The organism is Caulobacter sp. GW456-12-1-14-TSB4, assembly GCF_059424195.1.
Genome location: NZ_JBWKZF010000005.1, coordinates 161,308 through 270,869, shown reverse-complemented (window position 1 = coordinate 270,869; position 109,562 = coordinate 161,308). Strand labels below are relative to the sequence as shown.

The following is a 109,562-nucleotide window of genomic DNA, read 5'->3' as shown; positions in this document are numbered from 1 at the left end:
CCCCATCCCCAACCCTTCCCCATCGAGGGGAAGGGAGCTGAATGATCAAGACCGGAACGCCGTCCGCCGCCAACCATTCCTTCTGCAGGCACAGGAGAGACGCCATGACCGATGTCGACAACGGATACGATGAGCAGGACGGCGCCGAGGCCATGGACGATGACGTCATCGGCAAGGACGGCGAGTTCCGCACCTTCGAGGAGCTGCCCGACGTGCTGGACGTCACCCAGGCCGAGGGCGACGAGGATGACGACGACGCCTTGATCGGCGAGGATCTCGACGACGACGAGATCATCGACCTGGAGCAGGACGAGGACGGCGATTCCGACGACGAACGCCCGGAGGTCTTCGACGGCGAATAGGTCTCGCCGTTCTCCGCCGTCAGGCCTCGGCGCACGAGGCCTTGGCGGCCTCCAGGAAGCGGATCACGGCCAGTTCGAAGGCGCGGGACGAGCGGCCGGGCTTCAGCGGCAGCACGCCCTGCTGATAGGCCTCCAGCACCAGCGGGTGGATATAGGACCCCCGGCAGACGGCGGCCGTATTGCCCAGCAGGCCCGCGACCGCCTTCACGCAGGTGTTGACGTTGCGCTTGGCCTCGGTCGCGCTGCCGGCCTTCGGGACGAGGCACAGGGCGCGGGCGGCGGCCAGGGTGCCGGCCCAGGTGCGGAAGTCCTTGGCCGAGAAGTCCTCGCCCATCGCCGCGCGGATATAGGCGTTGACGTCGGCGCTCTCGACCGAGCGCCTTTGACCGTCGTCGTCGAGATACTGGAACAGGCGCTGGCCCGGCACGTCCTGGCAGGCCTTGACGATGCGGGCCAGGCGCCGGTCGCGGAAGCCGGTGGTGTGGACCACGCCGCTCTTGCCCTTGAACTGGAACGTGCCGCCGACGCTGGACAGCTTGGCGTGCCGGTCGCGCAGGGTGGTCAGGCCGAAGCTCTTGTTCTCCTTGGCGTAGGCCTCGTTGCCGACGCGGATCAGGGTCAGCTCCATCAGCCGCACCACGGCGGCGACGACCTTGTCGCGAGGCAGCCCCCGGCGGGCGAGGTCCTTCTCGACCCGGGTCCGCAGCTTGGGCAGGGCGCGGCCGAAGGCGATCATGCGGCCGAACTTCAGGCCGTCGCGGTCGCGCCGCCAGGCGTCGTGATAGCGGTACTGCTTGCGGCCCCGCTGGTCGCGGCCGGTGGCCTGGATGTGGCCGCGCGGCGAGGGGCAGATCCAGACGTGCGTCCAGGCCGGCGGGATGGCCAGGGCGCGAATCCGCTCCAGCGCGCCGGCGTCGTCGATTCGCGCGCCGTCCGGATCGCGGTAGTCGAAGCCGTCGCCGCTCTTGATCCGGCGCAGGCCGGGATCGTCGTCATTGACGTAGAGAAGGCCGGGCGAGACCGGCGGAAAATCGACCGTGTCGCGTGGCATGTCGCCAGCCCCTTTTTCAGCGCTCCGTCGCCGGATCAACGGCGGGCGCGAGGGGCGGTTCCGAATGCGAAAAGGCCCGCGATGCGAAGTCGCGGGCCTTTCGAAAGCGGTACTGAGTGGAGGGTCTTACGGAGCCTCGTCGTCCACCATGGCGCGGACCAGATCGACGACCCGGCGGCGCAGGCGACGATCCGACAGGCGCGGGAAAAGGCTAGCCAGTTCCAGGCCTTCCGGCGTCGAGACGAACTCGGTCATGCGCTGGGCGAAGCCGTCGTCGATGCCGCCGTCGGTGTCCTCGAGGCCCTCGAAGAAGTAGGAGACAGGGGCTTGCAGCAGCTTGGCCGCGTCATACAGCTTGCTGGCGCTGATGCGGTTGGCGCCGCGCTCGTACTTCTGGATCTGCTGGAAGGTGATGCCCAGGGCGTCGGCGACTTGGGTCTGCGAAAGTCCCATCATCTTGCGGCGAATTCTCAGCCGGGCCCCTACATAGAGATCAACAGGGTGGGCCGGTTCGGCTGCGGCTCGATCGTTCATCCGCCTTGGATCCATTCAGCGCCGCGACAGCGGCCTCACTCAAGTGTTAACGGATATAGACCGAGCTTGGCTGCGACGTCACGTGCGCATGTACACGGAACTGGGTCTTCGCGCCAAAGTGTCGCGATGCATGGTTTATCGTTAATGGTGAATTTTAACCTCCCGGCTTCTGTACGGGGCTTGACGTTCAGGCCCTCGAGAGGTGTTTGCGCCCCATGAAACTTCATTCGGGCGCATGTGTCGCCGTGGCCGGGGCCGGGGCCCTGGGATCAGCCGTGGCGCTGCGTCTGGCGCGGGCGGGCTTCAAGGCCACCGTCTTCGATCCGGCCGCGCCGGGCGACAACGCTTCGGGCGTGGCCGCCGGCATGCTGGCGCCGGTCAGCGAGGCTCTGTTCGATCCGGCTTCGCGCGATCACCTGCCGATCATGCGCCGAGCGCGCGATCTGTGGCCGGCCTTTGCCCAAGACCTAGGCATCCCCTTGGGCCGGACCGGTGTGCGGTTCGAGGGTTCCGACGCCTGGCGTGGCCAGGTCGGCGAGCGACTCACCGCGCTGGGCCTACCGGACGCCGACACGGACGAGGACTGGCGGGTCGAGGCGCGGGCGACGCTGGACATCCTGCGCCGCGCGGCCGAGGCGGCCAGGGTGCGGTTCGAGACCGGCGCGGTCGAGGGCTTTTCGCCGGGGGCTCTGATCCTGGCTGACGGCCGCACCGAAGCCTTCGACGCCCTGGTCCTGGCGACCGGTCCCGGAGCCCGCGACGGCCGCTTGGCGCCTGAGACCAAGGTGCTGGCGCCGATCAAGGGCCAGATCCTGCGGGTGTCGGCCGAGGCCGGCGAGACAGTGGTGCGAGGCGAGGGCGTCTATCTGGCGCCGGGCGAGGACCTGGCGATCGGCGCCACGATGGAGGCTGGCCGCGACGACCTGCTGCCCGACGCCTCGGCGACGCAAGGCCTGCGTGCGGCGGCCTGGGCCCTGCGGCCGGAGCTGGATCTCGACGCCGCCAAGGTCGAGGTCGGGGTGCGGGTCACCACGCCGGACGGCCTGCCGCTGGTCGGCTGGAGCCAGGCGCCCGGCGTCATGCTGGCCGTCGGCGCGCGCCGCAACGGCTGGCTGCTTGCGCCGCTTGTGGCCGACATGGTCGCGGCGTATCTGAATGGCGATAACCCGGGCCCGGACGCCGCCGTCATGGACGCGCGCCGTTTCGAGAAGTCCGAGGGCCAAAGCAACGCAGGGGAGTAGGACCGGATGTCCGGATTCTGGTTGACCGAAGAGCAGGAAGCCATCCGCGAAGGCGTCGCCAAGGTGTGCGCGGCCTTCGACGACGAATACTGGCGCCGCACGGACGAGACCGGAATCTTCCCCGAGGAATTCGTCGCCGCCATCGCTCAAGGGGGATGGCTGGGCGTGGCCATGCCCGAGAGCGTCGGCGGCGCGGGCCTGGGCCTGACCGAAGCGGCCGTGATGATGCAGACCGTGGCCCAGTCGGGCGCGGGCTTCTCGGGCGCCTCGGCCATCCACCTCAACATCTTCGGCCCGATGCCGCTCGTGAAGTTCGGCACCGACGAACAGCGCACCCGCCTGCTGCCCCGGATCATCTCGGGCGAGGACAAGATGTGCTTCGCGGTGACGGAGCCGAACTCGGGGCTCGACACCTCCAGCCTGGAGACGCGGGCCGAGAAGGTGGACGGCGGCTATCGCCTGAACGGCCGGAAGATTTGGACCACCGGCGCCCAGCGCGCCAACAAGATCCTGATCATCGCCCGCACCACCCCGAAGGACCAGTGCGCCAAGCCGCACCAGGGCCTGTCGCTGTTCTACACCGACGCCGAGAAGATCGAGGCCAAGCCGATCCCGAAGATGGGCCGCAAGGCCGTCGAATGTAACATGCTCTTCATCGAGGACCTGTTCGTCCCGGCCGAGGACCTGGTCGGCGAAGAGGGCAAGGGCTTCGCCTATCTGCTGCACGGTCTGAACCCCGAGCGGGTGCTGTTCGCCGTCGAGGCCATCGGCCTGGGCCGTGCGGCTTTGGCCAAGGCCACCACCTACGCCAATGAGCGGATCGTTTTCGGCCGGCCGATCGGCAAGAACCAAGGCGTGGCCCATCCGCTGGCCAAGTCGTGGGCCGAACTCGAGGCCGCCAACCTCCTCGCCTTCAAGGCCGCCGCCCTCTACGACCAGGGCAAGGACTGCGGGGCCGAGGCCAACGCCGCCAAGTACCTGGGCGCCGAGGCCGGCTTCCACGCTTGCGAGAACGCGGTCCTGGCCCATGGCGGCATGGGCTACGCCAAGGAATACGACGTCGAGCGCTACTTCCGCGAAGCGATGATCGCCCGCATCGCGCCGGTCAGCCGCGAGATGATCCTGAACTTCATCGCCGAGCGCGTGCTGGGCTTGCCCAAGAGCTATTAGAATGATGGCCGGGTCGCGGAAGGCGCGACCCGGCCGCCGTTTCAGCGCCGGAGGGTGGGTGGCTAGCCCGCGCTGAACCGGATCGGGATGCGGACGGTGGCGCCGTCCACGGCCTGGCCGTTCTCCATCTGCGGCTTCATCTTGAAGAAGCGCGAGATCTTCAGCGCCGCATTGCCAAAGCCCTCATCGGCGGGCGTTTCGGAGGCCACCACGCAGTCGCGGACCGTGCCGTTGATCGCCACCATGCAGCTCAGCGTCGCCGAGCCGGACAGACCACGCCGCTGAGCGCTTTCCGGATAGTAGCGCGAGACCTCGTCGGCGGAGGGCGTGCGCAGCCAGTTGGCGCGGGTGATCAGCTTGGGCTGCGGCGGCGCGGGCGGGGCCTGTGGCGCGGCCGGGACGGTCGGCAGCACCGGCGGGCCATCGACGGCGGGGCCTGGCGGGATATCCAGCGGCTTGACCGGCAGCGGATCGGGCGCTGGGATCGGCGTCGGAACCGGCGTGTGCAGGCGTAGCTGGTTCTGCGGCGGCGGCTGGTTGGTCTGCGGAGGAGGCGGCGGCGGCTTCGGCGGGGTGTAGGTTGGCTCGAGGATGAAGCCTGGATCCTCCTGCGCCATCGGCATCGGGGTGACGTACTTGGTGTAGGCCAGGTAGCCGATCAGTCCCAGGTGCGCGGCGACCGAGACGGCGATGCCGATGACCAGCACCTTGGACGGCTTGCGCGGCGCATCGTCCAGGCCGGGGATGCCCGAGCCGCTGGGATGGAGAGCCAGGTTCATGTCGATCTCCTACGCGTAAATTACGTTTGTAGGATCAGGTCATCACGAACGCTCCAGGCTGTAAATTGACAATCGTAATCTGCGTGACGATTTGTCTTACGCTTGTAAGAATGAGTGCGACATGTCGTCATCTGGGGACAGGGCGTTAACGTGGTTAATCGTGAATTAACCATGATCGCCGACTCCTGAGGCCCATGCCCGCCGTCAGTTCCATCCGCAGCGTCGTCGAGTCGGCGATCCAGCGCGCTTCCAGCGCGACCGGGGTCGACTTCACGTTCCTGATGGGCACCGCCAAGCGCGAAAGCGGGTTCAACCCGGCCGCCAAGGCGCGGACCTCGTCGGCTTCGGGCCTGTTCCAGTTCGTCGATCAGACCTGGCTGTCCACGCTGAAGAAGCATGGCTCCAAGTACGGTTACGCCCGCTATGCCGACCTGATCACCCAAGGCTCGGACGGCCGCTATCGGGTCGAGGGCGACGAGGCCCGCAAGGCCGTGCTGGGCCTCAAGGCCGATCCGCACGCCGCCTCGCTGATGGCCGGTGAGCTGGCCTCCGATCATGCTTCGTATCTGCGGGGCCGGGTGGGGCGCGACCCGACCTCCGGCGAACTCTACGCCGCCCACTTCCTGGGTCCGGCCGGCTCTGCTCGCCTGATCCAGGCCGCCACCGCCTCGCCGGGCGCCAGCGCCGCCGCCATGTTCCCGGACGCGGCACAGGCCAACAAGTCGATCTTCTACAAGGACGGCCGCGCCGCCACGGTGGGCGAGGTCTACGCCAATCTGACCAAGACCGGCGGCGCGACCCGCGTCACGGACCAGGCGCCGGTCAAGCTGCCCGAGGGCGATCAGGGCTTCATGCAATATGCCGGCGGCCGCCGCCTGGAGCGCATTCGCCAGCAGGAGGCGATGGTCGATCTGATCCTGCGCGGCTCGCAGGACGTCGGCAATCCGTTCGGCGGCTCGGACAACTCCAACATGGGCGGCGGTCAGCGCCTGGCCAGCTCGATGTTCTCGGCCGAGATGCTGCGCGTGCTGGCCGACGCCAACGACAAGGTCAACCAGCGCTGACCTTGGTCAGTTCCGCGACCTGATCTTCCGACCACCCCAACGCCCTGAACACCGCCGCCGTGTCCGCGCCCAGCTTCGGCGCAGGGCCGCGCGGGCCGTCCTCGGACCCTTGAAAACGCGCCGGCGCGGCGGGGGCCTTGAACGTGCCGCCCACGCCGTCGGGAGTGTCGACGAAGCAGCCCGCCGCCTCGGCCTGCGCGTCCACGGCCAGCTCGCGCGGCGTCTGGTAGGGCGCCCAGGTGATGTCGCCGGCGTCCAGCGCTTCGGCGGCGTCGTCATAGGCCATGGCCCCGAAGGCCTCGTCCAGGATGTCCACCAGCGCCTGGCCATTCTCGCGGCGGGCTTTGGCGTTGGCGAAGCGAGGGTCCTCGACCAGTTCAGGCCGGCCGGCGGCGGCGGCGATGCGCGGCCAGTCCACCGAGCCCTGGCGGGGCAGCAGGCAGATCCAGCGGCCGTCGGCGGTCTTGTAGAAGTTGGCCAGCGGCTGCAGCGCCTCGCGCCGTCCGCGCGTCGAGGCCAGCTTCCCGAAGCGCAGCTGGATCGCCATGTCCGAGCCGATCGCATAGACGCCCGTGCGCAGCAGTGAGGTCTCGACCAGTCGGCCAACGCCGGTGTTGGTGCGCTCGTGCACGGCCGCCAGGATCGCCGACACCGTCGCCAGCGAGGTGACGTGGTCGCCCATGCCCGTGCGGATCGGGAAGGGCTCGGTCCCCTTCGGCGCGGTGATCGACCCGACCCCGGCGCGGGACCAGAAGGCCGCTACGTCCATGCCGGGCTTGTCGCGGTCCGGGCCGGTCAAGCCATAGCCCGTCAGGCTGCAATAGATCAGGCGCGGATTGACCGCTTTCAGCGCCTCATAGTCGAGGCCCGCGCGCGCCAAAGCTGCGGGTCGGACATTGGTCAGGAAGATGTCGGCGGTGGCCGCCAGGGCTTTCAGGGCGTCGCGGCCCAGGTCGGAACGGATGTCCAGAACCACGGCCTTCTTGCCACGGTTGTCGAGCTCGAAGATCGGGTTGGCGTCCTGGTCCGAGCCGATGGTGTCGAAGAACCGCCGCATCGGATCGCCCTCGGGCGACTCGACCTTGATCACCTCGGCGCCCCAGTCGGCCATGATCCCGGCCGCGCCGGGGGCGGCGATATAGGTCGCCAGCTCGACGACCCGCAGTCCCTCCAGCATCGCTCTCTCCCTTTTTCTCGTTGAGACGAGTGTGGGGGAGGGCGAGGAAAGGGGGAAGGCTTACCTTAGGACAGAGACCGTCAGGCGGCGGCGCGATCGTCGCGACGGTCCAGGGCGGCGGCGTCGGCCAGGGCTCGGGCCACGCCCGCCACGCTGACCGGCTTGCGCAGCATGATGTCGGCGCCCGCTTCCAGGAAGCCGGTGGCCTCCTCGCCATCGCCGTCGATGATGGCGACGATCGGGGCGTGGCGGTTGGGACCGTCGCCCCCGCGCAGGCTGGCGGCGGCGGCCGGGCCGTCCATCACCGGCATGCGGTGGTCCAGCATCAGGAGGTCGAATTCGGCAATCCTGGCCAGGTCGGCGGCGCGGCGGCCGTTCTGGGCGTGGACCACCTGGTGACCCAGCTGCTCGAGGATGGCGCGCAGCATGGCCGCGTTCAGGGCGTCGTCCTCGGCGATCAGGATGCGCATGGCGCGCGGCGCGCCCGAGGTCTCGGCCGCGACGGCTTCCAGCTCGCCTTCGTCCAGTTCGCATTCGGCGGCCGAGTCGAAGGGCAGGATCAGCGTGAAGCAGCTGCCGACGCCCACGGCGCTGCGGGCCTCCAGCGTGCCGCCCATCAGGCGAGCCAGCTGGCGCGACAGCGACAGGCCCAGGCCCGCGCCGTTGACGCCGGCCCCGGTGCGCTCGACGCGGCGGAAGGGTTCAAACGCCTGCTCGATCTCCTCGACCGACAGGCCCGGACCGGTATCGGCGACCTCGATGGCGATCTGGCCTTCGCGCAGTTCCAGGCGGACCTCGATACGGCCGCGCACGGTGTACTTGACCGCGTTGCCCAGCAGGTTGGCGATGATCTGGCGGGTGCGCAGGGCGTCGGCGACCACAGCGCCCTTGTCGCGGCCGCGCAGCAACGGATCGATATGGACGGCCAGTTCCAGGCCCTTGGTCGCGGCGTGCGGCTTGTCCAGCAGGGCCAGGTCCTGGACCAGGCGGACCGGATCGAACGGCTGGGCCTCGACGCTGAGGCGGCCGGACTCGGCGGTCTCGCTGTCCAGCGTGGCGTTCAGCACCGCGATCAGGTCCTGGGCCGCGTCGAGGGCGGCGTTCAACTGCTCGCGCGACGGCGCGGCGCGGCCGCCCTTGCCGGCGGCGGCGGCCAGCACGTGGGTGACGCCGGTCAGGCCGTTGCGGATTTCGTGGCTGAGGGTGGCGACGATGTCGGACTTCGACCGGGCGGTGCGTTCGGCCGTCTCCAGCACCCGCAAGCGCTCATCAACCATGTGCTCGTGGCGGACGGCCAGGTCGTGCTGGCGGCGGAACATGCGGTTGAGGATCAGGGCCAGGGTCAGGGCCAGGGCGGTCGCGCCCCAGGTCAGCTCGCCCAGCTCGCGATTGCCGGAGAAGGAGACGATCAGCGGGCCAGCCGCCGCGATCGGCGCGACGATCAGCAGGCCGACCAGATAGGGCGCGGCGAAGAAGGCGCACAGCACCGCGCCGGCCGTGGCCAGCAGCAGCAGCGGCTCGCGGGCCGGTCCGGCGCCCAGGGCGAAGATCGAGACCTGCACGGCGGCCAGGGCCCAGAGCACGCCGCCGATGACCTGCACGCGGGCTCTACGGTTAAGATCTTGCGACGCTTCGTCGCGCAGCCAGTTCACCACCGCGTAGAAGAGGCCCCAGTTGATCGCGAACACGGCGAAGCTGGCGGTCATCCAAACGCGGTTGGCGGCGAACGATCCGATCCACACGAAAAGCGGCAGGCTGACCGCGAAAACCCCAAGCGCGTAAGGCAATAGCGCGGCCTGGGCGTCCAGGGCCTTGGCGAGGTGCGCGCCGTCCGTGGCAATGTCTCTTGGGCGGCGCTCGGCGAGCAAGGTCGCACTCCTCGTTATTGAGAGCGCACCTTAGAGCGTCGTGGTTTGTACCCGGTTACGGGGTATCGTTAATCCACAGGTACGAAGTTCAAACAATCATTAAGCCTAACCGTCGAGGATGTGACTCCAAGTTCCTCCGTCCCATTCCCGACGTCCCATTCCCTACGTCCCACTCCCTACGTCTTTGGCAGGCGAACCATGGCCACCACCCGCGCCGCACTCACCGACTCCGACATCCGCATGCTCGTGAAGGGCGCGACGCCCGACGAGCGGGCGCTGGCCGCGCACAAGCTGTGCCGCAGCATCGATCGCGGCGCGCTGAGCGACGAGGATCGCACGGTCGCCCACGAGATCCTGCGGGTGATGGCCGCCGACGCCGCCGAACTGGTCCGCCGGGCCATGGCCGTCACCCTGAAGAATTCCATGGCTCTGCCGCCGGACGTCGCCAACCGCTTGGCCCGCGACGTCGACAGCGTCAGCCTGCCGATCATCAGCTTCTCGCCGGTGTTCACCGACACCGACCTGGCCGAGATCGTTCGCGTCGGCGGCGCGGTGCGCCAGAAGGCCGTCGCCAAGCGTCCGAAGCTCTCCAGCCGCATCACCACCCTTTTGGTCGAGCAGGGTGACGAGGACGTGGTCGCCACGGCCTGCGCCAACGACAATGCCCGCTTCTCGGAAGTGGCGCTGCAAAAGGCCCTGGATCGCTTCGCCAAGTCGGAGAGCGTGCTGCAGGCCGTCGCCTATCGCACGGCCCTGCCGCTGTCGGTCAGCGAGCGCCTGATCGACATGGTCGGCGAGCAACTGCGCGACCACATCCTGGCCAGCCACGCCCTGTCGGCCGAGCGCACGATGGAGCTGATCCTCGGCGCCAAGGAGCGGGCGACGATCGACCTGGTCGACCAGGCCGGCCGCGCCGCCGACCCCAAGGCCTTCGTGGCGCACCTTGCCAAGGTGGGCCGCCTGTCGCCGTCCCTGGTCCTGCGGGCCCTGGCCCATGGCCATATGGGCTTCTTCGAGTGGGCCGTGGCCGAGCTGTCGGGCGTGCCGCACCACCGCACCTGGCTGATGATCCACGACGCCGGCCCCCTGGGTCTGAAGGCGATCTGCGAGCGTGCCGGCCTGCCGCCGCGCCTCTACTCGGCCTTTCGCGCGGGCGTCGACGCCTATCACGGCCTGGAGTTCGATGGCGGCGCCAACGATCGTGCGCGCTTCCAGGAGCATATGATCCAGCGCTTCCTGACCTCGTCGCACACGGTCTCGCGCGAGGACAGCGAGTACCTGCTGGAGCGCATGGACCGCAGCGCCAACCGCCGGCGCTCGGATCGCGACAAGGATCAGGGCGCGGCCTAAGCGCCTCAACCAAACGGATGTTCGAAAGAAGTCTGGGCAATCGCACGGAGCGGCGCCAGACTTCCCGCCATGTCTGACTCACAGCCGGGCGAGATCCGCCTCGCCGCCACCATACTGCTGCTTCGGGACGCGCCGGCGTTCGAGGTGCTGATGGTCAAGCGCCACCACCAGATCGACTTCGCCGCCGGGGCCCTGGTGTTCCCGGGCGGCAAGAGCCACGGCGGCGACAGCGACCCGCGCTGGCGTGACCTGGCCATCGGCTTCGATGAAGTTGGACAGGACGGCGTGGCCCTGCGCATCGCGGCCATCCGCGAGGCCTATGAGGAGGCCGGCGTGCTGCTGGCCCGTGAAAAGGACGGGGCCTTCTATGCCGGCGAGGCGGCCAAGGATATCCGGGACGCGGTGGCGCAGGACAGGGTGGCTTTCATCGACGTGGTCGAGGATCTGGGCCTGAAGCTGGACCTCTCGGCCCTGACCGTGTTCGCTCGCTGGATCACGCCCAAGCTGATGCCCAAGCGGTTCGACACCTGGTTCTACGTCGCCCACGCGCCGCTGGCCCAGCAGGCGATCTGCGACGGCCACGAGGCGGTCGACGCCGAGTGGATCGCGCCCAGCCTGGCGCTGGACCTGGCGGCCTCGGGCGAGCGCAAGGTGATCTTCCCCACGCGCATGAACCTGCAGCTGCTGGCCGAGAGCGCCGACCCCGCCGACGCCGTGGCGCGGGCCGAGGGGCGGGCGTTGGTCACGGTCGAGCCTTGGGTCGACGGCAAGGTCCTGCGGATCCAGGAAGACGCGGGCTACGGCCCCGTGACGGAACCGCTTGAGGCGCTCTAGTTCTTCAGGCCCGGTCCTGCCGCGTTCACCCAGCCGACCACGTCGCCCAGAACCTTCCCGACAGCCTGGTCGTAAGCCGGCACGATGGCGCCGACGCGGTTGTCGGCGGCTTTCACCTTGGCCTCGAAGATCTGGTCGCCGACCAGGGCGCGGTCGCTGTTGCGGTTGAGGACGGCGCGTACACGCACCACGATCTCGGGAGCCGCTTTCGGACCATTGATGTAGTCGGCCTCGAAGGTGCGGACCTCCAGGCGTAGCACCAGGTCGGCCTTGGCCACTTCGCCGCGACCGATCAGGCGCGCGCGGCCCGGATCGTTCTCGAACGCGCGGGCGGTGGCCTCCTCGAACAGGATGAAGGCCGGCGATACCCAGCGGGCCCCGGCGATATAGGCCACCTCGCCATTGGTCACGGTCAGCAGGCGGTCGCCGGCGGCGGCGCGGGTGAAGGCCGAGGGAGCCTTCAGCACGCCGAACATCGCGCCCGCCGGACCCTTGGCCGCGCTGACGTCGGCGTCGCCGAAGCGGTACATCGACGCCGGCTTGGTCTTCGGGAAGACGCTGATGCAGGCCGAGAGGCTGAGCGCCACGGCCGAGACGGCCAGGATGCGAGCTGCGTTGCGGATCATCGGGCTCACGGCTTGACCTCCACTTCCTTGGCCGGGGCCTTGCCGACCACGCCACGGGGGTTCTGTTCGACGTCGGCGACCAGGCGGTCCAGGGACTCGGCGGCCGATTGCAGGGTGACGATGGCCGCCGACAGCTGCGGCAGGCCGGTGCTGGCGAAGTCGCTGGTCGGACCTTCCAGCTTGCTGACCATGGCGCGGGCGTCCTTGGCGGCGGCCTTCAGTTCGGCGGCGGCGTCGCCGGCCTCCTTCAGGGTGCGTTTGGCGTCGCCCTCGACCAGGCCGTTGGCGTTGTTGGTCAGGTTGGTGATCGACTGTGCGGTCGCATCGATGCTCTGCAGCGCCTTCTGGGCGTCGGCGATGATTTCCTTGCGCTCGCGCAGCTCGGCGGTGACCGCCTGGACGTCGCTGAGCGAGGCGCTGAAGGTCTTGATGTTCTGGTCGGACAACACGCGGTTGACGCGGTCCAGCGCCTCGATGGTGCGGGTCAGCACGGTGCCGCCGCCTTCCAGCAGGTCGGAGAGGGCGCTGCGCTGGCTGCGCAGCACGGGGACCTTGCCGTTCTTGACGGTGTCCTTCAGCAGCTCCTTGTTCGGCGAGCCGGCGGTGATCTGGACGTAGTTGACGCCGGTGATGCCCTGCGGCTCCAGCGTGGCGTAGCTATCGACCTTGACCGGCACGTCCGAGGTCATGCGCACGCGGGCGATGACGCGGTTAGGGTCGGTCTTGTCCAGCTCGATACGGCTGACCTCGCCGACCTTGATGCCGTTGAAGTGCACCTCGCCGCCCGTCGACAGACCGCGCACCGGACCGATGAACAGGATGTCGTAGAGGTCGTAGTCCTTGCTGAAGCTGAGCTTGGCCAGCCAGACCACGAAGATCACCAGGCCCATGAACAGAGCCAGCGATATGGCCCCCACCAAGGCGTAGTTGGCGTTTCTTTCCATCAGAAGTCGGTCCTCGCCTCGGCCGGATCCTCGGCGGTCGCGGCGGCGCGACCCCGGGGGCCCAGGAAGTATTGCTTGATCCAGGGATGATCCGAACGCTCGAGTTCGCGAACGGGCGCCACCGCGACGACCTTCTTGTCGGCCAGGACGGCGACGCGGTCGGTGATGGCGTAGAGGCTGTCCAGGTCGTGGGTGATCATGAACACCGTCAGGTCCAGGCTGTCCGACAGGTCCTTGATCAGGGCGTCGAAGGCCTCGGCCGCGATCGGGTCGAGGCCGGCGGTGGGTTCGTCCAGGAACAGCAGTTCTGGGTCCATGGCCAGAGCGCGGGCGAGGCCAGCGCGCTTGCGCATCCCGCCCGACAGCTCGGCCGGCTTCAGCAGCGCGGCGCGGGCGGGCAGGCCGACCATGGCGATCTTCAGGTCGGCGATCTCCTCGATCTCGCGACGGGGCAGCTTGGTATGTTCGTAGAGCGGCGCGGAGACGTTCTCGCGCACGGTCAGGTTCGAGAACAGCGCGCCCGCCTGGAAGAGGACGCCCCAGCGGCGCTCGACCGACGACCAGCGACGGCGCGAGGCCACGCGCATGTCGCCGCCGAACAGGCGGACCGTGCCGCCGTCCGGGACCTTCAGGCCGATGATGGTGTTCAGCAGCACCGACTTGCCGGTGCCCGAACCGCCGACCACACCCAGCACCTCGCCGCGCTCGACCTTCAGGTCCAGGCCGTCGTGGACGGTGTTGTCACCGAACATCGAAACCAAGCCCTGCACCTCGATCGGATGCTTCTCGGCCTCGGCCGTCTCGATGGCCGGCGGGATTTCAGCGGGGCCGGTCAAACGTCCAGCTCCATGTAGACGAGGGCGAAGACCGCATCGATCAGGATGATGGCGAAGATCGCGTGCACCACGGCCGCCGTCACCCGCCGGCCCAGCGACTCGATGTCGTTACCGACCTCCATGCCCTGCCGGCAGCCGATGGCGGCGATCACCGCGGCCATCACCGGAGCCTTGGACATGCCGATCCAGAAATGGGTGGGGCCGACGAAGTCGATGACCCGCTGCAGGAAGAAGGTCGGCGACAGGTCCAGCACGACCCAGACCACCAGCATGCCGCCGGCCAGGCCCGCGATGGTGGCCACGAAGACCAGCAGCGGGATGGTGAAGAGCAGGGCGGCGAAGCGCGGCAGCACCAGCGCCTCGTAAGGGTCCACGCCCATGACCTGCATGGCGTCGATCTCCTGGTTCATCTTCATCGAGCCGATCTCGGCCGCGAAGCTGGAGGCCGAGCGGCCGGCCAGCAGGATGGCGGTGATCAGGATGTTGAACTCGCGCATCACCGAGATGCCGATCAGCTCGACCGAATACACCTGGGCCCCGAACTCGGTGAGCATGTTGGCGCCCAGCAAGGCCACCACCGCGCCGATGAAGAAGGTCGTGGTCGCCACGATCGGCATGGCGTCCAGACCGGCGCGCTCGCACAGGGCCACGACGGGCGCCCAGCGGATGCGGCGCGGATCGGCGATGCAGCGGCCCAGGGCGACCAGCAGGTGGCCCAGGAAGATCATGGTGCCGTAGCCGTCCTGGAACAGGCCGAAGACGCCTCGCCCGATCCGCTCCAGCAAAGCGTGGAAGCCGCCCGGACGGACGGTCGGCTCAGGCTCGACCTGAATAGCGGCGCGGACCAGTTCCAGCAGGCGCAGCACCTCGCGGCGCGCCTGGACGTCCTTGGGTTCGAGGTTTTCGCCGCCCGCCCGCAGAATCGCATAGGCGCCGGCGGTGTCGCAGCGATTGACGCCCGTCAGGTCCATATCGATGGCGCGCTTGCCCGACAGGTCGGCGTCCAGGCGCAAGCCCGCGTCGAACAGGCCCCGAGCGGTCCAGTCCCCCGTCAGCACGGCCGTCGTGCGGCCGTCCTGATCGGTCAAGGTGAAGTCCGCCGGTAAAGCCATGAAGTCCTAGGGGCTCGTTTCCTGGTTATATCCAAGCCCCGCCGTGGACCTGACAAGCCCAAAACGCGCCAAGGCGCAGCTTGTTGCTGGTTAACGTTCCGCGCTCGGAAAAAGGCGTCGCGCCGTCGGCCTCGACATTGTGGTGCGGCGCGAGCGCGCAGGGGTCCGACCTTCAGTCTTGGTTAACGGATTCCCGTCACGAACATGGTCAACGAATTCTTATTTTTCCGGACCGGAGCCTTAACGCATGAGCGCGCACGCCAAGCTTGATCAGCGGATGGCCTTCATGCGGTTCGACGAGCGGTCGCGGTCGGCGCTGCGTGCGCTGAAGCCGGTGATCGACGCCGAGATCAATGGCGCCCTGGGTAAATTCTACAACCAGGTCCGCACCTTCCCCGAGACGCGCGGCAAGTTCCGCGACGACGCCCACATGGCCAACGCCGAGCGCGCCCAGGCCGCTCACTGGCGCCGGATCGCCCAGGCCGACTACGGCGACACCTATGTTCGAGACGTCGAGCGGATCGGTCGCGCCCACGTCGATGCCGACCTGCAGCCGCAATGGTACATCGGCGGCTACGCCCTGGTGGCCGAGGAGCTGATCCGCGCCGTCGTCGCCAAGCGCGCCAAGGGCCTGTTCAACAACGCCAAGTCAGACACCGATCTGGCCGACGGCCTCTCGGCTCTGACCAAGGCCGTGTTCCTGGACATGGAACTGGCCATCTCCAGCTATCTGTCGCTGCTGGAAGAAGAGCGCGAAGCCCTGGAAGCCGAGCGCGAAGCCGCCGAGCAGAGCCAGGCCCAGGCCGTGAAGGCCGTGGGCGAGGCCCTGCACCGCCTGGCCGGTGGCGATCTGTCGGCGCGCGTCGAAGGCGACCTGGCTCCTGAATTCCATAGCCTGCGGGTCGATTTCGAGAAGGCCGCCGGCGCCCTGGCCGACGCCATGCGCTCGGTCGAGCAGTCGGCCGGCGGCATCCGTTCGGGCGCGGACGACATCGCCCGCAGCGCCGAAGACCTGTCGCAGCGCACCGAGCAACAGGCCGCCACGCTGGAGCAGACGGCGGCCGCCGTCGAACAGCTGACCAGCGCCGTCGGCAAGACCGCCAAGAGCGCCCGCGAAGTCTCCTCGCGCGTCAGCGAAGCCTCGACCGAGGCCGAACGCTCGGGCGACATCGTCACCCGCGCCGCCGAGGCCATGACCAAGATCGAGGCCCAGTCCTCGCAGGTGAACCAGATCCTGGGCATGATCGATGAGATCGCGTTCCAGACGAACCTGCTGGCCCTGAACGCCGGCGTCGAAGCCGCGCGCGCTGGCGACTCGGGCAAGGGCTTCGCGGTCGTGGCGCAGGAAGTGCGGGCCCTGGCCCAGCGCTCGTCGCAGGCGGCCAGCGAGATCAAGTCGCTGATCACCGAATCGAGCCGCCAGGTCAGCGAAGGCGTCGACCTGGTCGGCCAGACGGGCGAGGCCCTGCGCGGCATCCACGAGAAGGTCGGCGGCATCGACGAACTGGTCAACGCCATCGCCGCCTCGGCCAGCGAACAGGCCACGGCCCTGGGCCAGGTCAATTCGGCCGTGAACCAGCTGGACCAGGTGACCCAGCGAAACGCCGCCATGGTCTCGCAATCGACCGAAGCCACCCACGCCCTGCGCGTCGAGGCCGCGGACCTGTCGAACCGCGTCAGCGCCTTCCGCCTGGGCGGTCGCCCGCAGAGCTTCCAGCCGACCCCGCGCGAACAGCCGGCCGAGAACCCCGTCCACGCCGCCCGCGCCCGAGTCGCCGCCTTCGCCCGTCCGGGGCGGTAAAGGCTACCTCGGCGGCGGGGCCGTCGAGGCGCGGTGGATCAGTTCGAAGGGCAGGAGCTCATCGACCGGCCGTTCGGGCGGGTCGTTGCTCTTGGCCCGGGCGATCAGCAGCTTGGCCGCCACCGAGGACATCTCCGCCACCGGCTGACGCACGGTCGTCAGCTGTGGGCGGCTGAAGCGCGAGCTGGGGCTGTCGTCGAAGCCCGCCACCGACACGTCGCCCGGCGTCATCAGCCCGGCCTCGGCGATCGCCGCGATGCAGCCCAGGGCCATGTCGTCATTGCTGGCGAAGATCGCCGTCGGCCGCTCGGGCAGGGCCAGCAGCGCCTTGGCCTGCTCCAGTCCCGACTGGAAGGTGAAGTCGCCCTGGCGCACCCAGCCGTCGGCCACCGGCAGACCCCGCGCCTTCATGGCGTCCAGATAGCCCTGCCGCCGCGCCTGGCTGGCGCCGTAGCGCGGCTCGCCGACGATGAAGCCAATGCGCTTGTGGCCGAGGTCGGCCAGATGGTCGGTCATCTCGCGGGCGGCGGCGACGTCGTCCATGTGCACGCGCGGGCCCAGGCCCTCGGCCTTCTCCGGACCGACGCGGACATAGGGCGTGCCGGTCTTGTCCAGAATCTCCAGGACGCCGGGATTATCGGAGGATGGCGGGGTCAGGATCACGCCATCGGGTTTCAGGGCGGCGAGGAATGCGGCGACGTCCTGGCGGACATTGGGGCCGTCATTGTCGATCAGCTCGATCAGCAGGTGATAGCCCTGGTCGCGGCAGACCAGGGTCGCGCCCAGCTGGATGCGGGACAGGTAGTCGGCGCCGCGCTCGCTCTGCCAGTGATCGATGGTCAGGGCCGCGTCGACGAAGACGGCGATCACGAACGAACGCGAACCGGCCAAGCTGCGCGCCGACAGGTTCGGGCTGTAGCCGAGCTCGCCGGCCGCCTCCAGCACGCGATCGCGCATGGCGGGCCGGACGTTCGGCTCCTTGTTCATCACCCGCGAAACGGTCTTGATCGAGACGCCCGCCCGCGCGGCGACGTCGTAGATCGTCACCGAAGCCATGAGACCGTCCCGACGCTGCTTTGACTCATGTTCATCACAGCCAACCTAGAGCGTCCCCAGCCGATAAGGAAACACCCCCTTGTCTCATAAGGGGTAGCCAGCCACTGTGCCCTCGACGCGGCGCCAGATCGCGGCGAGCCTGTTTCGTGAAACAGGCTCCATTCAAGAATCTTGGAGCATGGTGTCGCCATGTTCCTGGGGGAGGTGAGTAGAGTGCGGCCTGACGATGGGGCCCGGCCCAAGGAGCCGGTGCGCGCGAATTTCATCGCCGCCTATACCCTGGCCCAGATCGGGGCCTTCGTCTCGTTCCAACCCCTGCTGCAAGTCCTGCTGCCGCTGAAGGCCGAGGCCATCGACCATGCCTCCAAGGCCGTCGTGTTGAGCCAAGTCGCTTTCTACGGCGCGATCGCCGCCAGCATCGCAAACCTGCTGGCCGGGGCGATCAGCGACCGCACCACGTCACGTTTTGGCCGCCGGCGGCCTTGGATGGTGATCGGGGCGATCGGCGCCTCCCTGGCTTACCTCTCGATCATGCATGCCGCGACGCCGCTGGCGCTGGTCGCCGGCGTGGTGCTGTTCCAGCTGACCTTCAATCTATGCTTCTCGGCCCTGGTGGCGGTGATGCCCGACCGGGTGCCCGACAATCAGAAGGGATCGGTGGCGGCGTTCCTCAGTCTGGGCAACCCGATCGGCACGGCCGTCGGGGCGGTGGTCATCGGCAGCCTGCTGGTGGTCGAGTGGCAGCGCTACGCGACCATCTCGGCGGCGCTGCTGCTGGGTCTCGCGCCCTTCGTCATCCGCCTGCGCGATCCGCCGCTGTCCAAGGCCGACGTGCCGCCGTTCCACCTGATGGAGTTCATCCGAGGGCTTTGGGTCAGTCCGCGCAAGCATCCCGACTTCGCCTTCGCCTGGGCCGGGCGGTTCATGGTGCTGGTCGCCCTGAGCCTGGTGCAGTGCTACATGCTCTACTTCCTTCAGGACGTGATGGACTATCCCAAGCTGTTCCCCGGCCGTCGCGCCGAGGAGGGGCTGGCGTTCCTGACCACGGTCTCGACGGTCTCCAACGTCGCCCTGGCCATGCTGGGCGGGATGCTGTCTGACAGGCTGAAGCGGCGGAAGCTGTTCGCGTTCGGGGCGGCCGTCGTGCTGGCCTCGTCGATGCTGGTGTTCTCGATGTCGCCCAGCTGGCCGGTGCTGGTGGCCGCCTATGTGGTGTTCGGCATGGGGGCGGGCTGCTTCTGCGCCGTCGACATCGCCCTGGTCACCCAGGTGCTGCCGTCACAGCGCGACGCGGGCAAGGACCTGGGCGTCATCAACCTGGCCAACACCCTGCCGCAAGCCTTGGCGCCGGCGCTGGCGGTGTGGAGCCTGGGACCCAGCCACGAGAACTTCCACGTCTTCTTCCTGATGGCCGCGGGGCTGGCCCTGGCTGGCGGTCTGGCGATCCTGCCGATACGAGGGGTGCGTTAGTCACCCTTCGAGGCCGCCTTGCCACAATTCCGCGTCGTCACCGATCCCGACGATCCCGCCGTCGCTCCGTTCCGGGCGATCAAGGAGCGCGACCTGGTGGGGCGCGAGGGCCTGTTCATCGCCGAGGGCGAGACGGTGCTGCGGGCCTTCGTCCGCGACGCGCCCGAGCGGGTCGTGTCGCTGCTGATCGACCCGAAGCGCAAGGACAAGCTGACCGACGTGTTCGACGGCCTGCCGGACGAGACGCCGGTCCATTTCGCCGACCAGGCAGTGGTCGACGCCATCGCCGGTTTCCACCTGCATCGCGGGGTGCTGGCGGTGGGGCGCAAGCCCGATCCGATCCCCGCGCGCGACTTGCTGGCGAGCCTGCCGGCGCGCGCGGTGGTGCTGGTGCTGTGCGGCATCGCCAACCACGACAATATCGGCGGCATCTATCGCAACGCCGCGGCCTTCGGGGCCGACGCGGTGATACTCGACGCCGACTGTTGCGACCCGCTGTATCGCAAGGCTATCCGCGTTTCAGTCGGCGCGGCGCTGTCGATCCCGACCGCCAAGCTGGAGCGGGGCGAGGACATCGCCGACCTGCTGGCCGCGACCGGTTTCGAGGGCCTGGCGCTCAGCCCCTCGGCGACCGAGATCCTGGCGCGCCTGAAGCCCGCGCCCCGGACGGCGGTTCTGCTGGGCGCCGAAGGGCCCGGCCTGACTCCCGAAGTGATGGCCAAGGCGCGGACGATCGGCATCCCGATGGCGGGCGGCTTCGACTCGCTCAACGTCGCCACCACCAGCGGGATCGTGCTGCACCATCTTCGGTTCGCCTCAGGACTAGGAAAGATGGGCTAGGAAACATGGGCTAGGAAACCGGTTTCCCAGTCTTTAGGGTCGCGTCCCACAACATCCCGTCAGAAGGCTAGATCCATGCTGAACCGTCGCGGCGCCCTGGCGACCTTTGTCACCGGCTTCCTCGCTTCGCTGGCGGCCAAGAGCGTCGAGGCCGCGCCCGTGGATCAGGATCCGACCGAAACCATCGTCCTGTGGCCCGCCGGCGCGCCCGGCGGCGAGAAGGTCACCGTCGAGGAGGTGATCCTCGAGCGCGGCGATCCCAACGGCGTGCGCGACCGGGCCATGGCCCATACTCGCAAGCCGGTGCTGGTGGTGTTCCGCCCCAAGACCCCGAACGGCGCGGCGGTGATGCTGATCCCCGGCGGGGCCTATGTGCGGGCGGTGCTGGACAAGGAGGGCTACGAGATGGCCCGCTGGCTGAATCAGCACGGCTACACCTGTTTCGTCCTGTTCTACCGCATGCCGGGCGACGGCTGGGCGGCCGGCGCCGACACGCCGCTGCAGGACGCCCAGCGCGGCATCCGCCTGGTCCGTAGCAAGGCGGCCGAGATGGGCTTCAGCGCCGATCGCGTAGCGATCATGGGATTCTCGGCCGGCGGCCACCTGGCGGCCAGCCTGACCACCCGCTTCGCCGACAAGACCTATGATCGCATCGACGCCGCCGACGACCTGCCGGCCAAGCCCAACCTGTCGGGCCTGATCTATCCGGTGATCAGCATGGACCCGGCCATCGCCCACGCCGGCTCGCGCAAGGAGCTGCTGACCGCCGACGCCTCGCCCGAGAAGGCCGCCGCGATCTCGCCCGAGCGTCTGGTGACAGCCGGCCTGTCGCCGGTGTTCCAGCTGCACGCCGCCGACGACAAGACCGTGCCGGTCGAGAACAGCCTGGTGATGTTCGCGGCGCTGAAGGCCAAGGCCGTGCCGACCGAGCTGCACGTCTTCGAAGAGGGCGGCCACGGCTTTGGCCTGCGCGGCACGCCCGGCAAGCCCGTGGCGGCCTGGCCCAGCCTGTTCGAGACCTTCGCCAAGCGGCACGGGATCTAGCAGTCCGCCTTCTCGCGAAGCTTCCAGGCGGCGATCTCGGCGTCGCGGAACTTGATCCACTCGCCGCGCAGCACCGCCGGCCGCTTGCCGTGGCGTTCCTCCAGGAACTCCGCGCCGACCACGCGATCGGTGCGGAAGGTCCGGAAGGCCTGGCGCAGCTCGCACCAGGCGATGATCATCCGGATCGTCTCGCGATAGCCGACCGTCACCGGCCAGATCACCCGCGCGCTGACCGCGCCCGCCCCGTCGCTGTAGTCCAGGCGAATCTTGCGACCGGCGTGGATCCAGGCGCGGACCTGAGCGACGTCGATGCGGTCGGTCTCGGGCTTCCAGGCTGGTGATGCGCCGATCGCCGGCTCCAGCACATAGGGCCGCAGGCGGTCGGGCACGGCGGCGGCGATCTTGCTGATCAGGTCGTTGGCGGCCTTGGCCAGGACGGGGTCGCCGCGTCCCGCCACCCACTGCGCGCCCAGCACCGCCGCCTCGATCTCGTCGGGGGTCAGCATCAGCGGCGGCATGTCGAAACCCGCCTCCAGCACGTAGCCGATCCCGGCCTCGCCGCGGATCGGCGCGCGCTGGCCGACCAGCGCGGCGATGTCGCGATAGACGCTGCGTTTCGACGTCTCCAGCTCGGCGGCGATGGCGTCGGCGGTCACCGGCGCGCGGCTGCGGCGCAGGATCTGGATGATCTGGAAAAGGCGTTCGGCGCGTCTCATGGGATCGAATATCGCTGATCGTTGCTGACAGCATGCTGGCAGTAGCCTGGCGGTAGCAAGTCGTCACCACGACAATCCAGATCGGAGAGGGACGATGATCACGCTGTTCGCCGCCGGAGCCGGGTTCGGGCTGCCCGAGATCAGCCCCTATGTGACCAAGACCGAGGTCCAGCTGATGATGGCCGGCCTCGCCTACAAGAAGACTCAGGGCAGCCGCGAGACCGCGCCCAAGGGCCAACTGCCGTGGATCGAGGACGCCGCCATGGCGATCGGCGACTCGACCTTCATCCGCGCCCATATCGAGCAGAAGTACGACATCGATCTGGACATGGGCCTGTCGGGCAAGGAGCGCGCCCAGGCCTGGGCGATCGAGCGGATGATCGAGAACCAGCTGGGCTGGGTGAACGCCTACTTCCGGCATCTGGACCCGGCCAACTTCGCCAAGGGCGCGGCGCGGTGGTTCGACCCCGCGCCGGAGCATCTGCGTGAGGATTTGCGGAAGGGTTTCCAGGAAGCCGTCACGACCAATGTCCGCGCGGTCGGCGTTGGTCGGCACCTGCGCGAGGAGGTCACTTGGCTGGGCAGCCTGTCGCTGCGCTCGCTGGACGAGCTGCTGGAGGACAAGGCCTATCTGATGCGCGACAGCCATCCGGTCGGCGTCGACGCCACCGCCTTCGCCATGCTGGCCGGGATCATGACGCCGCACTTCGACTCGCCGCTGCGCCGCGAGGCCGAGCGTTATCCGCGCCTGGTCGATTATGTCGGCCGGATGATGGCCCAGTTCTATCCGGCCCATCCGTGGGGCCTGCGCCAGGCGGCATGAGTGAGGTAAGATAACGGTACCAAATTGGTCGTACGAGTTTGGGTGATAATCAATTGATTGGTCAGGCCATTTTTCGTTGCGTGGCTGGCCAGTTCCGCTAGGTTAGCCAAGCACGACAGGTGAGGTTTAATCCTTGGCCTGATCGGATGCTCGTCGACCAAGGCGCTGCGTATCTTGCGCCAACCTCCTCCCGGGGCGGACGACGATGGCGGCCGGAGTCCTCCCTCCGGTCGCCCCGCCGGGCTCTGCCTGGTAAGGCCACTCTGGATTGCAACGCTTCGCGAGCGCTTGTGAGCCGACGGGACGCGCGCTAGTCCTGTTTGACGCGCCGATCCTGGCGTCTGTCCGTGGCTGCTCGTGATGTCGACCCCTTCGCCGGATTCCAGGCTCTACCAGCAGGTGGCCGCGACGATCAGCGGCGCGATCGCCGACGGGACCTATCAGCCTGGCCAGCGCCTGCCTTCCGAGCGCGACCTGGCCGACGAGTTCGGCGTTTCCCGTCCCACCGTCCGCCGCGCCGTCATCGCCCTGGAGATGCGGGGCCTGCTGGAGGCCCGCCAGGGCTCGGGCGTCTATGTGCGCCTGGACCAACCGCCGCCGCCGGTGAAGGATCTCGACATCGGGGCGTTCGAGCAGGCCGAGGCCCGTCGCCTGTTCGAGGGCGAGTCCGCCGCCCTGGCCGCCACCCTGATCACCGACGAGGAGCTGGCCTATCTCGAGACCCTGGTCACCGAGATGAACAGCGACGCCTCGACCAAGGAACAGTCCGAGCTGGCCGATCGCCAGTTCCACATCTCGATCGCCGCCGCCACGCGCAACAACGCCGTGGTGCGGATCGTCGAAGGCGCCTGGGACCTGCGCTACCGCTCGCGGCTCTGCATGCAGATGCTGGAGAAGGCGAGCCACGTCCGCAAACGTCCGCTGAAGGACGAACACCAGGAGATCGTCGAGGCTCTGCGCACCCGCGATCCAAAGGCCGCACGCGCGGCGATGCAGGCGCACCTGGGCGGGCTGATCGAGAACCTGCTGCTGACCGCCGAGCTGGAGGCCATCGAGCGCACCCGAGAGAGCCTGGCGGCCAAGCGCGAGGAAATCGCCCTCCGGGCCGCGAGCGCGGCGAAATAGGATCTACTTGTCGAAGATCTTCTTCGGCATCACCACGTGGACGCCCTTGTTGCGGTCGACCAGCTCGGTGATTTCCACATCGCCGGCGACGCTGATCAGCATATAGGCGTCGTCGCGGGTCATGCCCTTCGCCGCCACCAGGAAGTCGATCATGTTGCGCAACGCCTTGCGCGTGGCGTTGCTGAGATCGTCGTCGAAGCCCATCGCGATATAGGCGTCCGGCGTCTCGGCGCGGGGGTAGGGGCTTTTCTCACCCTTGTGCAGGATGAACTGGAAGGTCCCGGTCAGCGAGGTCTCCAGCGCGGTGATATCGACCTCGCCATTGCCCTGGGCGGCGTGACCGTCGCCGGCCTGGAACAGGGCCCCCGTGGCGTGGACCGGCAGGAACAGGGTCGTGCCGGCGACCAGCGCCTTGTCGTCCATATTGCCGCCGTTGATGGTTGGCGGGGCGCTGTCGTAGCGGCCGAAGGCGGGCGGCGGCGCCACGCCCATGCTGCCGAAGAACGGACGCAGCGGCACGTTGATGCCGGGGCCGAAGCGGCCGAGCATCTTCTCGCGATCCAGCGGCACGATCTTCATCCGCGCATAGGGGAAGTCGTCGGTCAGGAACCCCGCGCCGTAGCGGAAGGCGTTGTAGGCGTAGGGGATATCGATATCGATCTTGAGGATGCGCACCTCCAGCGTGTCGCCGGGCTCCGCGCCCTCGATCGCCACGGGGCCGGTCAGGATGTGGCCGCCCGGGCCGCGCGCCGAGGCCGGCACGTTGTCGTACACCGCGCGCAGCTCAGGCTGGATGTCGGCCGCAGCGACCCCGGCCTTGGCCAGGCCGGTCGGGTTGTTGGTCAGCAGGGTGTGCATGACGACCGTATCGCCCGACTTGATCGTCAGGGCCGGTTTGTCGGTGGCGTCGTAGTGGCCCCAGGCGACGGTCTGGGGCGTGGCGGGCAGGTCCCAGGTGTTGGCCGCGACAGGCGAGGCCACGCACAGCGCGAGCAGGGTGAAGGCCAAGGCGCGCATGGGGATCAGTCTCCGCTGGGAACGGCGAAGCTTTCGATGGTTCCGCGGCCGGCGCAAGCGGCGGGCAAAAAAATGGCCGGATCCGCAGGTGGGATCCGGCCGCAGGAGGGGACCTAGAAAGAATGAGGGCAGGGCGCCCTAGAAGTTGACGTCCAGACGGGCGCCGAAATAGCGGAAGGCGTCTCGGCCCGGGAACCAGGTCCTGCCCACCGCCGTCGGGATGGCGGGGTTGCTGTAGCCCGAGGTGCCGTTGCCCAACCCTTGCGCGTAGCGCTTGTCGAACAGGTTGTTGGCGAAGGCCGTCAGCTTGTAGCGGCCCTGGACGTCGTTGATGCCCAGCGTCAGGTCGGTGATGCCATAGGCCTTCTGGACCGTGCGCGGGTCCTGGCTGAGCGAGAAGTTGATGTCGTCCTGCCAGCGGATGTTGGCGCCGACGAACGCCTTGAAGGGCATGCCCGGCAGGTCGATGTCGTACTGGCCGCCGATGTTGAACTTGAACTTCGGCACGTTGTTCAGGCGCTTGCCGTGCAGGTTCTGGACGCGGCCGTTGGTGGTGGCCGTGCGGTAGCACTCGCCCGGCTTGCCGATATAGCCGGCCGGCTGCAGGGGCAGGTCGTTGGTGGCCGGCTGGGCGTTGTTGCAGGGGCCGTTGGGGAAGTCGATGACCGTCGCGTCGGTGTAGGCGAAGGCGCCGTTCAGGCGGAAGTTCGAAGTGATCCGCGCGACGGCGTCCAGCTCGACGCCCTGGGTCCGCAGCTGACCGACGCTGTTCAGGAAGGTCAGGAAGGTGCCATCGGGCAGGAACGACGTCACCGAGGTCTGGAAGCCCTTGTAGTCGGCCCGGAAGACGGTGGCGTTGAAGTAGACCCGGCGGTTCAGGAGGCTGCTCTTGAAGCCCAGCTCATAGTTCTTGGCGGTCTCGGGCGGCACGGGCATCTGCGCCGCGATCCGGGCGTCGAACGTGCTGACCAGGTCATAGGCCTGACCCTTGTAGCCCGTCGAATAGGTCGCGTAGGTCATGATGTCCGGCGTGACCTTGTACTGCAGGCCGATCTTGCCGGTGAAGGCGTCGTCCTGGTCGGCCTTGCCGAAGTACTGGTGCGTGGTCGGCGAGGTCACGGTCGTGTTGGCGAAGATCGTCTTGTCGAACTTGTAGCTGATCTTCTGGCGGTTGATCCGCGCGCCGCCGGTGACGCTGAGCCTGTCGGTCAGGTCGAAGGTGGCGTTGGCGTAGGCCGAATAGTTCTTGTTGGTGCTTTCGGCCAAGTAGCGGGCCAGCTGCAGCACCGGGCCGCGGTTCAGGTAACGGTCCAGGTCGTTCTGGGCGTACCAGAGACCGGCCACGTAGCGGAACCGAGTATCGCCCGGCGAGGTGAGGCGGAACTCCTGGGTCCAGCTGTCGGCGTGGAAGTAGCCGTTGATCGTCGCGCCGCTGTTGATGCCCGAGGGGCTGGCGACCGGGAAGCCCAGCAGGAACGGCTGGTCGGTGCCGTCGATGTCCTGGAAGTCGACCATCTTCCAGCGATCGTGCGAGGTGATCGACGAGAGGGTGTGACCCTTCAGGATCGAGTCGCCGCCGAAGTCGTAGTCGATGCGGGCGGTCGTACCGAAGACATCCGAATTGCCGCCGCCGATGCGATCGTCGGCGCGCAGGAAGTGATTGTTCTTGTCGAAGGTGATGCCACGCAGGGTCAGGGTGGCCGGGAAGGCGGGCTCGCCCTGGTAGTTGAGGCCTGGCGTCAGCTCGCTGATCACGCTGGCGCAGCAGCTGCTGACATTGTGGTTGTAGCGCGGGGCCAGGCTGAGGGTCAGGTTCTCGGTCGGCGTCCAGACCAGCTTGGCGGTGGCCGTGAAGCCCGAGCTGCCGTTGACGTTCTTGCCGGTGGTCAGGTTCTTGACGTTGCCGTCGTAGTCGCTCTTGGCGGCCGTCAGGCGGATCAGCAGATTGTCGCGGACCGGGCCCGAGATGGTGAAGGCCGCGCGCTTTTCACCATCGTCCGTGGTCAGCGCCATGAACTTGCCAGAGAGTTCCTTGGTCGGGGCGGCGGTGACGATGTTCAGCACGCCGGCGATGGCGCTCTTGCCGAACAGGGTGCTCTGCGGACCACGCAGCACTTCCACCCGCTCGACGTCGATCAGGTCCTTGAAGGCGGCGGCCTGGAAGCCGATCGGCACGTCGTCGATGACCACCGCGACGTCACTCTCGACGGCGATGCCGTTCGAGAAGGTGCCGATGCCGCGCATCTTGATGCTGAAATTGCCTGGCTGGCTGCCGTAGTCGATCGACAGGCCCGGCGACAGCTTCACCAGGTCACCCACTTCGCGGACGTTGTTGCGGTCCAGCACGTCGGCGGTGACGGCGGTCACCGCGACCGGCACGTCCTGCAGGCGCTCGGCGCGCTTGGTCGAGGTGACGATGATCTCCTCGAGCTGGGCGGTGTCGGTCTGCTGAGCCAAAGCCGCGAAGGGCGTGGCGACCACGGCGGCGGCCGTGGAGGCGAGCAACAGCAATCGGATGCTGGTCATGGTCCTGGTGTTCCCTGCGTTTGCCTTTGGCTCACTGTCCGCCGGCTAATTGGTATGCCCAACTGATGACGTATGGTCAGGCCACTTGTCAAGTAGCGCTGTTCGATTAGCGCCCATGGTCTGGGTGGTTGATTTTATTGCTCAATCCAGAAATGGCTTAACCGACAAAGGCCTAGTGACAACGTTGGACATGCAATCGGCGTGCGTTCGGCCTTTACGGCGTCGCGATCAGATTGGTAATGTCGGTTTAGCAACCAGCGGAAAACGGGGGGATGGATGCTCGCTTTGGAGCGATCGCCGGCGAAGACGGCGACCGGCCAGCAACCTCCCCAGAGTGGAGGCCAGTTCGGCCGATGAGCGTTCAGATGGACTATCGTGAGAGCACCGACCGCGCCGGCATGAGCCGCATGACGGTGCGCGAACTGCGCGACACCTTCGTGATCGACAAGCTGTTCCGGCCGGGCGAGCTGTCGCTCAGCTATCTGGAGATCGAGCGGGCGGTGGTCGGTTCGGCGACGCCGACGGACGCGGCCCTGACCCTGCCGACCCACAAGGAGCTGGCCTCGCGGTTCTTCTGCGAGCGCCGCGAGGTGGGCGTGATCAATATCGGCGGTCCGGGTTTCGTGACCCTGGACGGCGAGCGCTTCGACCTGGCCCGCCACGACAGCCTCTATATCGGCCGTGGAACCGAGGCCGTCAGCTTCGAGAGCGACGATGCGGCCAACCCGGCCAAGTTCTATTTCGTCAGCTATCCGGCCCACGCCAACCACCCCAGCAAGCGGGTGCGACGCGACGAGGCCAAGACCATCCAGGCGGGGGAGGCGACCACCGCCAACCGCCGGGTGATCCGTCAGGCCATCCGTCCGGGCATCGTCGAGACCTGCCAGCTGGTGATGGGTTTCACCGAGCTGGCCGACGGCAATGTCTGGAACACCATGCCGCCGCACACCCACCGCCGGCGCAGCGAGATCTACATGTACTTCGACACCGATCCGGGTCGGGTCATGCACCTGATGGGCGAACCGTCCGAGCCGCGCGCGGTGTTCATGGACGAGGGCGAGGCGGTGTTCTCGCCCAGCTGGTCGATCCACAGCGGGGTCGGCACCTCGAACTACACCTTCGTGTGGTCGATGGGCGGAGAGAACCTGGAATTCGACGACATGGATGTCCTGGCGGTCTCGGACCTCGGCCCGGGCTCCTGACGACAACAAGCCGACCAAAGAACAAGAACAACGCAGGAGGAAACGCCTCAAATGACCTTCAAGACGCTCCTCAAGGCGGCTGCGGCCGTCGCCATCCTGGCCGGCGGCGCCACGACCGCCGCCGCCGCGCCCCAAATGGCCGGCAAGCCGGCTGTCGTCCATGTCGCCGCCTCGTCGGTGGACGCCGCCGGCCGCAAGGTCGCGGCCTGGCAGCTGGCCCATATGGACAATTTCGACTACGTGCCGGTGAGCTCGTTCCGCAAGGACACCGAGGCCCCGCGCGACTGGATCCAGGCGGCCTTCTATATCGGCCTCTACACCTTCGCTGACGCCACCCAGGACCCGTACCTGTCGACCGCGATCCTCAAGCACGGCGAAGCCGAGCAGTGGGGCTTCGACCACCGTCCGCGCCACGCCGACGCCGACGCCACCGGCGCGGTCTGGGTGTGGGCCGCCGGCCGCACCAAGGACCAGGCCAAGCTGGCGCCCATCCGCGCCCGCTTCGACGCCGTGCTGGCCGATCCGTCGACCGTGTCGCTGGACTTCGAGCCCAAGCCGGCCAAGGGCGACCCCTACTGCCAGGTCCGCTGGTGCTGGAGCGACGCCATCTTCATGGCTCCGCCGGCCTGGGTGAGCCTCAGCAAGGTCAGCGGCGACAAGCGCTATCTGGACCACGCCGACAGCGAGTTCTGGGCGACCACCGACTATCTCTACGACAAGACCGACCACCTCTATTTCCGCGACAGCCGCTTCATCAAACGCCGCAGCGACGCGGGTCAGAAGATCTTCTGGGGCCGGGGCAACGGCTGGGCCTATGCCGGCATCGCGCGGATCCTGCAGGACCTGCCGGCCAATCATCCGAGCCGCCCGAAGTACGAGGCGATCTTCAAGCAGATGTCGGCCAAGATCGTCACCCTGCAAGGCGCGGACGGCTACTGGCCGGTCTCGCTGCTGGAGCCGCAGAAGACGCCGGAGACCAGCGGCACGGGCTTCTTCGTCTACGGCCTGGCCTGGGGCGTGAACCACGGCCTGCTGCCGCGCGCCAAGTACGGTCCTGCGATCGACAAGGGCTGGAAGGCGCTGGACGCAGCGATCGAGCCCGACGGCCGTCTGGGCTGGGTGCAGCGCGTCGGTGTCGCGCCCGACCAGGTGGGCCGCGACGACACCCAACTGTATGGCGTCGGCGCGTTCCTGCTGTCGGCCAGCGAGGTGCGTAAGCTCGCCGAAACGCGCTAGGATGGATTCGTCCAATCCCAAGCGAGGCTCGATGCGCACGGCGCCCGACCCCCAGAAGCTCTACCAGCAGGTGGCCCGCTCGATCGCGGCCTCGATCGCCGAGGGGCGCTATGTCCCCGGCGACCGCCTGCCGTCCGAGCGGGGTCTGGCCGACTCGTTCGGCGTCAGTCGGCCGACGATCCGCGACGCGATGATCGCCCTGGAGTTCCAGGGCCTGGTCGAGGCCCGTCAGGGCTCGGGCGTCTACGTCACCGCCCGGGGCAAGCCCGAGGAGGACGCCGCCGAGGCCGAGGTCAGCGCGCTGGAATTGACCGAGGCCCGCCGCCTGTTCGAGGGCGAGGCCTGCGCCCTGGCCGCCGCCGCCGTCAGCGACGAGCAGGTCTCGGCCCTGGAGCGGATGGCCCGGGATCTCGCCAACCTGGCCGCCACCGAGGACGGCGAGCGGCTGGAGCACGACTTCCACCTGGCCGTGGCCCACGCCACCCGCAACGCCGCCATCGTCGCCGCCGTCGAGGAAATCTGGACGCTGCGCCGGCAGTTCCCCGACTGCTCCAGCCAGCTGCGCCGCGTGCGCCTGGCCGATCCGGCGGGCTTTTCCGAGGATCACCACCGCATCGTCGCCGCGCTGCGTGATCGCGATCCCAAGGAAGCGCGCCGGGTGATCCATGATCACCTGAACCGCACGGTCGAGGCCCTGCTGGCCATGGCCGAGCGCGACGCCCTGGAGCGCACCCGCCGCGAGATGGCCGAACGCCGCGACGAACTGCTGCGCCGTACGACCATCTGACGTTGTCTTGGGAGGCGTTGTTCTCCCCGCGTTATTTCGCCGCACAAATCAAGGGCTTGCCGCAGCAGGCCGGCGCGTGTTCACGTCCCCCTTAAGGGAATCAGGGGGTACTGATGTCGGATAATCTCGCGCCCGCGAGCGTTGAAACGGTGCTGAAGGCGATCTCGTCGGAGATGTCGCTCGCGGCAGTGGCATGCGGGCATCTCGACGTCGCCCTGGGCAAGATTCTGGAAGTCGTTCCGGACGAGCATCGCCTGTCGGTGATGCAGGAGCTGCACACGGTCGACCTGCTGGCCCAGCACATCACGGCGCTGACCGACTTCACCGGCAACCTGTCGCAGCAGCACGGCCAGGGCGTCCTGGAGGTCAACGACTCCCTGAACGCTATCACCCTGGGCGACGTCGCCGCCCGCCTGCGCGCCTCGATCTCGGAATAGGGCGCGTCACCGGGCTGTGAAGCCGAAAACCTCGTCCTTCGACAAGCTCAGGATGAGGTTTTCGACTGAACGGTCCTGGCAGTAGTCCTCACCCTGAGCTTGTCGAAGGGCGAGGACGGCTCCGCCGACTCGAAGTCAGTTTGTCCTACGGCTGGGCCGGGGTGGTGTTGATCATCCACGGAATGCCGAACTTGTCGGTGAAGCTGCCGTAGCCCGGCGACCAGAAGGTGGCGGCGAAGTCCATGCCGACCTTGCCGCCTTCCGACAGCGCGTCGAACACCCGCTTGGCTTCGGCCGGGTCGTCGGTGTGATAGGTCACGTCGAAGCCGTTCTTCGGCTTGTCGATGTTTGGTGCGAATTCGGGCGGCATGTCCGCGCCCATGATCGCCTGGTCGCCGACTTCCAGCCAGGCGTGCATCAGCCAGTCCTTGTACTGGGCGTCGACCGGCATGTCCGGCGGGCCTTCGCCGAACGGGTAGGCGGCGGTGACCTTGCCGCCCAGGACCTGGGCGTAGAAATCGAACGCCTGGCGGCATTCGCCCTTGAAGCTGAGGCTGGTGACGATCTTCACGGTGGTCTCCTCGCTATGTCCTGGGCGCTAGGGCGGCCCGATTGCGGGCGACCCTAGCTCAGGATCATGACGGGAAACAGCAGCCCTAGGCGGTGCCGATCTTGTTGCCGTAGCCGATGACGATGGTGGCCAGGATCAGCAGGGCGATGCCGCCCCAGACGGTGGCCTTCACGGCCGGACGGGCGTCCTTCCACTCGCGCAGGGCAAAGCCCCAGACGGTGCCGAAGATGATGATGCTGGCCATGTGCAGGGTCCAGCTGGAGAAGCCGAACTTGCCCATCTGGCTCTCGCCCATCGTGTAGAAGAAGAACTGGAAGTACCAGGCGGTGCCGGCCAGGGCGCACAGCAGGTAGTTGGCCAGCATCGGCGGCTTGGCTTCGCCGGCCTCGGCGCTCTTGCCCAGCCATTGGCCCGCGCTCTTGTTGCGCACGATCAGGAAGCCGCACCAGACGCCGTTGGTCAGCAGGCCGCCGAACATGACGAGGCACAGCACCGGCAGGCCGGTCCACAGCGGGCCGGTGCCGGCCGCGGCCGACAGGGCCTTGATCGGCTCGCCAGCGGCGAGACCGAAGGCGAAGCAGGCCGACATGATCCCCGAGAAGATCGCCACGGCGACCCCCTTCTTGAAGTCGAACTCGGCGATGACGGCCTTCTTGGCGTCCTCGGAAAGGGCGGCGTCCTTGCGCGCGCCAGCCAGGGCCACGACGACGATGCCGGCGAGCGTGATGCCCAGGCCCAGCAGGATGATCCGGCCCGAGGCGTTGTTCAGCAGCTTCTCGGCGAAGTCGCCCTGGACGATCGGCGGGATCAGGGTGCCGAACACCGTGCAGAGGCCCAGCACCACCGCCATGCCTAGCGACAGGCCGAGGTAGCGCATGGTCAGGCCGTAGGTCAGGCCGCCAAAGCCCCACAGGGCCCCGAAGAGAATGCAGAGGCCGGCGATATTGCCCGGCACCTGGTGCATGACGCCCATCAGGTCCTTGGTCTGGATGGCGGCGAAGAACCACGGGGCCAGCAGCCAGGAGAAGATGCCCCCGGTCAGCCAGAACACCTCCCACGACCAGCGCTTCACGCCGCGATAGGGCACGTAGAAGCTGGCCGAGGCCAGGCCGCCCAGCCAGTGGAACAGCACCCCGAGTAGCGGATTGGGCGTCATGGTCTCTTCCCTTACTTGTCTTGCTTATGGCCGGATCAGGCGAGGTGGAACACGGTGTCCAGCGGGACGCTGACCGGCGATTTGTCGGAATTGACTTCCATCAGCGGCGCCATGGCGTCCCACCAGCGCCGCATCACCGGATGGGCGGGCAGGTCGTTGAGCCGCTCGGGCGTGGCGCACCACATCACGGCGAACAGGGCGTTCGTCTCGGGATCGTGGTGGATGGAATAGTCGGAGATGCCGACGCTCTTCAGCAGCTCGGCCAGCTCGGGCCAGAGCGCGTCGTGGCGGCGGCGGTACTCGTCCAGCCGGCCGGGCTTGAGCCGCATGCGGGTGGCGATCTTGCGCATCAGATATCCAGGCCCAGGCGGTAGAGGCGGTTGGCGTTGCGGCCGAACAGGTCGCGGCGCTCGTCCTCGCTGAAGCCGGCGGTGATGGCGGTGTAGGCGGAGAGGTGCTTGTCCAGGCTGCCGAACAGCTTGTCGGTCGGCACGTCGCTGGCGAACATGCAGCGGTCGGTCCCGAAGATGTCGATGGCGTCGAGGATGAGCGGGCGAAGCTGCTCCTCCGTCCACTGACGGTGGACGAAGCCGAAGCCCGACAGCTTGGTCGAGACGTGGGGCAGGGCGGCCAGCGCCTTCATGCCGTCGCGCCACTCGCTCTTGTCGGCGTCCACGGGCATGCCGGCGTGGTTGATCATCACCGGGGTGTCGGGATGGGCCGCGAACAGATCGATCAGGCCCAGCATCTGGCCGGGATAGCATTGCAGGTCGAACGACAGGCCGTACTTGGCCAGCAGGCCGAAGCCCGCGCGCCAGGCCGGATCGCCGGTCACGTCGCGCGGGGTGTAGGTGCGCTGGGGATCGGCGTGCCAGTTGACGATGTGGCGGATGCCGCGAACGCTGCGATGGGCGGCGTGGGCCTCCAGCAGCGCTTCAACGTCGGGCGCATCGAGGGCGGCGAAGGCGACGAGGCCGCTGGGCAGGCCGCGCTCGTCCGAGAGCGTCTGCAGCCAGCGGGTCTCGTCCAGCGCTGAGCCGCCTTCGGCCCCCGCGTCCACATGCACCGCTCCCACGACATTCCAGGCCTTCGCATCGGCCAGGTAGTCATCCAGCAGATAGGTGTGCGCGATCGCCTCGACGCTGCCGTTCGGACCATTGTCGTCGAACGGCGGCGTCAGCCAGGGATAGCGGATGCGCGACAGGTCCCACAGGTGGATGTGCGCATCGACGAAGGGCAGGGCGCCCATGGGCTTTCCTCACTTCTTTCCCTGGAGCGTGGCGGGCGCCGAAACCGGCATCCACTTTCGGCTGCCACGCTCTAGAGCGCGCCCGGTGTTCCGGGTCGCTACGCGATCAGAAGGTGGTCCGGCCGCCCGAGGTGTCGAAGGTGGCGGCGGTGGTGAAGCTGCACTCCTCGGACGCCATGAAGCAGACCATGGCCGCGCTTTCGTGGACCTCGCCCAGGCGACCCATCGGGATCTTGCCCCGCATGTAGTCGACCTGGCTCTGGGGCAACTGCTCCAGGATCGGGCTCTCGAAGGTGGCCGGGGTCAGGCTGTTGGCGATGACGCCCTTGGTGGCCAGCTCCTTGCCCAACGACTTGGTCAGGCCGATCACCCCGGCCTTCGACGCCGAATAGGCGCTGGCGTTGGGATTGCCTTCCTTGCCGGCCACCGAGGCCACGTTGACGATGCGGCCATAGCCGTTGGCCAGCATGAACGGCACCGTCTCGCGGCAGCAGTAGAAGATGCCGTTTAGGTTGATGTCGATCACGCGCTTCCAGCTGTCGACCGGGAACTCGTGCACCGGCACGGTGGCGCCGGTGATGCCGGCCGAGGCGACCAGGATGTCGATCTTGCCCAAAGCCTTGTTGGAGGCTTCGGCGGCGGCGGCGACAGCGGCCTGGTCGGAGACGTCCAGGGCCACGGTGTGGCTGGCGCCGATCTCGAGGGCGACGGCCTCAAGGTTGGCGGCGTCCAGGTCCCACAGGGCGACCTTGCCGCCCTCGGCGACGATGCGCGCGGCGACGGCCTTGCCCAGGCCCGAGGCCCCGCCGGTCACGACGGCGCAGCGGCCGGCGAAGCGATTGGCGTAGAGGCTCACTGGGCGCCGTCCTTGGACCAAGCGACGACGATCTGGCGCTGTTCGCCCAGCTTCTCGATGCCGAGACGGATTTCGTCGCCGGCCTTCAGATAGACGGGCTCGGGCTTCTGGCCCATGCCGACGCCGGGTGGGGTGCCGGTGGTGATCAGGTCGCCCGGTTCCAGCGTCATGAATTCGCTGATGTACGAGACCAGCTTGCTGATCGGGAAGATCATGGTCTTGGACGAGCCGTCCTGCTTGCGCTGGCCGTTGATGTCCAGCCACATGCCCAGGGCCTGCGGGTCGCCGACCTCGTCCGAGGTGACCATCCAGGGACCCACGGGGCCAAAGGTGTCGCAACCCTTGCCCTTGTCCCAGGTGCCGCCGCGCTCGATCTGGAAGGCGCGTTCCGAGACGTCGTTGATCAGCACGTAGCCGGCCACGTGGTCGAGAGCCTCGGCTTCGGTGACGTACGAGGCGCGCGAACCGATCACCACGCCCAGCTCGACTTCCCAGTCGGTCTTCAGCGAGCCCTTGGGGATCATGACGTTGTCGTTCGGGCCGGTCAGGCAGCTGACGGCCTTGGTGAACAGCACCGGCTCCTCGGGGATCGGCAGGTTCGACTCGGCGGCGTGATCGGCGAAGTTCAGGCCCACGGCGATGAACTTGGAGACGCCATTGACTGGCACGCCGTAGCGAGGCGAGCCCTCGACGAGCGGCAGGGTGGCCGGGTCGATGGCGGCCAGGGCCTTGAGGCTGGCCGGCGACAGCTGGGCGCCCGTGATGTCGGCCACGTGGCCCGACAAGTCGCGGATGTTGCCCTCGGCGTCGAGGAGACCGGGCTTTTCGGCGCCCTTGGGGCCGTAGCGAAGCAGTTTCATGGGTCTACGCTTTCAAGAAGATCAGCGGGCGTAAGGACGGTGCAAGCCGACCTCGCGATTGAGTTCGACGCCGAAGCCCGGCGCGTCGGAGAGCTTGAGCTTGCCGTTCACCGGAACGGGCTCGCCGATCAGCTGCGGGTGGAACATCGGCACCACCTCGTCGGCCTTCGGGGCCATCATCAGGAACTCGGCGAACGGGCTGTTATGGCGCGTGATGACGAAGTGGTAGCTGTACACGGACGAGCCGTGCGGGATCATCATCACGCCCTTGCTGTCGGCCAGGTTGGCGATCTTGATCAGCTCGGTGACGCCGCCGCACCAGCCCACGTCGGGCTGGATGATGTCGCAGCACTCCATCTCCAGCAGCATGCGGAAGCCCCAGCGGGTGGCCTCGTGCTCGCCGGTGGTGACCAGCATGCCTTTGGGCGCGTTTTTCTTCAGGTCGCGATAGCCCCAGTAGTCGTCGGGGCTCAGCGCCTCCTCGATCCACTTCAGGCCGTACTCGTGGGCCTTGTGGGCCAGCTTGGTGGCGTAGTTGAGGTCCAGCGACATCCAGCAGTCGAACATCAGCCAGAAGTCCTCGCCACAGCGCTCGCGCATGGTGGCCAGTTCCTCGATGTTCTTGCGCAGGCCTTCCTCGCCCTCGGCCGGGCCGTGGTGCAGGGGCATCTTGCCGCCGATGAAGCCCATCTGCTTGGCCAGGTCCGGGCGCGCGCCCGTGGCGTAGAAGGTCAGCTCGTCACGGACCTTGCCGCCCAGCAGCGCGTAGACCGGCTCCTGGCGCAGCTTGCCCAGCAGGTCGTACAGCGCCAGGTCGACGCCCGATATGGCGTTCACGACCAGGCCCTTGCGGCCATAGTACTGGGTGGAGAAGTACATCTGGTCCCAGATTTTCTCGACCTCGGTCGGGTCGCGGCCTTCCAGGAAGCGGGCCAGGTGCTTCTCGACGATGTAGGCGGCGGGTTCGCCTCCGGTGGTCACCGCGAAGCCGATCGTGCCGTCGGCGGCCTCGATCTCGACGACCAGCGTGCCCAGCACGTTGATACCGAACGACTGGCGGCTCTGGCGATATTCCGGATAGCGCGACATCGGCGTGGCGATGTGGTCGTCGATCCAGTGGCCGTCACCCTGGTCGTGATAGTCGGCCCCACCGCCCCGGACGACATAGGCCCGTACGGCCTTGATCTTCGGAAAACTCATTGGCGTCGACTCCCCAGGGCACGTTCTGCACGGCGCGAATGCAGGCTAGTCCCATATTTCGGGAACACTCTGGCTATTCGCGGCCGTGATCTGCAAACTCACGTCCAAAATGAAGGCCCGAAGTGATGGACTTTCATAATATGAGAGGTATGTCTAAAGAATGGAACAAGAAGCGTCAATCAAGCGCGGCGCCGCCGGTGACGGCGATGGGGACGGAAAACCGTCGGGCAGCCAGACGCTTCTGCGCGGCCTGGACGTGATCGAAGCTGTCGCCAATGGCCCGATCGCCCTGACGGAACTGGCCGAGACGCTGGGCCTGACCCGCAGCACCACCCACCGCCTGGCGGCGGCCCTGGTCGATCGCCGGATGCTGACCTTCCGTCCCCGCGAAGGGTACGGCCTGGGGCCGAAGCTGCTGGAGCTGGGCTACGCCGCCCGCGAACAGATGCACCTGCCGCAGGTAGCGCGTCCGCACCTGGAACAATTGTCCATCGCCACCAGCGACACCGTCCATCTGGGCGTGCTGGAAGGCGACCTCGCCCTCTATCTCGACAAGGTGCCGGGCCGTCGGCGGGTCGAGATCGGCTCGCGCATCGGCGAGCGCCAGCCGCTGTCGTCGACGGGCCTGGGCAAGGCGCTGATCCTGGACCTGGGCGAAGAGCGCTGGAAGCAGCTGTTCACCGCCGAGACGGGTCCCAAGGCCATCGGCCTGCCGGTCTGGCTAGAGCGGATGCGGGGCTACGCCGCCGTCGGCCGCGCCTTCGACCTGGAAGAGAACGAAGACCAGATCCGCTGCGTCGCCGCGCCTATCCGGGGCGTCGACGGCCAGACGGTGGGCGCCATCAGCCTCTCCAGCGCCGCCCAGTACATGGACGACGCCCGCATGGAGGCGCTGTCGGACGACGTCCGCAACACCGCCGACGCCATCAGCCGCGAGCTGGGCTGGAGCGAGCGGTCCCCGCGCAAGAAGTAACGAGTGACGGGCTCGTCCCGGGAAGGAAGCCAATGCTGTTGAAGGATAAGGTCGTGCTGGTCACCGGCGCCTCTGGGGGCATCGGCAAGGCCGCGGCCATCGGCTGCGCCCAGCACGGCGCGGACGTCGCGATCAACTACCACTCGGACGAGGCGGGGGCTGCTGACGCCGTCGCCCAGATCGAGGCGCTGGGTCGTCGCGCGATCGCCGTGAAGGGCGATGTGGCCGAGGCGGCTTCCGCTCCGGCCTTCGTCCAGGCGGCGGTCGAGGCGTTCGGCAAGGTCGACGTGTTCGTCAACAACGCCGGCATCTGCCCCTTCCACACCTTCCTCGACATGCCGGCCGAGGTCATGGAGCGCACCATGCGGGTCAACCTGCACGGCGCCTATTACATGGTCCAGGCGGCGGCCAATCGGATGGTCAAGCAAGGTCACGGCGGGGCGATCATCGCCGTCAGCTCGATCAGCGCCCTGGTCGGCGGCGGCATGCAGACGCACTACACGCCCACCAAGGCCGGCGTGAACTCGCTGATGCAGTCGACCGCCATCGCGCTGGGTCCCCACGGCATCCGCTGCAATGCGGTGCTGCCGGGCACGATCGAGACGGCGATCAACAAGGAAGACCTCGCCGACCAGAAGAAGCGCGACTACATGGCCGGCCGCATCCCGCTGGGCCGCCTGGGCGAGCCTGACGACCTGGCTGGCCCGATCGTGTTCCTGGCCTCGGACCTGGCCAAGTACGTGACCGGCGCGGCCCTGCTGGTCGATGGCGGCGCCTTCGTGAACCTGCAGTAGGATGACCATCGTCTCCTCGACGACGGACTTTCGGGAGGCGGCGCACCGTCGTCTTCCGAGGTTCCTGTTCGACTATATCGACGGCGGCGCCTATGCCGAGCGGACCCTGGCCCGCAACGTCTCGGACCTCGCCGACCTGTCCCTGCGCCAGCGGGTGCTGAAGGACGTCTCGCGCGTCTCGACCAAGGCCACCCTGTTCGGTGTCGAGCAGGCCATGCCGGTGGCCCTGGCCCCGGTCGGCCTGACAGGCATGTACGCCCGCCGCGGCGAGTGCCAGGCCGCCCGCGCGGCGGCCAAGAAGGGCGTGCCGTTCTGCCTGTCCACCGTCGGCGTCTGCGACGTCGACGAGGTGGCCAAGGCGTCCAGCGCGCCGATCTGGTTCCAGCTCTACGTGCTGCGCGACCGGGCCTTCATGCGCGACCTGCTGGCCCGCGCGGCCAACGCCGGCGCGACGACCCTGGTGTTCACCGTCGACATGCCCGTGCCTGGGGCCCGCTATCGCGACGCCCACTCGGGCATGAGCGGTCCCAACGCCGCCACGCGCCGGATTATCCAGGCGATGTTCAAGCCCGACTGGGCCTGGGACGTCGGGGTCATGGGCCGTCCGCACACCCTGGGCAATGTCGCCCCGGTGCTGGGCGACAATTCCGGGCTCGAGGACTTCATGGGCTGGCTGGGGGCGAACTTCGACCCGTCCATCCAGTGGAAGGACCTGGAGTGGATCCGCGAGGTCTGGAAGGGCCCGCTGGTCATCAAGGGCGTGCTGGATCCCGAGGACGCCAAGGCCGCCGCCGACATCGGCGCGGACGGCATCGTGGTCTCCAACCACGGCGGTCGGCAGCTGGATGGCGTGCTGTCTTCCGCACGAGCCTTGCCGGCCATCGCCGACGCGGTCTCCGACCGGCTGACCATCCTGGCCGACAGCGGCGTGCGCTCGGGTCTGGACGTGGTGCGGATGCTGGCCCTGGGCGCGCATGGCGTGCTGCTGGGCCGGGCCTGGGTCTACGCCCTGGCCGCCCGAGGCGAGGCCGGGGTGACACAGCTGCTCGACCTCTTCGAAAAGGAAATGCGCGTGGCCATGGCCCTGACCGGGGTCAACAGCGTGGCCGAGATCGACCGTTCGATCCTGGCCTGACGCCACGCCGATAACGACAAGTTCGGGAGTAGACGATGAAGCGCGTTCTGATGGCCGGCCTCGCGGCCGCCTGCCTGGCTACCTCTGCCTTCGGCCAGCCGATCGACCGCCATGCGCTGGTCAGCCGGCACGACGTCAAGCTGACGGCGGTCGATCCATCGTCGCCGCTGATGGTCGGCAACGGCCAGATCGGCTTCACCGCCGACATCACCGGCCTGCAGACCTTCCCCGAGGCCTACAGCAAGATCGCGCCGCTGCTCACCGAGGCCCAGTGGGCCTGGCACGCCTTCCCGAACCCCAATCACTACACCTACGCGGATGGCACCACGCCGATCGACGTGCGCGGGACCAAGCAGCCCTACGCCTATATGGACTGGAACGACGGCGTGACGCGGCCGGCCCTGGTCTGGCTGCGCGAGAACCCGCACCGCTTCTCGCTGGGTCGCGTGGCCCTGGACCTGCGCGACAAGGCCGGCCAGCCGGCGAAGTTCGAGGACGTGAAGCAGACCGAACAGACCCTGGACCTGTGGAGCGGCGTGCTGACCAGCCGCTTCACCTATGACGGCGAGGCTGTGACCGTCCGCACCCGGGTGCACCCGACACTGGACATGATCGTGGTCGACATCGACTCCGTCCTAGTCGAGCAAGGCCGCCTGAAGCTGTCGGTGAAGTTCCCGGGCGTCTCGTCGAACCTGAACCCCGACCCGTCCGACTGGACCCATCCGGAACTGCACACCACCAAGGTGACCGGGGAGGCGGCGACCCGCCTCGACGTCTCGCGCCAGCTGGACGAGACCCGCTATGTCGCCGCCCTGCAGGCCGATCGCGCGGCCGACTTCACGGCCGCCGGCCCGCACGCCTTCGTCGTCGCGCCCAAGGCCAAGGGCCGCACGCTGGGCTTGGAGGTCGCTTTCTCGCGGGCGCCTCTGCCCAAGCAGCTCCCGAGCGTGACCGTCGCCGACCAGGCCACGCGGGCGCACTGGAAGAGCTATTGGACGCAGGGCGCGGCCGTGGACTTCTCGGGCAGCACCGACCCGCGCGCCGCCGAACTGGAGCGCCGCGTGGTGCTGTCGCAGTACCTGATGGCCCTGAACGGCGCCGGCGAGGTCCCGCCGCAGGAGGAGGGGCTGTTCTCCAACAGCTGGAACGGCAAGTTCCACCTCGAGATGCACGCCTGGCATTCGGGCCAGTTCGCCCTGTGGAACAAGCCCGAATATCTGGAGCGCAGCCTGCCCTGGTACATGGGCCACCTGAAGGACGCCAAGGCTCGCGCCGCCAGCCACGGCCTGAAGGGCGCGTGGTGGCCCAAGATGGCCGGCCCCGACGGCGTCGACAGTCCCTCGAAGGTCTCGCCCTTCATCATGTGGCAGCAGCCGCATCCGATCTGGATGTCCGAGCTGATCTGGCGCGACAAGCCGACCAAGGCGACCCTGGCCAAGTACGGCCAGCTGGTCTCCGAGACCGCCGACCTGCTGGCCAGCTTCCCGCACCGCGACGACAAGGGCCGGTTCATCCTGGGTCCGCCGATCATCCCGGTGCAGGAGAACTACGACCCGCTGACTACCTTCAACCCGGCCTTCGAGCTGGAATACTACCGCTGGGGCCTGGAGACGGCGCAGCAGTGGCGGGTCCGCGCGGGTCTGGCCCGCAAGCCCGAGTGGGACGCGGTGATCAAGGGCCTGGCCCCGCTGGCGGTGAAGGACGGCCTCTATCTTCCGGCCGAGTCGGTTCCCGACTTCTGGACCACCGCCCAGAGCAAGGACTGCTCCAAGCACGCCATCGATCCCAAGTGCATGAACCGCGACCACCCCTCGTTCCTGATGGCCTATGGCCTGATACCGGGGAAGGCCGATCCGGAGACCATGCGGCGCACGCTGCGGGCCGTGGAGAGCGACTGGGACCTGCGCCAGACCTGGGGCTGGGACTATCCGATGATCGCCATGACCGCCGCCCGCCTGGGCGAGCCGGACAAGGCCGTCGACTGGCTATTCTACGAGGCCAAGAACAACAAGTTCGGGACCTCGGGCATGACGCCGCGCGTACACCTGGACGAGCACGCCCAGGCCTTCGTGCCCAAGACCGTGGTGTCGGGCGGCCAGATCGTGCCGGACAACGAACCGGTCGGTCCGGATGGCCCCGGCTATCGCCGTGCGGCCGAGACCTACTTCCCGTCGAACGGTTCGCTGCTGGCGGCCGTGGCGATGATGGCGGGCGGCTGGGACGGCTCCAAGGGCTCGGCGCCGGGCTTCCCGAAGGACGGCAAGTGGTCGGTGAAGGCCGAAGGCTTCAAGCCGATCCCGTAGCCTCAACCACCACCTCCGTTTCCCCGGGGAAAGCCAACCCCGGGGCCCAGATGCAAGAGCGCCCGCGATCCGGATGGGATCGCGGGCGTTTTTGCATGCGCCTCACAGCCATACGATCTGGGCCCCGGCTTTCCCCGGGGAGACGGAAGAAGGACCTATTTGGCCAGGCTGTTCACGTACTCTTCGATGTTCGTGTAGCCGTCGCCGTCGCGATCCTTCGCCGCGTCCGACGGGTCCTTCGGGTTCAGCTTGTGAGCCGTCTCCCAGGCATCGGGCATGCCGTCGCCGTCGGTGTCCTTCGGCGCGGCGGTCGAGGCGCCTTCGAACCAGCCGCCGACCTCTTTCTGGCTGTTGATGATCTTGCCGGTGCGGTCGACCACGCTCTTGACCACGCGCGCATCGATCGGGTCGCGCTTCACCGAGGCGCCGGCCTTGGCCAGCACGGCCTTGTAGGCGTCGGGAGCGCTCTGGGTGACGACGTCGCCGAACGGGAAGGGGGTGTCGACCACGTGCTCGCCGGGGGCGTTGGACGAGGCCAGCACCAGGCTCTTCTGATCGGCGACCAGCTTGTCGTCCATGTAGTTGCCGGCGAAGTGGGTCAGGCCGCTCTTGTTGCGGATGTAGAGCGCCAGCGGGCCGCCGGTGTTGGCGCCCTGGATGTAGTAGTTGGCGACGAAGTTGGAGTGGGTGGTCGAGTTGGTGTTCAGGTCCTCGCCCGCCGCGAACTTCGAGGCGTTGTCGGGACGGCCGTAGAACGGGTCCATCGAGTAGCCGCGGCTCACCCCCGGCTCCCAGTTGTAGAAGTCCGTCGTGGCGCCCTGGCCCCAGTTGTAGAAGACGTTGTTGCGGAAATCCAAGGTGATGCCGACGGTGTCGTCCTTCACGCCGGCATAGTTGCCGATGCGGGGCATGCGCGCCTCGTGGTGGGCCCACAGGTTGTGGTGGAAGCTGTACTTGGCCCCGAACGAGCCCTGGATCAGGCTGCCATAGCCGTGCTCGCCCTTCTCGTGGATCGAGTGGTTCAGGCTCTCGGCGATCAGCGACCACTGGATCGTGACGTTGGTCAGGTGCTTGACCTCGGGCGTGACCTTCTGGGTCACCGACAGGCTCTCGTCGATCGACCAGCCCGACGAGATGTGGTCGAGGATGATGTCCGAGCCGCCGCCCAGCGAGATCGAGTCGTCTTCCTTGCCGGCCACGTCGCCGACGCGGACGTGCAGGTAGCGGACGACCACGTGGTTGGCGTGGATCAGGAACTGGGCGTCGCGCAGGGTGACGCCGTAGCCCGGCGCCGTCTGGCCGGCGATGGTGATCCGGTCGTTCTTGATGTGCAGGTCGCTCTTCAGTGCGATCACGCCGCCGACGTCGAAGACCACGATGCGCGGACCGTCGGCCTCGACGGCGGCGCGCAGGGATCCCGGACCCGAGTCATTGAGGTTGGTGACCTTGATCACCCGACCGCCACGGCCGCCCTCGGCGAAGCGACCGAAGCCTTCCGCGCCGGGAAACGCCAAGGGCTTGCCGCTCGTTTCAGCCGCCATGGCCGAATTGGTAAATCCAGCAAGAATGCCAGCAAAAACAAACGCCTTTTGCCAGTTCATGGTCGTTTCCTCGTTTCACCTAGTTAGCCGGTATGCCCGGAAAAACATCAGATTGGTAATACCAGAGTTGCAGGTTTTCGCGATCTGTTGCAAGGTGTGAACAACGGTTCCACTATTTGAGATTTCGTGGAACTTCAACGACACCGGTGTCAAACCGGTTGAGGGGAGAAACCATGACCTCGACCACATTCCGTAAACGCCTGATGGCCACCAGCGGCGCCCTCGCCGTTTCGCTGCTCGCCGTCGCCGCCGCGCACGCCCAGGAGGCCGTCGCCACCGCGCCGCAGCAGAGCGCTCCGGCCGCCGAGGACTCCTCGCAAGTCGAGCAGATCGTCGTCACGGGCTATCGCTCGAGCCTGAGCAAGGCCCTGGGCGTGAAGCGTCAGAACATCGGCGCGGTCGACGCGATCCTGGCCGAAGACATCGCTGCCTTCCCGGACCAGAACCTGGCCGAGGCCATCCAGCGCCTGCCGGGCGTGACCATCGACCGCGTCGGCGGCGAGGGCCACCAGATCACCGTCCGCGGCCTGAACGCCGACTTCACCCGCGTCCGCATCAACGGCGTGGAAGCCATCGCCACGGGCGGCGGCAACCGCAGCCGCGGCTTCGACTTCAACGTCTTCGCCTCGGAGCTGTTCAACAGCATCACCGTGCGCAAGACCCAGTCGGCCGACATCTCGGAAGGCTCGCTGGGCGCCACGGTCGACCTGCAGAGCGGTCGTCCGTTCGACTACAAGGGCTTCAAGGCCGCCGCCTCGGCGGAAGGCAGCCTGAACAGCATCACCGACCGCGTCCTGCCGCGCGTCGCCGGTCTGGTCAGCTGGTCCAACCCCGACCAGACCTTCGGCGTCCTGGCCTCGGTGGCCTATTCGAAGCGCCAGCCGGTGGCCGAGGGCTTCAACACCACCCGTTGGCAGGGCGGCGACACGACCGACAACTTCGCCAGCTGCTCCAAGTGCACGACGCCCGAAGAGCTGGCCAAGGTCCAGAACGCCTTCTATCCGCGCATCCCGCGCTACACCGCCTCGAAGATCGACTCCGAGCGCCTGGGCCTGACCTTCTCGACCCAGTGGCGCCCGAGCTCGAAGGCCGAGCTGACGCTGGACGTCCTCTATTCGGACCTGAACCAGTTCACCGAGAGCCCGAACCTGGAAGCCATCTCGTTCAGCCGCTCGAACGCGGCCGGCGTGAACGCGACGATCGTCCGCGACTACGCGCTGAACGACCGCAACACCTTCACCTACGGCGTGTTCGACAAGGTCGACGTCCGTTCGGAGAACGGCACCCAGCGCGACCACACGACCTTCAGCCAGGTGACTCTGGCCGGCAAGTACGAGTTCACCGACCGTCTGCGCGCCCAGGCCCGCATCGGCGTGGCCAACTCGGACTATCGCATGCCCGAGCAGATCTCGTTCCAGCTCGATCGCAACGACGTCAACGGCTACACCTATGACGGCCGCCAGAACGACCGTACGCCGATCATCACCTACGGCTTCGACGTCACCAACCCGGCGCTCTACACGCTGACCGAAATGCGTTCGGCGGTGCAGACCTCGCTGAACATCAACCGCACCGCCAGCGGCAACGTCGAGTTCGACGTCGACGAGCACCTGAAGCTGCGCGGCGGCATCGACGCCCAGCAGTACGTGGTCAAGTACCGCGGCGCGAACCGCAACCAGGTGCTGAGCGCGGCCAATCAGATCGTCGGCGTTGGCGCCTTCTCCAAGGTGGTCAAGTTCGGCCGCGACTTCCCGTTCCCGGGCGGCGACCAGTCCTATGTGGTGGCCGATATCGACAAGGCGCTGGCCGCCACCAAGCTGCTGAGCTTCCCGCTGGTCACCCAGCTGGGCGACACCCGCGATGTGTCGGAAGACGACCTGTCGGGCTTCGGCCAGGCGGTGGTCGACGCCACCGTCTTCGGCGGCATGCCGCTGCGTTCGGACTTCGGCTTCCGCGTGGCCCACACCAAGGTCACCTCGCAGGGCTTCATCGCCGCCAACAATTACATCACGGCCAAGAACGACTACACCGACGTCCTGCCGTCGATGAACATCACGCTGGAGCCGCGCGACAACTTCATCCTGCGCGGCGGCGTCGCCAAGGTCATGGCCCGTCCGACCCTGGCCAGCCTGACGCCCGGCGGCTCGGTCAGCGCCACGACCCGCACGGTCACCTTCGGCAATCCGAGCCTGGAGCCGTTCCGCGCCACCAACTTCGACCTGGCGGCCGAATGGTACTTCGCGCCGGAGTCGCTGCTGTCGGTGGCGGTGTTCTACAAGAAGATCGACAGCTTCATCGCCAGCAAGACCAGCCGCGCCGTCTACAACACGCTGGGCCTGCCCGAGAACATCATCACCAGCGCCGGCGCCGTGGGCACCGACATCTTCGACGTCACCAACCCCTATAACGGCGCGGGCGGCTGGCTGAAGGGCGTCGAGTTCCAGTACCAGCAGCCGTTCAACTTCCTGCCTGACGCGCTGCGGGGCTTCGGCTTCATCGGCAACTTCACCTATGTCGATTCCGAGGTGAACTACGGCACCGACGCCGCGCCGAACTACAACACGCTGACCGGCCAGTCGAAGACCACCGCCAACGCCACGCTCTACTTCGAGCGCGGCAAGTTCACGGCCCGCACCTCGCTGGCCAAGCGCTCGAAGTTCCTGACGGGCTATCCGGGTTCGAACGGCAACAACATGGCCGGCACCCACGGCAGCACGTATTACGACTTCTCGTCGAGCTACAAGCTGCGCGACAACTTCGTCATCACCCTGGAAGGCATCAACCTGGGCGACGCGTTCACCGACGCCTATGTCGACACCAACAACCGCGTGAGCGACTACCGTCACACCGGCCGCGAGATCCTGCTCGGCGTCCGCTGGACCTACTAGCCGCTTCCTCTCTTTCTAGGCCTCCTCCCTGAGGGCCTGGGGCGGTCCTTTTCCCCGCCCCAGGCCCGTCTTTTTTTGGAGCACTCGACGTGATCGATCGCAGAAGCATCCTGGGCCTGGCGGCGGCCGCCCTGGCCACGCCCGCCTTGGCGGATCAGGCAGCCGACGCGCCGCCGGCGCCGATGGCCAATCCGCCCAAGGACTGGATCGACCCCAAGACCGGTCACCGCATCGTGCGGCTGTCGGAGGAGGGGGGCAGCAAGAACCTCTATTTCCACCAGAACGGCTACACGCCGGAAGGCGACAAGCTGGCGATCACCACGCCGGCCGGCATCGCCCTGGTGGATCTGAAGACCTTCAAGCTGACGCCGCTGGCCAAGAGCAAGGACGCCGACCTGCTGTTCTTCGCCCGCAAGTCGCGGCGGCTGTACTACGCGATCACCGTGCCCGGCGAAGGCCAGCCAGTGGACCGCGCCAAGACCATCTACGCCCTCGACATCGACAGCGGTAAGGCCAAGGTCGTCGGCAAGCTGGCCCAGGGCCAGATCGTCTCGGTCAACGCCGACGAGACCCAGCTCTTGGGCATCGTCACCTATGGCGGCAAGCCGCTGCAGCCCAACACCGTCGACGACCGCAAGCGCTTCGGCCAGGCCGAGTACGCGGCCAACGGCCCGGACGGCAAGCCGCTGTCCTTCGCCAAGGCCAAGGGCGTGCGGATGACCGAGCGCTTCGAGACGCCGACGCCGATGGAGATCTTCACGCTCGACCTGAAGACGGGCGAGCGCAAGGTCGTCCACGCCTCGGATAAGTGGCTGGGCCACGCCCAGTTCTCGCCGACCGATCCGACTTTGGTGATGTTCTGCCACGAGGGCCCCTGGCACCGCGTGGACCGCATCTGGACCATCCGCACCGACGGCTCGGCCCTGACCAAGGTCCACACCCGGACCATCAATTTCGAGATCGCCGGCCACGAGTTCTTCTCGGCTGACGGCAAGTGGATCTGGTACGATCTGCAGACCCCGCGCGGCCAGGTGTTCTGGATCGGCGGCTACGAGGTCGCGACCGGCAAGCGCCTGTGGCGCCGGGTCGAGCAGAACGAGTGGTCGGTGCACTACAACGTCTCGCTCGACGGGACGCTGTTCGCCGGCGACGGTGGCGACGCCGACATGGTCGCCCACGCGCCGGACGGCAAGTGGATCTACGTCTTCAAGCCCGAGACGCCGCGCGACGCGGCGACCCAGTACTATACCGACGACCTGATCACGCCCGAGAAGATGGCGTCCGAGCGCCTCGTCGACATGTCGGCCCACGACTACCGTCTGGAGCCGAACCTGACCTTCACGCCCGATCAGAAGTGGATCGTGTTCACCTCGAACATGCACGGGGCCAACCACGTGTACGCGGTCGAGGTGGCCAAGCACTGAGAACCAAGGCCCCGGCGCTCAAGCGCCGGGGCCTTTCTCTTTTACAGCCCCACCACGCCCGAGCTTTCGACGACCTCGGGCTTCTTGCCGTCCAGGGTGTCGATGCGGCAGCGGGTGAAGCGCCAGTCCTTGGCGTCGGCGATCTTGCCGGCGGCCTGGACGTCCAGGTCCAGGTCCTCGAACGTGAAGCGCTCCAGCGGGGCCTCGGCGAAGGCGGCGACCTCGAAGGCGGCCTTGGCCCCGACCGACTGGACCTTGCTGACCCGTACGTCGCTCAGTCGGCACAGGCCTTGCTCGCGCGGCACGGTCTGGGTCATGACCTTCCAGTAGGGCGGCACGTCCGTCATGCCCGCCGGAATCTCGGCGTAGCTGTAGGACGGGTTCCAGTTCAGGTTCACGCGGAACACCGTCGGCACGTCCTGCAGATGCATGTCGCTGATGTCGATGTTCGAGATCGCCCCACCGCGCGTGTGGGCCGACTTGAACAGGATGCCGACGGGCGTGGGGTGATGCACCTTCAGACCCGAGACCTTGATGTTATGAAAGCCGCCCGAGGTCTCGCTGCCAAAGGTGATCCCGGCCGAGGCGTCGCGGATCGTGCAGTCCTTGATGATGATATCGCGGGTCGGGCGTGCCACCCGCAGGCCGTCGGCGTCGCGGCCGGCCTTGATGCAAAGCGCGTCGTCGTTGCAGGCCACGTCCACCCGCTCGACCAGCACGTCGTGCGAGCTGTCGATGTCCACGCCGTCGGTCGAGGGACCGCGGCCGCCTTCGTTGTTGCGGATTTCCAGGTCGGCGATGTGGATGTCGTGCGAGTAGCAGACATGCACCGTCCAGAAGCCGGCGCGGCGCAGGCGCGGACCGGCCAGTTCGATCTGCTCGCTGTCGAAGACCTGGATTAGGCGCGGGCGCTTGCAGTCGTAGTCGGCGGCCCAGCGCAGGCCCTTGGGGTCGTACTTCCGGCGCAGGGCCCAGTAGCTGTCCCAATAGACCTTGCCGTCGCCGTCGATGGTCCCGTCGCCGACGATGCGGACGTTCTTCTGCTTGTACACATTGATCAGCGCCGCCGGCCAGGTCAGCTCGATGCCGGCCACGCGGGTGGGGATTTCCGGATAGTCGGCCAGGTTCTGCGAGCCGAGCAGGGTGACGCCCTTGTCCAGCCGCAGGGTGACGCCGGACTTCAGGAAGATCGAGCCTGTGCGATAGACGCCGGGTTTCAGCGCGACGGTCGCGCCGGTCTTGGCGGCCTCGTCGATGGCGGCCTGGATGGCCTTGGTGTTCAGCGTCTTGCCGTCGCCGACCGCGCCGGCGACGAAGATCGCCTTGCCGGCGGCCAAGGCCAGGGTGGGCGTGGAGGCGGCCACGAGGCCGAGCTGGAGAAGCGTGCGTCGCTGCATGGGAGGCCTCAGGCGCTGACGGTGAAGGTGTGCGAACCGGAGCCGACCTCGAGCGCCGGACGTCCCGGCAGTTCGATCCGGGCCGTGGTGTTCGGCGGGATGGTGATGTCGTACCGGATGCCGCCGGCCGTGCGCTTCCAGGCGCTGGAGATGCGGCCGACGACCGACTCGTAGTCGCCGGCGGCGCCAGGCAGGCGCGGGTCGACCAGCGGCCGGATGGCGATCTTGCGAAAGCCGGGCTCAAGCGCGTCGATGCCGATGATCCGTCGCCAGATGAAGCCGCAGACCGCCCCGAACGCGTAGTGATTCAGCGAGCCTTGGACGACGCCGTCTTTCAGCCCGTCCCAGCGCTCGAACACCGTCGTCGCCCCCTGACCGACCTGGTAGCCCCACGAGGGCAGGTCGGTCTGGAGCAGCAGGCCATAAGCAACGTCGGCGTGGCCGTGGTCGGCCAGGGCGTCCAGGATGTAGGGCGTGCCGATGAAGCCGGTCGACAGCTTGGTCCCGCGCCGGCGGATATCGGCGGCCAGGCGGTCGGCCGAGGCCTGGCGCAGGGCGGTCGGGACGAGGCCGAAGCGCAAGGCCAGGATGTGGCTGGTCTGGCTGTCGTTGCCGACGCCGCCGTCCGGACGAACGAACTCGCGGGCGAAGGCGTCGGCGATCTGAGCGCGCAGGGCGGTCAGGCGGGCGGCGTCGTCCTTGCGGTCCGTCGCGTGCGCCATTTGCGCCAGCAGGTCGGTCGAGTGCGCCCAATAGGCGGTCGAGACCAGCTCCTTGGGCGTGGTGATGTCCGAGCGGCTCTTGGCGTCGACCGACAGCCAGTCGCCGTAGTCCATGCCGCGCGCGTTGCGCCAGACGTAGTCGGGGTTGAGGTGCAGGAGCCGCCGGTTCCAGCGGTCCATGGCGTCCCAGTTTTCGCCGATGACGGCGGTGTCGCCGTACCGCCGCCAGACGGTCCAGGGCAGGATGATCGCCGCGTCCGACCAGCCGGGGGTGTTCTGCCCCAAGGCCCAGTACGGTGCGACGTCGGGCATCTCGCCGGTCGGCGCCTGGCCGGCCCGCACGTCGCCCATGAATCGCCGGGTGAAGGCGTCGACGTCCATGTTGAAGGCCGCCGCGTCCCAGAAGATCTGGGCGTCGCCGGTCCAGCCCATCCGCTCGTCGCGCTGCGGGCAGTCGGTGGGGATGCCCACGAAGTTGCCGCGCTGGCTCCACAGGGTGTTGCGGACGATGGCCTGGACCATCGGGTTGTCTAGCCGCGCCGCCCCGGTCAGGGCCGCGTCGCTGTGCAGGACGACCCCCTCGATGTCGGTCAGCGGACCGGTGACCTCGACATAGCGGAAGCCGTGAAAGGTGAAGCGCGGCTCCCAGGTCTCGCCGGCCGGATCGCCCTTGAGGACGTAGGTGCTGGCTTGCAGCGCCCGGCGGTTGGACGTGATGTTCAACGTGCCATCCGGCTTCAGCGCCTCGGCGTGGCGCAGTACGACCGTATCGCCGGCCGCGCCCTTTATGCGGATGCGGCACCAGCCGGAGAAGTTCTGGCCGAAGTCGACGATACGCACGCCGGGCTTGGGCGTGGTGGTCGCAGTCGGCTTCAGGACTTGGATGGCGCGGATGCCGGGGCCGGGTTGCGCCGACACATGCACTGGCGGCTTCTCGCCGGGGCGGGCCGGCGTCCAGGCGTGGTCGTCGAAGCCGGGGGCGTCCCAGCCGGTCTCGTCCAGGCGGGCGTCATAGGTCTCGCCGTCATAGATCTCGGCCTTCAGCGCCGCCGAGGGGGCCAGCTTCCAGCCATCATGGGAGGTGGAGACGCGGACGATCGTGCCGTCGGTGTGGGTGATCACCATAAAGCCCGAGAACCGGCGCGGCGGTGGGCCGAAGGCGTAGCGCAGGTCCAGGAATCCGAACGGGCTGCCGAACCAGCCGTCGGCGACCAGTGCGCCCAGCACGTTGTCGCCAGTCTTGACTAGGTCGGTGACATCGTAGGTCTGGCTGAGGGCGCGGCTGCGGAAGTCTGTGCTCTCCGGCGTCAGCAGTCGGTCGCCGACCTTCTTGCCGTTGAGCAGGGCTTCGTAACCGCCCAGCGCCGTGGCGTAGAGGCGGGCGCTGGCGACAGGCTTGTCCAGCCGAAAGGCCTTGCGCAGGCGCACGGCCGGGCCGGTGATCCAAGGATGACAGGGCGGGATGGTTCGCGCAGGAACCGCCGCCGGCCAGGTCGCGTCATCGAAGCCGGCTTCGCGCCAGCCGTCGGGCGTGTCGAGCGTCGTGCGCCAGCCGTCCTTGGCGTGGATGCGGACGACCGAGCCGTTGGCCTTGGTGATCGTCAGCCGCACGGCCAGGGCGCCGCCCAGCACGGGGCGCGGTTCGTCCAGGCGCAGGCCCGCCTCGACCGCCAGCACGTGCGGGCCGGGGGAGACGGAGAGGGCGAAGCTCGGTCCCTGGCCCCAGGCGGTGCGGTCGCCGGGCTTGATCAGGCTAGCGCCGTTCAGCCACAGGCCGTTCAGGCTGTCCTTGGCGCAGACGCTGACCACCGCTGATACCGCGTCGGCGGGCATGTCGAAGCGCCAGCGGAACTTGCGAGGCTTGGCGTCGTCGGTCGCGCCCCACAGCCAGTGCATCCCCTCCAGGCGCTCTTCGCGCATGGCCGGGGTCTCGGCCTCCAGCCAGCCAGCGGACCAGGGCTCCAGCAGGCCGATCTCGAAGACGGCGGGCGCGGGGCTGCGGATCGGTTTGCCCGCGCCGTCCCACGCTTCGACCCGCCACCAGCAGCGCTGGCGCGAGGTCAGCGCCGGGCCGGCATAGGCGATGTCGAAGGTGGCGTTCGAGGTGACCTTGCCGCTGTCCCACAGCAGCGGGCCGTCCTGACGGTCCGAGGTGACGCGGATGCGATAGGCGCTCTGCTTCACGTCCTTCGCGCCGGACGCCTCGATGGTCCACGAGAAGCGCGGCCTCGCGTTGTCCAGGCCCAGCGGGCTTTCAATCTGATCGACGCGCGGCGCGGCGATGCGGGCCGGCGCGCGAGCGGCGGCCTTGGCCGAGCCGGCGCCCAGGCTCGCGCCGGCGCCGGCCACGGTCAGGAACTGACGGCGATCCATGGCCTAGTGCGCCGGGTTGAAGTCGGGCTTCTGCGCGAAGGCATAGGTCTCCCAGTCGGCGCGGCTGTGGAAGTCCAGGCCTTTGTCCCAGCCCGCGCCCATGTAGTAGACGAACGGCTTGCCCGGCTCGACCTTGACCAGCACCAGCCAGTCCGTGTCGGTCTCGGTCACGCCGACGATCTGCGCCGGGTTCACCAGCAGCGCCACGCCCATCGTGCCCTTGTCGGCGTCGGTGACATCCCAGAACGAGAACACGCCCTTGGCCTTGTCGGCGCGCAGCTCGCCGGCCTGCTTGGCGGTCGGCTTCTTGGTGATGCCTAAGGCCACCGTGATCGGGCCCTTGGCGTTGGAGCCGAAAGTCGAGACCATCCGCGTGAAGTTCGTGCCCATCGGCAGGGTGAAGGTCCGGCTTTCCCAGACCTCTCGCTTCTCAGCCACCTTCCAGGGCGCGTAGCTGACCTTGAACGAGGCCGCGTCGGGGCCGTCCTTCAGGATCTTGTAGTCCTCCCAGTTGCGCGACACCCACAGCTTGCCGCCGTCCCAGACGCCCAGGCCGCCGGCGCCGCGGAAGGTCCCGACGTTGTAATAGTCGATGCCTTCGCCGTGATAGGCGTGCTGGTCGCCGGTGCGCAGCTGGCGGGTCATGAACGGGTAGCGGACGCTCTTGCCCCAGGCGTCGATGCCCGAGGTCGAGGGCGGCTCGTATTGCTCCAGCGCCGGGCCATAGATGCGGTGGGCCGTGCGGTCGTTCTCCCACAGGATGTCGTCATAGCGCTCGGGCGCGTAGCGGACCGTGGCGCGCGGCTTGTCCTGGCCGGCCGGCGGCGGAGCCATGCGGTAGATCATCTTCGGCGGCGTCGGCTGACCCGGCGCGGCGGGCGGGACCTGGGCGGGAGCCAGGCCCGGTCCCTCGATGGTCGGATCGTAGGCCAGGGCGGCCACGGCCTTCATCTCGGTGGCGTGACGAGCTTCCTCTTCCGGACCGCGTACGGTGCGCGGGACGGGTGGGACGGGCGTGGTGGCGGCCACGACGTCGGGCGCGTCGCGCGACGGCTCGGCCAGGGGCAGGGCGGTCGTCGGCTTGCCGAGGTTCATCACCTCCAGCCCGGCCAGCAGGAAGGCGCCCGTGCCGTAGGGGCCGATGTCGTCGGCGGCCGTTGGCACCGGCTGGTCGCCGGTCTTCTGCACCGCGCCGATCATGCCGCTGGGCAGTACTTGTTTCTGCAGGCCGTTCCAACCCTTCACGACCACCGGCTGGTAGGTCGCGCGGTCGAGGATCCCGTGGTTGATCCCCCACGCCAGGGCGTAGACGAAGAATGACGAGCCCGAGGTCTCGGCCTCCGGGAACTTCTCCGGCTGCATCAGGCTGGACGCCCACAGGCCGTCGGCGCGCTGCAGGCTGGCGACCTTCTTGGCCATGGCCTGGAAGACGGCGATGTAGCGCGGGCGCTGGATGTAGTCGGCCGGCATGGCTTCCAGCACGCGGGCCGTGCCCGCCATCACCCAGCCGTTGCCGCGCGACCAGAACAGCTTGCGGCCCTGCTCGTCGCGGCGCTCGATGAAGCGCTCGTCGCGGAAATAGAGGCTGTCGTCCGGGCTGTAGAGGCGCGAGAAGGTGCGCCACCACTGGGTGTCCATGGCCTTTAGGTACTTGGGGTCGCCGGTCTGGGCGCTCATCCGCGCCAGCACGGGCGGGGCCATGAACAGGGCGTCGCTCCACCACCAGACCAGGTGCTCGGGGATCGGCTGGCGGGCCAGGTGCGGCAGGGCCCAGTCCAGGCGCTGGCGCAGGGGCATGATCGTCCCCTCCTGGCCGCGACGGGCGTAGAGCTCTTCATAGAGGTCGCCGATCGCCATCTCGTCGGCGTTCAGCATGGCCTTGCCGTTCTTGGCGCCGCGCAGGGCGTAATTGTAGTGCTCGGCCGCGTCGGTCAGGAACTTCAGCGTCTCGGCGTCGCCCGTGGCGCGGGCCAGCCGCGCGGCGCCGACATAGTAGGTGGCCGACACCCAGTTCGAAGACATCTCGCGCACCGCGCCGCCGGTGGTGACGGGGATCGGCTCGGCCCGCATGGCCTCGATCTGGGCCTTGTTGGCGCGGTTCAGCACCGCCAGCACATCGGCCGGGGCAGGGAGCTGGGCGCTGGCGGCGGCGGGCTTGGCGGGCGCGGCCACGACGGGCGCGGCGAACGCGCTCAGGGCGCTAGCGCAGAGCAGGGCGGCCATGAAGGCCTTGGAACGCGGGGTTACTGGCACGGGCGATTCCTCGACGCGACGACGCCAGCGGCGTCGGTATTGTTCATTATTTGGAATAGAATGTCAGATTTTGAAAACTTGTCCACCGGTGGCGCCCCTGTGGCGCAGATGCGCCACTGAGACGACATACCACACCTGGATCAGCCCATTTTCAGCGTTGGCGGGCTTGCAAAAAATGGAAAGCGATCGCAGCATGTGAAGATAATGATACCGGTGTCATCAAGAACACCAACCTGGGAGGGTACGAAAATGGCTTCATCCAATAGTTTTCCCCTGCGCGGTCGCCTGCTGACGGGCGCCGCCGGTCTCGTCCTGGCCCTCATGGCCGGCGTGGCGCAAGCCCAGGAGGCCGCTCCGGCCCCGGCGGGCGATGACACCGTCGAGGCGGTGGTCGTCACGGGCTTCCGCAACAGCCTTGCACAAGCCCTGAACGTCAAGCGCCAGTCGGCGGCGGCGGTCGACGCCATCTACGCCGAGGACATGGCCAAGTTCCCGGACCTGAACCTGTCCGAGTCCATCCAGCGCATCCCGGGCGTGGCCCTGGCCCGCGACGCCGGCGAAGGCCGTCAGATCTCGGTGCGCGGCCTCGGGCCCCAGTTCACCCGCGTGCGCATCAACGGCATGGAAGCCCTGACCACCTCGGGCGGCACCGACGCCTCGGGCGGCACCAACCGCAGCCGCGGCTTCGACTTCAACGTCTTCGCCTCGGACCTCTTCAACCGCATCACGGTGCAGAAGACCGCCTCGGCCCAGACCGAAGAAGGTTCGCTGGGCGCGACGGTCGATCTGAACACCGCCCATCCGTTCGACAAGCGCGGCTTCAACTTCGCCGCCTCGGGCAAGATGGGCTACAACGATCAGGCCGGCAAAGCCTCGCCGCGCGTGGCCGCGCTGATCTCCAACACCTGGCGCGACGACACGATCGGGGCCCTGTTCTCGGTCGCCTATTCCGAGCGTGACCTGCTGGACGAAGGCACCAGCACCGTGCGCTGGCAGAGCGGCACGGCCACGGCTCCGGGCTTCCGCAGCGTGAACGGCGTGACCTGCGCCACCAACGCGGCGGCCTGCGCCGAAGCCAATGGCGCGGTCCACCCCCGCATCCCGCGCTTCGACTGGTATCATGACCAGCAGAAGCGCCTGGGCATGACCGGCTCGCTGCAATGGCAGCCGGACGACAAGACCCTGTTCTCGCTGGACGCGCTGTACGCCGACTTCAAGGGCAAGCGGAACGAGGACTTCCTCGAGACCTTCACCCCGCAGACGGCCGGCGCCTGTACGGCGGCCTCGCCGGTCACCTGCGGCATCAATGAAGTCGACGTGGTCAATTACACGGTGTCCTCGCCGCGCTCGGGCCTGCCGGTCATGACCAAGGGCGTCTGGAACAATGTCGATCTGAAGACCGAGCAGCGCTACGACGAGCTGGAAACCGAATTCCGGCAGTTCACCCTGACGGGCGAGCACACCTTCGGCGACAAGCTGAAGGTCTCTGGCGTTCTGGGCTTCTCGAAGTCGACCTTCTCCAACCCGGTCCAGAACACGGTCCAGTGGGACCAGTACAACGTCCAGGGCTACAGCTTCGACTACAGCGGCGGCGATACGTATCCGACCGTCAAGTACGGCACGGGCAACACCACCAGCGCCGACGCCTGGACCCTGGCCGAGATCCGCATGGTCCAGGGTTTTGTCGACAACAGCTACAAGACCGGCCAGTTCGAGGCGGCCTATGACTTCAGCGATGCGTTCAAGCTGAAGGGCGGCCTGGCCTACAAGGCCTATGGCGTCGAGAGCGCGGCCTTCTCGCGGACCAACGGCACGACCACGAACATCAACCCGATCTCGTCGGCGGAGCTGCGGGGCATCCCGCGCTCGAGCTACGCCGAGACCATCGATTTCGGCGACCTGAAGCTGCCGGCCGGCAACGTCACCTCGTGGATCACGCCGGACGTGCAGCAGGCCTACAGCATCCTGCACATGAACGATCCCAACTACGGCAAGGCGGTCACCACGACGCCCGGCACGGTGTGGGTCAGCCCGTTCGGCTCCAGCTGCTTCACCACGGGCTGCGGCATCTACAACCTGGGCCGCGAGGCCAGCCTAGGCAGCAACTACACGATCGATGAGTGGGACACGACCGGCTACGTCCAGGGCGATTTCAACCTGAACATCGGCGGCGTGCCGGTGCGCGGCGACGTCGGCGCCCGCTACGTCCAGACCCGCCAGAAGGCGCTGGGCTATGGCGTCGTGCCGTCGACGGTGAACGGGGTGAACTACCAGACGATCTCGGCCACGACGGCGACCCGGTCCTACAACGACTTCCTGCCGGCCGCGAACGTGGTCGTCGAGCCGACCGAGACCCTCCTGCTGCGCTTCGCCGCCGCCAAGGTCATGGCGCGCCCGAACCTCGGCTCGCTGACCCCGGGCGTGAACATCGGCACCGGCTCGACCAAGTCGGTGACCTCGGGCAACCCGTTCCTGAATCCGTATCGCGCCAAGACCGCCGACGCCGCGGTCGAGTGGTACTTCCAGCCGGGCGGTCTGCTGTCCTTCGCCTACTTCTACAAGGACATCTCGACCTTCGTTCAGACCTTCACCTCGCCGCTGTCGACCTTCGACAAGAACCCCTTCGGCCTGCCTGACAGCGCCGCGGTCGCGGCCTGCGGCACCACCCCGGGCTGCTCGCCGGGCCTGCCGGTCTGGCAATTCTCGACCTCGGTCAACACGCCTGGTGGTCCGCTCAAGGGCTTCGAGATCAACTACCAGCAGCCGTTCACCTTCCTGCCGGCGCCGTTCGACAAGTTCGGCCTGCTGGCCAACTACACCCACGTGACGTCGAACGTGACGTACCTGTCCTCGACCGGCGCGGTGGCGGCCATCGGCCCGCTGACCAACCTGTCGAAGGACAGCTACAACGCCACGCTCTACTTCGAGAACAAGAAGATCAGCAGCCGCGTCTCGGCCGCCTATCGCTCGAAGTACCTGACGCAAATCCCGGGCCGTAACGGTTCGGACGTGGAAGGCACCAAGGCGACGCTGAACGTCGACGCGTCGCTGACCTACACCTGGAACAAGCACCTGGCCTTCACGCTGGAGGCGGTGAACCTGACCAACGAGGTGCAGGACCAGTACTACGACAGCAGCCAGCTGGTGTCGTTCTACCACGAGACGGGCCGCGAGTTCTTCGCCGGCTTCCGCTACACCTTCTAAGCCTCATGCGCGGCGCGGCCCCCCTCCACCAAATCTGGGGGCCGCGCCGTTTCGCTTTGCGAGGGTTCTCACATGATAGAGTCTCTTGATCGCCGGTCGCTGCTGCTGACTGGCGCGGCGACCCTGTTCGTCGCTAGCCCGGTCCTGGCCGCGCCCAAGCGCGCCGCCTACGACGCCGTGGTCTCGACCGACGGCAAGGCCCGTGGGGCCAAAGCTTACGCCACCCTGGCAGAAGCCCTGGACGCCGCGCCGGCCTCTGGCGACCGGCCGTTCCGTATCCTCGTCACCGCCGGGACCTGGCGCGAGAAGGTGACGGTGACCAAGCCGAACGTCTGGCTGGTCGGCGAGGGGCGCAAGGCCACCACCATCACCTATGACGACTATGCCGGCAGCCGTCGTCCGGGCGGCCCCGCCGAGATCGCCACCATGGTCGTCACCGCGCCGGGTTTCCGGGCCGAACGGATGACCATCGCCAACGACTTCGACTATCCCCATCACATGCCGCCCGAGGTCGACTACGACCGCACCGGCGCCAGCGGGGCCCAGGCCACCGCGCTGAAGCTGGGCAAGGGTTCGGACAAGGCCTATTTCGAGGACGTCGCCCTGACCGGCTGGCAGGACACCCTGTTCACCGACGCCGGCCGCAGCGTGTTCCGCAACTGCTATGTCAGCGGCTGCGTCGACTTCATCTACGGCATGGGGATCGCGGTGTTCGACCACTGCGAGATCCGCTCGCGCACTCGGCCGGGCAAGGACTTCCACGGCTTCATCGCCGCGCCCGACACCGACCGCCGCCAGCCCTATGGCCTGATCTTCCTGGACTGTCGCCTGACCCGCGACGCCGACATGCCCAGGCACACCATGGCGCTGGGCCGACCCTGGCGGCACACCATGAGCTTCCCGGACGGCCGCTATGGCAATCCGGACGCCGTGGGCCACACCGCCTTCGTGCGCTGCTGGATGGACGACCACATCGTCCCGGAAGCCTGGTATCCGATGCACTACAATCTGAAGGGCGGCGGCCGGGCCATGTACCAGCCCGAGGATGCGCGCCTGTTCGAATACGCCAGCAAGGGCCCGGGCGCGGGCAAGCCTTCCAAGCGTCGCCGCCAGCTTTCGCCCGCGGAGGCGCGGAACTATACGATCCCGAAGCTGATGTCGGGCTGGAATCCGGTTTGAGGAGTAGAGTGATGGGCGGTTTCGGACGACGTGAAGTCCTGGTCGGCGGCGCCGCCCTCGCGGGAGGGCTGATGGCCGGTGGCGCGGAGGCGATGACCCGGATGCCGGGCCAGACCCGCTGGGTCTTCGACCGCCTGTCCAACATCGGCGGCGAGCAGACCACGGTCGAGGGCGATCCGAAGCTGGTCGACAGCCCCTATGGCAAGGCCGTGCAGTTCGACGGCGTCGACGACCGCCTGGTCATCGCCAAGCACCCGCTGGCCGGCATGAAGCAGTTCACCTTCGAGGCCCTGTTCCGTCCGGACGGCGGCGCTTTCGCCCAGCGCTGGTTCCACCTCAACGAGGAGGACCCCACCCCCGGCGCGCCGCCCTCGGTGACCCGCATCCTGTTCGAGATCCGGGTCAAGGACGGCGCCTGGAGCCTGGACGCCTTCGCCACGGGCGAGGGCTACAAGCAGACCCTGCTGTTCCTCGACAAGACCTTCCCGATCGGCCCCTGGTACTGGGTGGCCCAGAGCTATGACGGCAAGACCTATCGGGCCTTCGTCAACGGCCAGCTGCAGGGCGAGGCCGACATCGCCTACACCCCGCAAGGCCAGGGCCGCAGCTCGATCGGCGCGCGCATGAACAAGGTCGACTACTTCAAGGGCGCGCTCCGCGAGGCGCGCTTCACCCCCAGGGCTTTGGCCCCGGAGGCGCTGCAGAAGACGCGTTAGGCCTCGGCGCGAGCCTGCTGGTCGAGGGCGGCGAAGTCCTCGTCCGATAGCGTGAGCGCGGCTGCCTGGGCGTTGTCGTCCAGGTGCGCGACCTTGCCGGTGCCGGGGATGGGCAGCATGACCGGACTGCGCTTCAGCACCCAGGCCAGGGCGACCTGGCTGGGCGTGGCGCCGGTCGCGTGCACGATGTGGTCCAGCGCCGTGCCCGGTCGGGCCAGGCTGCCCGACGCCAGCGGGTACCAGGGGATGAAGCCGATGTTCTTGGTCGTGCAATAGTCCAGCACGGCCTCGCTGGAGCGGTCCGTCAGATTGTAGAGGTTCTGCACCGTGGCGACCGGGAAGTGGCGCTGCGCGGCTTCGATCTCCTCGACGCTGACCTGGCTGAGCCCGGCATGACGGATCAGGCCTTCACCGATCATCTCGGCGATGACGCCGAACTGCTCGTCGCGGGGAACCTTGGGGTCGATGCGGTGCAACTGCCAGAGGCCGATCTGGTCCTGCTTGAGCCGGCGCAGGCTCATCATCACGCACTGGCGCAGATATTCCGGACGGCCAACGGGCTCCCAGACGCCCGGACCGGGGCGCGTCAGGCCGCCCTTGGTCGCGATCAGCAGGCCGTCATAGGGCGCCAGGGCCTCGGCGATCAGGTCTTCGCTGACGAACGGGCCATAGGAATCGGCCGTGTCGATGAAGTTGATCCCCAGCTCGGGCAACCGGCGCAGGACGGCGATCGCCTCGGCATGGTCGGTCGGCGGCCCCCAGATACCCGAACCCGTGACGCGCATGGCGCCAAAGGCCAGGCGATGGACCTCGATTTCGCCGCCGATCCTGAAGACGCCGGACTTCGCGGCGATGTTTTCCTTGGACATGTCGCTTCCCTGCCGATGAAGCGCGCACATGGGCGCGGCGAGGGCAGGATACCGGAAGACGCCCGGTCCGGTTTGTACATTTAACGCTGAAGGGGAAGGAATGGTGGATGCGACAGGGATTGAACCTGTGACCCCCTCGGTGTGAACGAGGTGCTCTCCCGCTGAGCTACGCATCCGCCGGTGTGGAGAGGTCCGCCGAAGAGGACCGATCCGCGAGAGGAGGGGGTCTATAATCTGGTGTTCGGCGCGGGGCAAGAGGCCAAAAGCGTCTTGCAGGCTTCAGGCACATCCAAAAAGCTGTGGATGACCAGATCGGCCCCCAGGGTCTCGACCGGATCCTCGGTGTAGCCGAACGAAACCAGCAGGGCAGGGACCCCGGCGTTCTTGGCCCCAAGGGCGTCGTTGATGCTGTCGCCGACCATGACGGCGCGGGCTGGATCGCCACCGACGGCGGCGATGGCGGCGGCCACGTGGCGGCCGTCGGGCTTGGGCGCGGGGGCCATGTCCGCGCCGATCACCGCGTCGAAGAACGGCGTCAGGCCCACGGCGTCCAGCAGGGCGACCGACAGGTTGGTCAGCTTGTTGGTGCAGACGACGAGCTTGGCGCCGGCGGCCTTCAGCTGCGTCAGCACCTCGACCACGCCGGGGAAGGGCGCGCTCTCGTCGGCGATGCGCTCCAGATAGACGGCGATGAAGCGCTGGACCAGCGACGGGGCGTGCTCGGCGTCCATGGGCGCGCCGGCGGCGGCGAAGCCGCGCTCCAGCAGGGCCCGGGCCCCGCGCCCGACCATTAGTCGCACCTCGTCGAAGGGCAGGGGCGGCAGGGCCTCCTGCGCCAGGATGGTGTTCAGCGCGCCGACCAGGTCGGGCGCGGTATCGACCAGCGTTCCATCGAGATCGAAGGCGATGGTCGCCCCTTTGAGGTCATGAAGCTCGCTCATGGGTCTGGCCTTTCCGCCAATTGGGCGGCTAATGCAACGCTGGAAGCGTCCCAGGGAGTCGCCAGTCCATGACTGATTCCGTTTCGAGCCCATCACGTCCGCGCGCCGCCGTGATCCTGGCCGCCGGCCAGGGGACGCGGATGAAGTCGCCGACGCCCAAGGTGCTGCACAAGGTGGCCAACCGGACGCTGATGGATCTGGCCATCGACGCGGCCGAGGGCCTGAACTGCGAGCGGATCGTGGTCGTGGTCGGCGCGCACAGCCCGCAGGTCGGCGAGGCCGCCCGCAAGCGCCTGGGCCCGAACGCCACCGTCATCCAGGACCCGCCGCTGGGCACCGGCCACGCCGTGCTGGCCGCTCGCGAGGCCCTGGCCGATTTCGACGGCGACGTGGTGGTCACCTATGCCGACTGCCCGCTGACCACCGCCGGCGTGATCGCGCCGCTGTTCGACCTGATGGCCAATGGCACGGACGTCGCGGTGCTGGGCTTCGAGGCCGCCAACCCCACCGGCTATGGCCGCCTGATCCTGGCGCCGGGCCATGTGCTGCTGCGCATCGTCGAGGAGAAGGACGCCGACAGCGCCACCAAGCAGGTCAAGCACTGCAATTCCGGCGTGCTGGCCGCCGATCGCGCCACGCTGTTCAGCCTGCTGGCCGACGTCCGCAACGACAACAGCAAGGGCGAGTACTACCTCACCGACGTTGTGGGTTTGGCCCACGACCGCAAGCTCTCGACCCGCGCGGCCTTCGCGCCCGAGCCGGCGGTGCAGGGGGTCAACTCCCAGGCCGAGCTGGCCGCCGCCGAGGCCGTCTGGCAGCGCGGCCGTCGCAACGTCCTGCTGACCGAGGGCGTGACCATGTCCGCGCCCGAGACTGTCCATCTGTCCTGGGACACCCAGATCGCGGGCGGCGCTGTCGTCGAGCAGTTCGTGGTCTTCGGCCCTGGAGTCGACGTCGCGGCGGGCGCGGTGATCAAGGCCTTCAGCCACCTGGAAGGCGCGACCGTGGGCGAGGGCGCCCTGATAGGTCCCTACGCCCGTCTGCGTCCGGGCGCCGAGATCGGCCCCGAGGCCCACATCGGCAACTTCGTGGAAGTGAAGAAGGTCAAGGTCGGCGCGGGCGCCAAGGCCAATCACCTCAGCTATCTGGGCGACGGCTCGGTCGGCGAGAAGGCCAACATCGGGGCCGGCACGATCTTCTGCAACTACGACGGCTTCGAGAAGTTCGAGACCCATGTGGGCAAGGGCGCCTTCATCGGCTCCAACAGCGCGCTGGTCGCGCCGGTGCGGATCGGCGACGGCGCGATGACTGGCTCGGGCTCGGTGATCACCCAGGACGTCGAGGACGGGGCCCTGGCCCTGACGCGTCCGGAACAGAAGATCAAGGCTGGCTGGGCGACGAAGTTCCGCGCCCTCAAGCAGGCCGCCAAGGACAAGAAGAAGGGCAATCCATGAGCGCCGACGACCAGAAGCGTATCTCGGGGCAAGCCGCCGCCGAGCTCGTCGAGAGCGGCATGGTGGTGGGCCTGGGCACCGGCTCGACGGCCGCCTGGTTCGTCAAGGCGCTGGCCGCCCGCGGCCTGAAGGACATCCGGGGTGTGCCGACGTCCGAGGCCACCGCCACCCTGGCGCGCGAGCTGGGCATCCCGCTGGCGGCGCTGGACGACGTCAAGAGCATCGACCTGACCGTGGACGGCGCGGACGAGGTCGGCCCAGGCCTTTCGCTGATCAAGGGCGGCGGCGCGGCCCTGCTGCGCGAGAAGCTGGTCTGGGAGGCGTCCAACCGCTGCGTCGTCATTGCCGACGCCGCCAAGAAGGTCGACGTGCTGGGCAAGTTCCCGCTGCCGATCGAGGTGGTCCGTTTCGGCCACGTCCACACCAGCTGGCGCCTGGCCGACATCGCCGCCGAGTTCGACCTGCCGCCGCCGCGCCTGCGCCAGGCCGACCGGGGCATGGTGGTCACCGACGGCGGCAACCTGATCTACGACATGGCCTCCGGCGCGATCACCGATCCGACGGCCCTGGCCGCGGCGCTAAAGAGCGTCACCGGCGTGGTCGACCACGGCCTGTTCCTCGATCTGGCCGATGAAGCGCTGATCGGTACGGATACGGGTGTGGTGCGCCTCGTTCCCTGACGTCCTACATAAGCCGCCCAAGCTTTGAGCTACCTGGAGGCCATCGTGGCTGACTACGACTTCGATCTCTTCGTCATCGGCGCCGGTTCGGGCGGCGTGCGGGCGGCGCGCCTGGCCGCCATGAGCGGCGCCAAGGTCGCCGTGGCCGAGGAATATCGGGTCGGCGGCACCTGCGTGATCCGCGGCTGCGTGCCCAAGAAGTTCATGGTCTACGCCAGCGAGGTCACCAGCCAGCTGAAGACCGCCAAGGGTTATGGCTGGACCATCGAAGGCGCCAAGTTCGACTGGAAGGGCTTCATCCACGACAAGGACGTCGAGATCGCCCGCCTCTCGGGCATCTACGTCACCAACCTGCAGAAGGCCGGCGCTAACCTGCTGCATGGCCGGGCCCAGATCATCGACGCCCACACCGTCGAGGTGCTGCCCAAGGACGGCAGCGATGACGCCGGGACCTACACCGCCAAGAAAATCCTGGTCGCCACGGGCGGCCGGCCGTTGAAGCCGGACTTCCCGGGCGCCGAGTTCGGCATCACCTCGGATGAAGCCTTCCATATCCCGAAGCTGCCGAAGAGCATCATGGTCGTCGGCGGCGGCTATATCGCCGTCGAGTTCGCCGGCATCTTCGCAGGGCTGGGCGTGCAGACGACGCTGCTCTATCGCGGGGCCAACATCCTGCGCGGCTTCGATGACGACGTTCGCTCGCACTTGGCCGACGAGCTGGGCAAGAAGGGCATCAAGGTGGTGCTGGGCTGCTCGCACACCTCGATCGAGAAACAGGAGGACGGCACGCTGCTCAGCACCCTGACCAGCGACCTGACCTTCGAGACCGAGGCGGTGATGTTCGCCACCGGCCGCGAGCCCTACGTCCAGGGCCTGGGCCTGGAAAAGGCCGGCGTGAAGCTGAACGACAAGGGCGCGATCGCCGTCGACGAGCACTCCAAGACCAATGTCCCCAGCATCTGGGCCGTCGGCGACGTCACCGACCGCATCAACCTGACGCCGGTGGCCATCCGCGAGGGCGCCGCCTTCGCCCAGACCGAGTTCTACGACAACCCGACCACCTTCGATCACGACATGGTCGCCTCGGCGGTGTTCAGCCAGCCGCCGGTCGGTTCGGTCGGCATGACCGAGGCCGAGGCCCGCCATGCGTTCGGGACCGTCGATATCTACCGCTCGGTGTTCCGTCCGATGAAGATCACTTTCTACGGCGGCCAGGAGCGTTGCCTGATCAAGTTGGTGGTCAAGCAGGACGACCAGAAGGTGGTCGGCGTCCACGTGGTGGGCCCGGACTCGCCCGAGATCATCCAGATGGCCGCCATCGCCGTGAAGATGGGCGTGACCAAGCCGCAGTGGGACTCCACCTGCGCCGTCCACCCGACCCTGGCCGAAGAGCTGGTCACGATGCGTGAGAAGTACGTGCCGGTCGAAGTCGGCGGGGTTGGATGACCCTTCTCGACGCTCCCGAGCGTCGGACCCGGTGGCTGGGCGCGCTCGCCGTCTTCCTGATGGTGATGACGCCGCTGATCGGCTACCTGGCGCCGCTCGGCTTCGCGCCGCTGCTGGCCGTGGTCGGTCTGCTGGCCACGCCGGGGCTGGCGCGTTCGCGCCCGCCGCTGCTGCCGATGTACGCCCTGATGCTGATGGTGCTGTGGGCGCTGGTCAGTCTGAACTGGAGCCCGGCGGCGCCGGCCCTGTCGGCGCTGAAGCGCGACAAGGACGTCGGCGCCTTCACCGCCTTGAAGCTGGTGTTGCAGCTGGGACTCTACGGCACGGCCGTGGCCACGCTCGGGACCCTGTCGCAGCGCTCGGCGCGGCTGGCGGGGCGGGTGATGCTGTTTGGCATGATCGCCCTGGCCGCGCTCACCTTCGTCGACGCGGCGTCGACGGCGAAGATCTACCAGGCGATCCGCGCCGCGACCCACGATCCCATCCGGTGGGACCTGGCGGTGGTGAAGGTGTCGCTGCCGGTCTATCCGCTGGTGCTGTTGTTCTGGCCTTGCGCGCGGCTGCTGGACGCCTGGGGCTTCCGGGGCCGCAACGTGCTGATCGCGACCATGGCGCTGATGATCCTGGCGGCGTCGCATTTCACCAGCGCCGACGCCTCGGGCGCGGCCTTCCTGCTGGCCGGGCTGGTCTGGCTGGGGACGCGGCTGATCGGCAAACCCTTTGTGCGCGGCATGATCCCGGCGGTCTCGACCCTGTTCATCTTCGCGCCGATGGTGGTGCTGTGGGGCGTGCGTTCGGGCCTGTTCGCCTGGCTGCACCAGCTGGCGCCGCCATCCTGGGACGCGCGCCTGAACATCTGGGCCTTCGCCGCCAACCAGATTGTCCAGCACGCGCTGCGCGGCTGGGGCATCGACGCCAGCCGGACCTTCGGCAACGCCATCCCGCTGCACACCCACAACGCGGCGCTGCAGCTGTGGCTGGAGCTGGGCGCGCTGGGCGCGGCGCTGGCGGCGGCGTTCTTCGCCTGGGTGCTGTACCGGATCGTGGCCTGGACCGGCGAGAACCGCCGCGACGGCGCCATGGCGGCCGCGACCCTGACCGCCTACGTGATGATCGGCGGCTTGAGCTTCGGCGTCTGGCAGGAGTGGTGGTTGGCGCTGGGCGTCATTGCCGCCATTGGCTGCTCGATCGCGCAAAAATCGAGCGCCGCACCGCGTTAGCGCGACTACGACTTTTCTCAGCTGGGTGGATCGGCGGTGTTCAGCCGCACGATTTTGCCTTTTAGTTCCTTTCGCGGTATCTACGCCGCCCTTCGCAGTAATCGAGCCTCGTCATGACCGCCCGCTGGACCCCCGCCGCCTGGAGAGCCAAGCCCGCCAAGCACATGCCCACGGATTATCCGGACATGGGCGCGGTGGAGCGGGTCGAGCAGACGCTGCGCCAGATGCCGCCGCTGGTGTTCGCCGGCGAGGCGCGCCGTCTGAAGAGCCTGCTGGGCGACGTGGCCGAAGGCCGCGCCTTCCTGCTGCAAGGCGGCGACTGCGCCGAGAGCTTCAAGGAATTCCACGCGGACAACATCCGCGACACCTTCCGTCTGATCCTGCAGATGGCGGTGGTGCTGACCTTCGCCGGCGGCAAGCCGGTGGTGAAGGTGGGCCGCATCGCCGGCCAGTTCGCCAAGCCGCGCTCCGAGCCCATCGAGACGATCGGCGACGAAACCCTGCCGTCCTATCGCGGCGACATCATCAACGGCATGGACTTCACCGCTGAAGAGCGCGTGCCGGACCCCGATCGCCTGCTGAAGGCCTATGGCCAGTCGGCCTCGACCCTGAACCTGCTGCGGGCCTTCGCCAACGGCGGCTATGCCGACCTGCACAACATCCACCGCTGGACCCTGGGCTTCGTCGGCGACAGCCCGCAGGGGGCGCGCTATCGCGAGCTGTCGGACAAGATCACCGAGAGCCTGGCCTTCATGGCCGCGATCGGCGTCACGCCGCAGAGCCATCCGGGCATGCATCAGGTGGAGTTCTTCACCAGCCACGAAGCCCTGCTGCTGGGCTTCGAGGAGGCCATGACCCGCGTCGATAGCACCTCGGGCGACTGGTACGACACCAGCGCCCACCTGCTGTGGATCGGCGAGCGCACCCGCCAGCTGGACGGGGCGCACATCGAGTTCATGAAGGGCGTGAAGAACCCGATCGGCCTGAAGTGCGGTCCGACCATGGAGGGCGACGACCTCCTGCGCCTGATCGACGTGCTGAACCCGAACAACGAACCGGGCCGCCTGACGCTCTATGGCCGCTTCGGCTCGGACAAGATCGCCGACCGCCTGCCGCGCCTGATGAAGGCCACCAAGTCGGCCGGCCGCTCGGTGGTCTGGGCCACCGATCCGATGCACGGCAACACGCTGAAGGCCTCGACCGGCTACAAGACCCGCCCGTTCGATCGCATCCTCAGCGAAGTGAAGAGCTTCGTGGAGATCGCCCAGGCCGAAGGCGTCCATCCGGGCGGCGTTCACTTGGAGATGACCGGTCAGAACGTCACCGAATGCCTGGGCGGCGCCCGCGCCGTGTCGGAGACGGACCTCGCCGACCGCTACCACACGCACTGCGACCCACGCCTCAACGGTGAGCAGGCGTTGGAACTGGCGTTCCTGGTCGCCGAAAAGCTGAAATCGGCGCGCGACGACCAGCGTCGACTAGCAGCGGGCTGACGATCAACGGCTGACGCGGCGATCCTTGGTGATCGCTGTTCAGGTTGAGCGAACATTGAAAGGTTTGCGATGCAGCGCGCGGCGGCTTGACCCGTCGCGCGGCGCTCTCCAATGGTTGTTTGAAGGGAGAGCCGAATGCGTTTGCGTCAGAAGATCAAGCGGGAAATCCGTTTCTTGAAGGGCTTGTCCCGGACGCTGAAGCGCGTGAAGTCGATCGCTCCCGACAGTCCCAACCTGATCTGTGACGACCTCGAAGCGGCGGTGGACAAGTGGCGCGACCGCCAGGCGATCACCTTCGAGGGCAAGTCGGTCACCTATGCCGAGCTGGACGCCATCGCCAACCGCTACGCCCACTGGGCCAAGGGGCAGGGGATCACGCGGGGCCAGACCGTGGCGCTGTTCATGCCCAATCGGCTTGAGTACATGGCCATCTGGTACGGCCTGACCAAGATCGGGGTGGCCACGGCTCTGATCAACAACCAGCTGACCGGCGCGGCCCTGGCGCACTGCCTGAACATCTCGCAAGCGATGCACTGCATCGTCGATCCCGAGACCTCTCCCTGCTTCGAGGACGTGAAGGGCCAGCTGACCCGCCACATGCACCAGTGGGTGCTGGGGCCCGTTCACGGCGAGCAGCGCGACCTGATCAAGGCGCTGAAGAGCTGCAGTCAGCTGCGTCCGGATCGCGAGACGGCTCGCGACGGCATCGTCGCCAAGGACACCGCGCTCTACATCTTCACCAGCGGCACCACGGGCCTGCCCAAGGCCGCGCGCATCACCCACATGCGGGCGCAGCTCTACATGCGCGGCTTCGCGGGCTCGACGGGTTCGAACCAGAACGACCGCATCTATGTGACCCTGCCGCTGTACCACGCCACCGGCGGCCTCTGCGCGATGGGCGCGGGCCTGTTGAACGGCGGCGCGATCGTGTTGCGCAAGAAGTTCTCGGCCACCCACTTCTGGCCCGAAATCGTCGCCGAGAACTGCACGATGTTCGTCTATATCGGCGAGTTGTGCCGCTACCTCGCCAACCAGCCCGAGCACGAGCTGGAGCGCGCCCACAAGATCCGCATGATCTTCGGCAACGGCCTGCGTCCGGACGTCTGGAACGACATGCTGGACCGCTTTAAGGTCGGCGACGTGCTGGAGTTCTACGGCGCCACCGAGGGCAACGTCTCGCTGTTCAATTTCGACGGCAAGCGCGGCGCGATCGGCCGGATCCCCGGCTATCTGAAGAAGAAGTTCAACATCCGGATCGTCAAGTTCGACGTCGAGACCGAGACGCCGATCCGCAGCGCCAACGGCTGCTGCATCGAGGTCGCGCCCGGCGAGGTCGGCGAGTGCATCGGCCATATCGGCGCCGACGCCCGCTCGAACTACACCGGCTATGCCGACAAGGCCGCGACCGAGAAGAAAATCCTGCACGACGTCTTCCAGAAGGGCGACGCCTGGTTCCGCACCGGCGACCTGATGAAGGTGGACAGCGACGGCTACATCTATTTCATCGACCGCATCGGCGACACCTTCCGCTGGAAGGGCGAGAACGTCGCCACCAGCGAGGTCTCCGAACGCATCGCCAGCTTCGAGGGCGTGCAGGAAGTCAATGTCTACGGCGTGAAGGTCGGCGACCTGGACGGCAAGGCCGGCATGGCCGCGCTGGTCGTGGAAGACGGCTTCGACGTCGAGGCCTTCGGCAAGCATGTCGACGAGCAACTGCCCAGCTACGCCCGTCCACTGTTCGTGCGCCTGCAGCAGCAGATCGAGACGACCGGCACCTTCAAGTACCGCAAGATCGACCTGGTCAATGATGGCTTCGACCCGAGCAAGACCAAGGATCCGCTGTACTTCCGCGATCCGGCCAAGGGCTATGTGAAGATCACCAAGGCCCTCCACGCCAAGATCGAGAGCGGGGCTTTCAAGCTCTAGGCTAGAGGCGCTTTAAGCCGCAAAGTGGCGGAATTCTCCACCCGAGGATTCGCCATGACCGACGACGTGAAGGCCATCCGCGACGATCTCGCCTTCCTGCGCGCCCTGGCCGAGGACGGCGCCCGCACGCCGTTGCTGGGCGGCTCGCTTCTGGCGGCGGCCGGTGGCTGCTACGGGACGGCCAGCCTGGTGCAGTGGCTGGTCCTGACCGACGTCATCGATGTCCCGAAGGTCTGGCTGTTCGGGCTGTGGGCGCTCACCGTCGCGGTGCACGTGACGATCCAGGGCGTGCTGATCGGCAAGGTCGCCAAGCGGCCCGGCGCGGAGTCGGCGGCCAACCGCACCTATCATCAGGTCTGGACCGGTGTCGGCATCGGTTGCTTCGTGCTGTTCGCCGCTCTGGGCATAGCGAGCTGGAAGGCCCAGACCGGGCTGCTGATCGGCTTCGCGCCCTCGATCATCCTGGTGCTGTACGGTGCGGCCTGGTGGGTGGCGGCCAGCGTGTCGAAGCTGGCCTGGATCCGGCTGGTGGCCATCGCCTCGTTCGCGGCGGCCATCGCCATGGGCCTGCTGATCGGCTCGACGACGGTGTGGCTGGCCTATGCCGCCGCGCTGTTCCTGCTGGCCTTCGTCCCGGGCCTTCTCCTGTCGCGGCGGTCGGCCGGCTGACGTGGACGAGTTCGAGATCGATCGCCTGGACGAGGTGATCCACGGCCGCGTGCGGCTGGGGATCATGGCCTTCCTGACCAGCGCCGGCAGCGCCGACTTCAACACCCTGAAGGCCAAGCTGTCGCTGACCGACGGCAACCTGTCGGTCCACCTGCGCAAGCTTGAGGAGGCCGGCTACGTGGCCATCGACAAGAGCTTCGTCGGCCGCAAGCCCCTGACCCGCGTGGCGCTCAGCGACGGCGGCCGCGCGGCCTTCGCCGACTATCTCGACGCCATCGCCAAGCTGGTCGAGGGCCGCCCGTGAGCGTCCAAGGCCCTGGCGCGTTCGTAGCTCTGGCGGACAACGAAGGCGGAGGCGCGACGTGGCGGGAACAACGGTGACGAGACGTGTGGGCCTGGCCGCCCTGATGGCGGCGATGACGTCGGCCTGCTCGCCGCTGTCGCTGTTCGCGACCTTCACGCCCAAGGACGCGGCCAAGGTCGAGGACAAGGGCGCGCATTACGCCGCCGGACCGCGCGGCGGCGTCGACGTCTACGCCCCGCCGGTCGCCCACGGCCCCGCGCCGGTGGCGATCTTCTTCTATGGCGGCTCGTGGGACAGCGGGCGGCGGCAGGACTATGGCTGGGCCGCGCGGGCCATCGCCGCGCAAGGCTTCCTGACCCTGGTCCCGGACTACCGGCTCTATCCGGAGGTCCGCTATCCCAGCTTCATCGACGACGGCGCCCAGGCGGTGCGGTGGGCCGTCGAGCACGCCGCCGCGCTGGGCGGCGACCCCAGCCGGATCGTCCTGATCGGCCACTCGGCCGGCGCCTACAACGCCGCCATGCTGGCCCTGGACCCGCGCTATCTGACGGCCGCCGGTGTGAAGCCCGGCGTGATCAAGGCGTTCGCCGGTCTCTCGGGCCCCTACGCCTTCCTGCCGCTGGACGGCCCGATCACCCGCCAGACCTTCGGCGAGGCAAGCGACCTGGAGGCGACCCAGCCGACCCGCTACGCCCGCGCCGACGCGCCGGCCGCCTTCCTGGCCACCGGCGACAAGGACACCACGGTACGCCCGCGCAACACCCGCAAGCTGGCCGCCGCCCTGCGCGACAAGGGCGCCAAGGTCGAGGAGCGGCACTATGAGGGCCTCGATCACGCCGGCACGGTTCTGGCGCTGTCGCGGCCGTTCCGAGGCAAGTCGACCCTGTTCGCCGACATGGTCGCGTTCCTGAAGAGCGCCGTGAACTAGCTCCCGCAGGCCTGGCCGTTCAGCTTGCGCTGATAGGCCTCGGCCAGGCTCAGATACGGCGGCAGGAAGGTCTGCAGGGCGATCGGCTTGCCGTCGGTCGTCGTGCCCGCCACGCCGGCTCGCAGCTCGAAGTGCAGGTGGATCGTCGTGGGCGTGCCGCCGAAGTCGTTCGAAACCTTGCCCAGCTTCTGGCCCTTGGCGACCTGGTCGCCTTCCTTCACCGCCAGGGTCGACATCTGCATGTGCAGGTAGCGGTAGGTGTAGTGCGGCTGGGCCTTGGCGATGAGCGTGACGGTGTAGGTCCCGATATCGGAGATCACGCCGGCCTCGGCGGCCACGGCCCAGTGCTCGTTCTTCTTGCAGGTGGCCGGGCGTATGTCCTGGCCCTGGTGACCCGTGCCGGCCCCCGCGCACAGCGGGTTGGCGCGCGAGCGGGCCTCGCAGAAGGTGTCACGCCAGGGCAGGCTGTAGTTCAGCGTATCGCACTGACTGGGCTTGCCGGCTGGGCCCATGCCGCCGCCTGGGCCATAGACCTGCGAGTTCGGGAAGCCGGCCTCGGCCAGCGGCCAGCACATGTTCGGCGACCAGACCGTGCGGTCCAGATAGCCCGGACCCTGGCCGGCGGGGATCGCGCCGGCGGGCGCATGGTCGAACGTGGCCGGCGAGGGCGCGGGCGGCTCAGCGGGCTGCGGCGCGGGATCGGGGCTGGGCGGCACGGGCTCGCTGGACGGCTGCTCGGCCCCGCCGTCGGCCGGCGTGTCGTCGGGCTGAGGCGGACCCGGCTCGGGCGAGGGCGGCTTGGGCGCCTCGCCTTGAGGCTTGGGCTTGGTGGTGTCGTCGCAGGCGGTTAGCGGCGCGACGGCCAGCAGGGCGATCAGCAGGAGCGGGGAGAGGCGCATGGTCACCCTCCTAGTCCGGCGGCCTCACGGGCGGCCTTGCCCATGACCACGGCCGTGGTCTTGCCGACCAGGCCCAGCACATAGTTGTCGTCGGCGCAGCGCGGATCGCTCGCCGCGTCGCAGCGGATCTCCACCGTGTAGAGCACCCCGTAGCGTACGAAGCTGGCCAACTGGCCGTCGACCGTGCGCTGGACCGTCAGCATCTCCGGCCCCGTCTCGATCTTCAGCGGCTTGGACGCCGGCATCGGCACGGTCGCGGTCGTGCCGCTCAGCGAGACCCGGCCGCCGGCGGTGTTGCTGGTGATCGTGTAGTAGTCGCCGAAGCTGTAGATGCGCGCCCCGGCCGTCAGCTTGGCGTCCTGCGGCAGCAGGATCGGCACGGCGGTCTGGTCGACCTGTTCGCGATTGAGGTTGGTCGCCAAGCTCTCACCGACATTGGCCGATTGGCGCAGGCCGCCGACGGCACCTTGCCAGTCCACCCTAGGCCGAGGTCGCACCAGCGCCGCGATCCCGGGGCGGATGGCCGCCGCGCCAGGAATCGGCGCGCCGGTCGCATCCCGCGTCTGGGCCCTGCCGGTCGAGATCCAGGTCGCCCCCGCGACCACGGCCACAGCGACGGCCCCCGCCATCGCCCACCCTCGTGCATGACGCATGGCTTCTCCCACAGAACCGCGTTCTTCGAAGTCTTAGCGCGGAAAGGCCACGCTGTTAACCATTAGTCCCATGCTGCGCTGCGATTGAACGCGCACGGGTTCGTGTCTATATGGCTTGACCTCTTTCCGGGCCTTGTGTGTGGCGGCCTTGAAAACATCAATAGTTCAAAGGGATAGTGTCCCCGCCATGCTGCTCACCATGCTCAAGGCCAAGCTGCACCGCGCCACGGTGACCCAGGCCGACCTCGACTACGAAGGCTCGATCGCCATCGACCGCGACCTGCTGGACGCCTCGGGCATCCTGCCGAACGAGCAGGTCGACGTGCTGAACATCACCAACGGCGCCCGCTTCACCACCTACGCCATCGAGGCTCCGCGCGGCTCGAAGGTGATCGGCGTCAACGGCGCCGCCGCTCGCCTGGTGCAGAAGAACGACCTGGTGATCGTCGTCACCTACTGCCAGATGGCCGCGGAAGAGGCGCGCAACTACGCCCCGACCGTCGTGCTGCTGGACGAAGGCAACCTGATCAAGAAGGCGGCCTGAGCATGAAGCGCCTGGCGCTGATCGTTCTCGCCGCCGCCGGCCTGTCGGCCTGTTCGCCTAAGCTGCCACAAGGCGTGGATGAAACGGTGCTGACCGCTTCGGTCGGCAAGTCGATCGGCTCGCCCTCGACCTGCGTGGTGATCGCCGACGCCAGCGGCAAGCTCGTATGGCGCGGTGGCGGCTACATCACCTGCTCGCGCAACCTGCCGTCCTGCGACGGGGCGCAGACCACGGCCGAGACGCTGCTGAAGGCCAATCTGGGCAAGCCTGCGCGCTTCATCAGCTGCCCCAGCGGCGGGCCTGACGGCGCCACGGTCGGCTGGGCCAGCGGCCCGGTGCCGACGGGCCAGGGCAAGCCGCCGCGCGGCCTGACCTATGTCGCCGTGATGGAAGGCGACAAGGCGCTGCCGGGCCTGGAAATCCAGGACCGGGTCGAGCGGGCCTTCAAGAAAGCCGGCTTCTAGAGACATCAAAGCCGCCGCCGGGATCCCGGCGGCGGCTTTTTCATGCGCGCTAACGCGGCGCGCCTACTTGGCGGCTTCGTACGTCGCGCTGACGTCGATGCGGACCTTCAGCTCGCCGGCCGCGATGCTGGTCGAGTCGGCCATCTCACGCTTGGCCATGGCGTACATCGGCATCGGCGCGACCGGAGGCTGGTAGCCGCCGCCTTCGCTCAGATTGACCAGGCGCACGGCCTTGTAGCCGGTGGCGCGGCCGTAGAGCTCGGCCTTAGCCTGCAGGGCCTTCACGGCCTCCAGGCGGGCGGCGTCCTCAGCGGCTTGCGGGTTGGTCAGGCCGAAGCTGATGCCGTTGACGGTGTTGGCGCCGGCGCCGACCGTGGCGTCCACAGTCGCGCCCAGCTTGGCCAGGTCGCGGACCGTGATCGTCACCTGGTTCGAGGCCTGGTAGCCGGTCAGCTTTGGCGGCTGGTTCTGCTCATAGGCATATTGGGCGTTGAGGTTCAGGTTCGAGGTCTGGACGTCGCGCTCGGCGATCCCGGCCTTCTTCAGCGCGGCCATCACCTGGTTCATGCGCGTCCCGTTGGCCTTCAGGGCCTCGCCGGCCGTGGCGGCCTCGGTCTGCACGCCCAGGGTGATGGTGGCCATGTCCGGCGCCACGCGGGTCTCCCCATAGGCCGACAGGCTGAAGGTCGTGGCCTTGAACGCCGAGTCGGCGCTGGTCTGAGCCAGGGCCGGGGCGGCGGCGCCCATCAGCAGCGCGCCGCCGATCAGGGCGGGGATGGCGAAGGCGGGCAGGCGGCGAGCGGTGTTGGTCATCGTTCTTTCTCCAGGACCGTCCGGGGCAGGGGAAGCGCCGCCGGACAGCTATGGGTTCCCTGATGACAGCCCCAACCTGAACCGGAGCTTTAAGCCGCGTTCGGCTCATGTTATTCGCCGCCTCTCGCGTACGCTCACACGTCTTCGCGCGGGCCTGTAGCTCAATGGTTAGAGCCGACCGCTCATAACGGTCTGGTTGGGGGTTCGAGTCCCTCCAGGCCTACCAAACTTCCATTTCAGTTTCGGGTAAAAGGGGTGTTGGGATACCCGAAAGGGTAAGGGGCAGAAGGGGCTCAAAGCAGAGCTTGCGCGCAACGGCTGAGTTCGCGACAATAAAAAACCCCGGCGGTTGTACGCCGGGGCTCGGTTGTCAGCCGTGTTAGGTTGGTTACCAACCAGTGTCGATTTCCCGAGCCATATTCAACGTCTCCCTTGGTACGGTTTCAAACTCATATGCCCGATATGGTAGCTTGGCTAGTTGATATCAAACCCGCTAACGCAACTTTAATCGGGGCAACTCTCGCAACGTGCGGTTGGCTGTACACCGCCGGCCGCGCAAGAACTATATCACGAAAGCAGCACACATTAAACGTGATGGTGCAAGCTAGGTTCAATGCCGATTTTAAAGCGGCAGAGAAAGCCGTTGCGCCCAATGAGCGAAACGGTGCCAGCGATATATCCGATCCGGCGTGTCCAAACCGAGATAACTTCAAAACTGTTCTAAACTATTATGAGTTTCTCGCCTCCGGGATTCGGAACGGCGATTTTGACGAGCAGATGGTATCTGACAGCCTGCGTGGCACAATCTTGAACTTATTCGAGACGTGCCAGGAGGGTATTTTCAAGCTGCGGACAAATCGCCGCAGAGTCGCCCTCTATGAGCACCTTGAGTGGCTGCACCGGCGTTGGGAGCGCAAGCCACCCAAATGGTACCAGCGCATCGTAGAGCGCATTATTTCCCGCCCACTGGGCGGTAAGCGCAAGAAGCACGACGACTGAACTGGACGCGCCAACTCAATGTGCGCTGAAAGGTCTGATGTTAAGGGGGGGCGTGGAAGATTTCAGGATCCGCTCTTCCTGCTTCCCGGTCAACAGGTCGTCTCGGTAGCAGCGGCGTTGCGGTAGCATTGATCGCGCTCCTCACACCGCCGGATAGGCGTCCGCGATCTTCACGCCCGTCTTGTAGTGGACGTTCGGCTGCGCCACGAAGCTGACATTGGTCTTGGCCTCGAACAGCACGATGATGTCCGAGCCGCCGAACTGGAAGTAGGACAGCTCCTCGCCCTTGCGGACGGTGACGCCGACCTCGGCGGTGACGATGACCGACGAGACCTGGCACATGCCGATCGGCAGCACGGCGACCAGGCCGATCGGGGTCTCCAGCACGATCAGACCGCGGGCCTGAGCGAACTGGTAGCCGGCCGCGTCCGGGGCGTCGAAGGCGCGCAGGGGTTTCAGCTTGTGGACGCCGTTCTCGCCATCGACGGGCTCGGCCACGACCTCCAGATAGACCTGGCCGGGAATGGTGCGGGCCTCCAGCACCGTGCCGCCGACCGGGGCGTGCTGGCGGTGGTAGTCGTTGGGACCCAGGAAGGCGTGCATGAACATGCCGTTCTTGAAGCGGTCCTTGTAGGGGCTGCCCTCCATCAGCTCCTCGATCTTCCAGTGCAGGTTCTTGACCGTCACGTGGCTGTCGGTGCGGATCTCCCACTGGCCGGCGAAGGTGGAGTCGGCCGGCGAGACGATCACCCGCTGGTCGGCGATCGCCGCGATGGGCCGGTAGCCCGGCTTGAAGTTCCGGGCGAAGAACTGGTTGAAGGTCTTCCAGCCGCCGTGCGGCTCGATGTAGTCGCTCAGATTGTAGTTCGGGGACTTGCGGAAGGTCTCCAGCGACTGCGGCGTCAGGGACTCCGGCGTATCGAGGAAGGCGCCCAGGCTGTCGGCGTATTCGACCAGCCACGCCGACAGCGGCGTCAGCGGCGGGGCCTTGTCGCGCGGGATGACCTTGTTCTGCAGGTCGATCACCGCCTCCTGGTCCAGCACGAAGTAGAACTTGCAGAGCTTGTTGTAGACCTCGCGGCCCGGCTCGTTCTCGCTGGGGACCCAGCGCAGGAAGTCGTTGATGTAGACGTAGTAGCTCTCGAGGTCATTCAGGTCGGCCAGCTGCGGGATGTTCCACGCGCGGGCCTGGGCGACGGCCTTCTCGAACCGCGCCTCCCAGCCGTTGTCCTTGATCAGCTTCTGCAGCTTCGCGACGACGGGATGCCATTTGCTCATCGTCTGTCCTCCAACGGGATGGGGTGCGGATAGGCTCTCTATTCGTGTATCGATCCAAATAACTTGTTATGGTTGTATATCTTCGGCGTTCATGCGTAAAGCGTGCGGCGGCGATCGCGTCGCTGATTTGCTTGTTGTGCAAATACAATCGTTTCGCCGAAATTTGCTTTCAATGCAAAAATTAACACACGTCAGACTCGGTCGTATGCGCCGCCGCGGCCGATCGACTCACGCCGTGGAGGCGTGCAGAGTAGGGGCGTTGAAGGCGGAGGTTGTCGTGTTCTCGGTGACGCGTTTCTGCGTACAGGCCTTCGGGAGGCGAAGCGGAACGCTTGCGCCGACCGAGGTCAGGGAGTGCTATTTCGAGGAGGACGCGCGGCGTGAGATGGAGGTCCTGGCCCGGCGATCGTCGGGCGTAGCGCTGTACCGCGTGCGCGGCGAGCCGCTGTCGGGCCTTTGGGGCAGGCCGCTGCTGATCGCGCGCCGGGGCGAGATTCTGGCGCTGGATTGAAGCAGGATTACCCCACCTTCTTAAGGGTTTGGCCGATTTCGACCAGTTGCAGCCGCTGAACGGGCTGGAGCTGGTCCCAGATCGACCAGATCGCTTCGGACGCCGCCGGATCGCGCATGATCAGGTCGGCCGGCTCGCAGCGATAGATGGTGGCCAGGGCTTCCAGCAGGTCCTGCGAATAGCCGGTCTCGCCGCGCTCGACGCGCGACAGCTGGGCCAGCGAATACGGATAGCTGACCTCGAGCTCCAGGCGTTCGACCGCCTGTTCCAGGTTCATGTCGCGGTGCTTGCGCCAGGCGCGGATGAAGGTCTTCGCGCGCCGCTGCGCCTTGGCCTGCCGGTCGGGTGTCATGCAAATCCCACGGAGGAGCGAAAGGGAGAATGTCCAGCCATTAAACACAAAATTTGCTTGCCATGCAAATTTGTATTTGGTACAAATTGGATATTCCGGAAGTTGCGCCTCGGCGACGCGAGCCAAGCGGCTTCCGCACCAAATCCCCCAATCCATCGGCTCCAGCCGCAGGAAGCTTCAGATGATTCCGATCCACGCGACCGGTCCGGCCGGTCATGCGCCGTTCCACGCCTATACCGCGCGCCGCACCGAGGCCGATCGCCGGCCGCCGCGCGCCATCCTCACCGGCCTGCTGATGGGCGACCCGCGCCCCGACCGCTACGCCCTGTCCGAGAAGATCCGCACCCGCCTGTTCGGCGTCCTGCCCGACGAGCCCGTCGTGCCGGCCAAGGTGCTGGCCGTGCTGGAGGCTCTGGCCGACGGCCCGCTGACTTTGGCGGACCTCGCCGACGAGATGGCCGTCAGCCTGTCGGCCGGCAGCGACCGCGCCCAGGCCGGACAGCTGCTGGGCCTCGTCGAGCGCCTCGGCGGCCGCCCGTGCCGGATCAGCCTTACGGCCGCCGGCCAGGCCGTTCTGGCGGACCAGGGCGGGTGAGCTCGCTGCAGGACGAGGTCGCCGAGGGCGCCGTCGACCAGGCCGTTCGCGCCTGCGGGCCGCGCAAGCCGATGCTGTGCGCGATCATCCGCGCCGCCGGCCGGATGCTGGCCGAGAGCGACGGCCACGACTTTGTCGCCCAGGTCTGCGCCGGCGAGGCCCGCCGTCACGCCCTGGCGCAGAACCGACGCGGCGTCCGCTCCGGACGCTGAACATTCCGAATAGAGAAGGGGACCTGTCATTTCCGTCCAAGTCATCCGGCCCGAAGGCCTGACCTCGACCGAGCTCGCCGACCTGGCCCGCGCCGATCGCGCCGCCGCCCTGGCGATCAGTCCGGCCGCCCGCCAGGCCGCGCGCGAGACCGTGCTGCGCATCGCCGGCGCCCAACTGGTGCGAACCGAGCAGGGCGACATCGCCGCCGGTCTGGTCGAGACCATGGCCCTGGCTCGGTCGCGCGGCGAGACCGTCGAGGCAGGCGAGGGGACCTTGCGGATTTCCAGCCGCGATGGCCTGCGCAGCCTGCGCCAGTCCGGCCACATCACCGACGCCCACTACGCCGTCGGCCTGCTGTACCGCGCCGGTTTCGAGGCGCGCGGTCGCGACCTGCGCGCCGCCAGCCTGGAGCCCGGAATCGGCGGCGGCCACGACAACGACCGCTTCGTGGCCGCCCGCCTGCGCCGCGCCCGGATGCTGGACTTCGTGGCCCGCGCCGACCGCGCCGTGGCCATGAGCCTGGCCGACAAGCCGATGGCTCTGCGCTTGCTGCGCGCCGTGGCGGGCGAGGGGACCAGTCTGTCGGTCTGGGGCGCCGGTCGCGCCTTCACCCGTAACCGCGAAGTGTTGGTCGAGGCGTTGGACCTGATCGTGGCCTTGGCCAAGCAGATTTCGCGCGATCGCAAAAACAAGAACATTTAGCGAACAAATGGATTGACCGGCGGGAAGGTAAAAGGTTTAATCAGATCATTCTCGGAGATGCGCCTTCAGCGGCGACCTTGATCTCCGAAGACTGAACCCCAGACCTTCCAGTACTCAAAGGCGCCGCGCGATCCACTTCGCGGGCCTTCGCTCCACGATCCCGCTCTCCCTTCGGAGGGCGGGGTCTTCGTCTCGCCTCCACAGGGACACCCGACATGATCCTCGCCCCCGTCCCCGGAAGCCTGCGGGCTTCCGGATCGCCTCCGCGCGCCTCGACCCCGGCGGCGCGCCGATGAGCGTCCTGAAGATCCGCGCGGCGCTGGAGACGGCGCTGGCCGCCATGAGCCCCGCCCTGGCCACGGCCTGGGAGAACACCGCCTACACGCCGACGGCGGGGACGCCCTACCAGCGCGTCTCGATGCTGTTCGCCGAGCCGGTCAACGCCGAGTACGGCGCCAGCGGCCAGCAGGGCGGGATGTTCGTCGTCGGCCTGTGCTGGCCGCAGGGCGCGGGCATGGCCGACATCGGCGCCCGCATCGAACTGCTCCGGGCGACCTTCCGTCGTGGCGCGGCCTTCACGGCCGACGGCCTGACCACCACGGTCGCCCGCACCCCTCTCATCCTGGCCCCGGTCCTGGAGGGCGACCGCTACGTCGTGCCCGTCCAGGTCCCGTTCCTGGCCACGATCACCAGCTGACGGCGGCCTCCGCCCGAAGGGACGACCTCTGGGTTTCGTCCAACCTCCACCCATCCCGATAACTTCACGGAGAAGATCCCATGGCAGTCGCCCAGGGCATCAACAAGAAGACCGTCTACAAGAAGCAGACCGGCCTGGGCGCGCCGGCCGCCGGCTCGGGCGGCCAGGTCGTCCGCCGCACCAGCTCGGTGTTCCAGGCTCCGCCGGACACCTTCGAGAGCAACGAGATCGTCAGCCACCAGCAATCGACGGGCGTGGGCCTGGGCGTGGTCAAGCCGGCCGGCAAGATCGACGGCCTGCTGTCGCCGGGCAGCTATGGCGCGCTGCTGGGCTCGCTGCTGCGCAAGGACATGACGGCCGGCGTCTCGGCCACGGGCGCCACGATCAGCGTCGCCGCTTCGGGCCAGAACTGGACCCTGACCCGCGCCGCCGGCTCGTACCTGACCGACGGCTTCAAGATCGGCGACGTCGTGCGCCTGACCGCCGGCGCGTTCAACGCCCTGAACACCCAGAAGAACCTGCTGATCGTCACCCTGACGGGCACGATCGCCACGGTGCGCGTGATCAACGGCTCGCCGATGTTCGCCGAGGCCAGCATCCCCACCGCCACGCTCGCCGTCACCGGCAAGAAGTCGCTGGTCCCGCTGAGCGCCCACACCAACGACTACTACACCTTCGAGGAGTGGTATCCGGACCTGGGCCGCTCCGAAGCCTATGCCGACCAGCAGGTGGGCCAGGCGGCGCTGAACCTGCCGGCCACCGGCAACGCCACGATCAGCCTGGACACCGTCGGCCGCACCCGCGTCCTGGGCGCGGCCCAGGTGCTGACCTCGCCGGCCGCCGAGACGACCACCGACATCCTGACGGCGGTCAACGGCGTGATCCTGGTCAACGGCGCGGCCGTGGCCAATGTCACCGGCGCCCAGGTGACCATCAACGGCAACGCCGCCCACAGCGACGCCGTGGTGGGCTCGAACGTGGTCGATGACATCCAGCGCGGCCGCATCGCCGTGTCGGGCTCGTTCACCGCCAAGTTCGACAGCGTGACCCTGCAGAGCATCTTCGACGGCCGCTCGACCACCTCGCTGGTGCTGGCGGTGACCGAGGACGCCACGGCCAACGCCGACTTCGTGGTCATCAACCTGCCGATGATCAAGCTGACCGGCGACAGCCCGGACGACGGCGAGAAGGCCATTATCCGCACCTATCCGTTCACGGCCCAGATCAACGGCGCCGGCGGCGTGGGTCTGGCCACCGACCAGACCATCGTCGCGATCCAGGACAGCGCGGCCTAACCGGCGCGCGTCCCTCTCTCTCCCGAAGTCCCTCCCTCAACTTAGCGGCCGGGTCGCGCCCGGCCGTCCTTTTCCCAAGGACCTGAAAGACATGACCAAGACCTCGATCGACACCCTGTTCGACCTCAATGACCTGGACGCCGTCGCCGCTGGCGACACGCCGTTCGAGGTCGAATATGTCCGCGCCGACGGCTCGGGCTCCGGCGTCTTCCTGCTGGTGCTGGGCGGCCAGTCCGAGAAGGTGCAGGGCGAGGTCAACCGCCTCGTCAACGACCGCCGCAAGAAGCAGGCGGTGGCCGCCGCCATGACCGGCCGATCCAATCCCGACAAGGCCGACTTCACGCCGATCGAGGACGACATCGCCTTCGGTCACCGCCTGACCGCCGTCCGCCTGGTCGGCTGGCGCGGCATCAAGCAGGAGTGGTCGGCCGACAACGCCTTCCGCCTGGTCAGCCGCAATTCCGAGATCGCCGAACAGGTCACCACGGCCTCGAACACCCTCGGAAATTTTATGCCGGGCAAGTCCGCGGCCTGATCGCCCACGCCCGCGAGCAGTTCGAGCTCGCGACGCGCCAGGACGACGGCGAGCCGCTGCGGACCCACCTCGAGAGCCTGGCCCGCCAGGGCGAGGCCGAGGCGTCCTGGCGGCTCGCCAACCCGCCGCCGCTGTCGCCGCACGTGGCCCACCTGTGGGCTTGGTACGCCGACCTCTGCCAGACCCGCCAATCCGGCGGCTTTGGCCCCTCGCGCCTCTCGCGCCTGGAGATCCAGGCCTGGGAACGCGACGAGGGCGTGCGGCTGGACCCCTGGGAACGCCGCGCGCTCTTGGCCCTCGACGCCGAACACCTTCTGACGATGACGGCCCCCACGAAGGGCTGACCACCACCCGGGCTGCGCCTTCGCAAGGAGGCGCGGCCCGAACTTTTTGGGGAGAGCCGTTGTGGCTGACAAGAACGTCGATCTCGAGAGTCTCATCAAAGACGCGGCCAGAGCCGAGGCGGCGCTCGTGAAGGCCACGGACGCGGTTCAGAACCTTGGCGTCCGATTGAGCGTAACGACGCGCAACATCGTCGATATGGCTGCAAGCCTGACCTCGACGACAAAGGCGGCGCAAGCCGTGCCTGCGCACTACGCGCAGATTAGCGCCAGCGCCCGCCTCACCGAAAGCACCCTTCGGTCGACAACGGTTACCTACGGCGACTTCGTCGCCGTGAATAAGAATGCTCAGGCCGCCTTAGGGGCTACCGCTCAGTCCCATGCTGCGATCGGGCAAGCCGCGCAGTTCTCGAGCGGAGAGCTGGCAAAGCTCGGCGGAGCGCTGACAGGCGTGGTCCTTTCCGCAGCGGTAGGCGAGGACGCGATAGAGGCGCTTATCGGGGGATTGTCGTCCGTCGTCGAGGTCGTCGGCGCGGCGGCGATCAGCGCCGGCAGCCTGCAGGCCGGGCTGGCCGGCCTGACCGCTCAGGCCTTGCCTCTCCTGGCGACATTCGCGCCGTGGATCGCGGGTCTCGCCGCCGTCGGAGGGGCCGTCTACCTCCTGAACAAGAGACACGAAGACCACAAGAAGAGGATCGAAGATCTCAACAGGTCCATCGGTGACATGGGGGGAAAGCTGGCCCAGGCCTATCCTTCGCTCAATGCACTGACCAACCAGACGGATCTTGCTTCGCAAGGTTCCGCCAACTTCTCGGCATGGCTGCGCAGAAAAAGCCAGGGCATGGCTGACTATGGGAAGAATGTGCGCGCGGCGACCCTGGATCTGCTCAATCAGCAGGTCGTCGAGGCGAAGACGAACGCAGACAAGCTGCGGGCGGAAAATATCGGAACCAATTCGCGAGGCGTAAAACGCTACATCGGCCCGGGCGACGGACCTTTTGGTCTATTTGGCGGCGTCAATAGCAAGGCCTACCAGAAGTACGTCGCCGATCAGGCCAGGGCCGATCAAGTGCTGGCTCATGCGCAAGCGGTGTTTGAAAAAGCCGCAAAGGCTCCTAACGGCGCGTTTCTAGCCCAAGCCGACAGCGCCCAGAAGGCGACCGCGGCGGTGAAGGCCCACACCGAGGCCATTCAAGCAAGCGCCGTCGAGATGGTCAGCCTTGCCGATGGTGTTCTCAGCTATCGCACCGGCTTGGCCGAAGAAATCGCGACCATGGGCCGGTCGGAGGAGCAGAAGCGTCGCGACACTGCCGCGCGGATGATCTCCCTGGCGGCCACTCAGGAGGAGGCCGACGAAATTCGCCGCCTGGAGCAAGCTCGCCGCGATCAGAACCAGGTCATGAAAGAGGGTGAGGAGGTCCAGAAGGCGGTCAAGGCCCAGCAGGGCGAGACGATCAAGACGATCAACGACACCGTTGGGTCGACCATCCGCCTTTCCTCGAAAATGGAGATCCTGGCCAGCGACTTCGGGACCGCCGTCAAGCAGGCCGCCGAGATGCGCGGCGCGGTGGAGGGCATCGGCGCTGCGATCAAGAACAACGATTGGACGGGCGCTTTCGCCAATCTGTTCAACGTCCTGGATCGCGTGAAAAAGGCGTTTCAGGAGAACAAGTCCAGCAGTGAGAAGGTCGCCGCCCTCTCGGGTCTCGGCCAGGGAATCGGCTCCATCGTCGGCGGCAAGGTTGGCGCGTCCATCAGCGGCGCGGCCAATGGCATGCAAGCGGGTTCAATGCTGGCCTCGACCTTGGGGATGGCCGGCCCTTGGGGCGCGGCCATCGGCGCCGCGCTGGGCGGTCTCTCGGGCCTGTTCGGGTCGTCGGCTCAGAAAGCCCAGGAGAAGATCGAAGGGCTCAAGAAGGGCGTCGAGGACCTGCGCACCGCCAACATGGCGTCGTCAAACTCGATCGCCGGCGCCCTGGAGGAGGCCAATCGCAACTGGAACGGCGACCTCGAATATTCGAGCGAGATGCTGATCGCGCTGCGGTCGATCGACAACCAGATCGGGGCGTTGGCCACCAGCATCTCGCAGTCGATCGCCGCCGGGAAGCTGATGAGCACGGCGAGTCTGGGGATCGGCAAGACGGGAGGCGGCGGCCTGTTCGGCTCGTCGTCGAACACCGAGCTTCTGGACCAGGGCCTGAGCTTCAATCGCACGACCTATGGCGCGCTGGACGAGGGCGGCCTGACCGGCTCGACCTATGCCGATCTCGTCACGACCAAGACCAAAAAGTTCCTGGGCGTGACCACGGGCGTGAAGGTCTCGACCTCGACCGTTAGCGGCGGGATCGACGGCGACCTGCTGAGCCAGGTCTCCGGCGTGATCCAGCGGCTTGGCGACGGGGTGCTGGCGGCCGCGAGCGCCTTCGGCGAGGAAGCCGGCGGCGCGGCCAAGCAAGCCCTGGAAACCGCCCAGATCGATATCGGCAAGCTGTCCCTGAAGGGCCTGTCGTCGGAAGAGGTCGAGAAACTGCTGAACGCCACCTTCTCCAAGGTCGGCGACGACCTGGCCAAGGCCGGCGTGCCGGGCCTGGAGACGCTGGCCGACGTCGGCGAGGGGGCGTTCGAGACCCTGACCCGGCTGGCGCGCGAGTACAAGGTCGTCGACACCAGCCTTTCGTCGATCGGCATGACCTTCAAGACGGTCGGTCTGCAATCGCTGGCGGCGCGCGACGCGCTGGTCGAGGCGGCCGGCGGTCTGGACGCCTTCACCGCCCAGACCACCTTCTTCGGCGAGCACTTCCTGTCCGAGGAAGAGCGGCTGAAACCGGTGCAGGACTCGGTCTCGAAAGAGCTGACCAAGTTGAAGCTTCCGGCCGATCTGACGCGGGATGGTTTCAAGAAGTTGGTCCTCGGCCAGGACGTCTCGACCAAGGATGGCGCGGAACTCTACGCCGCCCTGATGAAGCTGGCTCCGGCGTTCGACAAGGTCGCCACGGCGGCCGAGGCGGCGAAGGCCGCGGTCGATGAGAAGGGCAAGTCGATCCAGGATCGGATCGACGACCTGGTCATGACGCCGGCCCAGAAGTTGGCCAAGTCGCGGATGGCCGAGGAAGACGCCGTCAAGGCGCTGGACGCCTCGCTGCTGCCGCTGCTCAAGTCTCTGTGGGCTGCGGAGGATGCGGCCCAGGCCAGCGCCGCCGCCATCGAGAAGGAGGCCAAGGACAAGGCCCTGGCGGCGAGCCAATCGGGCGCCCTGGCCGATCTCCTGGACGCTCAGGGCTACGCCGAACAGGCCAAGAAGATCCGGCGCGACCTGGCCCTCGCGGACGTCAAGGATCCGCTGCAGCAGGACTATATGCGGCGCACCTGGGCTGCTCAGGACGCCGCCGAGAAGGTGTCGGCCGCACGGGACGTGCTGACCCAGGCCTATCAACGAGAACAGGAGGCCATCCAGGCGACCAAGGACAAGTTCAAGGAGCTGTCCAACTCGCTGCGGGCGTTCAGCGCCAGCCTGACCGACGCGATCGCCGGGACCGATCCGGGCGCGCGCTACCGCCGGACGCGGGAAACGTTCATGGCGACGGCGGCCATGGCTCGCCTGGGCGATCCCGACGCCATGGGGCGGTTGCAAAGCGAAGGGGAAGCCTTCACGGCGGCCTCGCGCGACTATGTTTCGACGAGTCTGGATTACCTGCGCGACGTCGGTCTGGTCCGCTCGGCCGTCGATGAGGCGGCCGACACCGCCGACCGCCAGGTGTCGATCGCCGAGCAGCAGCTGGAGGCCCTCGACAGGTCGGTGAAGGGGCTCATCGACATCAATGCCAGCGTGATCTCGGTGCGCGACGCGATCGCCAGCCTTCAGGCGGCCAACCAGGCCGCCGCGGCGGCCGGCGTCGGATCGGCGGGGGGGACGCCGATCGGTTCGCCCAGTGGCGTGGGCAAGTATGGCGGCCTCCTCACCGACCACAGCTCGGATGCTTCGTCGTCTGACGGCCAGTTCATCGAAGGCGATCTCTACGACTACGATTTCCACGTCGAAATGCGACGCCGCCTGGATACCCAGATGGAGGATAACCGGGCCCTGGGCTACGACAAGTGGAAGGAGCAGAAGCTCGCTGAGGAGGCCAAAGGCGAGGCGTGGCTGGATAGCGTTTGGGGTGGTTATCCCGGCGCCTATCGCGAGGCGATGGCTCGCATCAACGCCGCCGCCGGGGTCGTCGAAGATCCGCGTGAGAGCTGGACCGAGAACGACTACCGCGCCGTGACGGGCCAGCCGCTGGTGTTCGCCAACGGCGGCGCTTTCGCCAGGGGGATCGTCACCCGGCCGACGGCCTTCAGCCTGGGGCAGATGGGCGAGGCGGGACCCGAGGCGATCCTGCCTTTGGCCCGAACCGTGTCCGGCGCCCTTGGCGTCAGGGCTTCCGGCGGCTCGCCGAACAACGAAGACCTGATCAACGAACTGCGAAACCTGCGCGCCGAGCTCGCCGACTTGCGAGCCAGCAACGCCCGCATCGCCACCAGCAACGACAAGATGGAGCGTACCTTGACCAACGTCACCGAGGGTGGCCGCGCCATGCAGACCCAGGCGGCCGCCTGATGCGCGCGCTTCCACCGATCACCATCACGCCGGCCATCCTGACCAGCACGACCTGCGCCGAACCTTCGGCCGGCGAGACGGCCTGGAGCGCCACGACCGCCTACAAGAACGGCGACCGCGTCGTCAGCGCCACCTCCCATCGCCTGTATGAGGCCATCGCCCGGAAGGGCGCCACGGTGACGATCGCCACCAGCGGCGTCGTCACCTGGGCGAACCACGGTCTCGCGCCGGACACCCCGGTGGTCTTCTCGACGACGGGCGCGTTGCCTACGGCGATCACCGCCGGGACGACCTACTACGTGCTCGCGGACACGGCGAACACCTTCAAGGTCGCCGCGAGCGCCGGCGGCGCGGCGATCTCGGGCGGCGGCTCGCAAAGCGGCGTGCACACCGTGGCGACGACCGCGAACCTGGGCCAGAACCCGGCCACGGCCGGCGACAACTGGTGGATCGATATCGGCCCCACCAACCGCTGGGCCATGTTCGACCTGTTGCGCAACACGGGCACGACGACGGCCGCGCCGCTGACGGTGTCACTGACGCCCGGACAGCGCGTGGACTCGATCGGCGTCGTCGGCATGGTCGCCGATACGGTGAGCGTGACAGTCACCGTGGCCGGCGCGACCGTCTACACCGTCTCGGCCAACCTGCTGATCCGGCCGACCAGCGGCTGGTACGACTACTTCTTCGGCGCCTTCCGTTACCGGCAGGAGTTCGCGCGCTTCGACCTGCCGCCCTACACCAACGCCGTCATCACCATCACCCTGAGCAGGGCCAACGGTCCCGTGACCTGCGGCGGCGTGGTGCTGGGTTCGTCGGTCTATCTGGGCGCGACCCAACATCAGGCCGAAAGCGACGCGCTGAACTTCTCGAAGATCGACCGCGACGACTTCGGGACCGCCACCCTGGTGCCGCGCCGCTCGGTGCCGCGCACTGTCCAGACCCTGCGCTGCCGCAAGACCGACGTCGACCGGATCCTGCAGCTGCGCGACGACCTCAACGCCGTGCCGGCGCTGTGGTCGGGCCTGGACGACCAGGACAGCGGCTACTTCTCGGCCCTGCTCATCGTCGGTGTCTACAAGCGGTTCACGATCAACATGGACCAGCCGGAAGACGCCCTGATTTCCCTCGAACTCGAAGAGGTTTGATCCCCGTGACCGCAACAATCACGGCGTTTCCAACGCCGCCCTCCACGAACGACCCGGCCAACTTCAACACCCGCGCCGACGCCTTTCTGGGGCAGATGCCGACCTTCGTCACCGAGGCGAATGCGCTGTCGACGGAAGTGAACGGCCTCGCCGTCCAGGTCACGGCCGACAAGGGGGCGGCGGCCGCCTCGGCGGCCACCGCCACGTCCAAGGCCTCGCAGGCGACCGATCAAGTCGGGCTGGCGGCCAATCAGGTCACGCTTGCGACCGCGCAGGTGAGTCTGGCCACCACCCAGGCCGGCATCGCGACCACCAAGGCCAGCGACGCCGCGGCGATCCTCGTCCAGGTCCAGAACGTCGCCTCGGGCGTGTCGTTCTCGACCAAGTCGCTGACGTCCAACACGCTGGGCGCGGGGACCAAGACCTGGACCGTCGACGCTGGCGAAAGCTTCGTCGAAGGCATGCCGATCTACGCCGTGGCGCAGGGCGATCCGACCAAGTTCATGGTCGGCGTCTGCACGGCCTATGCCGGCACGACGCTGACGGTCGCCGTCACCCAGGCCGTCGGCAGCGGCTCCGTCAGCAACTGGAACATCAGCATTGGCGGCGTCCCGGGCGTGCAGGGGCTGCAAGGCGCGCCCGGCGTCGGCACCCCGGCGGGCGGCGCCAAAGGCAGCGTGCTGATCAAGAAATCCAATTCCGACTTCGACTTCGAATGGCTCCCCGAAGCCAACGGGGTCCCGGTCGCCTTCCTGATGAAACATGGAGTTCTCTAGACCATGGCCGATACCGCCGAAGTCATTTGCGACGTCACCTACGACTACAACCAGTTGGCTGCAGGGCAGACGCTCTTCGATCTCGCGACCAACGAGAGTTTGGTCATCCGCGATTTCAACCTGAGCAATCCAAACCGAAAGGCCTTGAACTTTCGGCTCAACGGGGCCTCATGGAGAGCGTTCACTCCCAGCGACTATAGTTGCAGGTTGTCTGGCGTCGAAATCGTTCAAGCCGACGCCGTCGCCACCCTTTCCACCTCTGTGCTGCCCCTCTTCGGCAGCCTCATGCGCTTCCACAGCGCCGCGAACAGCTACACCCTGTTCAGTCAACCGACCGTGTTCTCGGATCAGGTGACGGGTTTGCCCCAGGGGGTAGCGCCTTTTGGTGGAACGGTGACCAATCAAACGATCTCGCCGGCGCTTTCGACCAGTAATCCTCGTTGCGCCTTCTTCGATTCCAGCGGCAACTTTTACTATACGCAAGGCAACACTTCGAAGACCCCTGCGTACCGACGGGCTGGAGGCCTAACGGGCGCGGAGGCCGCGCTCTTCGGAGGGGCGACTATCTGGTTCATGGCTTTCGACGCCGAGAGTGGGATCCTCTACGCGGCGACCTCGGCGACGAACCTGAAGCGCTACAACACCACGACATCGACCCAGCTCGCGGACGTAACCCTCGCGTCGACGCCGCTCGTGAGTACGTATGCCGCTTTCGCCGTCCGCGGCGGTCTGATGATGTCGGTGATTAGCGGCCAGCCACTCGTCTACTTCAACAATGCGACGACCGGCGCGCTCGTCGGCGCTATTCGGTACGACTCGGACAATACGTCGGCGCCACAATCGGTCACCGGCAGCCCATTCATCACGAAGACCTCAACCGGTGTCTACAAGGCCTACTTTGGCTACTACAATGATGGTGGAAATTTCGAAATGGGTCTCGCATGTATCAATTGCGGGACGACGCCGCTCACGACTTGGTCGCCGACGCGGATAAATCGGACAGGCGATCCGCTCTACAGTCAAGCCTACTATCCGTATTCCCAGATGTGGTCCGAGCTCCCCTACAGCAATAGCTCTAGCCTGGATTTGGTGCTGGGGCTCGACACCGATTCGGGCGCCAACAAGGCCGTTTGGCTCTTCAACAGGCTAACCGACACGATCGCCTGCAAATTCACGTTGCCAACTGTTCCAAACGGCGGCGGCGCCCTGATCGCCCTCAGCTCGCCGGGCCAGCTGGTTGCGGAGTTCGGAACGGTCCGCTGCAAGATCACCGGCATCAAAACCAAATAAAGGAGAGCCACCATGGCTATGCAGGATCCGGCCGGCGGCGGCCGGCTCATCGTCATCGACGCCAATGCGTTCGCTTCGGACGCCGTGGTCTACACCGTCTCCGACGGCAAGACGTTCGTCGGGTTTGTCCAATCGGGAAATCAGAACTCCAGCTCAATCTACAAGGTCAACGGAACTCAACAGGTCCTGCCCGTCGTGGTCACCAGCGGCGTTGGCTTTATGCCGCTGCCCGTGACCTGGCCCGCTGGAACCGTGGTGTCCAAGATCAGCACGAGCGCCTTCTTCCTCCAGGGCAACGAGCTCTAACCATCCAGCTCTAGGCGACGCGGTGATGAAGGTCGCTGACCCTCATCACCGCGTTGAAACTCTTCAATCAAACAAAACGCCAAGCCAATGAACTGAAAGGTCAGGAGCTTACAGTGGACCTCGCCTCACAGGTCGTCGCGGGGGCGGGCCTTGTCATGGGAAGCGGTGGGCTCTGGGCCTTTCTCGCCGCGCGGGCCAAGGCGCCGGCGGATCTCACGACCGCCCAAGCGGCATTTCAGACGGCGCTCAGCCAGCAGGCCGCCGGCTTCATCACCGCATTGCAGGCCGATCGAAACGCGCTGACCACCGAGGTCGCGCAACTGCGCCATCGTGTGGAGGAACTCGAGAACGAGAACCTCCAGTGTCGCGGCGAGACCGCCCAGATGCGCCAGCACATCGAGAGCCTTCAGGAGCATCTTCGCCGGCACGGCATCGACATCCCCAGGGGCGCTCGCCCGCGCGGCCTGACCGTACTGGAAGACGGCAAGGCCACCGTCATGACCCTGGACTCGCCCGCCAAGTTGCCGGCGCGCCGGCGCAAGCGAAAGCAGGTCACATGACCCGCGACTATCATACCCTGGACGCCATCGTCGTCATCGTCTGCCTGCTGGACTTGACCCTGGTCGGCGCGGCCCTGGTCTTCGTCCGCATCCCGCAAGAGAACCTGCCGATTCTGGCGGGCCTGGCTTCGGGCGTGGTCGGCGGCGCCTTGGGCGCCTATGTCGGCGCGCGCTGGGGCAACAAGAAGCCGGCCGGCGAGAGCGACACGCAGACGACCGTCAACGCGCCACCTGGCGCGACGCTGACGGCGACGGTCGAGCCGAAAGCCTGATCTTAAACATTAAGGACACCACCATGACCATGCGGGACGTACCCGGGTGCGCCCTGGCTCTCATCCAGCGCTTCGAGGGTCTGCACGACGGCGACCGCAAGACCGCCGTGCTCGAGCCGCAGGCCGATCCCGTCGGCATCTACACCGTCGGCTGGGGCCATGCCCTGTTTGTCGGCGGCAAGCCGGTCAAGGATCGCGAGACGGCCTACCGGCTCTGGCGCTCGCGCTGGCCGACCGGAATGGTCCGGGCCGACGCCGAGGCGCTGCTGAAGGCCGATGCGCAGGCCGTCTGCGACCAGGTCGTGGCGCTGTTCCCCAGGACCAGCCTGACCGACGCCCGGCTCGGAGCGATGGTTTCGCTGGCCTACAATATCGGCGTCGGCGGTTTCGCCGACAGCAGCGTGCGCCGGCGGCTGATCGCCGGCCACGTCCAGGGGGCGGCTGACGCCTTCCGGATGTGGCGGTTCGCGGGCGGCCGCGAGTTGCCGGGCCTGGTCGCCCGCCGCGAGGCCGAGCGCGCCGTCTTCCTCGATCTCAAACCCTAGAAGCCCAAACCCCTTAGAAGAAGGAGCTTCCCATGAAGCACGTCATCGGTCCGGTGGCGGGCCTGCTGCTGGTCGTCTGCCAATCAGGCTGCGCCGGCATGGCCGTCGATCCGGTCACCCTGGCCCAGGCGGTCAAGGTGCTGAACGAAGGCTGCGAGCGCACGGTCGATCTCGACCTGGACAAGGCCAAGCCGGGCGGTGGTTCGCTTAAGGTGACTCGGACCTGCGCGCCGGCGGAGCCTCCGCCGGCGAAGGACTAGAACCGGTTCGGATAAGCCTTGGCCGTCTTGGCGTCGTTGTAGCGCGCGCCGGGGCAGTTGACGGCGTAGGCGTCGGCGGTCTCGGCCAGATAGGGACCGCGGCCGGCGTCGCCGTTCAGGGCGCGGCACGAGACGGCGGCCTTGTAGATCACCGAGCCGTCACGGCTGAGGTCGTTCATGAAGATGTCGAACGCCAGGGCCATCAGGCCGCGCGTGGCGGCGGCGCGGCGCTGTGTGCCGTTGAAGGCGGTGGTGATCTCGCCGTTCGCGGAGGTCTGTCGCTGGACGGGCGCGGGACCGGCCGCCGCGCCGGCCGCGCTGATCGCGCCGCCGGCCAGCATGGCTTCCAGGTCCGTGAAGCGGCCAGCGGCCGTGCCGGTGACGACGGCGGCCGTGAAGGCGCTGGCGAAGCCGGGGCTCCATTGACGCGGACCGCCGATGCTGGCGGCCTCGATCCCGCCGATCGCGCCGGCGATCGGGGCGTCGTAGATGTCCACGATGTGGTTCTGGTTGATGTAGTAGCCCAGGCCGATGCCCACCAGCGCGCCGCCGATGGCCGAACGGGCGATCTCGGGCGTCGCGCCCGTCCAATGGACGTTGTAGCCGGCCTCGACGGTCTTCTCGCGCACCACCTCGCCCGTGCGCCAGCGCACCAGGCGGAAGGTCACGCGCGCGGTGGCCAGCTTGTCGGTTCCCCACCAGACGTTGGGGCCGCGCAGCTCTTCGAACGTCGTGTACAGCATGTACTCGGCGTCGAGGCGCGAGGGCGCCAGAAGCTCCGCGCCCAGCAGGTGCTGGTTCAGGCCGTAGGTGACCTCGGCGCGGGTCGGGCGGGTGGTGATCACGCCGCCGCCGTCGAACCAGCGGAACTCGGGCGCGCCCTCGACGGCCTGGACGGCGACGTTGCGATAGAAGGCGCGGGCGGGGGAAGCCTTGGCCACGGCGACCGGCGGCAGGGCCGGCTGGCGCAGGGCGGCGACCTCCTCGCGGGTGGCGCAGGCGCTCAGGAGGCCGGCGGTGCTCGCCAGCAGGACGGCCAGACGAATGGACTTGGTCGGCATGATCGTGCGCTCTCCCAGATGAGCGGCACTATCGGGCGCAATCCTAAAGAGAGCTTGAAAAGGTGAGGCTCGAGGCAAAAAAGAACCCCTGCCGGGCAGGGCCGACAGGGGTCTTGAGGCTTCTTTGGGGAAGAAGGTTTTGGCTTAGAACTTGTAGTTCAGGCCGACGAGGAAGGTGCGACCGTAGTTCTGGTAGTCGATGACCTGACGCGGGTCGTTGTTCTGGTAGGTGACGAAGGGCTCGTTGGTCAGGTTGTTGACCTGGGCCAGGACCGACAGGCCGTCCATCGGGCCGTCGCTGAAGGTGTAGCCGATCTGGCTGTCGACGACGGACTCGCCCTTGACCATCCGGTAGTTGCGGCCGTTGCCGAAACCGGTGACCTCGCCCAGGAACTTGGAGCGATAGCGGTCGCTGACGCGGAACGAGAAGCCGTTCTTCTCGTAGTAGACGGTCAGGTTGGCGACCTTCTTCGACAGGCCCGGGATCGGGGTGCTGAGGTCGGCCGGGTTCGGGTGGATCGAGCTGTCGGTGTACGAGGCGCTGAAGGTGGCGCCGAAGCCGTCCAGCCAGTCGGTGAACAGCGAGCCCGGGATCGAGGCGGCGAATTCGACGCCCTTCAGCTTGCCGCCCTTGCCGTTCTGCGGCGTGGTGACCAGGCCCTGACGGGTGGCCGGGGTGCCGCCGCCGGTCGGGAAGCCCGTGAAGTCGAACACGACGCTCTGGTCGTAAACGTAGGTCTTCAGGTCCTTGTAGAACGCGGCCAGCGAGACATAGGCCTGACGGCCGAAATACTTCTCGTACGAGACGTCATAGGCGTCGGCGCGCCAGGGCTCCAGCTCGGGGTTGCCGCCCGTGCCGCTCCACGGCGAGAAGTTGATGTCGGTGTTGTTGGCCTTGGACGCATCGTAGCTGAAGGTCTTGGACGCGCGCATCTGGTCCATCCGCGGACGGGCCAGGGTGCGGGCGACGGCGAAGCGCAGGGTCTGCTCGGCCGGCAGGTGGAACTGCAGGTTCATGCTGGGCAGGAAGTCGGTGTAGGTCTTGCCGCCCGCAAGATTGGTGCGGGTGACGCCCGTGCCGGTGCCCGAGGCGCCCAGGGCGGTCGAGCTCTGGTCGGTGTGGACGATCTGGAAGCCGAAGTTGCCGGTGACCGGCACGGGGCCGACGGCCGCGTCGATATTGGCCTTCACATAGCCCAGCGTGACCTTTTCCTCGACGTCCCAGCTCTTGACCAGCACGTCGGCGTTCGGGTTGCGGACCAGATCGTACGTGCCGTTCTTGATCAGGGCGAACGGGTCGTAGCTGACCATGCCGGCGATGCCGATGAAGGCCAAGGAGGTGGTGCCGACGATGGCCGATTGCGGGATCGCGACACTGGCCGGCGAGCCCTTCACGCGCAGGAACCATTCGTCGTTGACGAGGCCCTTGGAGCGTTCGCTGTAGTTGAAGCCGATCTCGAAGCTGGACAGGCCGTCGTCCAGGGCCTTGTTGGCCGACAGGCGGACCGCCTTCAGTTCGTCCTGGATGTGCGGCTGGTTCAGGTAGCCGTCCTGGCCGCCGGCGATGATGTCGCCGCCCCAGCCTTGCGGGCTGGTCAGCTTGATCACGTTCGGGTCGGCGTAGTTCAGGGTCGACTTGAAGATCGCCACGCCATCGTCGTTCATCGAGAACGTCATGTTGTCGGTGGCGCCCACGCCTGAGCGGCCGGTGCCCGAATAGGACTCCACGACCTGGTCGGTGCGGTCGACCTTCGACCACGACAGGTCGCTGACCAGCGTCCAGTCGTCGCCGGCCTCGAACTTGTTGTTCCAGCCGACCGACTTGATGGTCGCGTCGCGGTCGTTGCCGTCGTTGCGGACGATGCCCTTGACGCCGTTGAAGGCGCCGCTGTTGACGAAGCCGCCCGAGGCCTGGGCGCCCGTCAGCGGCACGCCGCCCCAGACCAGCGGCAGTTCGATGCCGCGCTGGATCTGATGGTTCTTGAACTTCGAATAGAAGACGTCCAGCGAGGAGCTGAAGTTGTCGGTCGGCTTGAATTCCAGGACGCCGATGAGGCCGTCGCGCTTCAGCATGCTGGACTGCACGTACGGCTTGGCGCCGCCGATCACCAGGTTGCCCGAGGCGTCGGTGGGATAGCCCCACGAGTTCCAGCGCTCGGCCTGATAGGGCGACTCCATGTGGGCGTAGCCCAGCGCCAGGCCCAGCTTACCGTCCATGAACTGGTCGATGTACGAGATCGACAGGCGGTTGCCGTGAGCCTTGGTGCCGGCGTTCAGGGCGCCGATGTCGTTCCACTCGTAGCGGGCGCCGACGGCCAGGGCGCGCTTGCCATAGGCCAGCGGGCGAACCGTGCGCATGTCGACGGTGCCGGCCAGGCCCTGGCCGATCAGGCCGGCGTCCGGGGTCTTGTAGACCACCACGGCGCTCAGCAGTTCCGACGGATACTGGTCGAACTCGACGCCCCGGTTGTCGCCGGTCGAGACCTGCTCGCGGCCGTTCAGCAGGGCGGAGGTGAAGTCCGGCGCCAGGCCCCGGACCGAGATGACCTGGCCGCGGCCGTCCAGGCGTTGGGCGGTCAGGCCGGGCAGGCGGGCGATCGACTCGGCGATCGACACGTCCGGCAGCTTGCCGATGTCCTCGGCCGAGACGGCTTCGACGATCGAGGTCGAGCTCTTCTTCAGCGAGATGGCGCCTTCGATGCCGCGACGGATGCCGGTCACGACGACTTCCTCGACCTGGCTATTGTCTTGGGCGGCGGGTGTGGCGGCGGTCTGGGCCTGGGCCGAGCCGGCCACGGCGAACGCCAGCGCCAGGCCGGTGGCGCTACCGGCCATCAGCCACGCACGACGACGCGAAAATTGGGTGTTCATGGAATGCTCCCTCCCTGTCCGGCTCTGCGCTCTTGCAAACATGCGATCGGGCCGTTGATGCAAACTACCGCAAATTACCGGCGTGTAATCAACCCAAAAAATCGCAAATCCGACATTGCGTAGGCTGTGGGCCTACCGGAATACGGCGCTGTGTGGCTTCTTTGTGCCACTTCCGTTGGGTGATTGGCTGAAAAATCCCTGCAAAACCTATCCATCGAATGGATTGACAGTCTCGCATCGCTTCTGCAAATTCTTGCAAATAATTGCAGTGGCGGTTGCGAGCCACCGGCGAGGGGAGGGAGCGATGTCGGCGTGGACGCCTTGGCGACGAACGCTGCTGGCCGTCACGGCCGCAAGCGCGCTGGCCTCGGCCGCGCATGCCGCTCCCGACTCCTACCGCCTGCGCAAACCCCAGGACGAAGTGATCTATTTCGTCCTGCCCGATCGTTTCGAGAATGGCGACGCGACCAATGACCACGGCGGCCCCGCTCTGGGTCCGCTGGTCGATGGCTTCGACCCGGCGCGGGCCGGCTTCTATCACGGCGGCGACCTGAAGGGCGTGACCCGGCGGCTGGACTACATCCAGGGCCTGGGCGCGAGCGCGGTGTGGCTGGCGCCGATCTTCAAGAACCGCGCGGTGCAGGGCCCGCCCGGCCACGAGTCGGCCGCGCACCATGGCTACTGGATCACCGACTTCACCGATGTCGATCCGCATCTGGGGACCAAGGCCGACTTCAAGGCCCTGGTCGACGCGGCCCATGCCAAGGGCCTGAAGGTCTATATGGACATCGTCGTGAACCACACGGCCGACGTCATCCAGTACAAGGAATGCCCCGACGGTCGCTGCGCCTATCGCGGCGTCGCCGACTATCCGTATGTCCGCCGGGGCGGCGTGACCGGCGCACCGATCAACGACGGTTTCGACGGCAAGGACTTCGGCAAGCTCAAGACGCCGACCTGGGCCTACACGCCCTACGTCCCGGCCGGGCAGGAGCATGCCAAGAAGCCGGATTGGCTGAACGACCCGATCTACTATCACAACCGGGGTGACAGCACTTTCGCGGGCGAGAGCTCTCTGCTGGGCGACTTCGCCACCCTGGACGACGTGTTCACCGAGAACCCGCGCGTGTTGGAGGGCTTCATTGAGGTCTACGGCCAGTGGATCGACGACTTCGGCATTGACGGCTTCCGCATCGACACCGCCCGCCATGTGAACCCGCAGTTCTGGCAGGCCTTCGTCCCGGCCATGCTGGCGCGCGCCAGGGCCAAGGGCATCCCGAACTTCCACATCTTCGGCGAGGTGTTCGATCCCGATCCGGCGATCCTGGCCAGCCACACCAAGGTCGACAAGCTGCCGGCGGTGCTGGACTTCGCCTTCCAGTCGGCGGCGACCGATGTCGCCTTGGGCCGCACCGGAACCGATCGCCTTGCCCGCGTCTTTGCCGCCGATCCGGTCTACGAAGGCGGCGAGGCGACCGCACGCCAGCTGCCGACGTTCCTGGGCAATCACGACATGGGCCGCATCGGCTGGTTTGCGATCAAGGACAGGCCGGCGATCGGCGACGATGAGCTGCTGGCCCGCGTCACCCTGGCCAACGCCCTGATGCTGACCGCGCGTGGCGTGCCGACGGTCTATTACGGCGACGAGCAGGGCTTCACCGGCGATGGTGACTATTCCGAAGCGCGGGAAGACATGTTCCCTAGCCAGGTCGCCAGCTACAACGACAACCGCTTGGTCGGCTCGGGCGCCAAGGGACCGATGTCGGCTTTCAAGACCGACGGCGTACTCTACGGCAGGATCGCCAAGCTCTCGAAGATCCGCATCGCCACGCCGGCCCTGCGCGACGGCCGCCAGGTGATCCGCGTCGCCTCCGACAAGCCGGGCCTGCTGGCCTTCTCGCGTCTTCTGGGCAAGACCGAGGTGCTGGCTGTCTTCAATACCGGCGACCAGCCGCTGAAGGCCAATATTCCGGTCGAGACATCTTCCGTCGCCTGGCGGGCGCTACACGGCGAATGCGCCGGGGCCGTCGCCGCGCCGGGCAGCTATTCGATCGAGCTGAAGCCGCTCGACTACATGATTTGCGTTTCCGAGGGACGATAGTGACAGTGCAGGTTCTGGTTCGCCCCGATGCGGAGACGTCGATGAACGCCGAATGGTGGCGCGGCGCGGTCATCTATCAGGTCTATCCGCGCAGCTTCGCCGACTCGAACGGCGACGGCGTCGGCGACCTGCCGGGGGTCACGGCGCATCTGGATCACATCGCCTCGCTGGGCGTGGATGGCGTGTGGCTGTCGCCGTTCTTCACCTCGCCGATGAAGGACTTCGGCTACGACGTCTCGGACTATCGCGACGTGGATCCGATCTTCGGGACGATCGCCGACTTCGACGTGATGATCGCCAAGGCCCACGACCTGGACCTGAAGATCATCATCGATCTGGTGTTCTCGCACACCTCGGACGAGCACCCCTGGTTCACGGAAAGCCGCCAAAGCCACGACAACGCCAAGGCCGACTGGTTCGTCTGGGCCGACGCCAAGATCGACGGCAGCCCGCCCAGCAACTGGCAATCGGTGTTCGGTGGCCCGGCCTGGACCTGGGACGCCCGTCGCGGCCAGTACTACATGCACAACTTCCTCAGTAGCCAGCCGCAGCTGAACCTGCACAATCCGGCGGTGCAGGAGGCCTTGCTGGCCGTCACCCAGTTCTGGGTCGACAAGGGCGTGGACGGCTTCCGTTTCGACGCCATCAACTTCTCGATGCACGACCCGAAGTTCACGGATAACCCGCCGCTGCCGCCGGGCGGCAAGCGTACGCGGCCGTTCGACTTCCAGGACAAGATCAACAACCAGAGCCACGCCGACATCCCGAAGTTCCTCAGCCGCCTGCGGGCGCTGACGGATGCGGCCGGCGGCCGTTTCTCGGTGGCCGAGGTTGGCGGCGACCATGCCGATCGCGAGATGAAGCTGTTCACGGCCGGCGAGGACCGCCTGAACAGCGCCTACGGCTTCCTCTATCTCTATGCCGACAAGCTGGTCGGCGAGATGATCCCGCGCGGCGCGGCCATGTGGCCGGGCGAGGCGGGCGAGGGCTGGCCGTCCTGGACCTTCTCCAACCACGACGCCCCGCGCTCGGTGTCGCGCTGGGCCGAGGGCCGCGACCGCAAGGCCTTCGCCGAGATGTGCCTGCTGCTGTTGATGGGCCTGCGGGGCAATGTCTTCGTCTATCAGGGCGAGGAGCTGGGCCTGCCTCAGGCCAATGTCCCGTTCGAACGCCTGCAGGACCCCGAGGCCGTCGCCAACTGGCCCCAGACCCTGGGCCGCGACGGCGCCCGCACGCCGATGCCGTGGGTGTCGGGCGCGGTGAATGCCGGCTTCTCCGGTGTCGAGCCTTGGCTGCCGGTCGATCCCGAACACCTGCCGCTGGCGGTGGATGCCCAGGAAGCCGACCCGACCTCGACCCTGCACGTCGCCCGCCGCCTGATCGCCCTGCGCAAGGCCTTCGCCGCCCTGCGCACCGGCGCGATCAGCTTCGTCGAGACCAACAGCCCGCTGCTGATCTTCCAGCGCGGGGAGGGGGCGGACGCGGTGCTGCTGGCCTTCAACCTGGGCTTCGAGACGGCGACCTGGTCGCTGCCGGAAGGCTGGGCGCTGGTCGATGGCGTCAACCTGGGCGGCGAAGGTGAGATGCCGCCCTGCGCGGGGCTGATCGCGCGGCGGGCTTAAGCTCTTCGACGCAGAAAGCCGCCGGCCGTCAAGCCCGCCACCAAGCCCGCCAGGTGACCGGGCTTCACCATGCCGTGGCCGCTGACGAAGAGGTCCAGGGCGATGGCGATGGCCAGGCCGATCCAGGCCAGCCAGCGGCCGGCGCGGTCGACGTCCTTGGTGACGATGACCAGGCCGCACAGCGCCAGATAGGCTTGCGACGCGCCGGAGATGAAGGCCTGCGGCTCGGTCAGCACGCTCGTCAGCTGTCCCGCCACGCCGCCGGCCAGGCCGATGATCACGGGCAGGGCGCGGCCCAGGCGCTTCTCGGCCGCCAGGCCGACGCCGCCGATGATGAAGGCGTTCAGCAGCATGTGCTGCGGCTTTACGTGCAGCCACTGCGAGGCGAGCAGCCGCCAGGCCTCGGCCGCCGAGAAATCCGCGCCCTTGATGGCCCCGAAGGCGACCAGGTCTCGCGAATGCTGCTGGTCCCAGATCGGTTGATTCAGCACGGTCGCGACGAGGATCCAGACCAGCAGGATGCTGGCGGCCCAGATCATCGACGGCGAGTGCTCCTGCTTCACCCGCCGCAGCTTTCCCGGATGATCAGATCGGTCGGCACGCGTTCCGACCGGCTGGCCCGCTCGCCGCTGTCGAGCAGCTTCGACACCATCAGCCGGCCGGCCTTGTTGGTGTCCTGGGCGATGGTGCTGAGCGCCGGGCTGGCGTAGCGGCTGAAGGGGACGTTGTCGAAGCCCATGACCGAGACGTCGTCCGGGACCGACAGGCCCGCGTGCTTCAGCGCGCGGATGGCGCCTAGCGCGATCAGGTCGGAGGCGGCGACCACGCCGTCGAACTTCACGCCGTGGTGGATCAGGCTGTCGAGGGCGGCTTCCGCCGACTCGACCTCGAAGTGGGCTGGCACGATCAGTTCCGGATCGACGCCCAGCTTGGCGTGCTCCAGGGCGTCGAGATAGCCGCGATGGCGCTGCATCGCCTCGGGCGCCTCGGTGTCGCCCAGGAAGACGATGCGCTTGCGGCCCAGGCGCTGCAGGTGGAGCGTGGCGCGGCGACCGCCCATGACGTTGTCCGAGCCGACCGAGCAGTAGTTCTGGTCCGGCAGCTGGGCGCCCCAGACCACGAAGCGGTTCTCGGTCTCGGCCAGGCGGTTGAAGGCCGCGTGCAGTGAGCTTTGGCCCAGGAAGATCACGCCCTCGGCCCGGCTGGTGGTCATAGCCGAGGACAGGTCTTCGTAGTTGGTCGGGGCGATGTGGCTGAGGATGACGTCGCAGCCGCGCTCGCGAGCCGCTTCGCCGACGCCGGCCAGCAGCTCCAGGAAGAACGGGTCCGACATGCTGCTGGCGCGGCCTTGCGGACGCGGAGTGACGATGGCGATCGTCGCCTCGGCCCCGATCGGGCCGGCGGGCATGTAGCGGCGGAAGGGGTAGTCCATCTCGCGCGCCAGCTTCCAGATCAGCTGCTTGGTGCGCTTGTTGACGGCCGGGCTGTCGTTGAGGGCCCGCGACGCGGTCGAGATCGAGACCCCCGCCAGCTTGGCCAGGTCCTCCAGTCGCGTCGCCCCCTTGCTCACCTTACGCCCGTCCCTGTCCGACTGTTCTTGTTGCAAAGATTTCTGCAAACTTTTTCAGAGGCCCATAAGGCGCCGTTCGATTGGGTTTGCAAGCTGATCGGGTTGAAAATCGGCGTGAAAACTCTTGCAAACCAATCCGCAAGCTTTGCTATTTTGCGACGGCGACAGGCGCGGCGGACTAGGCGCTAACCTCAAGAAAGTCTGGATTTATCGTTGCGCTTCCTCGCGGTGCATGCGCAAATCCCCGCCACGGCAGTTTATGAAAAAACTTGCGAACCAGTCGGAGGCAACCGGCGGTCGGAGCGGGGCGGAGGATCGATGGCCAGGCAGAGGCTGAACTTCCTGCAGATCTGGAACATGTGCTTTGGCTTCTTCGGAATCCAGATCGGTTTCGGCCTGCAGAACGCCAACACCAGCCGCATCTTCCAGACCCTGGGCGTCGATGTGAACCACCTGGCGATCCTGTGGATCGCCGCGCCGGCCACGGGGCTGCTGGTCCAGCCGATCATCGGCCACCTGTCCGACAAGACCTGGGGGCGCCTGGGCCGTCGCCGGCCGTACTTCTTCTGGGGCGCGATCCTCACCACCCTGGCCCTGTTCGTCATGCCCAACGCCCCGGCGCTTTGGGTGGCGGCGGGGGCGCTGTGGCTGATGGACGCCTCGATCAACATCACCATGGAGCCGTTCCGGGCCTTCGTCGGCGACAACCTGCCCGACGAGCAGCGGGCCACCGGCTACGCCATGCAGAGCTTCTTCATCGGCCTGGGCGCGGTGCTGGCCTCGGCCCTGCCGTGGATGCTGACCAACTGGTTCCATGTGAGCAACACCGCTCCGGTCGGCCAGATCCCCGACGCGGTGCGGATCGCCTTCTACGCCGGCGGCGCGGGCTTGTTGCTGGCGGTGATGTGGACCGTCTTCACGACCAAGGAATACAGCCCCGAACAGCTGGAAGCCTTCGAGACCGCCGAGTTCGACCACGGCGTCCACGAGAACCCCGAGCCCTCGGTCAACGCCTATATCGGCCTGGCCCTGGGCGGCCTGCTCGGCGGGCTGGCCCTGGCCCTGATCGTCTGGGGCGCCAAGCTGGAGAAGGAGCTCTACGTCCTGGCCGGCCTGCTGGCCGTGTTCGGCGTCATGGGCGTCGTCGGCGTGCGCCTGAAGCGCATGGGCAAGACCCGCAACGGCTTCTCCGAGGTGCTGGAGGACTTCTTCCGGATGCCCAGGACCATGCGCCAGCTGGCGGTGGTGCAGTTCTTCTCGTGGTTCGGCCTGTTCGCCATGTGGATTTACACGACGCCCGCCGTGGCCGCGGTCCACTTCCACGCCGCCGATGCGACCTCGAAAGCCTTCAACGACGGCGCCGACTGGGTGGGCGTGCTGTTCGCCATCTACAATGGCGTCGCGGCCCTGGCGGCGCTGCTGATCCCGTTCCTGGTCCAGGCGACCAGCCGCCGCGTCAGCCACGCCGTCTGCCTTTTGCTCGGCGCGCTCGGTCTGCTGTCCTTCCTGCTGATCCGCGAGCCGGGGATGCTGTGGATCGGCATGATCGGCGTCGGCTTCGCCTGGAGCTCGATCCTGTCGGCCCCTTATTCGATCCTGGCCGGAGCCCTGCCGGCGCGGAAGATGGGCGTCTATATGGGCATCTTCAATTTCTTCATCGTCATCCCGCAGCTGCTGGCGGCGACGGTGCTGGGCCTGCTGCTGAAGAGCTTCTTCGGCGGCCAGGCGATCTACGCCCTCGTCCTGGGCGCGGCGTCCTTCGCGATCGCCGCCGCCGCGACCTTCATGGTCCAGGACCGCACTCCTTCTTCCCTTCAAGCCTGACGAGGTCCTCGCCATGCGAACCCTGAAACTGCTCGCCCTGGCCTCGGCCGCCGTCTTCACCGCCGGCGCCGCGCAAGCCGCCCCGACCACCTGGGCCTATTCGGCCAAAACCGGGGTCGGCGCGTCGTACGAGGCCTATGTCGACGGCGCCTACAAGGCCGGCGGCAAGACCGGGGCGGTGTCGAAGGTCTGGTTCTCGATCGCCGACGGCGTGCTGACCGAGACCATGTACGGCCTGATCCACGAAGCCCAGATCAAGCAGATGCGCATCGCCGTCCAGACCGCCACTGGCCTGGCGGTCGAGGGCGCGGATACGACTTCCAAGACCGAATACCTGCACGTCGACGCCGCCGGCCGTCCGCTGTCGCCGGCCTACAAGATCACCACCACCGACAAGCAGGGCCGCTTCGTCATCGAGAAGCGGATCTTCACCGATCCCGACCGCAACAGTCTGTTCGTGCGCGTGACGGTCAAGGCGCTGAAGGGGCCGGTGACCCCGACCCTGGTGCTGGAGCCGCACATGGCCAACACCGGCGGCGGCGATACGGGCGCGGCCTCGGCTGCGGCCCTGACCGCCTACGAGGGCAAGGCCTTCCTCAGCCTGAAAGGGACCAAGCCCTTTGCCAAGGCCTCGGCCAGCGTGCTGAAGGACAACGACGCGCTGCTGGGTCTGAAGGCGACCACCACCTCGGCCAAGGGGGCGATCGTCCTGACCGGCCAGCTGCCGGCCGTGGCCAAGGAAGCGACCTTCGACTTCGCCGTCGGCTTCGGCCCGGACGCCAAGGCCGCCGACGCCTCGGCCGCCGCCACGCTGAAGACCGGCTATACCGAGGTGCTGGCCCGTTTCAACGGCGAAGGCGCGCGGGTCGGCTGGGAAGACTATCTGGCCTCGCTGACCGAGCTGCCGCGCCTGCGTGACGCCTCGGAGGACGGCGGCAAGCTGGTCCAGGCCTCGGCCCTGATGCTGAAGGTCCAGGAGGACCGCTCCCACGCCGGCGCCCTGATCGCTTCGCTGTCGAACCCGTGGGGCGACACGGTGGACGCCACCCAATCCTCGACTGGCTACAAGGCCGTCTGGCCGCGCGACTTCTACCAGTGCGCCATGGCCCTGGCGGCGCTGGGCGACAAGGAGACGCCCCTGGCGGCGTTCCACTATCTGCCGACGGTGCAGGTCGGCGCCAAGACGCCCGGCAACAAGGGCGATGGCGGCTGGTTCCTGCAGAAGTCGCACGTGGATGGCACGCCCGAATGGGTCGGCGTCCAGCTGGATCAGACGGCCATGCCGATCATGCTGGGCTGGAAGCTGTGGAAGCTGGGCTGGCTGTCCGACGCCGACCTCAAGACCTTCTACGGCAAGATGCTGAAGCCGGCGGCCGACTTCCTGGTCAAGGGCGGCAAGGTTGATCTGGGCTGGAACCACTCGACGATCACCCCGCCGTTCACCCAACAGGAGCGCTGGGAAGAGCAGGGCGGCTATTCGCCCTCGACGACCGCCGCCGTGATCGCGGGCCTGGTCGTGGCGGGCGACATCGCCGAGGCCGCGGGCGACAAGACCTCGGCCGAAACCTACCGCAAGACCGCCGACGACTATTCGTCCAAGGTCGAGGCCCGCATGGTCACGACCAAGGGCTCCCTCGGCGACGGCCACTACTACCTGCGCCTCAACAGCGACCAGGACGCCGACAACAAGAGCCCGGTCGAGGAGCGCAACGGCCAGGCCGCCGTGCCCGAAGACAAGATGCTGGACGCCGGCTTCCTGGAGCTGGTCCGCTACGGCGTACGTCGCGCCGACGATCCGGCCATCGTCGCCAGCCTGCCCAAGATCGATGACCAGGCGATGGAAGACCTCTACCGCGTCCGTTACGACTTCACCTTCCCGGGCGTCGAGGGGACCTTCCCGGGCTACCGCCGCTACGGCGTCGACGGCTATGGCGAGGATACCAAGACCGGCGCCAACTACGGGGCCGACGGCCAGATGCGTCCGGGCCAGCGCGGCCGCGTGTGGCCGATCTTCACCGGCGAGCGCGGTCACTATGAGCTGGCCCTGGCCGGCCTGTCGGGCAAGCCCGACACGGCGGCGGTCAAGAAAATCCGCGACACCTATGTCCGCGCCATGGAGCTGTTCGCCAACGAGGGCCTGCTGATCCCCGAACAGGTCTGGGACGGCGTCGGGACGAAGAGCGCTCACGACTATGCCCGAGGCGAGGGCACCGACAGCGCCACGCCCCTGGCCTGGAGCCACGCCGAGTACGTCAAGCTGCTGCGCTCGGTTAGCGACGGGCAGGTCTGGGATACCTATGCGCCAGTAAAGGCCCGCTTCTCGCGCTAGGGTAACTGCATTCGGCGCGCGGATTGTCGCAGTTCCGCGCGCCTATGGCCTAGTTAACGCGGGCTTTAGGATTCGGCCGCGATGAGATGGTTAACAGCCATGCTCAGGGCCGGAGACCTTTGAAATGACAGCGTTCCGTCGGTTGACCATCGCCTGGAAATTGATCCTGGTGGCGGGTCTGGCGATCGGCTTCCTGCTCATCGCCGCGGCGGTGGCGGTGTCGTCGCACACCAGCGCGATCGTTTCGGGTCTCACCAACCGCTACGCCGGCGCGGTCGCCGACGACGCGATCCAGAGCGTCCAGGCCGATGTGGGCAAGGTGCAGTCGACCGTGCGGGCGATGGCCGTGTCGATCGGCGCGGCGCACGAGGCCGGCCTGCGCGACCGGGCCACGGTCGTCCAGATGCTGAAGCCCAACGCCGAGTCCTCGGAGATGGTGCTGGGCAGCTGGTACATGGCCGAGCCGAACGCCTTCGACGGCAAGGACGCCGAGTTCGCCGGCAACACCGCCTCGGGCTCGAACAAGGCCGGCAACTTCTCGCCGTACTGGGTGCACGACGGCGGCAAGGTGATCTTCCAGCCGCTGGACCAGGGCAACGAGTACGCCGAGCCCTACTATTCCGTGCCCAAGCAGACGGGGAAGTCGACGGTCGTCGAGCCCTACTCCTATGACGTCGCCGGCAAGTCGGTGCTGATGACCTCGGTCGTCTATCCGGTGTTCTCGCACGGCCAGTTCATCGGCGCGGCGGGCCTGGACATGGCGCTGGACAGCGTCTCCAAGACCCTGGGCGAGCTGAAGCCTCTGGGCGGTGGTCGGGTGATGCTGCTGTCGCCGACGGGCAAGTGGATCGCCCATCCCGACGCCGCCAAGCGCACCCAGGCCTATAGCGACGTTGGCGCCGACGAGGTGAAGAGCGTCCTGGCCGGCGGCGCGGCCGTCGAGGTCAAGGGCGTGGTCGCCGACGGCGTGCCGATGGCCCGCATCATCCGCCCCGTGCCGATCCCGGCCCTCAACACCACCTGGGCGCTGGTCATGGACGTGCCGGTGGCCGCCATCACCGGTCCCGCCGATCGCCTGGCCAAGATCCTGTTCATCGGCGGCCTGGTGATCACCGCCGCCGTGCTGGCCGCGCTGTTCTTCGCCAGCGCCGCCCTGGTCAAGAAGCCGCTGACCGGCCTGACGCGCTCGGTCGATAAGCTGTCGGCCGGCCGCTACGACGAATCCGTCCCCGGCATCGAGGGCGGCGACGAGATCGGCGCCATCGCCCGCGCCCTGGACGGCTTCCGCCACGACCTGGCCGATGGCCAGCGCCGCCGCAGCGAGCAGGAGGCCGAGCGCGCCGTCGCCGAGGCCGCCCGCCTGCGCCACGAGCAGGAGGCGCAAGCCTTCGCCGCCGCCCAGGCCAAGGCCGTCAACACCCTCGGCGAGGGCATGGAGCGCTTGGTCGACGGCGACCTGATCTGGCGCATGCGCGAGGACGAGTTCCAGGGCGATGCGGTGAAGATGCCGCGCGACTTCAACGCCGCCGTCGAAAGCCTGCAGACCACCATGGCTGGCATCCTCAACGCCGCCCGCAGCATCCGCAGCGGCTGCGCCGAGATCAGCACGGCCGCCGATGATCTTTCTCAACGGACGGAACGCCAAGCCGCTGGCTTGGAACAGACCGCCGCCGCCCTCGACCAGATCACCGCCACGGTGAAGCGCAGCTCGGAAGGCGCCGAACGCGCGCGCCAAGTCACGATCAGCGCGAAAGCCGCCGCGGAACGCAGCGGTGTCGTGGTCAAGGAAGCCGTCGTGGCCATGAGCGGCATCGAGAAGTCCTCGCAGTCGATCACCCAGATCATCGGCGTCATCGACGAGATCGCCTTCCAGACCAACCTGCTGGCCCTCAATGCCGGCGTCGAGGCCGCCCGCGCCGGTGAAGCCGGCCGTGGCTTCGCGGTCGTCGCTCAGGAAGTGCGGGCGCTGGCCCAGCGCTCGGCCGACGCGGCCAAGGAGATCAAGGGCCTGATCAGCGCCTCGACCGCCGAGGTCGGCAAGGGCGTGCGCCTGGTCGGCGAGACCGGCGAGACCCTGGAGCAGATCCTGACCCAGGTGGCCGAGATCAACGAACTGGTCGGCGAGATCGCCTCGTCCTCCAAGGAGCAGGCCGTGGGCCTGGCCGAGGTGAACCAGGCCGTGAACCAGATGGACCAGGTCACCCAGCAGAACGCCGCCATGGTCGAGCAATCGACGGCCGCCAGCCACGCGCTGTCGACCGAGGCTGCAGAGCTGGAACGCCTGATCGGCCGCTTCCAGGTCGGCGCGGTGGTCCACGAGATGCCGGCCCGCGCCGAGCGTCGTCCTGCGGTCTCGGCCCAGCGTCCGGCGGCGGCTCCGACCCGCGAGAGCTTCCGCCAGCGCTACGTCCAGGGCAGCAGCGCCCTGAAGGTCCAGCCCAGCAATCGTCCGGGTGAGTGGGAAGAGTTCTAGGCGAAGTAGGCCGCGCGTAACGGCAGCATGGCCGCGCCGATCGCAGCGGCTTCACCCGGCGTTTCGCTGGGGACGAGCCGTGCGGTGGGACGTGGGACCAGCCGCCGCTTCTGATCGAACAGCTCGATGTGCCCGATCATCCGGCGCGCCAGGTCGGGCGGCGTGCGTCCGCCGATCACGATCGCTTCCAGATCGAGGATCGCCGTGGCGTTCGAGGCGATGATCGACAGGGAGTCGCGCACCCGCGCGATCCATTCGTCGATGGCCGGCCAACTGGGGTCATAGGCCTCGACCAACTCGTCGACCGTGTCGAACCGCTGGCCGCCCTGGGCGACGATCAGGCGTAGCAGTTCCAGATTGGGGAACGGATAGATGTTCCCCGGCAGGCCGCCGGCGAATTCGCCCGCGTTTCCGAACCGACCGCGCCAGAGCTTGCCGTCCAGCACGACGCCGCCTCCGACCCCGGCCCCGAGATACAGGTAGGCGAAGCTGCTGGCCCAGCGCCCCACGCCGATCATCGCCTCGGCCATGGCGGCGGCGCTGCCGTCGTTCTCGGCGAAGGCGGGTAGGGCGTAGCGTTCGGAAAACAGCCCGGCGACATCAAGGCCGGCCCATTCCTCCAGGCTGTGGGGCGTGTTGAAGCCGGGCGCGTCGCCGATGAACGAGCCGGCGATGCTGATCCCCAGGCCCGCCAGGGTCTCCAGCGGTCGCCCCAGCGCATTGGCGGCTTCGGCGAGGGCGGCGTCCGTCCAGGTCAGCACCTTGGCCACCGGCATGGCGCCCATCCGCATCTTGCGCTCGAAGCGGACATTGCCGGCGAAGTCGACCGCCGCCAGCGCCACCGCATCGGCCATCACCGCTAAGCCCAGGCCGTAGGTGTGGTCCGGCGCCAAGTGGATCAGGGTGGACGGATAGCTGCGTTTGCCCAGGCTGGCCTTCTCGCCGAACACCACCATGCCCTGGGCGGTGAGGCCGCCCACCAAGCGCGAGACCGACTGCTGGGTCAGCTCGGTCGCCTCGATCAACGCCGCCTGGGTCGCGCCGCCGCGACGGAACAGCAGGCCCAGCAGCCGGCGCTCGCTGCGGGTCAGTTCCGGAGGGCGCGAAGGCGAAGCGGGAGCGTCCATGCGGCCCTCCATAGCGCGACTCGATCACGGCGCAATCCATCTCACGCATGAAAAGTGAGATTCTCGATCTTGGTCCTGTACTTCGTCACATAATGTACGCATAAAAAGTGCAATAGCGCATCGAACA

95 protein-coding genes, 2 tRNA genes and 1 pseudogene are annotated in these 109,562 nt (G+C 67.5%); 60 read left to right on the top strand and 38 right to left on the bottom strand.

Going from position 1 to position 109,562, the window contains the following annotated elements:
• Window positions 1-104: 104 nt before the first annotated feature.
• Window positions 105-362: a hypothetical protein gene (locus AC07YH_RS07290; RefSeq protein WP_494746324.1), complete on the top strand. Its 258-nt coding sequence runs from the start codon at window positions 105-107 to the stop codon at window positions 360-362.
• 19 nt (window positions 363-381) lie between these two features.
• Here AC07YH_RS07290 and AC07YH_RS07285 read toward each other — a convergent pair whose 3' ends face one another.
• Both AC07YH_RS07285 and AC07YH_RS07280 read right to left on the bottom strand, forming a co-directional pair.
• Window positions 382-1,413: a DNA topoisomerase IB gene (locus tag AC07YH_RS07285; RefSeq protein ID WP_494746323.1), complete on the bottom strand. Its 1,032-nt coding sequence runs from the start codon at window positions 1,411-1,413 to the stop codon at window positions 382-384.
• A 126-nt stretch (window positions 1,414-1,539) separates the two neighbouring features.
• On the bottom strand, window positions 1,540-1,947 hold the full coding sequence (locus tag AC07YH_RS07280) for a helix-turn-helix domain-containing protein (RefSeq protein WP_494615040.1): 408 nt from the start codon (window positions 1,945-1,947) through the stop codon (window positions 1,540-1,542).
• Window positions 1,948-2,162: 215 nt separating this feature from the next.
• On the opposite strand from AC07YH_RS07280, the gene AC07YH_RS07275 reads away from it, so the two are divergent.
• Entirely contained in the window at window positions 2,163-3,188 is a 1,026-nt protein-coding gene (locus AC07YH_RS07275; protein WP_494746322.1) for an NAD(P)/FAD-dependent oxidoreductase, read from the top strand.
• Between the two features lie 6 nt (window positions 3,189-3,194).
• The gene (locus AC07YH_RS07270; RefSeq protein WP_494746321.1) at window positions 3,195-4,358 is read left to right on the top strand and encodes an acyl-CoA dehydrogenase family protein; all 1,164 of its coding nucleotides are present in this window, start codon (window positions 3,195-3,197) and stop codon (window positions 4,356-4,358) included.
• 62 nt (window positions 4,359-4,420) lie between these two features.
• Here the strand turns inward: AC07YH_RS07270 and AC07YH_RS07265 are convergent, their stop codons facing one another.
• Window positions 4,421-5,137: an energy transducer TonB family protein gene (locus AC07YH_RS07265; protein ID WP_494746320.1), complete on the bottom strand. Its 717-nt coding sequence runs from the start codon at window positions 5,135-5,137 to the stop codon at window positions 4,421-4,423.
• A gap of 194 nt (window positions 5,138-5,331) precedes the next feature.
• On the opposite strand from AC07YH_RS07265, the gene AC07YH_RS07260 reads away from it, so the two are divergent.
• Window positions 5,332-6,201, top strand: a complete 870-nt coding sequence (locus AC07YH_RS07260) for a transglycosylase SLT domain-containing protein (RefSeq protein WP_494746319.1) — start codon at window positions 5,332-5,334, stop codon at window positions 6,199-6,201.
• Here the strand turns inward: AC07YH_RS07260 and AC07YH_RS07255 are convergent.
• Window positions 6,188-7,378 carry a CaiB/BaiF CoA transferase family protein gene (locus tag AC07YH_RS07255; protein ID WP_494746318.1) on the bottom strand — a complete coding sequence of 397 codons (1,191 nt, stop codon included), beginning with the start codon at window positions 7,376-7,378 and terminating at the stop codon, window positions 6,188-6,190. The genes AC07YH_RS07260 and AC07YH_RS07255 overlap by 14 nt on opposite strands.
• A gap of 80 nt (window positions 7,379-7,458) precedes the next feature.
• Entirely contained in the window at window positions 7,459-9,246 is a 1,788-nt protein-coding gene (locus AC07YH_RS07250) for an ATP-binding protein (protein WP_494746317.1), read from the bottom strand.
• 198 nt (window positions 9,247-9,444) lie between these two features.
• Between AC07YH_RS07250 and spbR the strand changes: the two genes are divergently transcribed.
• Together spbR and AC07YH_RS07240 are read left to right on the top strand one after the other, a co-directional pair.
• Entirely contained in the window at window positions 9,445-10,596 is a 1,152-nt protein-coding gene (gene spbR, locus AC07YH_RS07245) for a pole-localized protein SpbR (protein ID WP_494746316.1), read from the top strand.
• Window positions 10,597-10,665: 69 nt separating this feature from the next.
• The gene (locus AC07YH_RS07240) at window positions 10,666-11,430 is read left to right on the top strand and encodes an NUDIX hydrolase (RefSeq protein ID WP_494746315.1); all 765 of its coding nucleotides are present in this window, start codon (window positions 10,666-10,668) and stop codon (window positions 11,428-11,430) included.
• On the opposite strand, the gene AC07YH_RS07235 is transcribed toward AC07YH_RS07240, so the two are convergent.
• The 4 genes from AC07YH_RS07235 to AC07YH_RS07220 are packed head-to-tail and all read right to left on the bottom strand — an operon-like array spanning window position 11,427 to window position 14,948.
• Window positions 11,427-12,065, bottom strand: coding sequence for an ABC-type transport auxiliary lipoprotein family protein (locus AC07YH_RS07235; protein WP_494746314.1), 639 nt, complete (start codon window positions 12,063-12,065; stop codon window positions 11,427-11,429). The genes AC07YH_RS07240 and AC07YH_RS07235 overlap by 4 nt on opposite strands.
• Window positions 12,062-13,000 carry an MlaD family protein gene (locus AC07YH_RS07230; RefSeq protein WP_494746313.1) on the bottom strand — a complete coding sequence of 313 codons (939 nt, stop codon included), beginning with the start codon at window positions 12,998-13,000 and terminating at the stop codon, window positions 12,062-12,064. The genes AC07YH_RS07235 and AC07YH_RS07230 overlap by 4 nt, the downstream gene beginning before the upstream one ends.
• Complete coding sequence (locus tag AC07YH_RS07225) at window positions 13,000-13,836, bottom strand: ABC transporter ATP-binding protein (RefSeq protein WP_494746312.1); 837 nt, start codon at window positions 13,834-13,836, stop codon at window positions 13,000-13,002. Before AC07YH_RS07225 ends, AC07YH_RS07230 begins: the two co-directional genes overlap by 1 nt.
• Window positions 13,833-14,948: an MlaE family ABC transporter permease gene (locus AC07YH_RS07220; RefSeq protein ID WP_494746311.1), complete on the bottom strand. Its 1,116-nt coding sequence runs from the start codon at window positions 14,946-14,948 to the stop codon at window positions 13,833-13,835. The genes AC07YH_RS07225 and AC07YH_RS07220 overlap by 4 nt, the downstream gene beginning before the upstream one ends.
• 247 nt (window positions 14,949-15,195) lie before the next feature.
• Here AC07YH_RS07220 and AC07YH_RS07215 point away from each other — a divergent pair, with 247 nt between their 5' ends.
• Window positions 15,196-16,749, top strand: a complete 1,554-nt coding sequence (locus AC07YH_RS07215; protein WP_494746310.1) for a methyl-accepting chemotaxis protein — start codon at window positions 15,196-15,198, stop codon at window positions 16,747-16,749.
• Window positions 16,750-16,752: 3 nt separating this feature from the next.
• On the opposite strand, the gene AC07YH_RS07210 is transcribed toward AC07YH_RS07215, so the two are convergent.
• Window positions 16,753-17,805, bottom strand: coding sequence for a LacI family DNA-binding transcriptional regulator (locus AC07YH_RS07210; RefSeq protein WP_494746309.1), 1,053 nt, complete (start codon window positions 17,803-17,805; stop codon window positions 16,753-16,755).
• A gap of 213 nt (window positions 17,806-18,018) precedes the next feature.
• Here AC07YH_RS07210 and AC07YH_RS07205 point away from each other — a divergent pair, with 213 nt between their 5' ends.
• From AC07YH_RS07205 to AC07YH_RS07195, 3 genes are all read left to right on the top strand, one after another.
• Window positions 18,019-19,275: an MFS transporter gene (locus AC07YH_RS07205; protein ID WP_494746308.1), complete on the top strand. Its 1,257-nt coding sequence runs from the start codon at window positions 18,019-18,021 to the stop codon at window positions 19,273-19,275.
• An 18-nt stretch (window positions 19,276-19,293) separates the two neighbouring features.
• Window positions 19,294-20,115 carry a TrmH family RNA methyltransferase gene (locus tag AC07YH_RS07200; RefSeq protein WP_494746307.1) on the top strand — a complete coding sequence of 274 codons (822 nt, stop codon included), beginning with the start codon at window positions 19,294-19,296 and terminating at the stop codon, window positions 20,113-20,115.
• A gap of 75 nt (window positions 20,116-20,190) precedes the next feature.
• Window positions 20,191-21,159 (top strand): alpha/beta hydrolase, encoded by a 969-nt coding sequence (locus AC07YH_RS07195; protein WP_494746306.1) that lies wholly within the window; start codon window positions 20,191-20,193, stop codon window positions 21,157-21,159.
• Here AC07YH_RS07195 and AC07YH_RS07190 read toward each other — a convergent pair.
• Window positions 21,156-21,875, bottom strand: coding sequence for a helix-turn-helix transcriptional regulator (locus tag AC07YH_RS07190; RefSeq protein WP_494746305.1), 720 nt, complete (start codon window positions 21,873-21,875; stop codon window positions 21,156-21,158). The genes AC07YH_RS07195 and AC07YH_RS07190 overlap by 4 nt on opposite strands.
• A 94-nt stretch (window positions 21,876-21,969) precedes the next feature.
• Here AC07YH_RS07190 and AC07YH_RS07185 point away from each other — a divergent pair, with 94 nt between their 5' ends.
• Entirely contained in the window at window positions 21,970-22,698 is a 729-nt protein-coding gene (locus tag AC07YH_RS07185; protein ID WP_494746304.1) for a glutathione S-transferase family protein, read from the top strand.
• 360 nt (window positions 22,699-23,058) lie between these two features.
• Entirely contained in the window at window positions 23,059-23,823 is a 765-nt protein-coding gene (locus AC07YH_RS07180) for a FadR/GntR family transcriptional regulator (RefSeq protein ID WP_494746303.1), read from the top strand.
• A 3-nt stretch (window positions 23,824-23,826) separates the two neighbouring features.
• On the opposite strand, the gene AC07YH_RS07175 is transcribed toward AC07YH_RS07180, so the two are convergent.
• On the bottom strand, window positions 23,827-24,840 hold the full coding sequence (locus AC07YH_RS07175; RefSeq protein ID WP_494746302.1) for an acetamidase/formamidase family protein: 1,014 nt from the start codon (window positions 24,838-24,840) through the stop codon (window positions 23,827-23,829).
• Window positions 24,841-24,978: 138 nt separating this feature from the next.
• Window positions 24,979-27,366 carry a TonB-dependent receptor gene (locus AC07YH_RS07170; RefSeq protein ID WP_494746301.1) on the bottom strand — a complete coding sequence of 796 codons (2,388 nt, stop codon included), beginning with the start codon at window positions 27,364-27,366 and terminating at the stop codon, window positions 24,979-24,981.
• A gap of 353 nt (window positions 27,367-27,719) precedes the next feature.
• On the opposite strand from AC07YH_RS07170, the gene kduI reads away from it, so the two are divergent.
• The 4 genes from kduI to AC07YH_RS07150 all read left to right on the top strand — a co-directional run bounded on the left by kduI (window position 27,720) and on the right by AC07YH_RS07150 (window position 31,028).
• Window positions 27,720-28,568, top strand: a complete 849-nt coding sequence (gene kduI, locus AC07YH_RS07165) for a 5-dehydro-4-deoxy-D-glucuronate isomerase (protein ID WP_494746300.1) — start codon at window positions 27,720-27,722, stop codon at window positions 28,566-28,568.
• Between the two features lie 51 nt (window positions 28,569-28,619).
• Window positions 28,620-29,804, top strand: coding sequence for a glycoside hydrolase family 88/105 protein (locus AC07YH_RS07160; RefSeq protein WP_494746299.1), 1,185 nt, complete (start codon window positions 28,620-28,622; stop codon window positions 29,802-29,804).
• A 31-nt stretch (window positions 29,805-29,835) separates the two neighbouring features.
• Window positions 29,836-30,591, top strand: coding sequence for a FadR/GntR family transcriptional regulator (locus AC07YH_RS07155; RefSeq protein WP_494746298.1), 756 nt, complete (start codon window positions 29,836-29,838; stop codon window positions 30,589-30,591).
• 113 nt (window positions 30,592-30,704) lie between these two features.
• Window positions 30,705-31,028, top strand: a complete 324-nt coding sequence (locus AC07YH_RS07150; protein ID WP_494746297.1) for a DUF8776 family protein — start codon at window positions 30,705-30,707, stop codon at window positions 31,026-31,028.
• 145 nt (window positions 31,029-31,173) lie between these two features.
• Here the strand turns inward: AC07YH_RS07150 and AC07YH_RS07145 are convergent, their stop codons facing one another.
• The 7 genes from AC07YH_RS07145 to rhmD all read right to left on the bottom strand — a co-directional run bounded on the left by AC07YH_RS07145 (window position 31,174) and on the right by rhmD (window position 36,920).
• Window positions 31,174-31,599, bottom strand: coding sequence for a VOC family protein (locus AC07YH_RS07145; RefSeq protein WP_494746296.1), 426 nt, complete (start codon window positions 31,597-31,599; stop codon window positions 31,174-31,176).
• Window positions 31,600-31,684: 85 nt separating this feature from the next.
• Window positions 31,685-32,755, bottom strand: a complete 1,071-nt coding sequence (gene rhaT, locus AC07YH_RS07140; protein ID WP_494746295.1) for an L-rhamnose/proton symporter RhaT — start codon at window positions 32,753-32,755, stop codon at window positions 31,685-31,687.
• Window positions 32,756-32,790: 35 nt separating this feature from the next.
• Entirely contained in the window at window positions 32,791-33,105 is a 315-nt protein-coding gene (locus AC07YH_RS07135) for an L-rhamnose mutarotase (protein WP_494746294.1), read from the bottom strand.
• A complete protein-coding gene (locus AC07YH_RS07130) occupies window positions 33,105-34,004 on the bottom strand; it encodes an amidohydrolase family protein (protein WP_494746293.1) in 900 nt (299 codons plus the stop codon). Before AC07YH_RS07130 ends, AC07YH_RS07135 begins: the two co-directional genes overlap by 1 nt.
• A gap of 106 nt (window positions 34,005-34,110) precedes the next feature.
• On the bottom strand, window positions 34,111-34,860 hold the full coding sequence (locus AC07YH_RS07125) for an SDR family NAD(P)-dependent oxidoreductase (protein WP_494746292.1): 750 nt from the start codon (window positions 34,858-34,860) through the stop codon (window positions 34,111-34,113).
• Window positions 34,857-35,720, bottom strand: coding sequence for a 2,4-didehydro-3-deoxy-L-rhamnonate hydrolase (locus AC07YH_RS07120; RefSeq protein WP_494746291.1), 864 nt, complete (start codon window positions 35,718-35,720; stop codon window positions 34,857-34,859). The genes AC07YH_RS07125 and AC07YH_RS07120 overlap by 4 nt, the downstream gene beginning before the upstream one ends.
• Window positions 35,721-35,741: 21 nt before the next feature.
• A complete protein-coding gene (rhmD, locus tag AC07YH_RS07115; RefSeq protein ID WP_494746290.1) occupies window positions 35,742-36,920 on the bottom strand; it encodes an L-rhamnonate dehydratase in 1,179 nt (392 codons plus the stop codon).
• Window positions 36,921-37,080: 160 nt separating this feature from the next.
• Between rhmD and AC07YH_RS07110 the strand changes: the two genes are divergently transcribed.
• Genes AC07YH_RS07110 through AC07YH_RS07095 form a run of 4 tightly spaced genes read left to right on the top strand, consistent with a single transcriptional unit; the run spans window position 37,081 to window position 42,125 of the window.
• Window positions 37,081-37,893, top strand: coding sequence for an IclR family transcriptional regulator (locus AC07YH_RS07110; protein WP_494746289.1), 813 nt, complete (start codon window positions 37,081-37,083; stop codon window positions 37,891-37,893).
• Between the two features lie 32 nt (window positions 37,894-37,925).
• A complete protein-coding gene (gene lra1 / locus AC07YH_RS07105; RefSeq protein WP_494746288.1) occupies window positions 37,926-38,687 on the top strand; it encodes an L-rhamnose 1-dehydrogenase Lra1 in 762 nt (253 codons plus the stop codon).
• Window position 38,688: 1 nt separating this feature from the next.
• Window positions 38,689-39,822: an FMN-dependent L-lactate dehydrogenase LldD gene (gene lldD / locus AC07YH_RS07100; RefSeq protein ID WP_494746287.1), complete on the top strand. Its 1,134-nt coding sequence runs from the start codon at window positions 38,689-38,691 to the stop codon at window positions 39,820-39,822.
• A gap of 35 nt (window positions 39,823-39,857) precedes the next feature.
• Window positions 39,858-42,125 carry a hypothetical protein gene (locus tag AC07YH_RS07095; RefSeq protein ID WP_494746286.1) on the top strand — a complete coding sequence of 756 codons (2,268 nt, stop codon included), beginning with the start codon at window positions 39,858-39,860 and terminating at the stop codon, window positions 42,123-42,125.
• Window positions 42,126-42,280: 155 nt separating this feature from the next.
• Here AC07YH_RS07095 and AC07YH_RS07090 read toward each other — a convergent pair whose 3' ends face one another.
• On the bottom strand, window positions 42,281-43,666 hold the full coding sequence (locus AC07YH_RS07090) for a pectate lyase (protein WP_494746285.1): 1,386 nt from the start codon (window positions 43,664-43,666) through the stop codon (window positions 42,281-42,283).
• Window positions 43,667-43,899: 233 nt separating this feature from the next.
• Between AC07YH_RS07090 and AC07YH_RS07085 the strand changes: the two genes are divergently transcribed.
• Both AC07YH_RS07085 and AC07YH_RS07080 read left to right on the top strand, forming a co-directional pair.
• Window positions 43,900-46,614 carry a TonB-dependent receptor gene (locus AC07YH_RS07085; protein ID WP_494746284.1) on the top strand — a complete coding sequence of 905 codons (2,715 nt, stop codon included), beginning with the start codon at window positions 43,900-43,902 and terminating at the stop codon, window positions 46,612-46,614.
• 89 nt (window positions 46,615-46,703) lie between these two features.
• Window positions 46,704-48,038, top strand: coding sequence for an oligogalacturonate lyase family protein (locus tag AC07YH_RS07080; protein WP_494746283.1), 1,335 nt, complete (start codon window positions 46,704-46,706; stop codon window positions 48,036-48,038).
• Between the two features lie 41 nt (window positions 48,039-48,079).
• On the opposite strand, the gene AC07YH_RS07075 is transcribed toward AC07YH_RS07080, so the two are convergent.
• The 3 genes from AC07YH_RS07075 to AC07YH_RS07065 are packed head-to-tail and all read right to left on the bottom strand — an operon-like array spanning window position 48,080 to window position 54,783.
• Window positions 48,080-49,435 (bottom strand): glycoside hydrolase family 28 protein, encoded by a 1,356-nt coding sequence (locus AC07YH_RS07075; protein ID WP_494746282.1) that lies wholly within the window; start codon window positions 49,433-49,435, stop codon window positions 48,080-48,082.
• An 8-nt stretch (window positions 49,436-49,443) separates the two neighbouring features.
• Entirely contained in the window at window positions 49,444-52,530 is a 3,087-nt protein-coding gene (locus AC07YH_RS07070; RefSeq protein WP_494746281.1) for an alpha-L-rhamnosidase, read from the bottom strand.
• A gap of 3 nt (window positions 52,531-52,533) precedes the next feature.
• Window positions 52,534-54,783, bottom strand: coding sequence for a glycoside hydrolase family 88 protein (locus AC07YH_RS07065; protein WP_494746280.1), 2,250 nt, complete (start codon window positions 54,781-54,783; stop codon window positions 52,534-52,536).
• Window positions 54,784-55,032: 249 nt separating this feature from the next.
• Here AC07YH_RS07065 and AC07YH_RS07060 point away from each other — a divergent pair, with 249 nt between their 5' ends.
• The 3 genes from AC07YH_RS07060 (at window position 55,033) to AC07YH_RS07050 (ending at window position 59,882) form a co-directional block, all read left to right on the top strand.
• Complete coding sequence (locus tag AC07YH_RS07060; protein ID WP_494746279.1) at window positions 55,033-57,987, top strand: TonB-dependent receptor; 2,955 nt, start codon at window positions 55,033-55,035, stop codon at window positions 57,985-57,987.
• Window positions 57,988-58,059: 72 nt separating this feature from the next.
• Window positions 58,060-59,166: a pectinesterase family protein gene (locus AC07YH_RS07055; RefSeq protein WP_494746278.1), complete on the top strand. Its 1,107-nt coding sequence runs from the start codon at window positions 58,060-58,062 to the stop codon at window positions 59,164-59,166.
• Between the two features lie 11 nt (window positions 59,167-59,177).
• Window positions 59,178-59,882, top strand: coding sequence for a LamG-like jellyroll fold domain-containing protein (locus AC07YH_RS07050; RefSeq protein ID WP_494746277.1), 705 nt, complete (start codon window positions 59,178-59,180; stop codon window positions 59,880-59,882).
• Here the strand turns inward: AC07YH_RS07050 and AC07YH_RS07045 are convergent.
• The 3 genes from AC07YH_RS07045 to AC07YH_RS07035 form a co-directional block, all read right to left on the bottom strand.
• On the bottom strand, window positions 59,879-60,751 hold the full coding sequence (locus AC07YH_RS07045) for an aldo/keto reductase (RefSeq protein WP_494746276.1): 873 nt from the start codon (window positions 60,749-60,751) through the stop codon (window positions 59,879-59,881). The two genes, AC07YH_RS07050 and AC07YH_RS07045, sit on opposite strands and share 4 nt — an antisense overlap.
• Before the next feature lie 101 nt (window positions 60,752-60,852).
• Window positions 60,853-60,927 (bottom strand) — tRNA-Val (locus tag AC07YH_RS07040).
• Between the two features lie 51 nt (window positions 60,928-60,978).
• Complete coding sequence (locus AC07YH_RS07035) at window positions 60,979-61,692, bottom strand: phosphoglycolate phosphatase (protein WP_494746275.1); 714 nt, start codon at window positions 61,690-61,692, stop codon at window positions 60,979-60,981.
• Window positions 61,693-61,760: 68 nt separating this feature from the next.
• Here AC07YH_RS07035 and glmU point away from each other — a divergent pair, with 68 nt between their 5' ends.
• From glmU to AC07YH_RS06990, 9 genes are all read left to right on the top strand, one after another.
• Window positions 61,761-63,146, top strand: coding sequence for a bifunctional UDP-N-acetylglucosamine diphosphorylase/glucosamine-1-phosphate N-acetyltransferase GlmU (glmU, locus tag AC07YH_RS07030; RefSeq protein ID WP_494746274.1), 1,386 nt, complete (start codon window positions 61,761-61,763; stop codon window positions 63,144-63,146).
• Window positions 63,143-63,826: a ribose-5-phosphate isomerase RpiA gene (gene rpiA, locus AC07YH_RS07025; RefSeq protein ID WP_494746273.1), complete on the top strand. Its 684-nt coding sequence runs from the start codon at window positions 63,143-63,145 to the stop codon at window positions 63,824-63,826. Before glmU ends, rpiA begins: the two co-directional genes overlap by 4 nt.
• 45 nt (window positions 63,827-63,871) lie before the next feature.
• On the top strand, window positions 63,872-65,272 hold the full coding sequence (gene gor / locus AC07YH_RS07020; RefSeq protein WP_494746272.1) for a glutathione-disulfide reductase: 1,401 nt from the start codon (window positions 63,872-63,874) through the stop codon (window positions 65,270-65,272).
• Window positions 65,269-66,492, top strand: a complete 1,224-nt coding sequence (locus AC07YH_RS07015; protein WP_494746271.1) for an O-antigen ligase family protein — start codon at window positions 65,269-65,271, stop codon at window positions 66,490-66,492. Before gor ends, AC07YH_RS07015 begins: the two co-directional genes overlap by 4 nt.
• A 113-nt stretch (window positions 66,493-66,605) precedes the next feature.
• Complete coding sequence (locus tag AC07YH_RS07010; protein WP_494746270.1) at window positions 66,606-67,985, top strand: class II 3-deoxy-7-phosphoheptulonate synthase; 1,380 nt, start codon at window positions 66,606-66,608, stop codon at window positions 67,983-67,985.
• A 135-nt stretch (window positions 67,986-68,120) separates the two neighbouring features.
• Entirely contained in the window at window positions 68,121-69,911 is a 1,791-nt protein-coding gene (locus tag AC07YH_RS07005; RefSeq protein ID WP_494746269.1) for a long-chain-acyl-CoA synthetase, read from the top strand.
• Between the two features lie 54 nt (window positions 69,912-69,965).
• Entirely contained in the window at window positions 69,966-70,580 is a 615-nt protein-coding gene (locus tag AC07YH_RS07000) for a hypothetical protein (RefSeq protein WP_494746268.1), read from the top strand.
• Between the two features lies 1 nt (window position 70,581).
• Complete coding sequence (locus AC07YH_RS06995; protein ID WP_494746267.1) at window positions 70,582-70,884, top strand: winged helix-turn-helix domain-containing protein; 303 nt, start codon at window positions 70,582-70,584, stop codon at window positions 70,882-70,884.
• 103 nt (window positions 70,885-70,987) lie between these two features.
• Window positions 70,988-71,812 (top strand): alpha/beta hydrolase, encoded by an 825-nt coding sequence (locus AC07YH_RS06990; protein WP_494746331.1) that lies wholly within the window; start codon window positions 70,988-70,990, stop codon window positions 71,810-71,812.
• Here the strand turns inward: AC07YH_RS06990 and AC07YH_RS06985 are convergent.
• Entirely contained in the window at window positions 71,809-72,711 is a 903-nt protein-coding gene (locus AC07YH_RS06985) for a M23 family metallopeptidase (protein WP_494746266.1), read from the bottom strand. The two genes, AC07YH_RS06990 and AC07YH_RS06985, sit on opposite strands and share 4 nt — an antisense overlap.
• A 2-nt stretch (window positions 72,712-72,713) precedes the next feature.
• Window positions 72,714-73,376 (bottom strand): hypothetical protein, encoded by a 663-nt coding sequence (locus tag AC07YH_RS06980; protein ID WP_494746265.1) that lies wholly within the window; start codon window positions 73,374-73,376, stop codon window positions 72,714-72,716.
• A 175-nt stretch (window positions 73,377-73,551) separates the two neighbouring features.
• On the opposite strand from AC07YH_RS06980, the gene panD reads away from it, so the two are divergent.
• Window positions 73,552-73,908: an aspartate 1-decarboxylase gene (panD, locus tag AC07YH_RS06975; protein ID WP_099576484.1), complete on the top strand. Its 357-nt coding sequence runs from the start codon at window positions 73,552-73,554 to the stop codon at window positions 73,906-73,908.
• A gap of 2 nt (window positions 73,909-73,910) precedes the next feature.
• Entirely contained in the window at window positions 73,911-74,372 is a 462-nt protein-coding gene (locus AC07YH_RS06970) for a hypothetical protein (protein WP_494746264.1), read from the top strand.
• Between the two features lie 63 nt (window positions 74,373-74,435).
• Here the strand turns inward: AC07YH_RS06970 and AC07YH_RS06965 are convergent, their stop codons facing one another.
• A complete protein-coding gene (locus AC07YH_RS06965; RefSeq protein ID WP_494746263.1) occupies window positions 74,436-75,185 on the bottom strand; it encodes an SIMPL domain-containing protein in 750 nt (249 codons plus the stop codon).
• Window positions 75,186-75,335: 150 nt separating this feature from the next.
• Between AC07YH_RS06965 and AC07YH_RS06960 the strand changes: the two genes are divergently transcribed.
• Window positions 75,336-75,411: transfer RNA gene (locus AC07YH_RS06960), tRNA-Ile, on the top strand.
• A 227-nt stretch (window positions 75,412-75,638) separates the two neighbouring features.
• The gene (locus tag AC07YH_RS06955; protein WP_494746262.1) at window positions 75,639-76,184 is read left to right on the top strand and encodes a DUF4760 domain-containing protein; all 546 of its coding nucleotides are present in this window, start codon (window positions 75,639-75,641) and stop codon (window positions 76,182-76,184) included.
• Between the two features lie 141 nt (window positions 76,185-76,325).
• On the opposite strand, the gene AC07YH_RS06950 is transcribed toward AC07YH_RS06955, so the two are convergent.
• The gene (locus tag AC07YH_RS06950) at window positions 76,326-77,462 is read right to left on the bottom strand and encodes a phosphatidylserine decarboxylase (protein ID WP_494746261.1); all 1,137 of its coding nucleotides are present in this window, start codon (window positions 77,460-77,462) and stop codon (window positions 76,326-76,328) included.
• A gap of 277 nt (window positions 77,463-77,739) precedes the next feature.
• On the opposite strand from AC07YH_RS06950, the gene AC07YH_RS06945 reads away from it, so the two are divergent.
• On the top strand, window positions 77,740-77,973 hold the full coding sequence (locus AC07YH_RS06945) for a hypothetical protein (RefSeq protein ID WP_494746260.1): 234 nt from the start codon (window positions 77,740-77,742) through the stop codon (window positions 77,971-77,973).
• A gap of 7 nt (window positions 77,974-77,980) precedes the next feature.
• Here AC07YH_RS06945 and AC07YH_RS06940 read toward each other — a convergent pair whose 3' ends face one another.
• The gene (locus tag AC07YH_RS06940) at window positions 77,981-78,325 is read right to left on the bottom strand and encodes a helix-turn-helix domain-containing protein (protein ID WP_494746259.1); all 345 of its coding nucleotides are present in this window, start codon (window positions 78,323-78,325) and stop codon (window positions 77,981-77,983) included.
• Window positions 78,326-78,506: 181 nt separating this feature from the next.
• Between AC07YH_RS06940 and AC07YH_RS06935 the strand changes: the two genes are divergently transcribed.
• The 7 genes from AC07YH_RS06935 to AC07YH_RS06905 all read left to right on the top strand — a co-directional run bounded on the left by AC07YH_RS06935 (window position 78,507) and on the right by AC07YH_RS06905 (window position 82,706).
• Complete coding sequence (locus AC07YH_RS06935; protein WP_494746258.1) at window positions 78,507-78,920, top strand: hypothetical protein; 414 nt, start codon at window positions 78,507-78,509, stop codon at window positions 78,918-78,920.
• The gene (locus tag AC07YH_RS06930; RefSeq protein WP_494615297.1) at window positions 78,917-79,132 is read left to right on the top strand and encodes a hypothetical protein; all 216 of its coding nucleotides are present in this window, start codon (window positions 78,917-78,919) and stop codon (window positions 79,130-79,132) included. Before AC07YH_RS06935 ends, AC07YH_RS06930 begins: the two co-directional genes overlap by 4 nt.
• 151 nt (window positions 79,133-79,283) lie before the next feature.
• Window positions 79,284-79,835, top strand: coding sequence for a hypothetical protein (locus AC07YH_RS06925; protein ID WP_494746257.1), 552 nt, complete (start codon window positions 79,284-79,286; stop codon window positions 79,833-79,835).
• Window positions 79,836-80,127: 292 nt separating this feature from the next.
• Complete coding sequence (locus AC07YH_RS06920; RefSeq protein ID WP_494746256.1) at window positions 80,128-80,532, top strand: phage tail terminator-like protein; 405 nt, start codon at window positions 80,128-80,130, stop codon at window positions 80,530-80,532.
• Window positions 80,533-80,612: 80 nt separating this feature from the next.
• A complete protein-coding gene (locus tag AC07YH_RS06915) occupies window positions 80,613-81,827 on the top strand; it encodes a phage tail tube protein (protein ID WP_494746255.1) in 1,215 nt (404 codons plus the stop codon).
• 91 nt (window positions 81,828-81,918) lie between these two features.
• Window positions 81,919-82,362, top strand: coding sequence for a hypothetical protein (locus tag AC07YH_RS06910; protein WP_494615314.1), 444 nt, complete (start codon window positions 81,919-81,921; stop codon window positions 82,360-82,362).
• Window positions 82,248-82,706 carry a phage tail assembly chaperone gene (locus AC07YH_RS06905; RefSeq protein ID WP_494746254.1) on the top strand — a complete coding sequence of 153 codons (459 nt, stop codon included), beginning with the start codon at window positions 82,248-82,250 and terminating at the stop codon, window positions 82,704-82,706. Before AC07YH_RS06910 ends, AC07YH_RS06905 begins: the two co-directional genes overlap by 115 nt.
• A 355-nt stretch (window positions 82,707-83,061) precedes the next feature.
• Here the strand turns inward: AC07YH_RS06905 and AC07YH_RS06900 are convergent, their stop codons facing one another.
• Entirely contained in the window at window positions 83,062-83,499 is a 438-nt protein-coding gene (locus AC07YH_RS06900; RefSeq protein ID WP_494746253.1) for a hypothetical protein, read from the bottom strand.
• A 45-nt stretch (window positions 83,500-83,544) separates the two neighbouring features.
• Between AC07YH_RS06900 and AC07YH_RS06895 the strand changes: the two genes are divergently transcribed.
• The 9 genes from AC07YH_RS06895 (at window position 83,545) to AC07YH_RS06855 (ending at window position 92,457) form a co-directional block, all read left to right on the top strand.
• Entirely contained in the window at window positions 83,545-87,300 is a 3,756-nt protein-coding gene (locus AC07YH_RS06895; RefSeq protein ID WP_494746252.1) for a hypothetical protein, read from the top strand.
• The gene (locus AC07YH_RS06890) at window positions 87,300-88,448 is read left to right on the top strand and encodes a hypothetical protein (protein WP_494746251.1); all 1,149 of its coding nucleotides are present in this window, start codon (window positions 87,300-87,302) and stop codon (window positions 88,446-88,448) included. Before AC07YH_RS06895 ends, AC07YH_RS06890 begins: the two co-directional genes overlap by 1 nt.
• 5 nt (window positions 88,449-88,453) lie before the next feature.
• The gene (locus tag AC07YH_RS06885) at window positions 88,454-89,224 is read left to right on the top strand and encodes a hypothetical protein (protein WP_494746250.1); all 771 of its coding nucleotides are present in this window, start codon (window positions 88,454-88,456) and stop codon (window positions 89,222-89,224) included.
• Window positions 89,225-89,227: 3 nt separating this feature from the next.
• The gene (locus tag AC07YH_RS06880) at window positions 89,228-90,514 is read left to right on the top strand and encodes a hypothetical protein (protein WP_494746249.1); all 1,287 of its coding nucleotides are present in this window, start codon (window positions 89,228-89,230) and stop codon (window positions 90,512-90,514) included.
• Window positions 90,515-90,526: 12 nt separating this feature from the next.
• Complete coding sequence (locus tag AC07YH_RS06875; RefSeq protein WP_494746248.1) at window positions 90,527-90,820, top strand: hypothetical protein; 294 nt, start codon at window positions 90,527-90,529, stop codon at window positions 90,818-90,820.
• 113 nt (window positions 90,821-90,933) lie between these two features.
• Entirely contained in the window at window positions 90,934-91,380 is a 447-nt protein-coding gene (locus tag AC07YH_RS06870) for a hypothetical protein (protein ID WP_494746247.1), read from the top strand.
• On the top strand, window positions 91,377-91,652 hold the full coding sequence (locus AC07YH_RS06865; protein WP_494746246.1) for a hypothetical protein: 276 nt from the start codon (window positions 91,377-91,379) through the stop codon (window positions 91,650-91,652). Before AC07YH_RS06870 ends, AC07YH_RS06865 begins: the two co-directional genes overlap by 4 nt.
• A gap of 29 nt (window positions 91,653-91,681) precedes the next feature.
• The gene (locus AC07YH_RS06860) at window positions 91,682-92,197 is read left to right on the top strand and encodes a lysozyme (protein ID WP_494746245.1); all 516 of its coding nucleotides are present in this window, start codon (window positions 91,682-91,684) and stop codon (window positions 92,195-92,197) included.
• A gap of 32 nt (window positions 92,198-92,229) precedes the next feature.
• The gene (locus AC07YH_RS06855; protein WP_494746244.1) at window positions 92,230-92,457 is read left to right on the top strand and encodes a hypothetical protein; all 228 of its coding nucleotides are present in this window, start codon (window positions 92,230-92,232) and stop codon (window positions 92,455-92,457) included.
• On the opposite strand, the gene AC07YH_RS06850 is transcribed toward AC07YH_RS06855, so the two are convergent.
• Window positions 92,454-93,518 carry a hypothetical protein gene (locus AC07YH_RS06850; RefSeq protein WP_494746243.1) on the bottom strand — a complete coding sequence of 355 codons (1,065 nt, stop codon included), beginning with the start codon at window positions 93,516-93,518 and terminating at the stop codon, window positions 92,454-92,456. The two genes, AC07YH_RS06855 and AC07YH_RS06850, sit on opposite strands and share 4 nt — an antisense overlap.
• A gap of 144 nt (window positions 93,519-93,662) precedes the next feature.
• Complete coding sequence (locus tag AC07YH_RS06845; RefSeq protein ID WP_494746242.1) at window positions 93,663-96,389, bottom strand: TonB-dependent receptor; 2,727 nt, start codon at window positions 96,387-96,389, stop codon at window positions 93,663-93,665.
• Between the two features lie 304 nt (window positions 96,390-96,693).
• On the opposite strand from AC07YH_RS06845, the gene AC07YH_RS06840 reads away from it, so the two are divergent.
• Window positions 96,694-98,490: an alpha-amylase family glycosyl hydrolase gene (locus AC07YH_RS06840; RefSeq protein WP_494746241.1), complete on the top strand. Its 1,797-nt coding sequence runs from the start codon at window positions 96,694-96,696 to the stop codon at window positions 98,488-98,490.
• Window positions 98,469-100,112, top strand: a complete 1,644-nt coding sequence (locus AC07YH_RS06835) for an alpha-glucosidase (RefSeq protein WP_494746240.1) — start codon at window positions 98,469-98,471, stop codon at window positions 100,110-100,112. The genes AC07YH_RS06840 and AC07YH_RS06835 overlap by 22 nt, the downstream gene beginning before the upstream one ends.
• On the opposite strand, the gene AC07YH_RS06830 is transcribed toward AC07YH_RS06835, so the two are convergent.
• Window positions 100,109-100,651 carry a rhomboid family intramembrane serine protease gene (locus AC07YH_RS06830; protein ID WP_494746239.1) on the bottom strand — a complete coding sequence of 181 codons (543 nt, stop codon included), beginning with the start codon at window positions 100,649-100,651 and terminating at the stop codon, window positions 100,109-100,111. The genes AC07YH_RS06835 and AC07YH_RS06830 overlap by 4 nt on opposite strands.
• 20 nt (window positions 100,652-100,671) lie before the next feature.
• Window positions 100,672-101,774: pseudogene (locus tag AC07YH_RS06825) on the bottom strand (LacI family DNA-binding transcriptional regulator).
• A gap of 226 nt (window positions 101,775-102,000) precedes the next feature.
• On the opposite strand from AC07YH_RS06825, the gene AC07YH_RS06820 reads away from it, so the two are divergent.
• The 3 genes from AC07YH_RS06820 to AC07YH_RS06810 all read left to right on the top strand — a co-directional run bounded on the left by AC07YH_RS06820 (window position 102,001) and on the right by AC07YH_RS06810 (window position 108,308).
• Window positions 102,001-103,506 carry an MFS transporter gene (locus tag AC07YH_RS06820; protein WP_494746238.1) on the top strand — a complete coding sequence of 502 codons (1,506 nt, stop codon included), beginning with the start codon at window positions 102,001-102,003 and terminating at the stop codon, window positions 103,504-103,506.
• Between the two features lie 13 nt (window positions 103,507-103,519).
• A complete protein-coding gene (locus tag AC07YH_RS06815) occupies window positions 103,520-105,835 on the top strand; it encodes a glucan 1,4-alpha-glucosidase (RefSeq protein WP_494746237.1) in 2,316 nt (771 codons plus the stop codon).
• A gap of 124 nt (window positions 105,836-105,959) precedes the next feature.
• The gene (locus AC07YH_RS06810; RefSeq protein WP_494746236.1) at window positions 105,960-108,308 is read left to right on the top strand and encodes a methyl-accepting chemotaxis protein; all 2,349 of its coding nucleotides are present in this window, start codon (window positions 105,960-105,962) and stop codon (window positions 108,306-108,308) included.
• Here AC07YH_RS06810 and AC07YH_RS06805 read toward each other — a convergent pair.
• On the bottom strand, window positions 108,305-109,435 hold the full coding sequence (locus tag AC07YH_RS06805) for an ROK family transcriptional regulator (RefSeq protein ID WP_494746235.1): 1,131 nt from the start codon (window positions 109,433-109,435) through the stop codon (window positions 108,305-108,307). The two genes, AC07YH_RS06810 and AC07YH_RS06805, sit on opposite strands and share 4 nt — an antisense overlap.
• Between the last annotated feature and the right edge of the window lie 127 nt (window positions 109,436-109,562).

Coding starts and splice junctions, on each gene's coding strand:
- AC07YH_RS07290 (WP_494746324.1), top strand. CDS start 105: ATGACCGATGTCGACAACGGATACGATGAGCAGGACGGCGCCGAGGCC.
- AC07YH_RS07285 (WP_494746323.1), bottom strand. CDS start 1,413: ATGCCACGCGACACGGTCGATTTTCCGCCGGTCTCGCCCGGCCTTCTC.
- AC07YH_RS07280 (WP_494615040.1), bottom strand. CDS start 1,947: ATGAACGATCGAGCCGCAGCCGAACCGGCCCACCCTGTTGATCTCTAT.
- AC07YH_RS07275 (WP_494746322.1), top strand. CDS start 2,163: ATGAAACTTCATTCGGGCGCATGTGTCGCCGTGGCCGGGGCCGGGGCC.
- AC07YH_RS07270 (WP_494746321.1), top strand. CDS start 3,195: ATGTCCGGATTCTGGTTGACCGAAGAGCAGGAAGCCATCCGCGAAGGC.
- AC07YH_RS07265 (WP_494746320.1), bottom strand. CDS start 5,137: ATGAACCTGGCTCTCCATCCCAGCGGCTCGGGCATCCCCGGCCTGGAC.
- AC07YH_RS07260 (WP_494746319.1), top strand. CDS start 5,332: ATGCCCGCCGTCAGTTCCATCCGCAGCGTCGTCGAGTCGGCGATCCAG.
- AC07YH_RS07255 (WP_494746318.1), bottom strand. CDS start 7,378: ATGCTGGAGGGACTGCGGGTCGTCGAGCTGGCGACCTATATCGCCGCC.
- spbR (WP_494746316.1), top strand. CDS start 9,445: ATGGCCACCACCCGCGCCGCACTCACCGACTCCGACATCCGCATGCTC.
- AC07YH_RS07240 (WP_494746315.1), top strand. CDS start 10,666: ATGTCTGACTCACAGCCGGGCGAGATCCGCCTCGCCGCCACCATACTG.
- AC07YH_RS07230 (WP_494746313.1), bottom strand. CDS start 13,000: ATGGAAAGAAACGCCAACTACGCCTTGGTGGGGGCCATATCGCTGGCT.
- AC07YH_RS07220 (WP_494746311.1), bottom strand. CDS start 14,948: ATGGCTTTACCGGCGGACTTCACCTTGACCGATCAGGACGGCCGCACG.
- AC07YH_RS07215 (WP_494746310.1), top strand. CDS start 15,196: ATGAGCGCGCACGCCAAGCTTGATCAGCGGATGGCCTTCATGCGGTTC.
- AC07YH_RS07210 (WP_494746309.1), bottom strand. CDS start 17,805: ATGGCTTCGGTGACGATCTACGACGTCGCCGCGCGGGCGGGCGTCTCG.
- AC07YH_RS07195 (WP_494746306.1), top strand. CDS start 20,191: ATGCTGAACCGTCGCGGCGCCCTGGCGACCTTTGTCACCGGCTTCCTC.
- AC07YH_RS07190 (WP_494746305.1), bottom strand. CDS start 21,875: ATGAGACGCGCCGAACGCCTTTTCCAGATCATCCAGATCCTGCGCCGC.
- AC07YH_RS07185 (WP_494746304.1), top strand. CDS start 21,970: ATGATCACGCTGTTCGCCGCCGGAGCCGGGTTCGGGCTGCCCGAGATC.
- AC07YH_RS07180 (WP_494746303.1), top strand. CDS start 23,059: ATGTCGACCCCTTCGCCGGATTCCAGGCTCTACCAGCAGGTGGCCGCG.
- AC07YH_RS07175 (WP_494746302.1), bottom strand. CDS start 24,840: ATGCGCGCCTTGGCCTTCACCCTGCTCGCGCTGTGCGTGGCCTCGCCT.
- AC07YH_RS07170 (WP_494746301.1), bottom strand. CDS start 27,366: ATGACCAGCATCCGATTGCTGTTGCTCGCCTCCACGGCCGCCGCCGTG.
- kduI (WP_494746300.1), top strand. CDS start 27,720: ATGAGCGTTCAGATGGACTATCGTGAGAGCACCGACCGCGCCGGCATG.
- AC07YH_RS07160 (WP_494746299.1), top strand. CDS start 28,620: ATGACCTTCAAGACGCTCCTCAAGGCGGCTGCGGCCGTCGCCATCCTG.
- AC07YH_RS07155 (WP_494746298.1), top strand. CDS start 29,836: ATGCGCACGGCGCCCGACCCCCAGAAGCTCTACCAGCAGGTGGCCCGC.
- AC07YH_RS07150 (WP_494746297.1), top strand. CDS start 30,705: ATGTCGGATAATCTCGCGCCCGCGAGCGTTGAAACGGTGCTGAAGGCG.
- rhaT (WP_494746295.1), bottom strand. CDS start 32,755: ATGACGCCCAATCCGCTACTCGGGGTGCTGTTCCACTGGCTGGGCGGC.
- AC07YH_RS07135 (WP_494746294.1), bottom strand. CDS start 33,105: ATGCGCAAGATCGCCACCCGCATGCGGCTCAAGCCCGGCCGGCTGGAC.
- AC07YH_RS07130 (WP_494746293.1), bottom strand. CDS start 34,004: ATGGGCGCCCTGCCCTTCGTCGATGCGCACATCCACCTGTGGGACCTG.
- AC07YH_RS07120 (WP_494746291.1), bottom strand. CDS start 35,720: ATGAAACTGCTTCGCTACGGCCCCAAGGGCGCCGAAAAGCCCGGTCTC.
- rhmD (WP_494746290.1), bottom strand. CDS start 36,920: ATGAGTTTTCCGAAGATCAAGGCCGTACGGGCCTATGTCGTCCGGGGC.
- AC07YH_RS07110 (WP_494746289.1), top strand. CDS start 37,081: ATGGAACAAGAAGCGTCAATCAAGCGCGGCGCCGCCGGTGACGGCGAT.
- lra1 (WP_494746288.1), top strand. CDS start 37,926: ATGCTGTTGAAGGATAAGGTCGTGCTGGTCACCGGCGCCTCTGGGGGC.
- lldD (WP_494746287.1), top strand. CDS start 38,689: ATGACCATCGTCTCCTCGACGACGGACTTTCGGGAGGCGGCGCACCGT.
- AC07YH_RS07095 (WP_494746286.1), top strand. CDS start 39,858: ATGAAGCGCGTTCTGATGGCCGGCCTCGCGGCCGCCTGCCTGGCTACC.
- AC07YH_RS07090 (WP_494746285.1), bottom strand. CDS start 43,666: ATGGCGGCTGAAACGAGCGGCAAGCCCTTGGCGTTTCCCGGCGCGGAA.
- AC07YH_RS07085 (WP_494746284.1), top strand. CDS start 43,900: ATGACCTCGACCACATTCCGTAAACGCCTGATGGCCACCAGCGGCGCC.
- AC07YH_RS07075 (WP_494746282.1), bottom strand. CDS start 49,435: ATGCAGCGACGCACGCTTCTCCAGCTCGGCCTCGTGGCCGCCTCCACG.
- AC07YH_RS07070 (WP_494746281.1), bottom strand. CDS start 52,530: ATGGATCGCCGTCAGTTCCTGACCGTGGCCGGCGCCGGCGCGAGCCTG.
- AC07YH_RS07060 (WP_494746279.1), top strand. CDS start 55,033: ATGGCTTCATCCAATAGTTTTCCCCTGCGCGGTCGCCTGCTGACGGGC.
- AC07YH_RS07055 (WP_494746278.1), top strand. CDS start 58,060: ATGATAGAGTCTCTTGATCGCCGGTCGCTGCTGCTGACTGGCGCGGCG.
- AC07YH_RS07050 (WP_494746277.1), top strand. CDS start 59,178: ATGGGCGGTTTCGGACGACGTGAAGTCCTGGTCGGCGGCGCCGCCCTC.
- AC07YH_RS07045 (WP_494746276.1), bottom strand. CDS start 60,751: ATGTCCAAGGAAAACATCGCCGCGAAGTCCGGCGTCTTCAGGATCGGC.
- AC07YH_RS07035 (WP_494746275.1), bottom strand. CDS start 61,692: ATGAGCGAGCTTCATGACCTCAAAGGGGCGACCATCGCCTTCGATCTC.
- glmU (WP_494746274.1), top strand. CDS start 61,761: ATGACTGATTCCGTTTCGAGCCCATCACGTCCGCGCGCCGCCGTGATC.
- rpiA (WP_494746273.1), top strand. CDS start 63,143: ATGAGCGCCGACGACCAGAAGCGTATCTCGGGGCAAGCCGCCGCCGAG.
- AC07YH_RS07015 (WP_494746271.1), top strand. CDS start 65,269: ATGACCCTTCTCGACGCTCCCGAGCGTCGGACCCGGTGGCTGGGCGCG.
- AC07YH_RS07010 (WP_494746270.1), top strand. CDS start 66,606: ATGACCGCCCGCTGGACCCCCGCCGCCTGGAGAGCCAAGCCCGCCAAG.
- AC07YH_RS07005 (WP_494746269.1), top strand. CDS start 68,121: ATGCGTTTGCGTCAGAAGATCAAGCGGGAAATCCGTTTCTTGAAGGGC.
- AC07YH_RS07000 (WP_494746268.1), top strand. CDS start 69,966: ATGACCGACGACGTGAAGGCCATCCGCGACGATCTCGCCTTCCTGCGC.
- AC07YH_RS06990 (WP_494746331.1), top strand. CDS start 70,988: ATGGCGGCGATGACGTCGGCCTGCTCGCCGCTGTCGCTGTTCGCGACC.
- AC07YH_RS06985 (WP_494746266.1), bottom strand. CDS start 72,711: ATGCGCCTCTCCCCGCTCCTGCTGATCGCCCTGCTGGCCGTCGCGCCG.
- panD (WP_099576484.1), top strand. CDS start 73,552: ATGCTGCTCACCATGCTCAAGGCCAAGCTGCACCGCGCCACGGTGACC.
- AC07YH_RS06970 (WP_494746264.1), top strand. CDS start 73,911: ATGAAGCGCCTGGCGCTGATCGTTCTCGCCGCCGCCGGCCTGTCGGCC.
- AC07YH_RS06965 (WP_494746263.1), bottom strand. CDS start 75,185: ATGACCAACACCGCTCGCCGCCTGCCCGCCTTCGCCATCCCCGCCCTG.
- AC07YH_RS06955 (WP_494746262.1), top strand. CDS start 75,639: ATGCCCGATATGGTAGCTTGGCTAGTTGATATCAAACCCGCTAACGCA.
- AC07YH_RS06950 (WP_494746261.1), bottom strand. CDS start 77,462: ATGAGCAAATGGCATCCCGTCGTCGCGAAGCTGCAGAAGCTGATCAAG.
- AC07YH_RS06940 (WP_494746259.1), bottom strand. CDS start 78,325: ATGACACCCGACCGGCAGGCCAAGGCGCAGCGGCGCGCGAAGACCTTC.
- AC07YH_RS06935 (WP_494746258.1), top strand. CDS start 78,507: ATGATTCCGATCCACGCGACCGGTCCGGCCGGTCATGCGCCGTTCCAC.
- AC07YH_RS06920 (WP_494746256.1), top strand. CDS start 80,128: ATGAGCGTCCTGAAGATCCGCGCGGCGCTGGAGACGGCGCTGGCCGCC.
- AC07YH_RS06915 (WP_494746255.1), top strand. CDS start 80,613: ATGGCAGTCGCCCAGGGCATCAACAAGAAGACCGTCTACAAGAAGCAG.
- AC07YH_RS06910 (WP_494615314.1), top strand. CDS start 81,919: ATGACCAAGACCTCGATCGACACCCTGTTCGACCTCAATGACCTGGAC.
- AC07YH_RS06895 (WP_494746252.1), top strand. CDS start 83,545: ATGGCTGACTATGGGAAGAATGTGCGCGCGGCGACCCTGGATCTGCTC.
- AC07YH_RS06890 (WP_494746251.1), top strand. CDS start 87,300: ATGCGCGCGCTTCCACCGATCACCATCACGCCGGCCATCCTGACCAGC.
- AC07YH_RS06880 (WP_494746249.1), top strand. CDS start 89,228: ATGGCCGATACCGCCGAAGTCATTTGCGACGTCACCTACGACTACAAC.
- AC07YH_RS06875 (WP_494746248.1), top strand. CDS start 90,527: ATGGCTATGCAGGATCCGGCCGGCGGCGGCCGGCTCATCGTCATCGAC.
- AC07YH_RS06865 (WP_494746246.1), top strand. CDS start 91,377: ATGACCCGCGACTATCATACCCTGGACGCCATCGTCGTCATCGTCTGC.
- AC07YH_RS06860 (WP_494746245.1), top strand. CDS start 91,682: ATGCGGGACGTACCCGGGTGCGCCCTGGCTCTCATCCAGCGCTTCGAG.
- AC07YH_RS06855 (WP_494746244.1), top strand. CDS start 92,230: ATGAAGCACGTCATCGGTCCGGTGGCGGGCCTGCTGCTGGTCGTCTGC.
- AC07YH_RS06850 (WP_494746243.1), bottom strand. CDS start 93,518: ATGCCGACCAAGTCCATTCGTCTGGCCGTCCTGCTGGCGAGCACCGCC.
- AC07YH_RS06845 (WP_494746242.1), bottom strand. CDS start 96,389: ATGAACACCCAATTTTCGCGTCGTCGTGCGTGGCTGATGGCCGGTAGC.
- AC07YH_RS06840 (WP_494746241.1), top strand. CDS start 96,694: ATGTCGGCGTGGACGCCTTGGCGACGAACGCTGCTGGCCGTCACGGCC.
- AC07YH_RS06830 (WP_494746239.1), bottom strand. CDS start 100,651: ATGATCTGGGCCGCCAGCATCCTGCTGGTCTGGATCCTCGTCGCGACC.
- AC07YH_RS06820 (WP_494746238.1), top strand. CDS start 102,001: ATGGCCAGGCAGAGGCTGAACTTCCTGCAGATCTGGAACATGTGCTTT.
- AC07YH_RS06815 (WP_494746237.1), top strand. CDS start 103,520: ATGCGAACCCTGAAACTGCTCGCCCTGGCCTCGGCCGCCGTCTTCACC.
- AC07YH_RS06810 (WP_494746236.1), top strand. CDS start 105,960: ATGACAGCGTTCCGTCGGTTGACCATCGCCTGGAAATTGATCCTGGTG.
- AC07YH_RS06805 (WP_494746235.1), bottom strand. CDS start 109,435: ATGGACGCTCCCGCTTCGCCTTCGCGCCCTCCGGAACTGACCCGCAGC.